This is a genomic window from Mucilaginibacter sp. GW821-FHT07H05, from assembly GCF_059418485.1.
The window spans coordinates 115,343-230,685 of sequence record NZ_JBWKPY010000009.1; the positions used below are offsets into that span (position 1 = coordinate 115,343).

Annotated in this window: 103 protein-coding genes (2 of these 103 running past the window's edge); 54 read left to right on the forward strand and 49 right to left on the reverse strand. The window is 45.6% G+C overall.

Going from position 1 to position 115,343, the window contains the following annotated elements:
* Positions 1–311, forward strand: partial view of a deoxycytidylate deaminase gene (locus AC07M6_RS22460; protein ID WP_494893377.1) — the 3' portion only. 145 nt of this gene lie to the left of the window's left edge; 311 of the gene's 456 nt are visible here — the last part of the coding sequence; the start codon falls outside the window, past its left edge; the stop codon is at positions 309–311.
* Positions 312–451: 140 nt separating this feature from the next.
* On the opposite strand, the gene cmk is transcribed toward AC07M6_RS22460, so the two are convergent.
* Complete coding sequence (gene cmk / locus AC07M6_RS22465) at positions 452–1,126, reverse strand: (d)CMP kinase (RefSeq protein WP_494893379.1); 675 nt, start codon at positions 1,124–1,126, stop codon at positions 452–454.
* 33 nt (positions 1,127–1,159) lie between these two features.
* Positions 1,160–1,966 (reverse strand): patatin-like phospholipase family protein, encoded by an 807-nt coding sequence (locus AC07M6_RS22470; RefSeq protein ID WP_494893381.1) that lies wholly within the window; start codon positions 1,964–1,966, stop codon positions 1,160–1,162.
* A 1,063-nt stretch (positions 1,967–3,029) separates the two neighbouring features.
* On the opposite strand from AC07M6_RS22470, the gene AC07M6_RS22475 reads away from it, so the two are divergent.
* From AC07M6_RS22475 to AC07M6_RS22525, 11 genes are all read left to right on the forward strand, one after another.
* A complete protein-coding gene (locus tag AC07M6_RS22475) occupies positions 3,030–4,706 on the forward strand; it encodes a GMC oxidoreductase (protein WP_494893383.1) in 1,677 nt (558 codons plus the stop codon).
* A 36-nt stretch (positions 4,707–4,742) separates the two neighbouring features.
* Positions 4,743–6,215: a Gfo/Idh/MocA family protein gene (locus tag AC07M6_RS22480; protein WP_494893385.1), complete on the forward strand. Its 1,473-nt coding sequence runs from the start codon at positions 4,743–4,745 to the stop codon at positions 6,213–6,215.
* Positions 6,216–6,247: 32 nt separating this feature from the next.
* Positions 6,248–6,814 (forward strand): gluconate 2-dehydrogenase subunit 3 family protein, encoded by a 567-nt coding sequence (locus AC07M6_RS22485; RefSeq protein ID WP_494893387.1) that lies wholly within the window; start codon positions 6,248–6,250, stop codon positions 6,812–6,814.
* 27 nt (positions 6,815–6,841) lie between these two features.
* Positions 6,842–7,732 carry a hydroxypyruvate isomerase family protein gene (locus AC07M6_RS22490; RefSeq protein WP_494893389.1) on the forward strand — a complete coding sequence of 297 codons (891 nt, stop codon included), beginning with the start codon at positions 6,842–6,844 and terminating at the stop codon, positions 7,730–7,732.
* A gap of 38 nt (positions 7,733–7,770) precedes the next feature.
* On the forward strand, positions 7,771–8,652 hold the full coding sequence (locus AC07M6_RS22495; protein ID WP_494893391.1) for a sugar phosphate isomerase/epimerase family protein: 882 nt from the start codon (positions 7,771–7,773) through the stop codon (positions 8,650–8,652).
* Positions 8,653–8,679: 27 nt separating this feature from the next.
* Complete coding sequence (locus AC07M6_RS22500; protein ID WP_494893393.1) at positions 8,680–9,462, forward strand: 3-keto-disaccharide hydrolase; 783 nt, start codon at positions 8,680–8,682, stop codon at positions 9,460–9,462.
* Positions 9,463–9,670: 208 nt separating this feature from the next.
* On the forward strand, positions 9,671–10,822 hold the full coding sequence (locus tag AC07M6_RS22505; RefSeq protein ID WP_494893394.1) for a Gfo/Idh/MocA family protein: 1,152 nt from the start codon (positions 9,671–9,673) through the stop codon (positions 10,820–10,822).
* Positions 10,823–10,824: 2 nt separating this feature from the next.
* Positions 10,825–11,877 carry a sugar phosphate isomerase/epimerase family protein gene (locus tag AC07M6_RS22510; protein WP_494893396.1) on the forward strand — a complete coding sequence of 351 codons (1,053 nt, stop codon included), beginning with the start codon at positions 10,825–10,827 and terminating at the stop codon, positions 11,875–11,877.
* A gap of 26 nt (positions 11,878–11,903) precedes the next feature.
* Positions 11,904–12,323, forward strand: a complete 420-nt coding sequence (locus AC07M6_RS22515; RefSeq protein WP_494893397.1) for a c-type cytochrome — start codon at positions 11,904–11,906, stop codon at positions 12,321–12,323.
* A gap of 40 nt (positions 12,324–12,363) precedes the next feature.
* Entirely contained in the window at positions 12,364–13,584 is a 1,221-nt protein-coding gene (locus AC07M6_RS22520; RefSeq protein ID WP_494893398.1) for a nucleoside permease, read from the forward strand.
* Between the two features lie 306 nt (positions 13,585–13,890).
* Complete coding sequence (locus AC07M6_RS22525) at positions 13,891–14,883, forward strand: alpha/beta hydrolase fold domain-containing protein (protein ID WP_494893400.1); 993 nt, start codon at positions 13,891–13,893, stop codon at positions 14,881–14,883.
* Positions 14,884–14,886: 3 nt separating this feature from the next.
* Here AC07M6_RS22525 and AC07M6_RS22530 read toward each other — a convergent pair whose 3' ends face one another.
* From AC07M6_RS22530 to AC07M6_RS22545, 4 genes are all read right to left on the reverse strand, one after another.
* Positions 14,887–16,092, reverse strand: a complete 1,206-nt coding sequence (locus AC07M6_RS22530) for a serine hydrolase (protein ID WP_494893401.1) — start codon at positions 16,090–16,092, stop codon at positions 14,887–14,889.
* Between the two features lie 133 nt (positions 16,093–16,225).
* Complete coding sequence (locus tag AC07M6_RS22535) at positions 16,226–17,041, reverse strand: DUF4397 domain-containing protein (RefSeq protein ID WP_494893403.1); 816 nt, start codon at positions 17,039–17,041, stop codon at positions 16,226–16,228.
* A gap of 26 nt (positions 17,042–17,067) precedes the next feature.
* Complete coding sequence (locus AC07M6_RS22540; RefSeq protein WP_494893405.1) at positions 17,068–18,672, reverse strand: SusD/RagB family nutrient-binding outer membrane lipoprotein; 1,605 nt, start codon at positions 18,670–18,672, stop codon at positions 17,068–17,070.
* A 10-nt stretch (positions 18,673–18,682) separates the two neighbouring features.
* Positions 18,683–21,802 (reverse strand): SusC/RagA family TonB-linked outer membrane protein, encoded by a 3,120-nt coding sequence (locus AC07M6_RS22545; RefSeq protein WP_494893407.1) that lies wholly within the window; start codon positions 21,800–21,802, stop codon positions 18,683–18,685.
* A 224-nt stretch (positions 21,803–22,026) separates the two neighbouring features.
* On the opposite strand from AC07M6_RS22545, the gene AC07M6_RS22550 reads away from it, so the two are divergent.
* The 3 genes from AC07M6_RS22550 to AC07M6_RS22560 all read left to right on the forward strand — a co-directional run bounded on the left by AC07M6_RS22550 (position 22,027) and on the right by AC07M6_RS22560 (position 27,971).
* Positions 22,027–22,773, forward strand: coding sequence for a DeoR/GlpR family DNA-binding transcription regulator (locus tag AC07M6_RS22550; protein WP_494893409.1), 747 nt, complete (start codon positions 22,027–22,029; stop codon positions 22,771–22,773).
* Positions 22,774–22,898: 125 nt separating this feature from the next.
* Positions 22,899–26,579: a CheR family methyltransferase gene (locus tag AC07M6_RS22555; RefSeq protein WP_494893411.1), complete on the forward strand. Its 3,681-nt coding sequence runs from the start codon at positions 22,899–22,901 to the stop codon at positions 26,577–26,579.
* A 66-nt stretch (positions 26,580–26,645) separates the two neighbouring features.
* Entirely contained in the window at positions 26,646–27,971 is a 1,326-nt protein-coding gene (locus tag AC07M6_RS22560; RefSeq protein WP_494893413.1) for an MFS transporter, read from the forward strand.
* A 12-nt stretch (positions 27,972–27,983) separates the two neighbouring features.
* Here the strand turns inward: AC07M6_RS22560 and AC07M6_RS22565 are convergent, their stop codons facing one another.
* From AC07M6_RS22565 to AC07M6_RS22675, 23 genes are all read right to left on the reverse strand, one after another.
* Complete coding sequence (locus tag AC07M6_RS22565; RefSeq protein WP_494893415.1) at positions 27,984–28,298, reverse strand: hypothetical protein; 315 nt, start codon at positions 28,296–28,298, stop codon at positions 27,984–27,986.
* Between the two features lie 53 nt (positions 28,299–28,351).
* A complete protein-coding gene (locus tag AC07M6_RS22570) occupies positions 28,352–28,852 on the reverse strand; it encodes a DUF421 domain-containing protein (protein WP_494893417.1) in 501 nt (166 codons plus the stop codon).
* Positions 28,853–28,933: 81 nt separating this feature from the next.
* The gene (locus tag AC07M6_RS22575; RefSeq protein WP_494893418.1) at positions 28,934–29,209 is read right to left on the reverse strand and encodes a hypothetical protein; all 276 of its coding nucleotides are present in this window, start codon (positions 29,207–29,209) and stop codon (positions 28,934–28,936) included.
* Positions 29,210–29,358: 149 nt separating this feature from the next.
* Positions 29,359–30,678 carry a glucuronyl esterase domain-containing protein gene (locus AC07M6_RS22580; protein ID WP_494893419.1) on the reverse strand — a complete coding sequence of 440 codons (1,320 nt, stop codon included), beginning with the start codon at positions 30,676–30,678 and terminating at the stop codon, positions 29,359–29,361.
* Between the two features lie 160 nt (positions 30,679–30,838).
* Positions 30,839–32,320 (reverse strand): FGGY family carbohydrate kinase, encoded by a 1,482-nt coding sequence (locus tag AC07M6_RS22585; RefSeq protein WP_494893421.1) that lies wholly within the window; start codon positions 32,318–32,320, stop codon positions 30,839–30,841.
* Positions 32,321–32,327: 7 nt separating this feature from the next.
* Positions 32,328–33,308, reverse strand: a complete 981-nt coding sequence (locus tag AC07M6_RS22590) for an ABC transporter permease (protein WP_494893422.1) — start codon at positions 33,306–33,308, stop codon at positions 32,328–32,330.
* A gap of 11 nt (positions 33,309–33,319) precedes the next feature.
* Positions 33,320–34,816, reverse strand: a complete 1,497-nt coding sequence (locus AC07M6_RS22595) for a sugar ABC transporter ATP-binding protein (protein ID WP_494893423.1) — start codon at positions 34,814–34,816, stop codon at positions 33,320–33,322.
* A complete protein-coding gene (locus AC07M6_RS22600) occupies positions 34,817–35,437 on the reverse strand; it encodes a DUF2291 domain-containing protein (RefSeq protein WP_494893424.1) in 621 nt (206 codons plus the stop codon).
* A gap of 27 nt (positions 35,438–35,464) precedes the next feature.
* The gene (locus AC07M6_RS22605) at positions 35,465–36,403 is read right to left on the reverse strand and encodes a D-ribose ABC transporter substrate-binding protein (protein WP_494893426.1); all 939 of its coding nucleotides are present in this window, start codon (positions 36,401–36,403) and stop codon (positions 35,465–35,467) included.
* A 323-nt stretch (positions 36,404–36,726) separates the two neighbouring features.
* Positions 36,727–37,698: a transketolase family protein gene (locus AC07M6_RS22610; RefSeq protein WP_494893427.1), complete on the reverse strand. Its 972-nt coding sequence runs from the start codon at positions 37,696–37,698 to the stop codon at positions 36,727–36,729.
* 179 nt (positions 37,699–37,877) lie between these two features.
* On the reverse strand, positions 37,878–38,690 hold the full coding sequence (locus AC07M6_RS22615) for a transketolase (protein WP_494893429.1): 813 nt from the start codon (positions 38,688–38,690) through the stop codon (positions 37,878–37,880).
* 5 nt (positions 38,691–38,695) lie between these two features.
* Positions 38,696–40,105 (reverse strand): L-fucose/L-arabinose isomerase family protein, encoded by a 1,410-nt coding sequence (locus AC07M6_RS22620; protein WP_494893431.1) that lies wholly within the window; start codon positions 40,103–40,105, stop codon positions 38,696–38,698.
* A gap of 69 nt (positions 40,106–40,174) precedes the next feature.
* Entirely contained in the window at positions 40,175–41,500 is a 1,326-nt protein-coding gene (locus AC07M6_RS22625) for a bile acid:sodium symporter family protein (RefSeq protein WP_494893433.1), read from the reverse strand.
* Between the two features lie 4 nt (positions 41,501–41,504).
* Entirely contained in the window at positions 41,505–42,170 is a 666-nt protein-coding gene (locus AC07M6_RS22630) for an aspartate/glutamate racemase family protein (protein ID WP_494893435.1), read from the reverse strand.
* Positions 42,171–42,350: 180 nt separating this feature from the next.
* Positions 42,351–43,739, reverse strand: a complete 1,389-nt coding sequence (locus tag AC07M6_RS22635; RefSeq protein ID WP_494893437.1) for a four-carbon acid sugar kinase family protein — start codon at positions 43,737–43,739, stop codon at positions 42,351–42,353.
* A gap of 1 nt (position 43,740) precedes the next feature.
* Positions 43,741–44,988, reverse strand: coding sequence for a ribulose-bisphosphate carboxylase large subunit family protein (locus AC07M6_RS22640; protein WP_494893439.1), 1,248 nt, complete (start codon positions 44,986–44,988; stop codon positions 43,741–43,743).
* Between the two features lies 1 nt (position 44,989).
* Positions 44,990–46,285 carry an L-fucose:H+ symporter permease gene (fucP, locus tag AC07M6_RS22645; protein ID WP_494893441.1) on the reverse strand — a complete coding sequence of 432 codons (1,296 nt, stop codon included), beginning with the start codon at positions 46,283–46,285 and terminating at the stop codon, positions 44,990–44,992.
* Positions 46,286–46,298: 13 nt separating this feature from the next.
* Positions 46,299–46,745 (reverse strand): MaoC/PaaZ C-terminal domain-containing protein, encoded by a 447-nt coding sequence (locus AC07M6_RS22650; protein ID WP_494893443.1) that lies wholly within the window; start codon positions 46,743–46,745, stop codon positions 46,299–46,301.
* Positions 46,746–46,901: 156 nt separating this feature from the next.
* Positions 46,902–47,972, reverse strand: coding sequence for a Gfo/Idh/MocA family protein (locus AC07M6_RS22655; protein WP_494893445.1), 1,071 nt, complete (start codon positions 47,970–47,972; stop codon positions 46,902–46,904).
* Positions 47,956–49,209: an extracellular solute-binding protein gene (locus AC07M6_RS22660; RefSeq protein WP_494893447.1), complete on the reverse strand. Its 1,254-nt coding sequence runs from the start codon at positions 49,207–49,209 to the stop codon at positions 47,956–47,958. The genes AC07M6_RS22655 and AC07M6_RS22660 overlap by 17 nt, the downstream gene beginning before the upstream one ends.
* Complete coding sequence (locus tag AC07M6_RS22665) at positions 49,206–50,342, reverse strand: CaiB/BaiF CoA transferase family protein (RefSeq protein WP_494893448.1); 1,137 nt, start codon at positions 50,340–50,342, stop codon at positions 49,206–49,208. The genes AC07M6_RS22660 and AC07M6_RS22665 overlap by 4 nt, the downstream gene beginning before the upstream one ends.
* Positions 50,339–51,484, reverse strand: a complete 1,146-nt coding sequence (locus tag AC07M6_RS22670) for a CaiB/BaiF CoA transferase family protein (RefSeq protein ID WP_494893777.1) — start codon at positions 51,482–51,484, stop codon at positions 50,339–50,341. The genes AC07M6_RS22665 and AC07M6_RS22670 overlap by 4 nt, the downstream gene beginning before the upstream one ends.
* Entirely contained in the window at positions 51,484–52,644 is a 1,161-nt protein-coding gene (locus AC07M6_RS22675) for an ABC transporter substrate-binding protein (RefSeq protein WP_494893450.1), read from the reverse strand. Before AC07M6_RS22675 ends, AC07M6_RS22670 begins: the two co-directional genes overlap by 1 nt.
* A gap of 493 nt (positions 52,645–53,137) precedes the next feature.
* On the opposite strand from AC07M6_RS22675, the gene AC07M6_RS22680 reads away from it, so the two are divergent.
* The 3 genes from AC07M6_RS22680 to AC07M6_RS22690 all read left to right on the forward strand — a co-directional run bounded on the left by AC07M6_RS22680 (position 53,138) and on the right by AC07M6_RS22690 (position 58,145).
* Positions 53,138–53,524, forward strand: coding sequence for a BlaI/MecI/CopY family transcriptional regulator (locus tag AC07M6_RS22680; protein WP_494893452.1), 387 nt, complete (start codon positions 53,138–53,140; stop codon positions 53,522–53,524).
* Between the two features lie 25 nt (positions 53,525–53,549).
* Positions 53,550–55,598: a M56 family metallopeptidase gene (locus tag AC07M6_RS22685; RefSeq protein ID WP_494893454.1), complete on the forward strand. Its 2,049-nt coding sequence runs from the start codon at positions 53,550–53,552 to the stop codon at positions 55,596–55,598.
* A gap of 111 nt (positions 55,599–55,709) precedes the next feature.
* Positions 55,710–58,145: a TonB-dependent receptor domain-containing protein gene (locus AC07M6_RS22690; protein ID WP_494893456.1), complete on the forward strand. Its 2,436-nt coding sequence runs from the start codon at positions 55,710–55,712 to the stop codon at positions 58,143–58,145.
* Positions 58,146–58,315: 170 nt separating this feature from the next.
* Here the strand turns inward: AC07M6_RS22690 and AC07M6_RS22695 are convergent, their stop codons facing one another.
* Positions 58,316–59,185: a pirin family protein gene (locus tag AC07M6_RS22695; protein ID WP_494893458.1), complete on the reverse strand. Its 870-nt coding sequence runs from the start codon at positions 59,183–59,185 to the stop codon at positions 58,316–58,318.
* 297 nt (positions 59,186–59,482) lie between these two features.
* Between AC07M6_RS22695 and AC07M6_RS22700 the strand changes: the two genes are divergently transcribed.
* From AC07M6_RS22700 to AC07M6_RS22715, 4 genes are all read left to right on the forward strand, one after another.
* The gene (locus tag AC07M6_RS22700) at positions 59,483–60,223 is read left to right on the forward strand and encodes a (Fe-S)-binding protein (protein ID WP_494893460.1); all 741 of its coding nucleotides are present in this window, start codon (positions 59,483–59,485) and stop codon (positions 60,221–60,223) included.
* 70 nt (positions 60,224–60,293) lie between these two features.
* A complete protein-coding gene (locus AC07M6_RS22705) occupies positions 60,294–61,664 on the forward strand; it encodes a lactate utilization protein B (RefSeq protein ID WP_494893462.1) in 1,371 nt (456 codons plus the stop codon).
* A 38-nt stretch (positions 61,665–61,702) separates the two neighbouring features.
* Positions 61,703–62,341, forward strand: coding sequence for a LutC/YkgG family protein (locus AC07M6_RS22710; RefSeq protein ID WP_494893464.1), 639 nt, complete (start codon positions 61,703–61,705; stop codon positions 62,339–62,341).
* 287 nt (positions 62,342–62,628) lie between these two features.
* On the forward strand, positions 62,629–63,021 hold the full coding sequence (locus AC07M6_RS22715) for a VOC family protein (protein WP_494893466.1): 393 nt from the start codon (positions 62,629–62,631) through the stop codon (positions 63,019–63,021).
* Positions 63,022–63,107: 86 nt separating this feature from the next.
* On the opposite strand, the gene AC07M6_RS22720 is transcribed toward AC07M6_RS22715, so the two are convergent.
* From AC07M6_RS22720 to AC07M6_RS22755, 8 genes are all read right to left on the reverse strand, one after another.
* Complete coding sequence (locus tag AC07M6_RS22720; RefSeq protein ID WP_494893468.1) at positions 63,108–63,857, reverse strand: tetratricopeptide repeat protein; 750 nt, start codon at positions 63,855–63,857, stop codon at positions 63,108–63,110.
* Positions 63,847–65,667 (reverse strand): BatD family protein, encoded by a 1,821-nt coding sequence (locus AC07M6_RS22725; protein WP_494893470.1) that lies wholly within the window; start codon positions 65,665–65,667, stop codon positions 63,847–63,849. The genes AC07M6_RS22720 and AC07M6_RS22725 overlap by 11 nt, the downstream gene beginning before the upstream one ends.
* A 59-nt stretch (positions 65,668–65,726) precedes the next feature.
* A complete protein-coding gene (locus tag AC07M6_RS22730) occupies positions 65,727–66,467 on the reverse strand; it encodes a tetratricopeptide repeat protein (RefSeq protein WP_494893472.1) in 741 nt (246 codons plus the stop codon).
* A complete protein-coding gene (locus tag AC07M6_RS22735; protein WP_494893474.1) occupies positions 66,464–67,507 on the reverse strand; it encodes a vWA domain-containing protein in 1,044 nt (347 codons plus the stop codon). Before AC07M6_RS22735 ends, AC07M6_RS22730 begins: the two co-directional genes overlap by 4 nt.
* A 3-nt stretch (positions 67,508–67,510) precedes the next feature.
* The gene (locus AC07M6_RS22740) at positions 67,511–68,518 is read right to left on the reverse strand and encodes a vWA domain-containing protein (protein ID WP_494893476.1); all 1,008 of its coding nucleotides are present in this window, start codon (positions 68,516–68,518) and stop codon (positions 67,511–67,513) included.
* Positions 68,502–69,479: a hypothetical protein gene (locus AC07M6_RS22745; RefSeq protein ID WP_494893478.1), complete on the reverse strand. Its 978-nt coding sequence runs from the start codon at positions 69,477–69,479 to the stop codon at positions 68,502–68,504. Before AC07M6_RS22745 ends, AC07M6_RS22740 begins: the two co-directional genes overlap by 17 nt.
* 2 nt (positions 69,480–69,481) lie before the next feature.
* Entirely contained in the window at positions 69,482–70,363 is an 882-nt protein-coding gene (locus AC07M6_RS22750; RefSeq protein WP_494893479.1) for a DUF58 domain-containing protein, read from the reverse strand.
* Positions 70,364–70,467: 104 nt separating this feature from the next.
* The gene (locus tag AC07M6_RS22755) at positions 70,468–71,523 is read right to left on the reverse strand and encodes an AAA family ATPase (protein WP_494893480.1); all 1,056 of its coding nucleotides are present in this window, start codon (positions 71,521–71,523) and stop codon (positions 70,468–70,470) included.
* A 255-nt stretch (positions 71,524–71,778) separates the two neighbouring features.
* Here AC07M6_RS22755 and AC07M6_RS22760 point away from each other — a divergent pair, with 255 nt between their 5' ends.
* Both AC07M6_RS22760 and AC07M6_RS22765 read left to right on the forward strand, forming a co-directional pair.
* Entirely contained in the window at positions 71,779–72,228 is a 450-nt protein-coding gene (locus tag AC07M6_RS22760; RefSeq protein WP_494893481.1) for a type I restriction enzyme HsdR N-terminal domain-containing protein, read from the forward strand.
* Positions 72,229–72,325: 97 nt separating this feature from the next.
* Positions 72,326–73,198: a GLPGLI family protein gene (locus tag AC07M6_RS22765; RefSeq protein WP_494893483.1), complete on the forward strand. Its 873-nt coding sequence runs from the start codon at positions 72,326–72,328 to the stop codon at positions 73,196–73,198.
* 125 nt (positions 73,199–73,323) lie between these two features.
* Here the strand turns inward: AC07M6_RS22765 and AC07M6_RS22770 are convergent, their stop codons facing one another.
* Positions 73,324–73,977, reverse strand: coding sequence for a PH domain-containing protein (locus AC07M6_RS22770; protein WP_494893485.1), 654 nt, complete (start codon positions 73,975–73,977; stop codon positions 73,324–73,326).
* 284 nt (positions 73,978–74,261) lie between these two features.
* Entirely contained in the window at positions 74,262–75,242 is a 981-nt protein-coding gene (locus tag AC07M6_RS22775; protein ID WP_494893487.1) for a LuxE/PaaK family acyltransferase, read from the reverse strand.
* 170 nt (positions 75,243–75,412) lie between these two features.
* Here AC07M6_RS22775 and AC07M6_RS22780 point away from each other — a divergent pair, with 170 nt between their 5' ends.
* From AC07M6_RS22780 to AC07M6_RS22830, 11 genes are all read left to right on the forward strand, one after another.
* The gene (locus tag AC07M6_RS22780; RefSeq protein ID WP_494893489.1) at positions 75,413–76,084 is read left to right on the forward strand and encodes a lipid-binding SYLF domain-containing protein; all 672 of its coding nucleotides are present in this window, start codon (positions 75,413–75,415) and stop codon (positions 76,082–76,084) included.
* Positions 76,085–76,197: 113 nt separating this feature from the next.
* Complete coding sequence (locus AC07M6_RS22785; protein ID WP_494893491.1) at positions 76,198–76,662, forward strand: DUF2147 domain-containing protein; 465 nt, start codon at positions 76,198–76,200, stop codon at positions 76,660–76,662.
* A 371-nt stretch (positions 76,663–77,033) separates the two neighbouring features.
* The gene (locus AC07M6_RS22790) at positions 77,034–77,693 is read left to right on the forward strand and encodes a GNAT family N-acetyltransferase (protein WP_494893493.1); all 660 of its coding nucleotides are present in this window, start codon (positions 77,034–77,036) and stop codon (positions 77,691–77,693) included.
* Between the two features lie 48 nt (positions 77,694–77,741).
* Positions 77,742–78,098 (forward strand): four helix bundle protein, encoded by a 357-nt coding sequence (locus tag AC07M6_RS22795; protein ID WP_494893495.1) that lies wholly within the window; start codon positions 77,742–77,744, stop codon positions 78,096–78,098.
* A gap of 51 nt (positions 78,099–78,149) precedes the next feature.
* A complete protein-coding gene (argG, locus tag AC07M6_RS22800; RefSeq protein WP_494893496.1) occupies positions 78,150–79,337 on the forward strand; it encodes an argininosuccinate synthase in 1,188 nt (395 codons plus the stop codon).
* Positions 79,338–79,377: 40 nt separating this feature from the next.
* On the forward strand, positions 79,378–79,788 hold the full coding sequence (locus AC07M6_RS22805) for a cupin domain-containing protein (protein WP_494893497.1): 411 nt from the start codon (positions 79,378–79,380) through the stop codon (positions 79,786–79,788).
* Between the two features lie 31 nt (positions 79,789–79,819).
* Entirely contained in the window at positions 79,820–80,911 is a 1,092-nt protein-coding gene (argC, locus tag AC07M6_RS22810; RefSeq protein ID WP_494893499.1) for an N-acetyl-gamma-glutamyl-phosphate reductase, read from the forward strand.
* Positions 80,912–81,066: 155 nt separating this feature from the next.
* Positions 81,067–82,191, forward strand: coding sequence for an aspartate aminotransferase family protein (locus AC07M6_RS22815; RefSeq protein WP_494893500.1), 1,125 nt, complete (start codon positions 81,067–81,069; stop codon positions 82,189–82,191).
* Between the two features lie 165 nt (positions 82,192–82,356).
* Positions 82,357–83,304, forward strand: a complete 948-nt coding sequence (locus tag AC07M6_RS22820) for a Rossmann-fold NAD(P)-binding domain-containing protein (protein ID WP_494893501.1) — start codon at positions 82,357–82,359, stop codon at positions 83,302–83,304.
* Positions 83,305–83,559: 255 nt separating this feature from the next.
* On the forward strand, positions 83,560–84,471 hold the full coding sequence (locus tag AC07M6_RS22825) for a DnaJ C-terminal domain-containing protein (protein WP_494893502.1): 912 nt from the start codon (positions 83,560–83,562) through the stop codon (positions 84,469–84,471).
* A 7-nt stretch (positions 84,472–84,478) separates the two neighbouring features.
* Complete coding sequence (locus AC07M6_RS22830; protein WP_494893504.1) at positions 84,479–84,775, forward strand: chaperone modulator CbpM; 297 nt, start codon at positions 84,479–84,481, stop codon at positions 84,773–84,775.
* A gap of 32 nt (positions 84,776–84,807) precedes the next feature.
* On the opposite strand, the gene AC07M6_RS22835 is transcribed toward AC07M6_RS22830, so the two are convergent.
* Together AC07M6_RS22835 and AC07M6_RS22840 are read right to left on the reverse strand one after the other, a co-directional pair.
* Positions 84,808–86,475: a MutS-related protein gene (locus AC07M6_RS22835; RefSeq protein WP_494893506.1), complete on the reverse strand. Its 1,668-nt coding sequence runs from the start codon at positions 86,473–86,475 to the stop codon at positions 84,808–84,810.
* Between the two features lie 7 nt (positions 86,476–86,482).
* Positions 86,483–87,274 carry an enoyl-CoA hydratase/isomerase family protein gene (locus AC07M6_RS22840; RefSeq protein ID WP_494893508.1) on the reverse strand — a complete coding sequence of 264 codons (792 nt, stop codon included), beginning with the start codon at positions 87,272–87,274 and terminating at the stop codon, positions 86,483–86,485.
* Positions 87,275–87,451: 177 nt separating this feature from the next.
* On the opposite strand from AC07M6_RS22840, the gene AC07M6_RS22845 reads away from it, so the two are divergent.
* Positions 87,452–87,805 (forward strand): response regulator, encoded by a 354-nt coding sequence (locus tag AC07M6_RS22845; RefSeq protein ID WP_494893510.1) that lies wholly within the window; start codon positions 87,452–87,454, stop codon positions 87,803–87,805.
* On the opposite strand, the gene AC07M6_RS22850 is transcribed toward AC07M6_RS22845, so the two are convergent.
* A complete protein-coding gene (locus AC07M6_RS22850; protein ID WP_494893512.1) occupies positions 87,802–88,047 on the reverse strand; it encodes a helix-turn-helix domain-containing protein in 246 nt (81 codons plus the stop codon). The two genes, AC07M6_RS22845 and AC07M6_RS22850, sit on opposite strands and share 4 nt — an antisense overlap.
* A gap of 364 nt (positions 88,048–88,411) precedes the next feature.
* Between AC07M6_RS22850 and AC07M6_RS22855 the strand changes: the two genes are divergently transcribed.
* Entirely contained in the window at positions 88,412–88,783 is a 372-nt protein-coding gene (locus AC07M6_RS22855; protein WP_494893514.1) for a response regulator transcription factor, read from the forward strand.
* Between the two features lie 344 nt (positions 88,784–89,127).
* Complete coding sequence (locus AC07M6_RS22860; RefSeq protein ID WP_494893516.1) at positions 89,128–89,493, forward strand: response regulator; 366 nt, start codon at positions 89,128–89,130, stop codon at positions 89,491–89,493.
* Between the two features lie 536 nt (positions 89,494–90,029).
* Here the strand turns inward: AC07M6_RS22860 and AC07M6_RS22865 are convergent.
* From AC07M6_RS22865 to AC07M6_RS22875, 3 genes are all read right to left on the reverse strand, one after another.
* The gene (locus tag AC07M6_RS22865; protein ID WP_494893517.1) at positions 90,030–90,989 is read right to left on the reverse strand and encodes a YpdA family putative bacillithiol disulfide reductase; all 960 of its coding nucleotides are present in this window, start codon (positions 90,987–90,989) and stop codon (positions 90,030–90,032) included.
* A 61-nt stretch (positions 90,990–91,050) separates the two neighbouring features.
* Positions 91,051–91,827 (reverse strand): amidohydrolase, encoded by a 777-nt coding sequence (locus AC07M6_RS22870; RefSeq protein ID WP_494893519.1) that lies wholly within the window; start codon positions 91,825–91,827, stop codon positions 91,051–91,053.
* Positions 91,828–91,880: 53 nt separating this feature from the next.
* Positions 91,881–93,026 carry a methionine aminotransferase gene (locus tag AC07M6_RS22875; RefSeq protein WP_494893521.1) on the reverse strand — a complete coding sequence of 382 codons (1,146 nt, stop codon included), beginning with the start codon at positions 93,024–93,026 and terminating at the stop codon, positions 91,881–91,883.
* 308 nt (positions 93,027–93,334) lie between these two features.
* Here AC07M6_RS22875 and prfB point away from each other — a divergent pair.
* From prfB to AC07M6_RS22890, 3 genes are all read left to right on the forward strand, one after another.
* Positions 93,335–94,424 (forward strand): peptide chain release factor 2 gene (gene prfB / locus AC07M6_RS22880; RefSeq protein ID WP_494893523.1). Its coding sequence is split into 2 segments (ribosomal slippage): positions 93,335–93,394 and positions 93,396–94,424, totalling 1,089 coding nucleotides; the frame shifts between segments, so codons are not numbered across the junction.
* 225 nt (positions 94,425–94,649) lie between these two features.
* Positions 94,650–95,546, forward strand: coding sequence for an alpha/beta hydrolase (locus AC07M6_RS22885; protein ID WP_494893525.1), 897 nt, complete (start codon positions 94,650–94,652; stop codon positions 95,544–95,546).
* Positions 95,547–95,562: 16 nt separating this feature from the next.
* A complete protein-coding gene (locus AC07M6_RS22890) occupies positions 95,563–96,462 on the forward strand; it encodes an alpha/beta hydrolase (RefSeq protein ID WP_494893527.1) in 900 nt (299 codons plus the stop codon).
* A 318-nt stretch (positions 96,463–96,780) separates the two neighbouring features.
* Here AC07M6_RS22890 and AC07M6_RS22895 read toward each other — a convergent pair whose 3' ends face one another.
* Positions 96,781–97,404, reverse strand: coding sequence for a LysE family transporter (locus AC07M6_RS22895; RefSeq protein WP_494893529.1), 624 nt, complete (start codon positions 97,402–97,404; stop codon positions 96,781–96,783).
* Positions 97,405–97,501: 97 nt separating this feature from the next.
* On the opposite strand from AC07M6_RS22895, the gene AC07M6_RS22900 reads away from it, so the two are divergent.
* From AC07M6_RS22900 to pgl, 13 genes are all read left to right on the forward strand, one after another.
* Entirely contained in the window at positions 97,502–98,428 is a 927-nt protein-coding gene (locus AC07M6_RS22900; protein ID WP_494893531.1) for a BtuF-related (seleno)protein, read from the forward strand.
* Positions 98,429–98,737: 309 nt separating this feature from the next.
* Positions 98,738–99,958 carry a sensor histidine kinase gene (locus AC07M6_RS22905; RefSeq protein ID WP_494893533.1) on the forward strand — a complete coding sequence of 407 codons (1,221 nt, stop codon included), beginning with the start codon at positions 98,738–98,740 and terminating at the stop codon, positions 99,956–99,958.
* Complete coding sequence (locus tag AC07M6_RS22910) at positions 99,958–100,707, forward strand: LytR/AlgR family response regulator transcription factor (protein ID WP_494893535.1); 750 nt, start codon at positions 99,958–99,960, stop codon at positions 100,705–100,707. The genes AC07M6_RS22905 and AC07M6_RS22910 overlap by 1 nt, the downstream gene beginning before the upstream one ends.
* Before the next feature lie 30 nt (positions 100,708–100,737).
* A complete protein-coding gene (locus tag AC07M6_RS22915; protein ID WP_494893537.1) occupies positions 100,738–101,664 on the forward strand; it encodes a hypothetical protein in 927 nt (308 codons plus the stop codon).
* A gap of 87 nt (positions 101,665–101,751) precedes the next feature.
* Positions 101,752–104,577 carry an outer membrane beta-barrel protein gene (locus tag AC07M6_RS22920; RefSeq protein ID WP_494893539.1) on the forward strand — a complete coding sequence of 942 codons (2,826 nt, stop codon included), beginning with the start codon at positions 101,752–101,754 and terminating at the stop codon, positions 104,575–104,577.
* 253 nt (positions 104,578–104,830) lie between these two features.
* Positions 104,831–105,616 carry an ROK family protein gene (locus AC07M6_RS22925; RefSeq protein ID WP_494893541.1) on the forward strand — a complete coding sequence of 262 codons (786 nt, stop codon included), beginning with the start codon at positions 104,831–104,833 and terminating at the stop codon, positions 105,614–105,616.
* Positions 105,617–105,618: 2 nt separating this feature from the next.
* Positions 105,619–107,622, forward strand: coding sequence for a transketolase (gene tkt / locus AC07M6_RS22930; protein ID WP_494893543.1), 2,004 nt, complete (start codon positions 105,619–105,621; stop codon positions 107,620–107,622).
* A gap of 104 nt (positions 107,623–107,726) precedes the next feature.
* On the forward strand, positions 107,727–108,422 hold the full coding sequence (gene rpiA, locus AC07M6_RS22935) for a ribose 5-phosphate isomerase A (protein WP_494893545.1): 696 nt from the start codon (positions 107,727–107,729) through the stop codon (positions 108,420–108,422).
* A 59-nt stretch (positions 108,423–108,481) separates the two neighbouring features.
* Positions 108,482–109,573 (forward strand): transaldolase, encoded by a 1,092-nt coding sequence (gene tal, locus AC07M6_RS22940; protein WP_494893546.1) that lies wholly within the window; start codon positions 108,482–108,484, stop codon positions 109,571–109,573.
* A 6-nt stretch (positions 109,574–109,579) separates the two neighbouring features.
* Positions 109,580–110,203, forward strand: coding sequence for an HAD family hydrolase (locus AC07M6_RS22945; RefSeq protein ID WP_494893547.1), 624 nt, complete (start codon positions 109,580–109,582; stop codon positions 110,201–110,203).
* A 1-nt stretch (position 110,204) separates the two neighbouring features.
* Positions 110,205–111,641, forward strand: a complete 1,437-nt coding sequence (gene gnd, locus AC07M6_RS22950; RefSeq protein ID WP_494893548.1) for an NADP-dependent phosphogluconate dehydrogenase — start codon at positions 110,205–110,207, stop codon at positions 111,639–111,641.
* Positions 111,642–111,658: 17 nt separating this feature from the next.
* A complete protein-coding gene (gene zwf, locus AC07M6_RS22955) occupies positions 111,659–113,173 on the forward strand; it encodes a glucose-6-phosphate dehydrogenase (protein WP_494893550.1) in 1,515 nt (504 codons plus the stop codon).
* A gap of 206 nt (positions 113,174–113,379) precedes the next feature.
* Positions 113,380–114,111 (forward strand): 6-phosphogluconolactonase, encoded by a 732-nt coding sequence (gene pgl / locus AC07M6_RS22960; RefSeq protein ID WP_494893552.1) that lies wholly within the window; start codon positions 113,380–113,382, stop codon positions 114,109–114,111.
* 52 nt (positions 114,112–114,163) lie between these two features.
* On the opposite strand, the gene AC07M6_RS22965 is transcribed toward pgl, so the two are convergent.
* Positions 114,164–114,745 (reverse strand): CAP domain-containing protein, encoded by a 582-nt coding sequence (locus tag AC07M6_RS22965; protein ID WP_494893554.1) that lies wholly within the window; start codon positions 114,743–114,745, stop codon positions 114,164–114,166.
* A gap of 130 nt (positions 114,746–114,875) precedes the next feature.
* A protein-coding gene (locus AC07M6_RS22970) for a hypothetical protein (protein ID WP_494893556.1) crosses the window boundary here: on the reverse strand, positions 114,876–115,343 show its end. 786 nt of this gene lie beyond the right edge of the window; the window shows 468 of its 1,254 coding nt (coding positions 787–1,254); the start codon falls outside the window, past its right edge — the gene reads right to left on this strand; it ends in the stop codon at positions 114,876–114,878.

Here is a 115,343-nt window from a genome sequence, read left to right on the forward strand (position 1 = left end):
GCACGCATAACTGCGACGAGGAATGGCCCGGCGTTGGTTGCGCGCGCGATTCAAAAGGTAGTTGCTCGCTGGCCTTACATGCCGAGGAAAATGCCATATTATACGCTGTGAAAAATGGCGCCCGTTTAGAGGGGGCTACGCTTTACACTACGCTATCACCTTGTTTGGCTTGTGCCAGGTTAATCTACTCGGCAGGGGTTAAACAGGTTTATTACAGGTATTCATACGCCGAATATAAAGGGCTGTTAAGCGATGAGGGCGTTGATTTTTTAAACAGGTTTGGTGTGAATACGGAGAAGTTTGCGGAGTAATGTGGCGATTTAACCACAGAGATCACAAAGAGAGAACCACAAAGTACACAGAGATTTTATTTGAAAATGATTGAACAAAAAAGGCTCTGTGACCTCCGTGCAAACCTCTGGGGCTTCTGTGGTTAAAAACTCTAAACTTACTACTTCAAAAACGGTTCAATCTTATCCAGCGCAAATTGCAATTGCTCATCGGGTGTTAAATCGGTATTATCTAAAATAATAGCATCATCTGCACGGGTGAGCGGGCTTTCAACGCGGGTAGTATCCTGGTAATCGCGATGGGCCAGGTTTTCAAACACGTCTTCTAAGGTAATATCAGGGTTTTTAGGGGCCAGTTCCTTAAAACGTCTTTCAGCGCGGATCTTTGGGTCGGCGGTCATAAACAATTTTACCTGGGCATGCGGAAATACTACCGTGCCAATGTCGCGGCCATCCATTACAATGTTTTTAGATTGGCCCATGCGTTGCTGCTGCTTTACCATCTCTACCCGAACCTCGTGTATGGCCGAAACGGCGCTCACATTTTCGGATACCGGCATCAGGCGGATCTCGTCGGATACCTCCTCATCGTTAAGGGTGATATGAGTTTCATAATCGCGCGAGTGGAAGTTGAGGTGGATATCCGTTAAGGCTTTCGCAATCTGATCGTGGTTATTATAATCAATGTTATTGCGTAAAAAAAACAGGGTAACCGCCCGGTACATAGCGCCGCTGTCGACATAAATGAAATGGAGTTTTTTGGCCAGGGCTTTGGCTAAAGTACTTTTCCCGCATGACGAGTAGCCATCAATGGCTACCACAATGTTATTGCTCATCGGGGTACAAAGTTAGCAAAATTATATGAGCGGTTAATCGGATATCTTAACCAGTTCTTTCAGCATATCGTTCCCTTTAATGGCTTTTAAACCTTCTTCGTAACCTATCATATAAATCTCTTCGGCGGCATCCGTATCAAATATACCATAGCCACCCAGGCCGTGCGGTTCTATCACCACATCGCAAAGGCTTTTGTGGTTATTAAGACTGGCATTAATAGCTATCATGGCCGACCGGTCTATCAACTGCCCAAACGATTTAATCTCGGTAACTACCGGCAAATGGTTGCAGTACGAGCCAATAATAAAATCGCAATTACCCACCAGTGGTTCCACAGGGAAATTATTGAGTATACCGCCATCTATATACATGTGGTTGTCAATGATAATAGGCTTAAACAAGCCCGGTAAACAGCAAGATGCTAAGATCACCAGGTCTAGCTGGCCCTCGGTAAAGTAAATCAGCCGGCCTTCACCCAAATCTACCGTGGCAATGGTAATGGGTATTTTAAGTTTTTCAAAGGAGTTATGGGGGATATACTTCTCGATGATAAAACGGGCGTTCAATATAGATAGCAGGCCGGTACTGCCAATTGAGGGGCGTAATGATTTAAGCAGCCGCGAATCTTTAATAATCTGCAGGATTTCTTTCGGGCTATAGCCTTCAGCAAAAAAAGCCGCGGCAATTGCTCCGGCGCTGGTACCCGCTATATGCGAAAACCGGATCCCATGATCCGTAAGCGCCTGCATCACACCCAAATGTGATACGGCCCTGATGCCGCCGCCTGATAATGCTAAACCTATATGATGATGTGGATGCTGATCGATATGGGGATTCATGTAGTAGTTTGTAATTAATGGTCGATAAGTTAACGTTTTAATCGCGAATGAAAGTATTGACGGTGGTGACTAATCCATACTATTAAGAGGAAGGGGTAATTGGTATAAATAATTCGGTAAATCTGTCAGTAAATTGAAAAAATCTGATTGACTCTTAAACGAAAATTCGCTCCGTGTCATGTTTGTGTCAAATTGTCATGTAAAATATTTCCTGGTTATTAACGTCCAGTTGCTGGTGCTTTAAAACATGCTTTTATACACGAAATAAGTTTTTTAACCGGGATTTATGGGTGAAAAACCAGTATAATCAGATTTTATGCCGCATTATTTTAATTTATTGATCAAAATAACGCTGATTTTAATTTTTTCAATTGCGATTTCTATTTTTTACAGAAATAAGCAATCATCCTATTTCTCATCATTAATTTTTTAGCAGGCATTTAAATAAACGCAATTTTATTTAGCCAATCCATAACTTTTTATTGGTGTTTAATTTAAATTTTTAAAATCAAAAAACCGGTATTTTAAGCTGAATGAGCGCATTTGGAAGCTAAAATTAATATGGCATATTTTTAGCCGCATGACAGTCATAAGGATTAAATTATTCTGATTTACAGCCTGTTGTCAGGCCTCTAAAATAAAGAATGGTCCAATTCCTGAACCTGTAAGTATTTATTAAAAATTAAAAAATTAAGACCATGGTAGTTGTATTAGAATTTGCAGCATTATTAGTTATTATGTTATCTCCGCTATTTACTCCTAAAAAGAAAATAGCTTAATTTACCCGGTATACCGGTAAATAAAAAATGGATAGCCCTTTCCGGCTATCCATTTTTTATTTAAGCTGTTTTTTAATTTTTTTCGGAACCGTTCCCACACATAGTTTGATTAAAATCTGCGCGAATTATTCACCCGTATTGCTTTAAAAACGCGTCATTTTAATAAGTGTATTTTGTACAATTACCATTAGCATTGTATCCATTTTGTTACAAATATACGTAGATAAGAAAAAGCAATATATTTACATCTTCTCATTAACAAAACCTTCTTTATAACTTCAATTATGGCTAATAACGTATACGATGCGATTGTGATCGGATCGGGTATATCAGGCGGGTGGGCCGCTAAAGAACTAACAGAGCATGGCTTAAAAACCATTATGCTGGAGCGTGGCAAAAACATTGAACACGTTAAAGACTATGTAAATGCTACTAAGGACCCCTGGGAAATTAAACACCACGGCGGCCGTACCCAGCAAATGATAGAAGATCATCCTGTATTAAAGCGGGATTATGTTTTAAGCGAAGCCAACCTTGATTACTGGACCAACGAAAAGGAGAGCCCCTATAAAGAGGTTAAGCCGTTCGACTGGTTCCGTGGGTATCATGTGGGCGGCCGCTCGTTAATGTGGGGCAGGCAATCCTACCGCTGGAGCGATTACGATTTTGAAGCCAATGCTAAGGACGGTACAGCTGTAGACTGGCCTATCCGTTATAAAGAACTGGCCGAATGGTATAGCCATGTAGAGAAATTTGCCGGTATCAGCGGCTCGAGAGATGGGCTTGCACAACTGCCCGACGGCGATTATATGCCGGCCATGGAAATGAATTGTGTGGAGAAAGATGTTGCCGCACGTATCAAAAAAGATTATAAAAACAGGCACATGATCATCGGCCGCACGGCTAATATTACGGTACCGCATCATAACCGCACCAACTGCCAGTTCCGTAATAAATGCGCGCTGGGTTGCCCCTTCGGCGGATACTTCAGCACACAATCGTCAACCTTACCGGCGGCTGTGGCTACAGGCAATTTAACCCTGCGCCCTTTTTCTATCGTAACTAAAATATTGTACGATAAGGATACCAAAAGGGCCAAAGGCGTTGAAGTGCTGGATGCCGAAACCAATAAAACTTACGAGTATTTTGCCAAAGTAATATTCCTTAACGCCTCCACTTTAAACTCAACCTGGGTGCTCATGAATTCGGCTACCGATGTATGGGAAGGCGGCTTAGGCAGCAGCAGCGGCGAGTTAGGCCATAACCTGATGGACCACCACTTTAAATGCGGTGCCAGCGGCGAGGTAGAAGGCTATGAGGATAAATACTATTTCGGCCGCCGTGCTAACGGTATTTATGTGCCGCGCTACCGCAACCTGTTTGGCGATAAGCGCGATTACCTGCGCGGTTTCGGTTATCAGGGTGGTGCCAGTCGTAAAGGCTGGAGCCGCGAAATTGCCGAAATGGGTATAGGTGCCGATTTTAAAGAGGCGCTGACCGAACCGGGCCAATGGACAATGGGTATTACCGGCTTTGGCGAAACTTTGCCATATCACGATAATAAGATCACGCTTGATAAAGGCAGCAAGGACAAATGGGGCCTGCCGATATTAGCTATTGATGCCGAGATAAAAGAAAACGAACGCAAAATGCGTATAGACATGATGGCTGATGCTAAGGAAATGCTGGAAAGCGCCGGCATTAAAAATGTGAAGACCTACGATAACGGCTACACCTTAGGCGCGGGTATTCACGAAATGGGCACCGCCCGCATGGGTAACGATCCAAAAACATCGGTACTGAATAAAAATAACCAGGTTTGGGATGCGCCAAACGTATATGTAACCGATGGCGCCTGTATGACATCGGCTGCCTGCCAAAATCCATCCTTAACTTATATGGCGCTTACTGCAAGGGCTGTTAATCACGCCATCGGCGAACTGAAAAAACAAAATATTTAACGTAGTTTTCATCATATATACCAAATGGATCAATCTATGAAAGATAAAGAAACGCCGCAGCCAGAGGATGCTTCAAGGCGCACATTTATAAAGAACAGCGCCCTGGCAGCAGCCGGTTTTATGATCGTTCCCCGCTTTGTGCTGGGTGGCAAAGGCTACACCGCGCCAAGCGACATGCTAAACATAGCCAGTGTAGGTGTTGGTGGTAAGGGACAAAGCGATATTGCCAATTTCGCTAAAAGCGGCAAGGCGAATATTGCTTTCCTGTGCGATGTGGACGATGCGCGTGCGGCAAATTCGGTTAAGGCATTCCCTAAAGCAAAATACTATAAAGACTGGCGCGAGATGTATGATAAGGAATCAAAGAATTTTGATGCCGTATCTGTTTCAACCCCCGATCATACCCACGCGGTAGCAACAATGGGGGCTATGCAATTGGGCAAGCACGTATACGTGCAAAAACCCATGACGCATGACCTGTTTGAAGCCCGTGAGCTAACCAAAGCCGCGCAAAAATATAAGGTAGTTACCCAAATGGGCAACCAGGGCGCATCAAATGATGGGCCGCGCCAAATGAAAGAGTGGTACGATGCCGGCCTGATAGGCGATGTGCATACGGTATATTGCTGGACCGACCGCCCCGTATGGCCGCAGGGTATCCCATGGTCTAAAAACAAGGCCGAAATCCCTAAAACTTTAGATTGGAACCTATGGTTAGGTACTGCGCCTTATAAGGATTTTGTAGAGAAAGTAGTGCCTTTTAACTGGCGCGGCTGGTGGGATTATGGGACCGGCGCCCTGGGCGATATGGGCTGCCATCTGATGGAAGCCCCTTTCAGCGTACTGAATTTGAAATATGCTAAAGAAGTACAGGCCAGTGTAGGCTCGGTTTATGTAGATGAGTTTAAACGCGGATATTTCCCGGATAGCTGTCCGCCATCAAGCCATGTTACCTTGAAATTCCCTAAAACAAATAAAACCAAAGGTGATGTTGTTGTGCATTGGATGGACGGCGGTATCCAACCCGAACGCCCCGAAGAATTGGCCGCTAACGAAACATTTGGCGATGGCGGCAACGGTACACTGTTTATCGGTACCAAAGGCAAAATGATGTCTGAAACCTATAGCGCTAACCCTAAATTATTACCGCTTAGCAAAAATGCCGATATTAAAGTAAAGCCAAAATTTGCCCGTGTACCGGGTGGTGCTAACGGTCACTACGCCCAATGGGTTGAAGCCGCTATTGCCGGTTACGGTAAGCAGGAGGTAAGTTCGCCATTCGAGATAGCTGGTCCGTTAACTGAAGCGTTATTGATGGCTAACCTGGCTATTCGCAGCTTTGATGTACAAAAAATGGTGAAGGATGCTAAAGGCGTAGATAAAGCCACTTATCCCGGCAGGTATATGAAAATGCTATGGGATAATGATGCCATGCGGATCACCAATTTTGATGATGCTAACCAATTTGTTAAACGTACTTACAGGCAGGGTTGGTCGCTTGGCGTCTAAACCTTAACTAAAATATCTAATCATAGATTAATATGAACAGAAGAGATGCGATATCAAGAGTAGCCCTGATTATGGGCGGTACCGTAATTGGTGCCGAATACTTTTTAAGCGGTTGCGTAACCGCCCCTAAAAACTATAACGAAATCTTTACCCTCGACCAGGTAAGTTTGCTGGATGAGATTGGCGAAACCATTATCCCGGCTACCAAAACACCGGGTGCTAAAGCCGTACACATTGGCCAGTTTATGGCCTTTATGGTAAAGGATTGCTACGATGCCAAAAACCAGGAAATATTTGTAGATGGCATTAGCAAAGTTAACGATGCTGCCAAAAAGAAATACAATAGCGATTTTATGGCCATAACCCCTGCCCAGCGTACCGAATTATTAAATACCCTGGATGCCGAGCAAAAGGCCTATACAAAAGATAAAAAGAAAGAAGACCCCAATCATTATTTCAGGATGATGAAGGAATTGACGCTGCTGGGGTATTTTACGTCTAAAGAAGGTTGTACCCAGGCGCTGCGTTATGTGCCGGTACCGGGAAGGTACGATGGCTGCATCCCCTACAAAAAAGGTGATAAAGCCTGGGCTGTTTAAATCATAAACCAAAAAAACTGATCAGCAATGGCAAATAAAGAAACCCGCAGGGCAGCTATAAAAAATATGATAACCGGAACTGTTGCCGTAGGCGCGGCCGGCGTATTAACCTCTTTTACAGCAGATGCTGAACCGCAAAATACAAGTATGGAGCTTAAAGGAAATATTAACCACTCGGCCTGCTTTTGGTGCTATAAGGGCATCCCTTTAGAGGATCTGTGCGTGGCGGCTAAAGGTATGGGCATAAAAGGTATCGACCTGGTTGGCCCGGCTGATTGGCCTACCTTAAAAAAACATGGCATCCACTCGCCCATGTGCAATGGCGCCGAAATTAACCTGACCGATGGTTTTGCCGAACCAAAATTTCATGCAACGCTGCTGAAAAACTATTCGGAGATGATACCCAAAGTAGCCGAGGCAGGTTATACTAACCTCATTTGCTTCAGCGGCAGCCGCCGTGGTATGGATAACGAAACCGGCTGGAAGAACTGTGTAGAAGGCTTAAAGCCTTTAGTGGCCCTGGCCGAAAAGCATAAAGTAGTACTGGTAATGGAATTGCTGAACAGCAAGATCAACCACAAAGATTATTTCTGTGATCACACTGCCTGGGGAGTAGAGCTTTGCAAAAGACTGGGATCCGAGAATTTTAAATTGCTGTATGATATTTACCACATGCAGATAGACGAAGGCGACGTGATCCGCAACATTAACGAAAACCACCAATACATTGCCCATTATCATACCGGCGGTGTCCCCGGCCGTAACGAAATCGATGATACCCAGGAACTATATTACCCGGCTATTATGAAGGCTATTGTGGCTACAGGCTTTAAAGGCTATGTGGCGCAGGAGTTTGTGCCAAAAAATCCAGATAAGCTGGCATCACTAAAAAAAGCTATCCAGATCTGCGATGTGTAGATATTAAAAACATTCTAAAAAACATCTAACCCATAATTATGAATAACAGAAGAACATTCCTTAAACAAAGTGCCATGTTATCGGCAGGTATGTTTTTGGCTAATCCCGATATGCTTTTTGCAAAACCAGCTAAGTTGAAAGTTGGTATACAATTATATTCGTTAAGAGATTACTTGCCTAAAGATGTAAAAGGCACCATTGCCAAAGTAGCCAAAGCCGGTTATACCGAAGTGGAAACCTATGGTTATGATACCAAAACAAAAACTTTCTGGGGCTTAAGTGCTAAGGACTTTAAATTGCTATTGAACGATCACGGTATCACATCGCCAAGTGGTCATTACGGTGTCGATCAGTATTTTACCACAGGCAAGTCTGATGATCAGCAGGCATATATAGATGCGGCGCACGATTTAGGACAAAGCACCATTGTTGTACCTTATTTAAACGATACTTTCCGCAAAACGGTAGACGATTTTAAAACCGCTGCCGCAAAGGTTAATCAGATAGCCGCAATGAATAAGAAAGCGGGTTTAAAAACGGCCTATCATAATCACGATTTTGAGTTTAAGCCGGTTAACAACGTAATGCTTTATGATGTACTGCTGAAAGAGACTGACCCGGCGCTGGTGAGTTTTGAAATGGATTTGTACTGGATAGCGCATGCCAAGCAGGATCCTATTCAACTGTTTAAAGCGCATCCCGGCCGTTTTACTATGTGGCATATTAAAGATATGGACAAGGCTAACCGCGATATCAATACCGAAGTAGGTACAGGTAATGTCGATTTTAAAAAGATCTTCCAATACCAAAAATTATCCGGTGTAAAGCACATTTATATGGAGCAGGAAAACTTCTCTATGGATGCTTATGCCAGTATCACGCAAAGCGCATCGTATATTAAAAAAAACTTGCTTAAGTAACAGATCATCTACATTAAACATTTTCAAATGAAACGTTATTTGTTATTGGCCTTATTAGGAGGTATTAGCATTTGTACAGCTATGGCTCAGGAAAAACCCAAGCACGAGGATACCGAATTTTATACCCCTGTGCCGCCTGTAGTTACGCCCGGCGCTACCAGTGCCATGCCGCCATCAGACGCTATTGTATTATTTGATGGCAAAAACCTCGACCAATGGGTTACCACCGATGATAAAAGTCCGGCCAAATGGACGGTAGATAAAGGCGTGCTGACCGTGAAAAAAGGTACAGGTAATATCGAAACTAAACAGGCTTTTAATAATTATCAGCTACATATCGAATGGCGGATCCCCGAAAATATTACGGGCGAAGGCCAGGGCAGGGGTAACAGCGGCGTATTTTTAGCCTCGATAGGTAAGGGCGATGCCGGTTACGAATTGCAGGTACTGGATAACTATAACAACAAAACTTATACTAACGGACAGGCCGGCAGTATCTACAAACAAGCGGTACCATTGGTTAACGCCAATAAAAAACCGGGCGAGTGGCAAACTTACGATGTAATATGGACAGCCCCGGTGTTTAACGCCGATGGCAGTTTAAAAAGCCCCGCCCGTGTAACAGTATTATTTAACGGCATACTGGTGCAAAATAATTTTGAACTGGCCGGGCCAACACAGTATATCGGCAAGCCAAGCTATAGTATAGCACATGGCCCAAGCCCGATAAAGCTGCAGGCGCACGGCGATAAAAGCGAACCGATCAGCTTCCGGAATATTTGGGTAAGAGAAATTAAGGCGTTGCAGTAATTCGGATTTCGGAATTTCAATTTCGAATTTATGCAATTTATCCGCTTGTCATTTCGAACGAGCGGGGCAGGGAATAAGCGGCGGGGCGAAGAGAGAAATCTTCTACACAAGGACGGCAAACTGTTTAAGCCTGCCTTTTATATCGTATAAGATTTCTCACTATCGTTCGAAATGACATAGTTTATAAAGAAATAACCAAACAACATTGATGAAACTACGATTAGGTATGATAGGTGGGGGAAGCGGCGCGTTTATTGGCGCTGTACACCGTATTGCCGCCCGTATTGATGATAAATACGAGTTGGTATGCGGAGCCTTTAGCAGTGATGCCGAAAAATCAAAAGCCAGCGGTTTATTATTGGGCATCCCCGAAAGCCGTGCCTATGGCTCGTATACCGAACTGATTGAGAAAGAAAAGCAATTGCCCGAAAGCGAGCGCGTGCAGGTGATCAGCATTGTTACGCCAAACCACGTACACTTTGCGCCCACTAAAATGGCTTTGGAAAATGGTTTCCATGTGGTGTTGGATAAGCCGATGACCTTCTCTTTAGCCGAAGCTTTGGAATTGCAAAAAGTAGTGAAGGCCAGCGGGAAGCTGTTCTGCCTTACACATACCTATACCGGCTATCCCATGGTAAAGGAAGCACGGCAGTTTGTGGCATCGGGCAAATTAGGGAAGATCAGGAAAGCATATGTAGAGTATCCGCAGGGCTGGCTAAGCGAGTTTACCGAAGCTACCGGCAACAAGCAGGCCAGCTGGCGCACCGACCCTAAGCAAAGCGGCATTGCCGGCGCCATGGGCGATATCGGTACACACGCTTTTAATTTATTAGAATATGTAAGCGGCTTGCAGGTAACAAAACTATGCGCCGATATTAATATTGTGGTTGATGGCCGCCAGTTGGATGACGATGGCGCGGTATTATTAAAATTATCCGGCGGCGCCAGTGGTGTGCTGATGGCCACCCAAATTGCAGCCGGCGAAGAGAATAATGTAAAAGTGCGCGTATACGGCGAAAAAGGCGGACTGGAATGGCAGCAAAGCGATGCCAATACCCTGCAGGTAAAATGGCTGGATAAGCCGATGGAAATATGGCGTACCGGCGCGGGGTATTTGAGCACGTACGCGCAGCATAACAGCCGCACGCCGCCGGGGCACCCCGAAGGTTACCTGGAAGCATTTGCCAACCTGTACCGCAACTTTGCCGAGTGTGTGGAAGCCGGTTTGGAGGGTAAGCAACCCAGTGCCGAATCGCAGGATTATCCGGGTATTGAAGCGGGGGTACGGGGCATGGCCTTTATTGAGAATGTGATAGCCTCGGGTAAATCTGAGCAGAAATGGATTGATTTTAAGATATAAAAATGACGACACTGAAAGGACCTGCAATTTTTATAGCGCAATTTATAGGCGATCAGGCGCCGTTTAATAGTTTGGAGTCTATTTGCAAATGGGCAGCCGGCCTGGGATTTAAGGGGGTGCAATTGCCAACCGGCGATCCGCGCTTTATCGATCTGCAAAAAGCCGCCGAAAGCAAGACCTATGCCGATGAGATAAAAGGCGTAGTTAACGCCACCGGTTTGGAGATCACCGAGCTATCTACCCATTTACAGGGGCAGTTGGTAGCCGTAAACCCGGTTTACGATCATCTGTTTGATGGCTTTGCGCCTGAGCAATATCGCAATAACCCTAAAGCCCGGCAGGAGTGGGCCGTGCAGCAGGTAAAGTACGCGGCAAAAGCATCCCAAAACCTGGGGTTGAACGCCAGTGTTACCTTTAGCGGCGCGCTGCTTTGGCCGATGGTTTATCCCTGGCCGCAAAGGCCATCTGGCATTGTTGAAACCTGCTTTACCGAACTGGCCAACCGCTGGAAACCGATACTGGATGTGTATGAAGATCACGGCATCGACCTTTGTTACGAGATCCACGCCGGCGAGGACCTGCACGATGGGATTACGTACGAGATGTTCCTGGATAAGGTGAACCACCATGCACGCGCTTGTTTGCTTTATGATCCATCACATTTTATATTGCAGTGTTTGGATTATCTGGAATATATCGATCTTTATCACGAGCGGATCAGGATGTTCCATGTAAAAGACGCGGAATTTAACCCAACCGGCAGGCAGGGCGTATACGGCGGCTATCAAAACTGGATAGACAGGGCAGGCCGCTTCCGTTCGTTAGGCGATGGGCAGGTTGATTTTAAATCCATCTTCAGCAAAATGGCGCAGTACGATTATAAAGGCTGGGCGGTACTGGAGTGGGAGTGTGCGTTAAAGCACCCCGAAGACGGTGCCCGCGAAGGCGCGCAATTTATTAAGGACCATATTATCCGGGTAACCGATAAAGCATTTGACGATTTTGCATCATCGGGCGCGGATGAAACATTGAACAAAAAAACATTAGGTATCTAACAAAATAAAAACACACGAATAATATAATGAAAAAGTCTTTCCTGATCATCACCTTATGCATGGGCATTGCAGCCTGTGGCTCAAATTCATCAAGCAATAATGGCGGCGATAGCAGCACTACCAAACAGGATGCTGTTGCCCAAAATTCAAGCACCGATACCAACGGCGCGAAAAACGGCACCGAAGCTACAGGCAGCACTTCAAAGGGCGCTACTTTAATAGCATCGGCCGATTGTAATACCTGCCACAAACCCGATATGAAACTGGTTGGCCCATCGTACAAAGACCTGGCCGGCAAATACACCGAGGCCGACTTAGATAAACTGGCCGATAAAGTAATAAAAGGCGGCAGCGGCAGTTGGGGCGAAGTATCTATGACAGCTCATCCCGCTATATCTAAAGAGGATGCCAAAGAGATGGTAAAGTATATGCTTACGCAGAAATAAAACCAACCAACCAATTATAAACCTTTAAACCAATTTTGCTATGGGAAGCACAATTAAGATCAAATTATCCGTCATGATGTTCCTGGAGTTTTTTATCTGGGGCGCGTGGTTTGTTACCATGGGTACCTATTTAGCCAACTCGCTGAAAGCATCGGGTACACAAATAGGCACCGCTTATGCCACGCAATCATTAGGAGCCATAATAGCGCCGTTTATTATCGGTCTTATCGCCGATAAATATTTTTCGGCCCAGCGGATATTAGGCGTTCTGCACCTTCTTGGTGCCGGGTTAATGTGGTATGCAACTACCCTTAGTAGTTTCGATAGCTTTTATCCGATCATTTTGCTTTATATGATTATTTACATGCCGACATTGGCCTTAGTAAATTCAGTATCATTTAAGCAAATGACCAACCCAAGCAAGGAATTTCCGCCCATCCGGTTTTTTGGTACCCTCGGCTGGATTATCGCCGGAACTATTATAGGGAAATTGGCCTGGGAGCATAATAATACGCTGATACTTACTTTTAAAATGGCTGCCGTTGCCTCATTGGTATTGGGTTTGCTGAGCTTTACGTTGCCTGATACCCCTCCGGTTAAGAAAGGTCAAAAAACTACTTTGGGGGAACTGATCGGTTTAGAATCTATTGGACTATTAAAAAACAGATCCTATCTTATTTTTTTCCTGGCTTCGATAGCTATATGTATACCATTGGCGTTTTATTATAATTTCACTAACCCTTTTCTGAATGAAACCGGTATGAAAGAGGCCGCCTTTAAGCAATCATGGGGGCAATGGTCTGAGTTGATCTTCATGGCGGCTATGCCTTTCTTTTTCGTACGTCTCGGTGTCAAAAAAATGCTCGCTATAGGTATGCTTACCTGGGTAGTGCGCTATATACTTTTTGCTTATGGAGACGGTGGCGCAAATTATTGGATGCTGATTGCCGGCATTGTTGTACACGGCGTATGTTACGATTTCTTCTTTGTAACGGGGCAGCTTTATACCGATAAGTTAGCAGGAGAGCGTTTTAAAAGCGCCGCGCAAGGGTTTATTACCTTAGCTACTTACGGCGTAGGTATGCTAATCGGTTCCTATATTTCTGGTCCGTTAGTTGATGCGCATAAAACCGCTGCAGGGCACGATTGGCATTCTATTTGGCTGATCCCGGCCGAGATTGCTGCAGTTGTGCTGGTGGCATTCTTGTTGTTCTTTAAAGATAAACCGGCGGCGGTATCCACTGAGCCTGTGATTGTTTAGTAATACTTTTAAAGACTTACGAAGTTTTTAAAACTTCGTAAGTTCCCAAGCCGTTTCAAGCGTCCACGCTTGAAACCTATCTTCGGGCAAGCGTCCACGCTTGCGAAATAATTAAGCGTGGACGCTTAATCAGGATTGCAGTCAAGCGTGGACGCTTGACCGGGCGGGGTATTGCGAGGTACGAAACAATCATCAGTTAGCAGAGCCGCTCCTGGTGCCGGGGATTGCCACGCTATCGCTCGCAATGACGTATGTTAGGATTGGAATGGCATTTTTATTTTATATAGATTTGTTTAAGATCAAACCATGATGAACCAAGCTATATATCGTATAATCTTTACCTGTGGCCTTTTCTTAGCCTGTGTATACACGGTTTTTGCACAGCAGGGCATTACCAACATCCCGGATACTTCGTTTAATTATAACAGCGCTTTTGCAGGCGTAAAAAAGTCCAATCCTAATGCGGCCATTCCTCAGTTAAACCTGGGCGATAGCGTGAAAGCGGTAAAGGATGTGGTTTATTGCGAGGTAAACGGCCGCCTGTTAAAACTGGATGTGTTTTCGCCAACAAAAATTAAAGGGAAGCTCCCGGCCGTGCTGATGATATTTGGCGGCGGCTGGCGGTCAGGTAACCGCACTATGCACTGGCAAATGGCACAATCTATCGCCGCAAGGGGGTATATCGTGGCTACAGCCGACTATCGCTTGTCGACCGAGGCTTTGTACCCTGCGGCGGTAAATGATCTTAAAACGGCTGTAATGTGGATGCGTGACAAGGGCGGCCGGTACCGTATTGATAAAGATAAAATAGCGGTTTGGGGATTCTCGGCCGGCGGCCAACTGGCGGCACTGATAGGTACCACGCCCAATAGTCCTTTATTTCCGGGGCACCCCATGTATAGGGTTACATCTAACGCGGTACAGGCCATTGTGGATGTGGACGGTACCCTGGCTTTTATTCATCCCGAATCGAGCGAGGGGGATGATAGTAAGAAAACTTCGGCAGGCACCTATTGGTTTGGCTCGGGTAAAACCGTACACCCCGAATTATGGCAGCAGGCAGCACCTTTAAACCATGTAGATAAAAATACGCCGCCCATACTGTTTCTTAATAGTGGTGTCGACCGGATGCATGCCGGCCGTGATGATTTTAATAAAAAGCTGGACTCGCTGGGCATCTATCACCAGGTACATACTTTTGCCGGCGCGCCGCATTCTTTTAACATGTTCGATCCCTGGTTTACACCCACACTGAATTACACGGTTGCGTTTTTGGATAAGGTGCTTAAGAATAAGTAAGTACTATTTATACCTGCTTAGGTTAGGCACTTGTTTTTTAGGGCGTGTCAATTCATACTGATAAAGCACCTGCGCCAGGTTTTTCATGAAGGGAAGGCATACAGTTGCGTATTCATACTTGTTATCGTTATAGATCCCATCCTCGTTTGATTGTACCACGGCCGATAACAAAAACTCCGTTTTGGTTTTAAAATTAACGATGTAGGCATTATCGATATCGTATCCGTATGAATCGCCGATTTTGTTAAAGATCCGGATATCAGGATTGATCACCGCGCTGCTATCGCCGCCATAAAACAAAAACTTACAATAAGCCGGGAAGTACTCCGGGTGTTTATAAGTAGGGTATTTACTCTCGGTGGGGTACATGCTCATATACTTGTATATAAAGCGGTAATCTTCATCAGTCAGGTTAAAGCGCTCGGATTTTGGGAAGGTTTCGGGGAAAAGCAGACGTTTCAACAGCATTTGCTGGTCGGTTAACGGGTATACGTTCTTATCGGTAAAATCAAAGGGCTGCATCACCAGTTTATCGTTCCGGTCAAGGTAGCCTTTGCCCTGCAGCAGGTTCTCTACGTGGATGGGGTAATTATTATTGTCCACCTGCTCGGGCTTGGTGTAGATGAGCTTATCGCCATTATAAAAACGGATAGGGTTGGTATGCCGGGCACGGTCGCCGCCATCGCCTATGGCCAGGCGCCCTACAATGCGGGTATCGTTTAATCCGTATTTTTTCAATTTTTGATTCATTTCCTCGCGGCCAACAAACTCGTACAGGCGGTTGTAAGCATCGTTATCACTCACCAGTAATATCTTCTTCATATAATTGGCCAGGCTTGGCAAGCCGTTCTTAGCCGATGTATCGCGCGTAACTTTGGTTTGGCCGGTGAAACTGCTATCGGTCAGCATGGTCGATTCTTTGGTCAGGCCTTTAATGTTCAGTTCGTGCAGTTTCTCCAGCGCGAAGATCAGCGCGGGTAATTTTACGGTACTTGCAGGATAGAAGTAGCGGTTGGGGTTTAGGCGGTAACTGTGCGATGTAAAATGAGGTATATTCTTTTCATCGCGATCTATTTGAGTATATAGTATCTGCACCTCGTTATGTGTAGGATGTTTCAGTATCCCGCTGAATAATTCCGGGTGGCTTTCCAGTATGTTTTTCAGGAAAACTGTATCAACCTGCTGTGCCGATGCGTTTAGTGAAAGCATAGATATTAATAGTATACAGACGTTTTTCATAGCGTATTGAGTTTAAAGTATAAAAAAAGCCCCCGTGTATTAAACGGGAGCTAATTTACTGCAAATCAATTGTTCACATATCGTTTTGCATTATTTATCATCTTTACCTGATCAGGAAAAACGATATATAAGGGCGTTGTGTAGAAGGGCTTACCTTACCGCTATAACCACTGGCAAATGCGGTAAAACTTCTTCGGCTGTTGGGTACGCTGGTGGTAGTATAAGTAGCCAATAAAGTAGCTGCTGTTTTTGCAGCGCCCGCCGGGCGAATTTTAAAGATCTTATTTGCACCGCTCATTTTAATTGTAAAATCGGCGCTGTTTTGCAAATACGCGATATTACTAACCAGTAATGAATCTGTACTTTGATCGGTAGCGTTAGCCGCAGTTGCACCATAGTACAAATCAATAGCAGGCACGTTTGGCATCAGGTTAATGAAATGGAAACGTGAAACAAGACTATCCGGCTTGGTGAAAACTTCTTCGGTTAGTACAGTTTTGGTAGTAGCAGCCGTATCGGTTATATGTACCACATAGTTTTTAGCTGCCGCTATGTCTATCGTAGTGCTATACAGTATAATAGAATCGGTACCGTTATCAACTTTACGCGGCAAGCCTACAGAAATTTTTATAGTGCCCGGGGTTACCTGTAAAAAATCGGTTGTGCTGCTGCCGCCTGTATTATAGCCACCACCCGGAAAGGGGGTTCTGCCGGTAATCAGGTTGCTTACCCGTTGGTCATTTATTTTTAAGTAAACAGACCGGTTATTAGCATACTGCGATGCGTAGTTAAATTTTAGCAGCGCCTTGGTATCGTCCTGTAATTCAACCGACCCATAATTAATTATGTTCTTTTTGCAGCCTATTACACAAGCAACTGCAAGCAGAATACAAGCGGATATTATTGAGATTTTTTTCATCGTTAATCAAAATTAAATAGTAATCATTAAGGTAGGCTAAACCATAGTTCTTTGGTCATATAGTTGTTATCCAGCCCGCCCCATTTTGCTAATTCGTCTGCATTCCATACATATTCAGAGTTGTAACGCGGCCTTAAGCGATAGGCCAACTTGCCACCGTTTTGATCAGAAAGGGTTAGTGCAGGAGGTAAAACATAGGTTCTGTACACACTTGGGCTGTAATGGTATTTTCTTATATCAGTCCAGGTTTCAAGCGCTCCCCAGCCCCATTGTGCAATATACTTTTGCTGCATAATATCGGCAATGGTTAAATCGGCTCCGCTTTTAGCAGTTTCGGTACTGGCCAGGTAGGCCAGTATTTCGGTTTCGGTTATAGCGTTAATATTAAATAAACCGTACTGGTTAATAAAATCCATGTTGGCACGTATGCCGGCAATATATGAGGTAAAAGCGCCTGATGTATTACCCTTTATAAATAATGCTTCGGCTTTGGCAAACTGTAACTGTCCGTAAGTCATTAGCGCATAGCGGGCCTTATCACTAAATATATAACGGCTGTTATATACCGTTGCTCCGGTAGGTATGTTGCCATAAACTATAGGCACGTTTGTGGTACTGCTGCCCTTTGATGGGGCTATAGCCACATACGTGGTGCCCGGAGCTGTTGCTGATGTTGTACCGACCGGCAAATAGCGGCTTAAACGCGGATCAAGCGAAGTAGTTGGGGCAACAACAGGGGTACCTCTTACCCCGCCGGTAAGCAAACCTAAAATTGTGGTTGTTGGGCGGCCGTAATAAGTAGAGCTTGAAGCAATATAACCAAATTGAGGCCCGAATGGATTGGTATCACTGATACTTGTTGCGGTATAACCCACTGTCGCGTCTTCCGTTTCATTAGCAAACGATAAGTCTACATACTTGGTTACGCTATCGGCATACTTGGTTTTAAAATCGGCTTTGTTAGTTAAGTGGCTGTATTGTAAGGCCAGTAAAGCATAAACAAACTTTTTCCATTTGTCCTTATCTCCCTTATAAATATAGTCGCCGGTTACACCTTTAAGCGTGTTGGAATAGTCTATAGGGCTGGTCATACTTAAGTATTTAATAGACAAGCCTGCCCATTCACGTACTTTAGCATACACATCCGGCTGATCCTGATAGTGAAAAGTTAACTGACTGGTAGTAAAGGCTTCATCCAGGATAATTGGTCCGTGCAGATCGGTACATTGCTGAAAAGCCCAGGCTTTAATAGCATAACCAATACCGGCATACTCATACTTTTGATTGGTTACAGCGTCTTTAATCAGGTTTTCCAGATTAAGGCCAAGGTCGGCATAGGTCATACGCCAAATTACACCGCCTACATCGCTGGCGGCCGGCCAGCCATGTGTTTCCCAAATTAATGCTGCTGCTGCGGATGAAGTGCCGCCCATGTTTTGGTTGATTTTCCATAACACACGGTAATCCTGAGATGTGCCGTTGGTCATTTGGTATTCAATAGGCGGTAATAAAAGTTCGGCTCTTACTACTTGTGGTACAGCCGGATTGGAGTTGATATCCAGGTATTTTTTACAGCCGCTGGTCATGATCAGTGCAATCATCACCATTGATATTTTATATAGTTTTTGCATGATTTTAATTTTATAGTCTAACTCTTAAGCCTAAATTGTAACCGATAGGTTTACCTACGTTTCCATAATCAATGCCATATCCGCCTACACCGCCAATACCGGCGTTGTTACTGTTGCTTTCAGGATCCATGCCCGAATAGTTTGTTAACAACACCGCGTCGGTTATGGTAACAAATATACCGGCACTTTGCAGGAAGCCTAAGCGGCTTACAAAGCTTTTAGGCAAATTATAGGTCAGTGTAATATCGCGTAACCTTAAGGTTTTAATGTTATGCTCAACAAACTGTTCTGGCGATACGTTGGTAGTATAATAAGTTGATGCATAATAAGGGGTAACCGCAATGGTGTTACGTGTTGGATTGGCTGTGTTCTCTAAACCGTCTTTTAATACACCGGTTATTACCCGTGGTGTTTCACGGTCAAGGGTTTGCATGCTTGCACCCCTGGTGTACGCTTCGTATTCGGTACCGTTAAACACATCGCCACCATAACGTAAGTCCCAAAGGAAGTTAAGGTTAAAGGATTTATAGGTGAAATTATTCACCAGGCCTAAAGTAAACTTAGGTGTCCTGTCGCCAATTGGATAGTACCGGGTATCTGTAGAAGTTGGCAGGCCGCTTGAAGGGCTGATCAGGATATCGCCGGCATTATTCCGGTCGAAACGGGTACCGCTGATGGCGGTAGTACTGTAACCGGGATGTACCGCGCTCCGGATACCACCAAGTATCCAGGTATCAGAGTCATAAAGCTCTGGTAAACCATCGCCGACTGTAAGCACTGTACCTTTGTTTTGGGTATAGTTAACAGTAACATTCCAGGTAAGTTTTGTTGTTTTAACCGGTGTGCCGGTAAGTTGTATCTCAACACCCTTGTTTACCACGGTGCCACCGTTAATCAGTTCCAGTACAAAGCCGCCGCCGTAGCTTAAGCGGGGGTTAATGATCTGGTGTTCGCTGCGCAGGTTATAGTAGTTAAAATCAATACCTAAACGGTTGTTTAAAAACTGCATTTCAATACCTGTTTCAAAATTCTTTGATTTTTCAGGCCTTAAAGTAGGGTTACCTGCAAAGTACGATAAGGCATAACCACCGCCTGATGAATTAGCACCGGCATAGTTTGTCCCTAATGAATACTCGCGCCATGGCTCTTTACCGGTTAATGCGTATGATGCGCGCAGCTTACCATAACCTAAAAATGGTATCGCTTTTTTTACAGCATCCAGTTCGGTAAAGTTAAACGCGGTACTTACCGATGGATAAGCAAAATAAGGATTAGCTTCGCCTACCGTGCCTGTTGCGGCGTTAAGGCTCGGCATTAGTTTTGAAGAACCGTCTACACGGCCGGTTAAGGTAACAAACAGTAATGATTTATAGCCTAACACAGCCTGGGCAAACGCGCCTACGTTACGATAGCGGTTTACATAATGTAAAGCACGCTGGGTAGTTGGCAGGGTATTGTTTATACTGTAAAAGTTAGGATCGTACATGTGATCGCCTTGTTGCGAGTCTGTAGTCGAATTAAAATCGTTAAATGTACCGCCTATAATAAAAGTATTATCAAACATACCGATCCTTGATTTGGCCACGGCGGTTAATGATCCGTTATAGATTACATCCGACCGGTTATAGGTGATGATACGGCCACCTGTAGGCGCCGACGCCGAACCCGAACCTTTGTACGATTGGCCGTTATAAACCTGCATACCGGTTTGGCTGGTAACGTCTGTACCTACAATAGCATTAACTTTAAGCCATTTAGTAGGGCTTAGCTCAAAGTTGGTGTTGCCCAATACGCGGTTAACTTTATCATTCTGGGTGTTTTTATATACGTCCCAGAACGGGTTATCCCATTCACCGTAAATAGTGCCGGTATGCAAAAGGCGGTTACCGTTTACATCCTGGTACTTGGTAACATCCCACGATGGGTTAAATCTGAACAGTTCCATTACCGGGCCATTGGTGCCTTTGTTAACTTTATCGTTTGATGATTTGATATAGTTAAAGCTTGTAGTAACCTTTAATAATGGAGAAATAACCGCCGAACCGGTTAAACGGCTTGAAATACGTGTGTATCTTGAAGTTGGGATAGCTCCCTGGTTATCAGCGTACTCGTTAGACCAGCGGTAGGTGAACTTCTCTGTTCCGCCGTCAAATGATAGATTATGGTTTTGTGCGAATGCGGTACGGAAGAAACTATGGATGTTATCATAAATTTTTGTACCGGGTACAAAGGCAGGCCCTTCAAATATGGTCGACCCCGGATCATATACCCCGCCCGAGCCCTGGTTGTAAACCTGTTGCATTTTCGGGAATTTGTTAACACGTTGTACTTTAAAAGAGTTGTTGTAGCTAACGTTGCCCTTGCCCGCTTTACCCTTTTTGGTAGTGATCAGGATGGCGCCGCCGGCTCCGGCGCTACCATATAAGGCAGTAGCTTCGGGGCCTTTCATAATGGTATAGGTTTCAATATCGGCTGGGTTAATATCCAGTGCCCGGTTTGAGTAATCCTGGTCCCTGTTAGCCGCACCGCTCACCAGCTCGCGGGTTTGGTTAAGAACGGTATTATTAATAGGCACACCGTCTACTACTATCAAGGCATTGTTATCACCACTGATAGAGGTAAAACCCCTTAATACAATTTGCGCAGATGCGCCCGGGTTACCACTGGTACTGTTAACCGAAAGACCGGGTACACGTCCCTGTAATCCGCCAAAAAAATCATCACGTTGGGTTTGCGATACGTCATCGCCTTTAACTGTAGGGGTTGAGTAACCCAAACTGGCCTTATCCCTTGGTATGTTAAAGGCTGTTACCACAACTTCGCCCAGTTTACTGGCGTCGGCTGCCATTTTTACAGAAATATCTGCCCTGGTACCCACGGTTATCTCCTGTGGGATGGTTCCAATGTAGCTAAAAATCAATACCTGGCCTGTGCGTGCATTAATCCGGTAAGCACCATCGGTGCCCGTAGCAACGCCTGCCGAGCCACCTTTGACCCTAACGGACACGCCCGGTAATGGTAAGCCATCCTCGGCCGAGGTTACTTTTCCTGTAACAACTTGTACCTGTGCAAAGGTTTGAACAGTCAAGCAGCATAGTCCCAGGAAAAAAAAGAGTAAACTTTTTTTCATACGTGAATTGTTTGGTTAATTTATTTTTGTTGTTTGTTTTGCGATGCAAGCCTGTTTGTAAACTTGCAGGTTTTTGCATGTTTATAAGCAAAAAACCGTATGTTTACTAAGCAGTTAATAAAGATATGTAAAATTAATTTTAACTTTTGCATGATTTAGCTAATTTTATTTATAAACCATGCAAAAAAACGCAAATAACCTTTTTGTAAAAAATACACCTTGTCATGCTTAAAAAAGAACGGCACACTTACATCATTAAGCAGGTAAATCTGCATAACAAGGTACTGTCATCCGATCTGGCCATCGAGCTGAATGTATCGGAAGATACCATCCGCCGCGATTTGAATGAACTGGACGAATCGGGCCAGATAGTTAAGGTGCATGGAGGGGCCTTATCACGCTCCTATCATTACCCGTTCCAGAATAACGATATTTATGCTGCCGACGCTAAAAAGGCTATCGCCCGTAAAGGGATCCGCTTAATAAAGGACGGGATGGTGGTTTTAACCGGTGGAGGTACTACCCTTATTGAGATGGTAATGATGCTGCCTAAAGATATGTCGGCAACGATATTTACCATCAGTCCGCCCGTGGCTTTGCAACTGGCAGATCATCCTTTAATAAAGGTGGTGCTGATAGGGGGCGAGCTATCAAAAGACTCGCAGGTTTGCACGGGTACGCAGGTGGTAAGCTATTTAAATGAAATTAAGTTTGATATCTGCTTTTTGGGTACCAACGGTATTTCGCTGCAGGACGGGGTAACAGATTCGGATATGGATATTGTGCAGGTGAAAAAAGCGATGATAAAAGCATCCAAGCGATTGGTAGTGATGTGCATCGCCGAGAAACTAAATTCGGTACAGCGTATGCGGGTTTGCGACCTGCAGCAGATCAACTGCCTGATTACCGATCTGGACCCTGCCGACCATATTTTGCAAGCCTATCGTAAGCATAATTTGCAGTTGTTTTAAACAATTGTAAACTACGCCTGTAATTATAAATACACTAATCAATAAAAGCCATTGTAATTACTGTACATTTATACCGGTAGGCTTTTCCTGATATAATAGCCGCAGCTTTCTAAAAATAGTACCTGATGGGAAAAACGGGCGATAAAGACGCTTCTAAATCGCAGTTTCCTGTTGTTGGCATTGGTGCCTCGGCAGGGGGGCTGGATGCTGTTAAAACATTTTTAAAAGCATTACCCGCCAAATCGGGTATGGCTTATGTTTTTGTGCAGCACTTAAGCCCCTCGCACGAAAGTATTTTGCCCGAAATACTTCAAAAAGTAACGCCATTTCCGGTTCAGCAAATTACCGACAATATTCACCTGGAACCGGATAATCTTTATATCATCCCGCAAAATAAAATGGTGACTACCACCGATGGTATATTGAAGCTTGCCCCCTTAAATAAAAATCATAAAAAAAATAACACTATCGATCTTTTCTTTTCATCGTTAGGGGTTGTTCATCAAAGTTATGCCATAGGGGTTGTGCTGTCGGGCGCGTTAACCGATGGTACCCTGGGCCTGCAGGTCATAAAATCGTACGGGGGCCTAACCTTTGCACAGGATGAAAGTTCGGCCGCCTTTGATAGTATGCCCAAAAGCGCTGTACAGTCGGGCGCAGTTGATTTTGTTCTATCACCCGAAAACATAGCCCGGCACCTGATTGCCATTAATACTCCTTTTCATACGGATTATTCGGCATCCGAAATATCTGAAGCTGTACCACAGCAGGATGGAGAAATATTTAAGCAGATATTAACCGTGCTGCGGGTGCGCCGCGGTGTTGATTTTACTTATTATAAAAAAAGCACCTTAAAACGCCGCATTATCCGCCGTATGGCTTTAAGTAAAACAGAGCGGCCTACTGATTATTTGCATTTTTTGCGTGAAAATAAGAGCGAACAGGATGCCCTGTATAATGATATGCTGATATCGGTCACCAACTTTTTCAGGGATACGCAAAGTTTCGGGGTTTTATGTAACAGCATATTCCCGGCACTGATCAGTAAAAAAACGGAAAACGAACCATTTAGGATATGGGTTGCAGGATGCGCAACCGGCGAAGAAGCCTACTCCATGGCTATATGCCTGCAGGAACAACTGGGCGATAAAGCGGCGGCCATGAAGATCCAGATTTTTGCTACCGATATATCTGAAATAGCCATAGCCAAGGCCCGCACAGGCATTTACCGGTTAAGCGAACTGGAAGGGATCTCTCTATCCCGTTTACAACAGTTTTTTATTAAGATGGATGGCAATTACCAGGTAGCCAAAACGATTAGGGATATGTGCGTATTTGCTAATCATAATTTACTCAAAGATCCGCCTTTTTCAAAGATAGACCTGGTGAGTTGCCGCAACGTAATGATATACCTGGAGCCCGTACTGCAAAAAAGGGCCTTAACTACTTTCCATTATTCGTTAAACGAAGAAGGTTTCCTGATGCTGGGTAAATCAGAAACGATTGGTACCAATACCGATATTTTTACACCTTATAACAATACCGAAAAAATATATCGCCGTAAGGGCCCTTTAGGGCGTTTTATGGCCGTTAGTTCGCAAGGGCGCGAGCAAACTTTCAGGGAAATAGATAAAGGCGTACAAAAAGAAAGTGTTAATAAAGATGTTTATAAAATAGCCGATGAGGTGATGCTGGCCAGTTTTATGCCGGCATCGGTATTGGTTAACGATAAGTTTGACGTGCTACAATTCCGCGGACTAACCGAAACCTGGTTAACCCCACCCAGCGGAAAGCCAAGTTTTAATGTACTGAAGCTGGCCCGCGAAGGCCTTACCTTCGAGCTGCGCAACATCCTGCACCAGGCAAAAAAAACCGGGTTGACCGCGCGTAAGTTCGCTGTGTTTTTTAAACTGAATGGCTTACAGCATTTTGTAAACATGCAGGCAGTACCGCTTAAGGATTTACCCGAACCGCATTATCTTATCGTTTTTCAAAATTCGTCTTCAACAGGTTTACAGGAAGCTTATGGTAGTATTATTCCACCTGCCGAGCAGGTATCGTACGATGTAAATGAACTGCGTATTGAACAACTGGAAAAAGAACTGACCCAGGCACGCGCCGATATGCGCGCCATAACCGAGGAGCAGGAAACCGCTAACGAGGAATTGCAAAGCGCCAACGAAGAGCTGTTATCAGGCAGCGAGGAATTGCAAAGCCTGAACGAAGAACTGGAAACATCCAAAGAAGAGCTGCAAAGCACTAACGAGGAGATCATGATCGTTAACAAGGAGCTGCTGGACAGGAATGAGCAGTTGAACAATACCCGCCTGTATGCCGAAGGCATAGTAAGTACCATCCGCGATCCTTTAATTATCCTGGATCAGGACTTGCGTGTTAAGCGGGCTACAGGTGGCTTTTATACCAAGTTTAAACTAACCGAAAAGGAGGTTGAAGGCTACTATATTTATGAATTGGGTAACCATCAATGGGATATTCCCGATTTAAGAGAGTTATTAGAAAAGGTACTGCCCGCCAAAAAACAACTGGCAGATGTTGAGGTAGTGCAAATATTTCCGTCAATTGGCAAAAGGATCTTATGTACTAATGCCCGCGAAATTGATAACATCAATGGCGAAAAATTGATATTATTAGCTATTGAAGATATTACCGATAAAAGGCAGGTATCAGAAGGATTAGCCGAAGTAGAACGTTTATTAGCTGAAAGTAAGGAAAGACTGAAATTTGCCGTAGAATCGGCAGGCTTGGGTACCTGGGATTATGATCCGCGGGAAAAGAAGCTGATTTGGGATAAACGTTGTAAAGAGATATTTGGCCTGCCTGCTATAGGACATGTTTCTATTACCCAGTTTTTAGAAATGATAAATCCGGATGACCGGGATAGGGTTCAGGAAAGTATTACCGAAACCCTGAAGGATAAAGATTCGGGAGAGTTCGATATAGAGTTTAGGACGATACCAATTAACGAGCGGATTAAGTGGCTTAAAGCTAAAGGCCGGGCTTACTTTAATGATGAGGGTGTCTCTAACCGCTTTATCGGCACCTTGCTGGATATCACCATGCAAAAACTCATTGATGAGGCTACCCGGGAGTTATTAAATAAAAAGGATGAATTTATCAGCATAGCCAGTCACGAATTAAAGACGCCTATTACCAGCTTAAAAGCGGCTTTGCAAATGATAGAACGTATTACCCTGCAAAACGAAGAAATGAAGCCTGCCAGGGTATTTGTTCAAAAGGGTATTAAACAGGTAGACAAGCTGATAGAGCTGATCAAAGATCTGCTGGATGTTACAAAAATACAGGCTGGTAAACTGGCACTACAGAAAACTACCTTTAAGTTAAACGAATTAATATCCGAATGTTGCGAAGACCTGCACATCCAATCTTCAAAGCATAAGCTGGTAATTGAGGGTGGCGCCGGCATCAGCATTTATGCCGACAGGAACCGTTTAGAACAGGTAATAGTCAACTTAATTTCAAATGCTATTAAATACTCTCCCGGTGGCGAAAAAGTGATCATTACAGTTACCCAATTAGATCACGGAATTAAAATAGCGGTTACCGATTTTGGCATAGGCATAGCAAAAGAGAAGCAGGAATTTTTGTTCGACAGGTTTTACCGGGTTGATGAAACATCGCAAAAATATGCGGGTTTGGGCCTGGGTTTATATATCTCATCCGAAATTGTAAGACGGCACCACGGCCATATCAATATTGAAAGTGAAACGGGTAAAGGGGCAACCTTTTGGTTCACTATCCCGGCAGAAGATAAGAGCGCTAAATAATCCTATTTATTTTGCTTTAAGCGAGATACTTTATAAGCACCAAAATTTATATATTTTAGTGCAGCAATGGAAGAAAAGAATAACAAGAAAACCATTTGGGCATGGTGCATGTTCGATTGGGCCAACCAATCCTATAACATGGTGATCACGTCCACCATTTTCCCCGCCTATTATGTCGGCATTACCGCTAATACCAGGTATGGGAAAAATACGGTCAGCTTTTTTGGGCATAAGTTTGTAAATACTGTATTGCAAAACTATATCCTGGCTGCATCATACCTGCTTATTGTAGTTTTATTGCCCATACTAACTTCCATTGCCGATTATCGCGGGGCAAAAAAACGGTATCTGCAATTATTTACCTGGTTGGGCGGTTTAGCCTGCGCCGGCCTTTTTTTTATGAAGGAAGGGGGGCCGATAGAATTTGGGATGATCTGCTTTGGGCTGGCCACCATTGGCTATTGCGGCGGCTTCGTTTTTTATAACTCCTATCTGCCGCAAATAGCCACGCTTGATAAGCAGAATGATGTGAGCGCCAAAGGTTTTATTTATGGGTTTGCCGGCAGTATTGTAGTGCAACTGGTTTGCCTGGTAGGGGTGCTATTTCACAACTCGTTCGGTATTACCGAAGATATGGGCGCGCGCATATCGTTCATCATCGTTTTTGTATGGTGGGTAGGCTTTGCCATAATTCCCTTTAAGATATTGCCCAAAGGCCAGCCAAACGCCGGGTCGCATAAATTCAATGTATTTACAGGTGGTTTTAAAGAGTTGGCAAAAGTGTTCGGGAAAATCAAGAGCATGCCTTTAGTGAAGCGGTTTTTGCCGGCGTTCTTCTTTTACTCGGTAGGTGTACAAACCATTATGCTGGTGGCCGCAGAGTTTGCAGCTAAAGAACTGCACATGAAAGACGATGACCTGATCACTATTATATTGGTGATACAAGTGGTTGCCATAATAGGTGCGTGGCTTACCTCGGTAGCATCCAATAAATACGGCAATACCAAAGCGCTGATTGTATTGGTGGTTTTTTGGACGGTAATCTGTCTATGTGTTTATTACATAACTAACCAAAGCCAGTTTTACGTAGCTGCATTTGCGGTTGGGATAGTAATGGGCGGGGTGCAATCACTTTCGCGTTCAACCTATGCCAAGCTGCTTCCCGAAAATATCCCGGATACCGCATCGTATTTTAGCTTTTACGATGCTACCGAGAAACTCTCCATTGTGGTTGGGCTGGCTGTTTTCGCCTTTGTGGAAGACAATACCAGCACCATGCGTAATTCGGCCCTGGCGCTGGACGGCTTTTTTGTCGTAGGCCTGCTGCTGTTGCTGATATTACTGGTTGCGGAAAATAAAATTGTCAGGCGACCGGTACCTGGCAATGCTTAATAAATTTATGACCTAAGCCGATTTAAGTTCTGATTTAAGTTGAGGGTTTGTTACTGTGTGCGTGTAAATGGTGAGCACCTGTTCCTGTTTTTGGATAGAAGTGATCATTTGCTGCACTAAGGAATCATCAACGTTACCCAAAATAAACTTCCACGCTCCATCATTATTTAAAGATAGCCAGCACTGTTGAACCGGCGACACGGCGGATGGTAAAGCAATTTTGTATAATACTTCATGATGGTAGGCATATTTTAATGCCTTGGTTTCAAAGCCCACGCCGTTATAGGTAAACTTAATGGGAAATATGGTGTGTTTCTGCTCTGTCATATACTAATAACACCATGTACAACCCTTTTGTTTGAAATAAACTTTCTTTTTGATTAATTTCTGGGTGTTGGTTTTTTGACTAAAGTGACCTCCCCGTTACGCTCCATATAAATTTTATCAATATCTTCCAGGGTTTCGGTCATGGCCGATTTACGGACGCCCTGCATCGTATCTTCCTGGCACAGCAAAGCTTTCTCCAGTTCTTCTTTATTAAATTTGCCATTGCTAAACAGTAAGCGCTTATCGCCCTCAACCAGTTTGGCAAAGCCGGGGTATTTTACAATCAGCCAGCCAAATACCCGGTGTAAGCTAACAATAACCAGGCTGGCGATAATTACAGGCGCAAAAGCCGATGCGCCCACAACCGCACGGCTTAATATGGCGCCTAATAAAATGGTAATGATATTATCCAGCGGGGTGTGTAAACCAAACGAGCGCCTGCCGGATATGCGGATCAGCAGCAGGGCGATAAAAAACACCACGATACCCCGGCAACTCATTTGCTGGATGGTAAGGTCCTTCCCTTCGCCAAATATTTCTATCAGTAACTCCATAAGTAACTGATAGAACCACCGGCTGCAGTGGTTTGTTTTGCTTATAAGTTAAATTTATGAAGGGCGCGGTACAATGCCCGTTTACTTAGCTTCAGGCGCAGCTGCAACGGCTGCGGTATCCGGCTTGGCAGGCGTTGCATTGGGTTTAACTATCCCAGTACCGCCCGAACCGCTATTATCTACCGTGGTGGCATTGCCGGTAGTGCTGGTAGTTTTAAAGGTATCGCGGTAAGGGTTTGTAGCCGTGTAATTGCCTGCGCTGTCAACATCCGGTTTTGCGGCATGCTCGCTGTTGCAAGCGGTAAAAGCAAAAGCAGATATTAATGATATGGAAAAGATGATGAGCTTGTTTTTCATTTTGATGTGCTTATATCGTTATGATTTTTCTATTCTGCAATTTTATTGATTTTAAATGATTTTATTAAAAAATATATAACAGGATGCACAAATTGTTTTTGCAGAAAGGAACCTGACTATCCAGTGATTGCACGGGAAGAATTAAGATCCTATAAAAACTTTTTCACATACTCCAGGTATATATCCCAGTCGGATGGTACCGTACCATGCCCGCCCTGGTGCATATAATAGCCCAGCGGATGATAAGCAATGGAGGTATCCTTAGCCGCCGGCCAGGCTACATTATCCGGTCCCTGCTGCCCAAACAACTGGTAAACAGGTTGCGCCGCTATAGCCGACAGAAACTCACCTTTAGGATCAGACCACAGGTCGGTATCGCCGGTTTGCAGCAGCAGGAAGCGGGGCGCCATCAATGCCACCAGCATATGCGCATCTACCGGCGACAGGTTAAAATCGCCGGCATATTTATGCCATTGCGGGGCAAATTGATAGTAGTAGCGGGAGGTATCGCTCATGTGCGCCAGGTTTTCGCCGTAGTTGCGCCTGCTCAAAGCCGCGCCGCCCTCGCCCGAGCAACTGGCCAATACCATTTTAAAACGCTGATCGTGCCCGCCGGTCCACAGCACGGTTTTACCCAGGCGCGATACGCCATGCAGCGCAACGCGCTTAGCATCAATCTGCTTATCGGTTTCCAAATAATCCATTGCCCGGCTCAACCCCCACGACCATGCCGAAATAGCGCCCCAATCGTTATCACCAGGCATAGTCTCGCCCGGTTTTAAATATTTGCCAATGATGCCGTATTTATAACCTGTTTTAAAATCAGGCTCAATATCGCCATAGTAAATGGTAGCAATACCATAACCCTGCGATGTAAATCTTTCGATCAGTGTTTTATTTAGCGCACCTAATCCCGCTTTTGGGGCGGCTACTTTTTTCCCTGTCCTGTCCCACATGGTGCCCTGTTTCACACCCGGGTCGTCAACCGCGGTAGTGGAGTTAGGCGAGAAGGATATCATCAGCAATAGCGGGACCGGCCCGGTAGTTTTAGCCGGCAGGTACATTAGCAGATCCATTTTATAATCGGCGGTATCTTTGGTAAAATAAACCGTCACCTGTTTGCGCAGGGTGCTGCCGCCAAATACGGGTGTGCCTTTATCGTACACATTAAAGTGCATATCTGCAGGTTTGCCGGGCATTTTGCCATACTGGTTTTCCTCAAATAGTTTAACTATTTCGGGGCGGCGTTTGCTTATCCAGGTTTGTTTATCGCTTACCTTTTTGCCGTTTTTCAGGGTCAAAACATCGGGCAGGGTATAGTTGCCTGCTTTGTCTTCATCATAATTTACAGGTATGCCGGCCACTATTGCAGGCGGTGGTTTTACCGGCGCGGTTTGGCAAATTGCCTGGGTGCTGATAGCGGCACAGGCGCATAGCCCCAAAATGCCTTTTACAAAATTGCGTTGCATAGTTTGTATTTTAGGTTGGATGAACGTTGCACACGCTCATCGGGCTTGGTTACGGTATAATGCTTTGGTTAGCAGGTTTATTTATACGATATTAAGAAAAGTCTTTTGTTTTTTAAGACAACCGCAGCCAGAATTATTTACGGGAACGATTGCGTATCAGCTATTTTACGGCCTGCTGCCAGCCCAGGTAGTAGCCGTTGATGTGATCGGCAAATTTGCCGTTTTCGATTGTGGATTTTTGGGCATACAATTTTTTGATAGCCGTAAGATCTTTAAAAATCCCTGCTTTTAGCCCGGCTAATAAAGCCGCGCCCAGGGCCGAAATATCGGGCATTTCGCTGCGCACTACGGCACAATCCAGCAGGCTGGCTAAAAACTGGAGCACAAACTGGTTGGCGGTAAGGCCGCCATGTACCATCAACTCGCTAAGTTGGATTCCCGCATCAGTTTGCATGGCGGTAATTACATCTTTAATTTGGTAGGGGATAGATTCAAGCGCGGCGCGTACGATGTGGTTTTTATTGCAATCAAAAGTTAATCCGCTGATGCTGGCCTTGCGGTTCATATCCCAATGCGGGGCGCCTAAGCCGCTAAAGGCGGGGACAAGATATACGCCATTATTGTCGGCTACGGCATTGGCCATGGCATCGGTTTGGGCGGCATCGGCAATGATACCCAACTCGTTCTTCAGCCATTCGATGGTCGATCCGCAGGATACAATGACACCTTCCAGCGCGTAATCTACCTGTTGCTCGGTGCTCCAGCAAATAGTAGTGATCATTCCGTTACCGGATGTTTTAGGTTTATCGCCGATATTCATCAGAATAGAGCAGCCTGTGCCTAAAGTAGCCTTAGCCGTTCCCGGAGCGAAGCAGCCCTCGCCAAAAGCCGCCGCGTGCGAGTCGCCGATCATACTCATGACGGGAATAGGTGCAGGCAATAACCCGCCGAAATCCGTATCGCCAAAATGAGAGGAAGACGGCCTTAGTTCTGCCAGTTTAAGCCGGCTTAAGCCAAACTTAGCTAACAGTTCCTTATCCCATTGCAGCGTGTGCAGGTTGAAAAATAAGGTACGCGACGCATTAGTATAATCAGTCAGGTATTTTTTGCCTTTGGTTAACTTGTATAATAACCAGGTATCTATTGTGCCGAAACGGGCCTGCCGTTCGCCTACAGTTGCCCTTACAAGCGGGATGTGTTCGTTCAGCCACATCAGTTTGGTGCCCGAAAAATACGGGTCGATGATCAGCCCTGTTTTTTGATTGATCTCGGCTTCCATACCCCCGTCTATCAGTCGCTGACAGATGGGTACCGATCGTTTGCATTGCCATACTACGGCATTGTATAAAGGCTGGCCAAACTCGTTCCAAACTACAAAGGTTTCGCGCTGGTTGCTAATGCCGCAGGTTTTGATACCGGCAGGGTCGCCTCCGTTTTTTTGAAACTCAAGCAAGCAATTTTTAACAGATGTAAGTACGTTGCTATAAATTTCTTCGGGATCCTGTTCTACAAAGCCGCCTTCATCATAATTTGTTTTCAGCGGTTCGGTGGCTTTAGCCAATACATTTCCTTTGTTATCAAAAACAATGGTTTTGGTACTGCTGGTGCCCTGGTCTATCGCTAATATGTAGTTGTTCTCCATTAGCTGATCAATCATTTTTGGTATTGGCCTTATCAATAATTACGGCTAATAATATCACCCCGCCTTTTACTACCTGTTGCCAAAATGGCGATACATTCAGCAAAACCAGGCCGTTGTTGAGCACCCCGATAATAATAGCGCCAAGCACGGTGCCCATAATAGTGCCCCGCCCGCCCGACAATGATGTACCGCCAATAACTACGGCCGCGATAGAATCCAACTCGTAACTCATACCCGCGTTGGGTTGTGCCGAATCCAATCGCGAGGTAACCATAATGCCACCCACTGCAGCCAGCACTCCGGCAATGGCATATACGGTCAGTTTTACTTTATTAATGTTAATGCCCGACAATTTCGAAGCATGTTCGTTACCGCCAATGGCATAAATATACCGGCCTAAAGCTGTTTTTTGTGTGATGATAACCGCGGCTATGACAACCAGGCCCGAGATCCAGACTGGCAGGGGGATACCCAGGAACCACCCTGTACCGATATAGGCGAAACGATCGCCCAGATCTGAAATGGGGAACCCTTTGGTCCAAAGCATGGTCAATCCCCGGGCAATGGTTAGCATGGCCAGTGTGGCCACAAACGGGGGGACTTTAAATTTAGTAATGGCCCAGCCGTTAAACAACCCTAACAATGAGCCTACGATCAATCCAACCAAAACAGCCCCTAAAATAGTGAAGCCAATGAACAGGTTATTGGATGGTACTTCTACACCAAATTTTAACAGGCCCGCCGTTATGGCCCCGCAAAGCGCCAGTACCGAACCCACAGAAAGATCGATCCCCGCGGTCAGCACTACCAGTGTCATCCCTACCGAAATACAAATGTTGACAGAGATCTGCCGCATCACATTCCAGGAATTATCTACCGTCAGGAATTTATCCGACATCAGGCTAATGCCTATGCACAGCAAGACCAGCGCTATCAGCGATTGGAATTTGACCAGTTTAGGGCGATGGGTTGTCAGGCTTAAATCCATAATTTATTGCTTTATATATCAGCTATCGCTGCTTTTAAAATATTGTTTTCGGTTGCATTTGCGGCTTCAAATTCGGCGGTGATACGGCCGCCGGCCATCACCAGGATCCGGTCGGATATGGCCAGTATCTCGGGTAGTTCGGACGATACCATGATAATGCCCAGTCCCGCCGCGGCCAGCTCGGCTATCAGTTTATAGATCTCGTTTTTAGCGTTAATATCTATTCCGCGGGTCGGTTCATCCAGCATTAATACTTTGGGCCGGGTAGCCAGGCATTTGGCTATTACAATTTTTTGCTGATTACCACCGCTCAGGTTTTTTACCGTTTGCCTGTGCGACGGGGTTTTGATAGCTAAAGAGGTCATGTACTTTTGTGCCAGTTCAACTTCAGCCTGGTTATTGAGCAAACCGGTGGCATGGCTCATCTGCTCTAATGAACTTAAACTGATATTGGTTTTTACATCCAAACCTAAAACCAGCCCGTCCTTTTTCCTGTCTTCGGGTACTAAGGCCATGCCGGCCTTAATCGCATTTGCAGCAGATTTGAACTTAACGAGATCATTATCCAGCGTAATGGTACCCGTCACCAAGCCCGGGCAGGTACCTAACAGGGCTTCCGTCAATTCTGTGCGCCCGGCGCCCATTAAGCCGAAAATGCCCAATACTTCGCCACAGTTCAGTTCAAACGAGATATCAGATAATACTTTTTTGGTTTTTGTATGAAGGCAAAGACCCTCAACTTTTAATAAAGTCTTTTTGTCTTTTGCGATATTGCCGTTTCGTACGATATCGATATTTCGCCCCACCATTTTATGGATAAGTTGATCGTGGGTGATGTCCTGCATTTCGCCGCTTTCAATAGTTTTACCATCACGCAGAACGGTGTAACGGTCGGCTATCTTAAACAGTTCGTTCAGTTTATGAGAGATATAGGCAATGGCCTTGCCCTGTTTTTTTAAATTATCGATAATGCCAAACAATACCTCCACTTCATTTTCGCTGATGGCAGATGTGGGCTCGTCCATCATAATCACGTTGGCATCGTACAGTAAAGCTTTGGCAATTTCCACCACCTGTTGCTGCCCCACTTTTAAATCGGCGATCAGCACATCCGGGTTAACGGCTAATTTTAGCTGCTGCAATAATTCCTCTGCCTTTTGCCGCATGGCTTTTTTATCCAGCATACCCCAGCTGTTTTTGATCTCGCGCCCTAAAAACAAATTTTCGGTAATGCTGAGATAGGGGATCAGGTTTAATTCCTGATGGATGATGGCAATACCGGCTTGCTGTGCTTCGCGCGGATTTTTAAATTTTACAGAATGTCCCTCTAAAACAATATCGCCTTCATAATCGGCATACACACCCGACAGGATCTTCATCAGGGTAGATTTTCCCGCGCCGTTCTCGCCAATAATGGCGGTCACTTTCCCGGCAGGCAACTCCAGATTAACCTGGTCCAGCGCGATAACGCCCGGGAACCTTTTGGATATGTTGGCCGCTACTAACATCTATTTGATGATCAGTTTAACAGGTATGATCTCGATATTATTCAAGTTGATATGTTCCTGGTTCAATTCAAATGCGCCGTAAAAGCTGATGCTATCGCCCTTTTTGGCTTTGCTTTTAAACGGCGGCAATACTTCATTGCGTACCAGCTTATTCACCTCGGCCGATACATTGTTCAGGTCCATACTATTGGTAAAATCATTCACGCCGATGATACCCGGTGCATCGCGCAAGGCATTGCCAAAAATGTATTCGGTAGCTATTTTAAGGTTTTGCTGGCCGTGAGTAATAATGTAAACATCGCTTTCGTCGACATTGGTAATGGTGCCCTGGCCGTTGGCCATAAAAAAGCGCGTATTGCCAATGTTTAAGGTATGCGCATAGGCTTTAAACGCCTCTTTAGGATTGGTTTTCAGCTTTGCAATCAGGGCATCAATATCCGGTGCTTTTGCCGTCGCCGGTACCAGTTGCTTATCCAAATACTTACGCGCATATCCAGCCGGATCGAAGGTTTTCGCGGCGCTTGCCTTCATATCGCTCAGCTTTCTAAAGTAAACCGAATTGTAGGCGATGAACACCACAACCACTAAGGCTACTCCATATTTTAAGATCTTTTTTACCATAATCCAGTTTATCCTAATGACTAATGATCAATCCTTTTTACCGTAAGCAATGTAATCGTTAATGTTGTCGGCAGTTACCATTTCTACACCCACCTGTATCTTTTTTGGGAAATCGCGTTTACCTTTAAAGTATGCATCGGCATAATTAGCGGCAGTTTGCGCCATCACTTTGGGGAACTGCATAGCGGTAGCCATAATTTTGCCATCCTTAATGCCCTGTATCGCATCGCCTGCGCCATCAAAACCTAAAACCTTTACGTTTTTGGCCTTACCTGCAGCGGCTAAGGCCTGGTAAGCGCCCATGGCCATGGCATCGTTCCCGCAAAAAACAGCGGTAATATCCGGGTGGGCCTGCAGTATGGATTCCATTACTTCCATGCCCTTATTGCGGTCAAAGTCGGCGCTTTGTTGGGCAACCATTTTCAGGCCCGGGTAATAATCCACCACGCTGTGGAAACCCTTAGACCGTGCCCAGGTATTATTATCGGCTACGATGCCCAAAATCTCTACATAATTGCCTTTGGCGTGGGTGCTTTTTACAAAATACTTACCCAGGTCCACACAGCCCGAGTAACTATCAGAAAGGATCTGCGACGTAGCCGCATCGGGCGAGTTTACTTCTCTGTCCATACAGAAAACAGGTACGCCCGCTTTTTTAGCTTTCAGCACATTGGCTACCGATCCGTTGGCATCGGTAGGGTTAAACAAAATGGCGCTATAACCGGATGCAATGGCATTTTCAAAATGATCTGCCTCTACAGCCGTATTATTTTGCGAGTCGAAGATCTTCGATTCGTACCCCAGCGATTTGGCCTGCGCTGCCGCCGTTTGCGCCAAAAACACAAACCAGGGGTTATTAAGGGTAGACACTATAATAGCCATCTTTTTTTGATGGTTATCCGTACGGCTTTTGCAACCCGCGAAGCCCAGTAGCGCCAGTAAGAGGAATACTTTTATATGGTTCATTATCATTGGTTATTAAAATTGGAGCCTCACCCCAACCCCTCTCCAAAGGAGAGGGGCTTTATCTTCTCGGGTTCATTAACATGTCATGCTGAACTTGTTTCAGCACCCCACATGCAGGGTTTATTTTGCACTCCTGCGCTCCCGCAAGTTTAGCGCAGCGTAACTTGTGGCGTAATACGTGACAAGTTTCAAACTTGTCACAGTCCGGGGCACAAGTTAACCCAGGCAATTCCCGCCCTTAAACTTGCGCCAGCAAAACCGGCTTTGGAGTTGTTTGTGAAGACACAAACAACGGGTTGTTTAACTAATCTCTAATTAACTGATCACTGATCAACTAAAAGTTCATTCACAGCCGCCGCAATCCCATCTGCGCTAATACCGTAATGTTCAAATATCTCTACCTGCGATCCTGTGACGGTATACTCGTCCGGGATCCCCATAATCTTAAATGGCTTATGATAGCCGCTTTGCAACAGCAGCGATGCGCAGGCTTCGCCTAAACCGCCATTTACCATGTGTTCTTCTACGGTAATGATGGCTTGTACTTTATCGGCCAAAGCCAAAATCAATTCCGTATCCAGCGGTTTTATGGTATGCATGCTCACCACAGTAGCCCTGATGCCGCTTTCCTGCTCCAGTTTTTGGGCGGCCAGCAAAGCCGGATAAACCGTTTCGCCGGTGGCGATGATGGCGATGTCCTTGCCTTCTTTTATTATCCGCCCTTTGCCAAATTCAAAACCAATGCTGCTATCCTCTGTCAGCAATGGCATTGGCTTTTTACCGAAGCGCAGGTATATGGGCTTGTTATGTTTCACAGCCAGCTTTACAGCTTCGCGCGTCTCAAAATTATCCGCGGGTGCCACAATAGTGATATTGTTAATCGCCCGCAGCACCGCAAAATCATGCAGACTATGATGCGTTGTACCTAAAGCGCCATAGCTTACCCCGGCGCTGATGCCTATTAGCCGCACCGGGTTATCCGAATAGGCTACATCATTTTTGATCTGCTCCAAGGCCCTGGCGGTCAGGAAACAGGCGGGTGATACAGCGAAAGCCTTTTTACCTGCCGATGCCAGTCCGGCGGCAACGCCAACCAAATTTTGCTCGGCTATGCCTATCTCTACTATTTGTTTCGGTAAAGCCTGCCCAAAGCCAACCAGTTTCCCCGATCCGCGCGAATCGCTGGTTACGGCGACGATATTCCTGTCGGCCTGCGCCAGTTCCAATAGCGTAGCCGCAAACACATCCTGGTTTGGCTTGTAGCTGATGTTTGTATTTTCTGTTATTGCTGCCATTATTATCATTAAACTGGCTTCGGTCTGTGACTGAAGCTTATGGATCTTGGCAAGTCTGTGACTTGCATCTTATCTAAATAAAGTCACAGACTTTATTTATCTGTAGGCTTCAGTTACAAACAGAAGCCAGTTGCAGGGTTAGCGCGCTTTTCTCATCTGCATATACACACATCTGCACATTAACTATGCCCCAACTCGGCTAAGGCTGCTTCGTATTGCGTCGTATCCGGCACGCCGTGGTGCCATTTTACACTGTGCTCCATAAAGCTTATGCCTTTACCTTTAATGGTATGCGCTATTATCAAATTAGGTTTCCCAACTTCAAAGGGCATAGCCGCGAAAACTTCCTTCAAGGCTTTTACATCATGCCCGTCCACTTCGCGCACCGCCCAACCGAAGCTTTCAAATTTGCCGTCAATCGGGTCGGTATTGCATACTTCGGCGTTGGTGCCGGTAATTTGTAATTTGTTGTTATCTATAATGGCGCATAAGTTATCCAGGCCGTAGTGTGCCGCTGTTAAAGCCGCCTCCCAGTTCGATCCTTCGGGCAATTCGCCATCACCCAGCAGGGTATAAACTTTATAAGCCTTATCATCCATTTTGGCGGCCAGGGCTGTGCCGACGGCTATCGATAAACCATGACCAAGGGCCCCGGTATTTTGCTCAACTCCGTACACTTTTTTAGTAGGGTGACCGATATAATGCGATTGATATTTACACAAAGTTTCCAGATCTGATTCGGGGAAGAAGCCCTGGTCTGCAAGGGTAACAAACAATGCTTCCACGCAATGGCCTTTACTTTGGATATACCGGTCTCTATCTGGCGACGTAAAATTCTCAGGCGATACATTCAGCACTTCATTATACAGTACATTTAAAATATCAATGCACGATAAGCTGCCGCCCGTATGCCCGGCTTTGGCACCCACAATATACTTAAGGATATTTTTACGGTACTTTACCGATTTATCTGTTAATTCCTTGTCAGTCATGGTGATTAATTATGCTGATAAAACTCCCAGCCCATGTAATTCTCTAAGGCTTCTTTTAAAATACCGGCGGTTTTGCTGGCGTTCATCACCACGTGGTGTTCAAAGCCATTGCGGCAAACGTATTGCATCAGGCCCTGCAGATTGGGGATCTCGGCTACGGCGCGGTTACCAAACGTGTTCAGCGCGTCGTCCGTCAGCACCCCTTCGCCCATGTATACTTTGATCACGCCACGCGGGTCATCGGTGCTGATCCGACCATAAGTTAAGGGCATGGCAGGCGTGCGGCCGTCTAATGCGCCGTAAGTATTCTCTACACCTACAGTGGTACCCAAAATAGGCGCGTTGCTGATAGTAATATCCGGCAGGAACGATTTGGCCCAGTTACCGCAATGGAAAAGCACGCATTTATTTGGATCGTCGGCATAGTTATTATTCCAATCTACCAGGGCGCTTGGCGAGCCGGAGGCCAATTGCATTGCGTACATGGTTAAGGTGCCGGTTACATCTACCTCGCAGGCGCTGGGCAGCATGTTCTCGCTCATGATGCTCATGCTGGTACACACATTGCAGCCATAGTTTTTTTGCAGGCTGGTCCAGCATTGTATGGCGGTAGCATCCAGCGAGTGCTCTGCTACATAATTGTTCAATACTACGTCCAGCTTGGCAATTTGTATCATGGCCTCATCGGGCGTATCGCCGATGGGGGTGTAGTTCAAAATCTTTGCTAAATGTTCCTGTACATCAGGATGGTCTGCAGTCAGGCGGTTAGCACGCCCTAAAATTTCCGAAAGGTCGACAGTAGTTACCGAGATCCCGTTCCGCTGTAAGATCTTTTCGCTATAGCGAACGGTGTTAAATGCACCCGGACGGGCGCCAACGGCGCCGATGCGCACTTTTTTCATCCCTTTTACCACGCGGCAAACGGCCACAAAGTCCAGCAGTTCGGCGCTAAATTGGGGTTGGTTGGGGTGGATGACGTGCTGGCTGGTGAGCGTATATTTTATGCCAAATTGATACAGGTTATTGCAAACCGAGATCTTACCGCACCAGGCATCACGGCGACGGGCTACATCCAGCTTGGTCAAATCGTCGGGATAAGCCTGTATCAGCACGGGTACATCCAGGCCCGATAATTTGATGGTTTCGGCAACGCCAATTTCATCGCCGAAGTTGGGCAGGATGACCAAAATCCCACTGATCTCGTCCTGGTGTTTGCGAAACAATTCGGCACAGCGTTTGGCATCTTTAAAACCTTCAACCCCGCCAAGTTTGGATTCATCCTCGCCCAACAAAATAGGATTAAGGTTAAGTTTGGCAAATAGCGCCAAAATATCTGCCCGCGCTTCTGATACTAAACGATCCGGAAAGAAATCGCGGTTACCGATAATTACGCCTAAGCTCGCTTGAGTACTCATATGGTGGTATAAATGTTATAATTGGTTATTGGATAAATTCCGCAACAGAATGCGGCCTCCATTTCAAAACTAAGGTATCACGGGTTCGGTTTGTGATGAAAGGTTATCAGGATATTGTACAATTTTATCATCCACCGGCCGGCGCCTCCAATAGTTGGCCAATATGCTGCCCGATATGTTCATCCATGGGCTAAATACCGCCGCTGCCAGGCCAACTGTTGCCAGTTTGCCCATTGTCCCGGCCAATCCCGACGCCATGCCGCCGTTTTGCAAACCTACCTCGAAGGCAATGGTGCGCGCCGAATTTTTGTCCAGTTTAAACAGACGGCTAAGCCAGTAGCCGAAAAAGTAGCCGGCCCCATTATGGATAACCGAAGCCAGGAAGAGTAATAAACCTACGTTCAATAAATTATCGCGCCCGGCAGCCGTGGTTACCGTTGTGAAATACACAATACCGAACATAGACAGGTAGGGGATGTATTCGTCTATCTTACTGAAACGTAAATACAATTGGTGATAAGACCAGCCTACAATAAAGGCCCCGGTTAAAAAGTTAAATACCGCTGCCGATTGTAAAGCAGGTTCGGTAAAATGAACGCTGAACCAATCCCACAAAAATACGGGTTGGGCAATGAGCCAAACTATGCAAAAGGCAAGTATAAGTTGCGTAATAAATTTGCCTTTCGGCGATGCACGCTTCAGATAATCATGCACAAAGGCGGCACCGATGGGAACGATAACGATCTTGATGATCTCCATCATCATATTCACAAACTTCACTTCGATGAGGGTGCCGGCCAGTAAGCGCATCAGCAAAGGCGTTAAAAACGGCGCCACAAGCGTAGCCATAGCGGTAACCGTTACAGATAAAACCAGGTTGGCCCGGGCCAGGTAAACCATTACATTTGAAGCCAGGCCGCTACTGCACGAGCCGATCAAAATAATCCCCGCCGCTATCTCCGGCTCAAAATGAAAAATGCGGGTGAGCAGGAACCCCATTAACGGCATTACCGAAAAGTGGCAGGCTAAGCCAATCAAAACGCCTTTACCTGTACTCCCCAATCCCGAAAAATCGCGGATGCTCATCTGGATGCCCATCCCAAACATCACCATTTGTACAATCACCAAAATAAGCCATTTATTACGCAGATCAACCGGTCCCCATTTAATAAATGCCTGCGGATAGATCATAGCGGATACCACCGCTACAATGATCCAGGCCGTATACTGGTAATTTTTTAGGGCGTTTATAGCACCGATGCCAATTGCAAAAGAAACGGCCAGCGTAACGGCCGCGGGCTGCCACAAAGCGGCGTTACTTGTCAGTAAGCCAACTAATAACACAGCTAACGATACGCCGCTGATTCCTAAACAGATCTTTTGCAATTTTTCCATCAGCTTAATTGTTAATAACCCCGGCTATATATTTTATGGCATTAGGTGGACTGGCTAAAATCGGCACCCGTTTATCCTCGTCACTTAAAGTATCTACCACACGGGCCATACTGGCCTGCGCCAGCAAAATAACATCTACCTGCTTTGATAACTCGCGCAAAGCATTGCCCACAATGCTATCATGCGTGGCCGAATCGCCGCTCATCAGGGCTTCAAAAGCACCATCGCATAGTTTGGCGGTCAGTTCAATATCCTTTCCGGCTGCTGCGGCGCTGCGTTTTACCAAATCGCTGGTGGGTTCAAGCGTGGTGGATAGTGTGGCGATCACGCCGATGCGCTTACCGGTTTGTACTGCTATATCAGCCATAGGCTGGTCTACCCGCAAAACAGGAACAGCCGCCTTTTCGGCAGCTGCCTCAATGGCCGCGCCGATGGATGAGCAGGTGACTAATACATAATCCGCCCCCGAATCAATAGCTGAATCGACGTAATCCGACACGCGTTTATAAATAGCCGGTGTTACTTCGCCGCGTTCGCGGATGTTTTTAACCAGGCTATCGTCCACAATATTAAACGTGGCTACGCCCGGCAAATACTCCTTACACAAAGCCTGGAAAACAGGTATCAGTGTTGCCGATGTATGGATCAATCCTAATGTTTTTGGTTTCATATCTTCTTTTTTTCTCGTCGTAATATAATTAGTTTCCTCCCTTGGGCCGCGTGCGCCATAGCTTTAGCGGCGGAGCAAGGGGTGTGTTTGGTTGTGTTGTGGCAGGGAGAGGTTTGGGCGATGTGAAGAAACCCCTCCCTACACCCTCCCTGTGGGAGGGAATCGCACGTGCCTTCGCTCTTAGCTTCCCAATACCCTTAAAAAATAATCCTCGGCGCCTACCTGCCCGCCTTTAAAATTCACTTCCATGCCATCAATAGCTGTACCCGGCGCGTATGCCCGGCAAAGCGGCGCCCCCGGCGCTACAGGCGCTATCATTTCTACCGCCTCGATACCCATGGTCCGTGCAACAAAGCTGGACGTATCGCCACCGGCAATTACCAACCTTTTCAGGGTTATCGACGTAGCCACACCCCTGACGATTCGTCCCAGCACCTCGCCATAAAGCTGCGCGGTTTTGGTACGGATCTCTTGTTCGGTAAACCCTTGTTTAATAAAAGCCCGGTAGGTTTGATCTATCCGCGCATCGTCCGCGCCAACACTGGTGTGGACGATAACAGGTTTGCCCTGCTGTATCAGGCCAACTACTTGGTTAATATAATTTTGGATGGATACGGATATATCCTGTACCCCTGCTATCTCTGCCGTATCAATTGCTGTCTCTGCAAAGCCATTAGCTAAAGCAAACCCGATTTGCTTAGCCGTAACCGGCGAGCAACTGCCTGATACTACCAGCATGGTTTTGGCTTTACCCGCGGGAGGCCAGTTTTGTATGGGCTCCGTCAAAGCCTGCTGCTCCCACAATTGCCCCAAAGCCATTTCAATACCCGATGAGCCGATGGAGAACAGCGGCTGGCTTTTATCGGCATACTGATCGATTAGTTGGCCTATAGATAATAGCTGCCCGGTATACAAAGCGTCAAACAAAACAATTTCCTTACCAGAGTTGATAATTTGTTCCAGTTTATCTTCAGTTTCCTTTTCGGGAAGGCCGATGCTGAGGATATCCATTAATCCGATATGTTGTGTGGTCTGTTTGCCCATGTGCAAGCGCAGATCGCTTTCATCCATCGGTGTTGAGGGGTGACGACTCATGGATGGGTGACGGTCGAGCCGGTAAATTTCGCCCTGACTGCCAATGCCCATGCGGGCATATAGATTGCCGTAAACGCAGTACCTGCCCAATGCCGGAGCAGCAACCAGCAAGGGGATAAACGGCCCGTCAAAAACTATCGCACCTACATCAGCCGCCTTGCCGATACTGCCCATAGCGGGCGATGAATCGAACGTAGAGCATACTTTATAATGCACATGCGGCGCGCCTAATGCTTTCAACGCTTTAAATGCCGGCAGCAATTCCTGCTCCATTTGGGCGGGAGGCATGGACCGGCTCATGCCGGCTACGCCAATAGCTTGCAGGCCTTTGTAGCGGGCTAATTGCGCAGGCGTAGGCGGCTCAATAAACAGCACGGTTTTTACCCCGGCGCGGCTCAAAAACTCCAGCGCATCGGTGCTGCCGGTAAAATCATCGCCATAATAAGCCAGTAATAAGTTGTGCTGCTTTGCCATTTTATTTACCGCCAAATTTTTCAACTGATTTTGCAAATTCGGGATATTGCTGTACGGCTTGGTCTAAACTAAGTCCGTTCACTGCGCCTTCCCAGGCTTGCTGCAAAGCGATTACGCCCCCGGTTGGCCCGTTGGGGTGGGCCATAATACCTCCGCCAGCCATGTAAAGCAAGTCGGTGGTTTGGGTGCGCCGCCAGGTTTCGAATGCCTGACCTCCCCATTGGCCGGATGATACTACCGGTAGTGGTGTTTCACCTTTAAACAGGGGTTTTAAACAAGCTTCGATAGACCGTACTACCGAATCATCCGATTCCCAGAATTTATTGGCGATCCCGTTCACATGCAACTGATCGACACCTGCCAGTCGCCACAATTTTTGATAAGCCGGAAATTCGATACCCAGTAACGGGTGGCGATTGATCATCCCCCAACCATTGCGGTGACCGTGGATCACCAATTGGCCCTGATCGCACACCTTTTTAGCGCCTGATAAACCCACACTGTTCAGACTGATCATAGCGCAGGTAGCCCCGGCCTTAACCAAATATTCGTATCGCGATAGCATACTATCTACCTCGTCGCTCAGGTTAAAGGCATACATGACCTTTTTACCCGTTTTATCCGCGTAAGCGTTAATCACCTGCATTACGGCATCAACCCGGTCTTCAAATTTTGAGTTGGCCGATGATGACAGCAGCTCGTCGTCTTTTATAAAATCAATCCCGGCCTCGGCTAAAGTTTTCACCAGCGCGGCGGTTTGCCCGGTTGAAAGGCCTATACTGGGTTTAATGATCGTCCCGATCATTGGTCTGCCCATAACACCCGCGCTTTTTTTAGAGCCTGAAATACCGAAGCGTGGCCCTACAAAATGATCACCGTAGGATGGCGGCAGTTCGATATCCATCAGCTTTAAGCCGGTGAACTGGGTTAGCTCGTATAAATTGCCTTGCAAGGTCGAGATCATCACCGGCAGGTTATAACCAAAGTTTTCTATCGACCAGGATACTTCAATACTACCACGCTGATATTTGTCACCGGGTTTAGCAATTGCACCCGGGATGGCCGGCTGGTCTGCCTCATCCAGCGGCACAATGTTTTCCACCAGTGCCGCAAAGCGTTGCTTCAACTCTTCCGTTTCGCCGGGAACGGCTACGAATGTGCCCGACGATTGCTCGCCGGCTAAAACCGCTGCTGCTTTTTCTAAAGCGTATGGCGTTTCGATGTAATATTTCGCGGTAATGCGTTCCATATCAGGTGAGTTGTTTTTTGATCTTGTAACCGCTTATGCCGTAGTATAATATCACCAAAAAACATAGCAGCGGTATAATATAACCAGGCTGTATGCTGTCGTGACTAAAGTCGATCACCATACCCATTATATACGGCAGGATAGCGCCGCCAACAATAGACATGATCATAAACGACGATGCCGGTGCTGTATCTTCACCCAAGCCATCAATACCTAAACCAAATATGGTGGGAAACATAATTGACATAAAGAACCCGATACCCCATAAACAGTAAACTACAAATGCGCCTTTGGTTAAGATAGCTACCGCGCAAAGTATAGCGGCAAGTACAGCGTAAATAGCCAGTAATTTTGGCGCTTTTATAAACTGTAAAAGCGCGGTACCAATAAAACGCCCGGCTACAAAAAAGCCGCCATAAACGGCCAGATAATAGCCTGCTGTTTTTTCATCAAAACCACCACCTTGTATTGCCATTTTGATAAAAAAACTAATAACACATGTTTGAGCACCTACATAAAAAAACTGAGCGATAACGCCCCAGGCCAAATGTTTATGGCGCAGTGTGCCCAAAAAGCTGCCGCCTGTAGTTTGTTCTTTAGTTACGTTCTTTATTTCGGGCAACCTGGTCAGCCAAAATAAAAGTGCGACCAATAGTAACACCGCCGCCAAAACACCATATGGCACTTTTACCGATGCTGCTTCATGCAACAGATAGGCCGAACGCTCGGTAGCGGGCATGCTATTCAGTTGGCCCTGCGTCAGGTTTTTTCCAGATAGAATAAACATGGTTCCCACCAATGGGCCAACCATAGCTGCAACACCATTAAAGGCTGCAGCTAAATTTAAACGGGTGGTGGCTTTTGCCGGGTCGCCAAGTACAGCTGCGTAAGGGTTAGCCGCAGTTTCTAATATGGCAATGCCACAACCAATAATAAATAACGCGCCTAAAAAGCCTAAATAGGTAACAGAGTTAGCGGCCGGGATGAATAACCCTGCACCAATAGCAGCAAGGCAAAGCCCCGCAAGGATGCTTCTTTTATATCCCCATTTTTTTAGCAGTATGCCTGCAGGGATGGCCATTAAGAAGTAAGCCAGGTAAACAGCCGTATCTACCAGTGTTGACTGCGCGTTAGTTAACTGGCAAGCCTTTTTTAAATGGGGGATAAGAATACCATCTGTATTGTGCACCATCCCCCATAAAAAGAATAGCGAACAAATAAGTGCGAAGGGCACCAGTAAACTTTTACCTTTCAGTGCTGATTCATCGATAACGGCATCGTTTGCCGTGTTATTCATATTGGCCATATTGTTAGGTTGTTTTCTTTTTTGCCAGTAATAAATGATCGCATACTACCACTACCTCGCCGTGCTGGTTAATGATCTCTACGTGTTCGGTAACGGTGCCATACTCCGGCTTTTTCGCTTCGGCTTTTTCGGATATGGTGATCTCGGAGTGAATGGTATCGCCGATAAAAACCGGCTTTACAAAGCGCAGTTTATCGTAACCCTTGCTAAAGGCCTCGGGGTTAATTTCAGATGCTGTTAAGCCGATACCAATGCTGAAGATCATGGTGCCGTGTGCTATCCGCTGTTTAAAGGGCTGCGTTTTGCACCACTCGGCATCCATGTGATGCGGGAAAAAATCGCCGGTATGGCCGGCGTGTACCACAAAGTCGGTTTCGGTAATGGTGCGTCCAAAGGTTACCCGCTTATCACCGAGGGTATAATCTTCAAAATAGGTTGATTTAAAGTACATATTGTGTTGTTATAAAAATATCGCACTCGCTCGGCTCCAGCCGAGTGAGCATTATTTCCCAGCCTCCGGCCGTTGTTATTTGTTTATTACGGCCGGAGGCCGGGTTATAGTCGTCACTCGGCTGGAGCCGAGCGACTGTATTGTGTATGTGGGTTTTCAAAACCGTTCCGCCACTACAATCCCGCCGCTATCACTGCTGATATAAGCGCTTTCTACTACGGCCATTGTTTTAATTACATCCTCTACATTGGTCGGTAATACATCAATTTCGCCTTGTTTGTAGCGCATCACACTACTCATGGTCCCCACAAATGCATCGGGGAACCAACTGCCTTCCAGCGCAACTTCTACCCATTCGGGGGCTTTGCCTTCTTTTAATATACAGTATTCAAACTTATCGGGCACGCCATGCGGATAATCCATTAGCAAGCCCATGCGGGCTTTAATGGCTCCTTTAGTGCCTTCCCATTTAATAAAACTCTCCTGGTTATGCGAGCCAAAAGCATGGTCGTGATTGGTATTGATTACCGCGTGCATGGTATCGCCATAATCAAATAAAATAGTACTGCGCGATGAAGACAAGGTTTTGGCCGGATGCTTCAGCGTTTTGGCCATCACTGTTTTCGGGTCGCCTAAAAACGAGCGCATCAAATCGATGTAATGGATGCTATGGTACTGGATCTCTAAACGTGGATGGATTATGACATGCGGAAACAATTCCCACGGCGTTTGCAGGGTAACACGTACTTCCATATCGTACAATTCACCTATCAGCCCCTGTTGAATCAAATACCGCGCGGCGCTTACAAAAGGGGCGAAGCGCAACTGGCAGTTAATAGCTGCAACCAGGTTCTTTTTCCGGCAAACTTCCAGTATTTCCTTGCTTTGCCAAAAATAATCGCCCATGGGTTTTTGGATCAGTACGGCTGCACCATCGGGGAGTTTGTTTAGGGTTTCTACAAACTGCTCGGGCATAATAGTGATATCGTAAACGGTATCGGCGGGGGAGTTGGCTACGGCTTCATCAACCGAGTCGAATACGTTGGGGATCCCCCATTCGGCGGCGAGTTTTTCAGCACGCGCGCGGGTGCGGTTGGTAATGCCGATGACATTAAAGCCGGCTTTACGGTAAGCTGGTAAATGCGCGTCGCCCACAATACCGCCCGCGCCAATGATAGCAATGGGCGGCGGATTTTTAGGCAATATGGGTTTATAAGGTATTTGCATACGTTGGTTTATCTATCAAATTTATTTTTTGCTGACCGGTAGCCAGTAGTATTTCTACAGGCGTATCGGTGTTAATGGCTTGTAATACCACCTCATCAATTATTTTAGCGATTTGCGCCCAGTTACCTTTTTGCGGGAGCGATCGGGCTGTTTGGTGTAGTTGTTCCAGTTTATGATAGTAGGGGATAATGGCGTTAATACCGCCATCTGTCCAGGTAGAAATGCGGCAGCCTATGCCCCCTTCCAGGGTCAATAATTTATCATTGCAACTGGTAGTTGCAAAACGGATAAAATCGTAAGCGGCTTGTTTGTGCTTGCTGCCAGCACCAATGCCATATACCCAATATACATTAAGCGATGCCGGCCGGTTGCCGAAAGTGCAGGGAATTGGCGCGATATCAACCCTGGTTTTTACGCGCGATTCATCGATTACCTCGCACATAGATGCAAAACCGAACCAGTTGACCATCATAGCCGCCTCGCCGCGGGCAAAGGCCATACCCGCTTGTACCGATTCATAGTTCATCGTTTCGGGATGTACAGCAAGTTTATCACGCAGCATGTTTTTATAAAACGTTAAACCTTCTGTTGCAGCTGTGGTGTTAATATCTACTAAACCCATATCGTTAACAAGTTCGCCGCCACGGGTCCATAATTGCAGGCAAAAATCAAATACCGTATTATGTCCATCGGGAAAGCCGGCGAAGATAGTGCCATACAAATTTTGCCCCGGGCGATGGAAGAAGCGGGCTACGGTTTTAAATTCCTTCCAGGTTTGCGGTACCTGCAGGGGCCGGTCATGCAACTCGTGAAATTTTTGAATTTCAGCGCTATCCTCAAACAGGTCCCGGCGATAGATCAAGCATTCCGGCCCGTCATGAAAGGGTAAACCAGCTACCGATCTGCCAAACTGTTGCATCCCCAGCAGCGAACTGCTCCAGCCCTGCGGAAAATCATCAGGCGGGTTTTGTGCAATGTAAGGCTGCAAATCAAGCAACGCGCCGTTAGTCCAGGCCTCGTATAGCCAGTCGGTCACTACATGGGCTATGTCCCAATCGCCATTTTTCAGGCCGTTTTTTTCAAGCGTGGCGCTGTGGAGTTCGTCCAGGTCCATCGGCACCATTTCGGCTTTGAGCGCACAGCCGGTGTGTGCGCAATAGTCATCCCACAGCTTTTGCAGGGCGGTTTCAAACGGCCCGAATTTACGTACGGCTATGCGGACGGTTTGTTTATTCATTTGACGAGTTCTGTTTTAATATGATCGTTATCCTGCCCTAATTTAGGTGATCCTTTGGCAGATGTGAACAGTTCGCCATCCATACGGATAGGGCTGCGGGTGGTGCGGTATTTAAAACCGTCGTTCATCTGCACTTCCTGTATCATATCCAAAACCTTAAAACCATCATGCTGCATCAGGGTATCCCAGTTCATTACCTCGGCGCACCAGATATCGGCGACCTGTAATATTTGCAGCCAATGTTCGGTAGTATTAGTTTGCAGATGCGCGGCCAGTATGGCTTTAATCTCGTCGCGCTGATGGAAGGCTTGTGCTACATCGGTATAAGCCAGCATCGGATCGCAACCTAATAGTGTGCCTAACTGCGGGATAGAACCCATAGCCAATGCCATAAAACCATTGGCCGTTTGATAGATACCATAAGGCGCCCCAAGGTAGGCATGGGCATTATTTTTTTCGGAACGTTGAGGCAACTGGCCATCGTAAAAATAGGTGGTGATAGCCTCGAATTGGAAATCCAATGCCGATTCCAGCATGCTTACCTGCACCAAAGCCCCTTCGCCGCTGATGGTTTTGCGGAGCAGGCAGGCTAAAATGCCCTGTGCCAGATGATTGCCAGCCAGCATATCTATAATGGATAGCCCCATCGGTGTTGGCCCGCCCGCATTGCCGCTTAACCAGGTTAAACCTGATAGAGACTGCAGTAACAGATCCTGTCCGGGTTTATCTTTCCACGGGCCTTCATCGCCATAACCAGAGATCTCGCCGTAAACTACCGATGGGTTGATCGTTTTTACGCTGGTATAATCAAAGCCTAAACGTTCCATTACACCGGGGCGGAAGTTGTGCATCACCACATCTGCTTTTTTAACAAGGTCCCATATTAACTTTTTATCAGCCTCATTCTTGATATCCGCAGCAAAGCTTTCCTTATTGCGGTTAATGGCATGGAATACGGATGATTCCCCGTTCATGATCACGTTGGAGGTATACAAGTGGCGGCAAATATCGCCGGTACCGGGCTTTTCTATTTTGATGACTCGGGCTCCCAGATCCGCCAGCTTTAAACTGGCCGACGGCCCCGACAGGAACTGGCTGAAATCAACAATCAAATAATCTTCTAAGGGTTTCATAGCAGGTTAAATTGATGATTAATAACTTCGGTTTGCGCACCGGGGCGGGGGGCGGCTTTATCTGAATATAGTTTATGGCCGTTAATACGGATAGGGCAGCGGGTAGTGCTCAGGCTGCTGCCATTTGGCAGGGTAACCTGCTGTTGCATGCCTAATACTTTAACGCCTTCATGCTGTAAGGCTTGCTCGTAGGTCAATACTTCCGAACACCAAATGCCGGCGGTTTCTAATACCTGCAGCCATTGGGCGGTGGTTTTTAGTTTGATCTGATTGGCCAGTTGCGCCATAATCTCGTCGCGATTATCGAACCAAGTTGCTTTTTCGACATATCCCGATAAATCGACACCAATGGCATTGCCAATTTTATGCAAATCGCCCATCGCGAGCGAGAGGTAGTTATCCTTTGTTTGATAAATGCCATAAGGTGCGCTGAGGTAGGCATGCCCGTTACCTTTTACGGCGCTGCGCTGCGGCAATTTACCGCCATCATTCAGGTAAGTGGTGATCACCTCAAATTGCAGGTCGAGGGTTGATTCCAGCAGACTTACCTCCACCAAAACGCCTTGATTGGTTTTGGCCCTTTTAATTAAAGCGGCTAAGATCCCCTGTACAAAATGCGCTCCGCAGATCATATCTGCCGTAGCTAAACCAAAAGGTACGGGGCCGGCATCCTTCGTATCTGATAGATAGGCTAAGCCGGATAAGGATTGGATCAACAAATCCTGCCCCGGCCGCGATGCCCAGGGGCCTTTATTACCGTAACCGGTAACCACACCGTAAACAATGCGCGGATTGATGGCTTTAACGGCTTCATAATCAAGCCCGATCTTTTCCATTACACCCGGCCTGAAGTTGTGGGTGATAACATCGGCTTGTTGGATGAGTTTTTTGATACGGGCTAAATCTTCAGGGTCTTTCAGATCGGCGGCGTACGATTCCTTGTTGCGGTTAATGGTATGGAATACCAGGCTGCTGCCATCAACAAAAATATTGCGGATAGCGATTTGCCTGCCTGCTTCTCCCTTTATGGGGCGCTCAATTTTAATCACCCGCGCACCCAGATCGGCTAAGCGCAAGCCAGCGGTCGGCGCGGCCATAAACTGGCTGAACTCCAATACCAGCAATCCTTCCAGTGGTTTCATCATGCCTGTACTTTTTGTTTGGATTGCTGATAAAGGTCATCCATTGCCCGTAAAACATGTTGTTCATTGCCGCCGTCCATCAAATAATCACGTACGATATCTCCGGCATGGTCCTGAAAAAACATATGGCCAAAATAGCGCGGCCGCAGGTAGGCCCTTTGCAAAGCAGGCAGCGTATTGGCAAAATAGTTATGGGTGATGGCATTGGTATGGGCATGCGTCCAGGCTGTTAAATGCCCCGGCTGGCCGCCATTATCGGTATATAAGCCTGCCTGGCAAGCCGGCGAGGCTACAAATTCGGCATATTGCATAGCCACATCCACATGCTTGCAATTGGCAGAAACTGCCAACCCCGTACCACCCAGCGAACTGCGTAGATTAGTTTTGCCATCCAGCGTAACCATATCATGAAAATGCAGTAGTTTACGGGCATAACCATCGCGCGAGTAATTGGAATAGCCGTATGCAAACGGACAGTAGGCAATATCATCGCCTAAAGTCATGGCCTCGTAGGTTTGGATGGGGTTACGGTTAAAGCAGGCCGGGTTGATATGCAGGGCCAGGTCGCGGTATAATTTCAACGCCTTAATGCCGGTTGCTTCGCTGATCACGGTATCATCCTGCTGACAAGGGTCTTCGCCTAAGGAACAGCAAAAGGTATAAAAAGTCATCAACGCATCTATCGGTATGGCCGGGAAGGCAACTAATCCCAATTTTGCCATGGTTAACAGTGCATCATAAGTTTTGGGTAAAGCTAATCCATGCCGCTCCAGCAAATCGGGGCGACTGGCAGCTACCGGGGTGGCGGCATCAATAGCCAGCGCCCATTGGTGGCCATCATAATGGTAGCTTTGGTAAGAGTGGCCTACCGTATTTTGTTCCTGATCTTTTAAAAAACCGGTAGAAAGGTATTCGTCGAACGGCAATATAGACCCCGTTTTAGCCGCGAAACCTGCCCATGGGTGATCGATCACCAGCAGATCGTATCGTTCGGCTAATTGTTGAATGGACAGGTCGGCAAATTGCTGCAGCGAGCGTTTTTCCCAGGTAATATTTACTGTGGGGTTCAGTTCGGCAAAGCGCTGGGCAGTGGCCACCATGGGGGTAAAGCCACGGCTATGGTTCCAGGTAATTCCTTTTAAAGTTATATTTTCAGACATGTTATATCGCCCGGTAAAACTCAAATAATTAACCTGCGGCAGATTGTTTTCACAGTCTGCCCGGCATTACCGGGTCTTGCATTAAATTTTTAACAGAATTAGATTTATCGTTAACAAATTTATCATCCGGGGCAATAAGGGTATTGTATTATCTGTGCAAGGAATTGTAGGATATTGCCATGTATGGCGATACAGAGGAGAAATTAGTTGGAAGATAGTAGAAAAATGGCGGGAGAGGAGTTAGTGGTGATTTAACCACAAAGCGCACAAAGTTTTTTTCACAAAGAACACTAAGGCTGGGTTGTTAAATGAAAAGGAGTTCTTATTTACAGCTACTTGAATTTCTTGATTTCACTATCCCGGAGCTAAGCTTTGTGCCCTTTGTGGCTCCTCTCTTTGTGCGCTTTGTGGTTAAATAAAATTTTTTTTTCAAAAAAAACAACCTAATACTTGTTTCGTACGAAAATATTCCTACCTTTGATATGTGAACAATATGGAAGATCAAAATAAAAGGCCCGAGCCCACAAAATCCGAACTGGAAATACTGCAGGTACTTTGGGAAAAAGGCCCCTCAACCGTTCGCGCTGTAAACGATGAGCTGCTGAAAGTTAAGGACGTAAACTACACCACCACGTTAAAGCTGATGCAAATTATGGCCGACAAAGGTATCCTGAAAAGGGACGAGAGCCAGATGAAGCATATCTATCACGTAGCCGAAGCCGAAGAAAAAACCAAAGATCATTTACTGGATAAGTTTATTGATTCGGTATATCAGGGATCGGCCGGTAAGCTGGTGATGCAGTTGCTGGGCAACAAAAAAGCATCTAAAGAAGAATTAGACAGCATCCGCGAAATGCTGGACAAACTGGATAAAAAATAATCGTTAACCTAAAAAACTAAAGATCATGTCGTTAAACATCATCGCCTCCATTTTTACCGATCAGCTGATAGCCGCCTTGTGCAATACGCTGGTTTATTCCCTGTTGCAGGGAGTTGTATTAGCCGCTGTAGCGGGATTAGTTATTGTGTTTACCCGTAAGGCCAGCGCGGCAATGCGTTATAATTTGCTGGTAGGGGTACTGGTGTTGTTTGCCATCAGCACGGCTATAACTTTTGTAATGGAGTTTGGCCAGGTGCAAAAAGCCGCGCCGCTACAAACCGTGCATAACGTAATTGGTAAGGTTGATGTGGTAACCATAGTAGATCAAAGTCCACTTCAAACCAATGGTCCGGGTTTTATGGGGTTTGTATCAGGATACCTCCATACCTATCATAATACTATTGTGTTGGTTTGGTTTTTAATTATCTGCGCTAAAGCCATACAATTAGCTACGGGCTTGCAGGGCATTTACCGCCTTAAACGTACCAAAGTTTATAGTGTTAATGCCGAATGGGAGCAATGGGTGCAGCAAATGGTTGATAGGCTGGGTATCAAACAAAAGATAGCTCTGCTGGAATCGGGCATAGCCAAAGTGCCTATGGTGATCGGGCATTTAAAGCCGGTGATCCTAATCCCGATGGGCTTACTGACCGCTTTAACCACCGCCGAGGTAGAAGCCATACTGATGCATGAACTGGCGCATATCCGCCGTCGCGATTATCTGGTTAACCTGCTGCAAAGTTTAGTAGAGATCGTGTTCTTTTTTAACCCGGCCGTGCTGTGGGTGTCACAACTGATAAAAACCGAGCGCGAGCATTGCTGCGATGATATGGCGCTGGCGCAAAATACCAGTAAATCGGGCTATATCCGGGCGCTGGTAAGCTGCCAGGAATACCAGGCTACACCGGCTTACGCTATGGCTTTCCCCGGGCAAAAACATCATTTGGTGGATAGGGTTAAGCGACTGGTAACCAACCGTAACCATAGCTTGGATGTATTTGAAAAAACATTGCTAACGGTTTGTCTGGTGACTGCCGGCTTGCTGACCACGGCATTTTCTAACGCGCCGCAGCTTCATAAGCTGGTAAACGCTACCAAAAAAGCGATTAATCATGCCACAGAAAATATTGCTAAGCCCTTAAGCCCGGTAGCAGATAAAGCGACTTCGGAAGTAAAGCCCAAAACCGAAGTGGCCGAGCCCGACGAAACGGCACCGATAGATACCCCGGCAGATACAATCCCCCGTGCCAAATTAAGGATATATGAACCGGACTTAATAAAAGAAGGAACTAAACTGACATTACCCAATGCCGGCTTTACTACCTATATTTATAAGCAGGATGGCACACTATATCAGTTTAATTTGATAAATAGTGAAGTAAAGTCGGTACAGATCAATGCTGAAACTTTAACTAAAAACGAACTGGCATTACGCAAACCGGAGATTGACCGCATCCTGTCAAAGCTTGATGCGGAGCAAGCAACAACAACGCAAAAACTACAAGCTGATCAGAAGGCGATAACCGCAAAGCAAGTGGCTGCATCTGAGAAGCAAGCGGCGTTGTCTGCGAATATAAACCACGTGGCCGCGAACCTGAGCAATGTGAACACCAATTTGGGGCACCTGAATACGAACCTAAGCGGCTTAAATGTTAATACTAATACCAACGACACGACGACTAATAAAAGGTCGAAGAAAATTGCTCTCTCGCCTTTACAACCTTACTCATCGCCATATCGCAGTACTTACCCTAACAATATCTACAAGCCTGATACCGGCAACTACAATAAAAATAAATACAAGACCAAAGCCGACAAGTATACAGCGGACAGGGAGCAAGCCATTGATGAGATGATAAAAGACGGTTTGATAAAAAGCCGCGATAACCTTTCGTTTAAGCTTAGCACCAAAGAGTTTATTATCAACGATAAGAAACAGCCCGATGATGTTTATCAAAAATACCGGGCCAAATACGTTAAGGTAAGCGGCCACGGCGATTGGACATGGATGTATAATTTCGATACAGAAAAGCATCGCGAAACTAATACGGTAATAGACAACGCTAAAAACTAAATTTTCAGATCAGGCAACCAAAACCATTCACATCAACAAGGTGGACTGGGATTACTATGCTCTGGAAAAACCATATCACAAATTACTAAAATCACAATCTGACCAAACCATATGAAAACAAAACTAACGGTTTTTTTTGCCGCCTGGCTATGTTTTGCCCTGACTTTAGGCTATGCCCAAACGGGTTTAAAAATTAACGGTAAAGTAACAGGTGCCGATGGCAAGCCGCTGGATGGCGCTACCATCTACTTATCGCGCGCTGCCGACTCGGTGCTGGTAAAAACCGCTTTGGCTAACCCCGATGGCATCTATGAACTGGCGGGTTTGAAGGCCGGCAGTTACAAACTATCGGTAAATATGATAGGCTTCGCGACTTATAAAAGCGGTGTGATCCAACTGGATAAGGATCTGGTATTGCCGGTTATCAGCCTGCAGCAAAAGGGTACAGCTTTGAAAGAAGTGGCGGTAACAGCGTCGAGGCCCATGATTGAGCATAAGATAGACCGTACGGTAGTGAATGTGGATGCAGACATCAGTAATGCCGGATCGACAGCTATGGATGTGCTGGAGAAGGCACCGGGCGTAATTGTAGATCAGAACGGCGGCGTGAGCCTGAACGGCAAAAGTGTAAAGATATTTATTGATGACAAGCCCACCTATCTGTCGGGCACTGATTTGGAAAATTACCTGCGGTCGCTTTCGTCATCTACCCTCGATCAACTGGAACTGATGCCCAATCCACCTGCCAAATATGACGCGGCCGGGAATGGCGGGGTAATTAATATCCGTAGTAAACGCAGTAAGCTTGTAGGGTTTAACGGCAGCCTGAATTTAAGCTACTCGCAGGGAAGATACGGGCGCACTAATAACTCGGCTAATTTTAACTATCGTAAAAATAAACTGAACGTAACCGGCAACTTAAGCTATAACACCAACGATAATTTTACCGATTTGAACATTAACCGCATGTTTACCAATTCGGCGGGCAACATTACCTCTATTTTTTTGCAGAATGATTTTATCCGCCGCTGGGCCAAAAGCTATAACTTACGTGTTGGGGCCGACTATTACCTGACTGACAAAACAACCATTGGCATAGGCATTACCGGCCTGCTAAATCCACAGCACAGGCCAACGCTAAATACCAGTAACTTCCTAAACCCGCAATATAAACTGGATAGCACTATCGTGGCCAATAACAGCGACGACGGCGATTTTGATAACGGTGGCATCAATATGAACTACCGCCACGAGTATGCTACCAAAGGGCAGGAACTTACTGTGGATGTGGATTATCTAACCTACTATACCAACAATGTGCAGTCGTTTTTAAATACCAGTCGCCTGCCAAATGGTACGGTTAAAGGCACCGACCTGCTGACTGGTAACCTGCCCGCGCATTTGGATATTTATTCGGCTAAGACTGATTATACCCAACCTTTAAAAAATGGTATTAAACTATCGGCGGGGTTAAAAACCAGTTATACCAATACCGATAATATGGCCGGTTATTTTTATACCCTTGGCAACATTACCAAGCCTGATTATGGTAAAACTAACCACTTTCTGTATCGCGAAAATATTAACGCCGCCTATATTAATGCCAGTAAGGATTATAAAAGGTTTTCGTTTCAGGTTGGTTTAAGGTTAGAGAATACGGTTTCAACCGGGCACCAGTTGGGTAATGCGCAAAAAGCCGATTCATCGTTCAAACGTAATTATACCAGCCTGTTCCCAACGGTTTACCTGCAATATAAGTTGGATAGCGCCGGCCACCATACGCTTACTTTAGACTATGGTCGTCGCATAGACCGTCCCTATTATCAGGACCTTAACCCGTTCCAATCGCCGCTGGATAAGTTTACCTATTACGTAGGTAACCCTTTTCTGAAGCCATCGTACACTAATAATTTTGAACTGAGTTATGCCTATAAAAACATCACCACAACGGCATCCTACAGCAAAACGCTCGACGATGTGAACGAGACAATAGAGATTGTGAATGGTATTTATTATAGCCGCCCCGGCAATTTGGGCAGTACCGAAATTAAAACTATGATGGTTGATGCACCTTTCGATGTGACCAAATGGTTTAACCTGAGCATAAACAGCCGGGTGCAAAACATCCATACCATCAGCGATTTTTACACCGGCCGTTTAAATACTCAAGGTACCTACTTTTTTGGTCGTGCTATGCTGCAATTTAAACCGGGCAAGGACTGGACTTTCCAAACATCGGGCGGTTACCAGAGCAAATTGCAAAGCGCGCAATTTACCGTAGGCCGTAAATACAGGTTTGATGCAGCGGTAGCCAAAAAACTATCACCCGCCGTAAGCGTAAAACTGGCCCTGAACGATTTGTTTTATACCTGGGATAATACCGGCATAATTAATAACCTGGCTAATACACTGGCCAGCTACGGCAGCAAAGGCGACTCGCGCTATGCCCAGCTAACCTTTAGCTATCGCTTTGGTAAAGCCATACAAGGTCAGCGTAAACATGATGCCAACGGGGCCGACAGCGAGCAAAGCCGGGTGAAGAATTGAGCCCCCCGGCCCCCTAAAGGGGGAGTGAGGATGTGACAGATACTTACAGACTTACGAAGTTTTTAAAACTTCGTAAGTCTTATTGAAAATAAAAACACAAAGGTCACAGAAATTAAAAATCTCTGTGACCTCTGTGAAAACCTCCGTGACCTTTGTGGTTAAATTTTAACTTAATCCAACGTACCAAACTTGCCCGATTGAAACTCTTCAAACGCCTCCTGCAACTCGCGGTTGGTGTTCATTACAAAGGGGCCGTACTGGGCAATCGGCTCGTTAATAGGTTCCCCGCTTAGCAACAGCAACACGCTGTTTTCGGTTGCCCGGATGCTGATCTCGTCGCCATCGTTTTTAAATAATACCAGGCTGTGCAAGCCGGCTGTTTCGCCGTTCACTTCAATACTGCCTTCAACCACCAAAATAACCGTGTTATGGCTGGCTGCTACCTTAGTGGATAATTCGCCGCCTGCGTTCAGGTGGATATCAAACATATTTACCGGGGTAAAGGTGGTGGCAGGGCCTTTATTATCGTTAAACGCTCCGGCTATTACGTTCACTAATCCTGCATTATCGGGCAAGGTTACCTTACCCATTTGGTCGGCGGTAATGGCCTGGTAATTGGGCGGGGTTAATTTATCTTTAGCAGGCAGGTTTACCCAAAGCTGCACCATTTCGAACGGTCCGCCGCGCTTGCTGAAATTCTCTTCGTGATATTCTTTGTGTAATACACCCGCGCCGGCGGTCATCCACTGCACATCGCCGGGGTTGATCACGCCGCTGTTGCCGGTACTATCGTGATGGGCCACACTGCCTTTATAGGCAATGGTCACCGTTTCAAAACCTTTATGCGGGTGCACATCTACACCACGGATATGGTCCGACGCGCCGAAATCATACTCGGCGTTAAAATCCATCATCAAAAACGGGCTTACCCTTTGCTGACTGATACCGCCGCCGGGGAAATAGTTAAACACCCTAAATCCATCGCCAACCATACCGGGGCGGGCAGGGCGGCTGTATATATGTTCAATTGATTTTTTCATTTGATTGCTCCTTTATTTAATTGATATACAAATGTACATGGTGCATGAATGAAAATGCTTGATCTACATCAATAACTATTTCCAAGACTTACGAAGTTTTTAAAACTTCGTAAGTCTAATCAAGTTTCAACTAATGACTAATGACTAATGACTAATGACTAATGACTAATGACTAATGACTTTGCCGCAGGCAACAGTACAGGATAGTTAAGCCAACATCATGATATAAATTTGCAAGGATAGATTATCATTTAACCATTAGATACACCTAATTTAGGCGTTTATTAAACTATAACTATGCGTGTTGGGCTATTTATCCCTTGTTATGTCGACCAGTTTTACCCCGGTGCGGCTATTGCTACTTTGCAACTGCTGGAAAAGCTGGGTGTGGATGTAGTATATCCGGCCAACCAAACCTGCTGCGGGCAGCCGATGGCCAATTCGGGCTTTGAACATCTGACCCACGGCTGTAACGAGCTGTTCATTAAAAACTTTGCCGATTTTGATTATATCGTGGCACCATCGGGCAGCTGCGTACTGCACGTGCGCGATCATTTGCACGATGAGCACCAGGAAGATAAGGCTAAAGAGATCCGCGGCAAAGTGTACGAACTGACCAGCTTTTTAACCGATGTATTGAAAGTGACAAGCCTGCCGGCAAAATTTCCGCATAAGGTGGGGATGCACCAGAGCTGTCACGGTCAGCGCGGATTGCATATCAGCAGCATGAGCGAACTGGTTGCACCAAGTTATTCTAAGCCCGGCAGCCTATTGAATATGGTGGAAGGTATTGAAGTGATCCCGTTAAATAGGATTGACGAATGCTGCGGCTTTGGCGGTACCTTTTGCGTAGCCGAAGAAGCCGTATCGGTAAAGATGGGTAAGGATAGGGTAGATGACCACCTGGAGCACGGCGCCGAATACATTACCGGCGTAGATATGAGTTGCCTGATGCATATGGAAGGTATCCTGAAAAGGCAGGGCAGTAAAGTGAAGGTGATGCATATTGCCGAGATATTGAATGGAGTTAGTGATTAGAGGTTGGAGATTAGAGATTAGTAAGATTGATCGGCGGTTGCAAATACCAATGACTAATGACAAATGACCAATGACAGACCAAGGAAAAGACCACGCCGAACTGGCGGACATATTTAATAAAGACGAAGACCGGGTAGACTGGCACGATGAAACCCTTTGGTGGATCCGCGCTAAGCGGGATAAATCGGTGCATCAGCTGCCGGAGTGGGAGGACCTGCGCGAGGCAGCTTCTCAGATCAAACATAATGTTTTATCCGACCTGAGTAATTATCTCGTTCAGTTTGAAGCTAACGCCAAAGCTAACGGCATTACCGTTCACTGGGCGGCCGATGCAGCCGAGCACAACCGCATTGTGCACGGCCTGATCAAAGAGCAGGGCGTTACGCAGATGGTAAAAAGTAAATCGATGCTGACCGAGGAGTGCGGGCTAAACGAATACCTGGCCGAGCATGGGGTAGAGGTGATCGACTCTGACCTGGGCGAGCGGATTGTACAATTAGCCAAGGAACCGCCTAGTCACATTGTACTACCCTGTATCCACAAAAAGAAAGAAGAAATAGGCGACCTGTTCCATACGTATTTAGGTACACCGGCCGGCTTAGCTGATCCGCAAATGCTGACGGAAGCCGCACGGATCCATTTACGCGATACCTTTTTAACCCGCAAGGTTGCACTTACCGGTGTAAATTTTGCCATTGCTGAAACCGGCGAATTTGTAGTGTGCACCAACGAAGGTAATGCCGATATGGGGGCGCACCTGGCCAATGTGCATATTGCCTGTATGGGGATTGAGAAACTGATTCCCGAGCGTAAACATTTGGGGATCTTCCTCCGCCTACTGACCCGCAGCGCTACGGGGCAGCCCATCACTACCTATTCCAGCCATTTTAGCAAACCCCGCGAGGGCCAGCAAATGCATTTGGTTTTGGTAGATAACGGCCGAACCGTACAATTAGGTCGCGAGGATTTCCGTAACTCGCTGAAATGCATCCGTTGCGGGGCCTGTATGAACACCTGCCCGGTTTATCGACGCAGCGGAGGGCACAGCTATCATACCGCTGTTGCCGGGCCGATAGGGTCGATACTGGCGCCAAACCTGGACATGAAGAAGTATGCCGACCTGCCGTTTGCCTCAACACTATGCGGATCATGCAGTAACGTATGCCCGGTGAAGATAGATATCCACGACCAACTATATAAATGGCGGCAGGTGCTGGTGAAAGAAGGCTACGCCCCAACTGTTAAAAAGGTAGGTATGCAGGTAATGACCTGGACGCTCAATTCGCCAACGGTTTACCATGCCGCCGGTAAAATGGGCCGCTGGGTATTAAAGTATGCACCGTTTGCGGTAAATAACGGACTAAACCCCTGGTATAAACAACGTGATATGCCCGAACCACCAAAAGAATCGTTTGGGGAATGGTATAAGAAGAACCGATAACCCCCTAACCCCCTGAAGGGGGAACAGAAGATATAAATATGGAAAAAGATATAAAAGCTCAACCAAACCAGCTCCCCCTTCAGGGGGCGGGGGGGGCTCGTGAGCGTGTTTTAGCCGCAGTTAAGCAGAACCAGCCAGATTTGGTGGCTTTGCCCGATATATCCATGTTAACAGGTGAGCCGGTTAACGCGGTAGAAAAATTTGTTAGTGTACTAACCACCATTGGCGGCAAAGTTTACCAGGTTGCCGGGTACGATGAAATAGCCGCCATCCTGAAAAAAGATTACCTGCCCGAACACCGCGTAATTACTTTAGTGCCGGAGTTAGCCGGTATTACTGCCGAAATATTTAAACCAAGTCCGGCTGCCCACCATTTAGAGAATGTGGAACTGGCGGTGCTTAATGCCCACTTCGGCGTAGCCGAAAATGGCGCCGTATGGATTACCGAAGAACAAATGGGCCACCGCGCGTTGCCTTTTATAGCCCAGCACCTGGCGGTGGTGATTAAATCAGATATCGTCCCAACCATGCATCAGGCTTATACCCGTATCGGTGATACCCGTCAGGGTTTTGGCACTTTCATATCCGGCCCCTCAAAAACAGCGGATATCGAGCAATCGCTGGTCATCGGCGCGCATGGGTCAAGGAGTATGACGGTGTTTATATTGGGACAATAGGCCGATCAAACAAGTTCCCTCCCCTGGGTCGCATGCGCCATAGCTTTAGCGGCGGAGCAAGGGGTGCGATAGCTTGTGTTGTGGCAGGGAGGGGTTTCTTCCGTTGTTTGTGTCCATGCAACAACCGACTTGTTCTGTAATATTGCTCTTCATGTGTGCGATTGCTTCGTACCTCGCAATGACAAATCCAGAAGTATGTCGCAAATCACCCAAAAAATGCTGTATCCGCACCCGTAAAACCAAATCCTTTTCCGGTAGTTTTGTATGTACATTAAAACCAATAAATTATGTTTAAGGACACCAAAGCTTTCAGCGGTTTTTCCGTGGACGATATTGAAAAAGCCGAGAAATTTTACCGCGATACATTAGGGTTGGAAGTAAGCAGCCAGGATATGGGCGTTAAGCTGCTGGCATTACATATTAAGGGCAGCGAGAACAACATCATGATCTATCCTAAGCCTAACCATACGCCGGCTACCTATACTATCCTCAATTTCCCGGTAGATGATGTGGAAAAAGCAGTGGATGAACTGACCGCGAAAGGCGTAAAGTTTGAACACTATGATTACGACCAGCTAAAAACCGATGCCAAAGGCATTGCCCGTGGCAATGGCGGCCCAACCATAGCCTGGTTTACCGATCCGGCAGGGAATATCTTGTCGGTTTTGGGGGATAAGTAGCGAACCCCTCTAAATCTCCCCGAAGGGGAGACTTCAAAAATATAGTTCTAAAGCCCTCTCCTTTGGGGAGGGTTGGGAGGGGTAAATTATATCTCCTTCACATCACCAACGCCAATCCAGCCTTCGCTGCCATTGGCCAGTTTAATTTTAATGCGGTTGCTGTTAGTTTCCAGTACATCAACCTTAGTGCCTTCGTGGATAACAAACAATGTTTTGGCATTATTGGCCGGGGCGCTTTTAACCGTTACGGTACTGGTGAAAATAATAGCCTGACGGTGGCTGTCGAAATAGGCAGTTTGCCGGTTACCCATAAATATGAAAACCAGTCCAAAAACGAACAGCACAATAGCGCTATAAAACGAGACCTTTTTAAAAATTACCGACTGCGTAAACAGGTACGCGATCAATACCGCACTGCTCAATAATATAAATACGATGCTGAGTACCGAAAGTGTACTTAACGAAAACATCAGGATAAAGCCATGCCACCATTTGGTAATGAAAAACTCGGGCGCTTCTTCTATTTTGTCGGTGGTTTTCAGGTTGGCAAAGCGGATATTGAAGTTAATATCCTCATCGCCGGGTTCCAGTCGGCGGGCTTTTTCGTAATACAGTATGGCCGATGGGATATCGTCGGTTTTAAAGCAGGCGTTGCCCATGTTGAAATATAAGGCGGCCGATTGATAACCCTTGTCCAGCAACTTTTGATAGCTTGCACGGGCCTCTTTATACTGCCCTTTGGCATACTGCGCGTCGGCTGCTAAATCTTTGCTTGCGAAAGACAGCAGGGGCGATATCAAAAATATCAACAGGTATGTAATATGCTTATATTTCATCTTCAATATCATTGATCATGTTTTTGGCCTTATCAAACACTTCCTGTTCGGATATACCCGATACCGGCGCAAAACGGGCCATATCGCAAAAATCCAGGGTATCCTGCAACTGTGTGATCAGTGTTTCGCTGACCGATTTTTTCCTTAACGCTTCCGTTATAGTTTCCTTATCCAGGTTAGCGTAAGGAATGTTCAGCTTATAGCTTAAATAACCGTAAATTCCTTTAAACAGCGCTTCGTAATAACCTTTGGCATTTTTGGTAGATAATTCTTTTTTGGCATGGGCTAAGTGTTTAGCGGCAATTTTACTGGCCTTGCGGCTGCGTACCTTAACAATATCGCTGTTATGCCGTTCATGCCATTTGCGGTAGAACAAGGCGGCAATAAACAATACAGGGCCTAACAGCAGCAGCAGGTTATACAACACCGAGCCAAAAAACTCGTTGCCAATTTTGTTTAAAGCTTTTTGCGTGTTTTTAATATAGCGGATGTCCTTATCCAATATCTTAATATCCTGCTTATCGGCTGATGAAAGTGTGCTGACGCTGGCTTCTTTATCGCCTTTAGCTACTGCCACCTTGAATGGTTTAGCAGCCAGGGTTATATAACGCCCGGTAGCCGGGTTAAAATAAGTGAATTTGACAGGATCGATAGTGTAATCACCCTCATGACGGGGAATAATGAGGTAATCGTACAGGCGGCTGCCGGTAACACGGCCTGTTGCTTTATTAATGGTATCCGTTACTTTGGGATCGTATTTTTCAAAATCAAGCGGGAAGTTAGTAGTAAGCGGTTTAAACAGCATAATGTTGCCCGCCCCGGTGATCTTAACTTTATAGTTGAATGATTGGTTAGCCTTCAGCGCTTTTTTATCTATGCTGGCATCCATAGCGAACGAACCCACGGCGCCGCTAAAATCTATTGGTTTACCCGCCTCTGGCAGGGGTTTAACGTGGATGATAACCGGTTGGCTTTTCAGCTTCACCTTTACATCCTTAAACGCGCCGAAAAACTGCTCCATTACATCGCGGGCGGGCATTTGCTGACGTACGATAAAAGTCATAGACAATGGGTCGATGGTCAAATCGCCCGATCGCTCCGGGAATAATATGGTTTGTTTAATATCGGCTACGTTGTACTTTGTGCCATCAAACACTTCGGTGCGCCATTGTGCATTGGCTTGTTTTTGATCGTTTACGTCCTGATTCCAAAAGCCATTTAGTTCGGGAAGCTTGTCCAACTGGTTCTCCAGTATCCCCACGCGGGTATATAAGCGATAGCTTACATTCAGTTGCTCGCCCTGATAAACGCGGCTTTTATCTACAACGGCCCTTATAAATAATGATTTGCCAATATCGGCGGCAGATACCTGCTCAACCTGGTTGCCCTGCACCTGCCTTTGCTGTATGCCGCCCTGCCTGCTTTGTTGCCGGGGCTGCCCTTTAACCACGTGTATGCGGATTGGCCGGGTAGCGGAGATGCGTCCGTTTACATAAATACTGGCCGGACCGATAATAAAATCGCCCTCGCGCTCGGCAGCCAAAACATAGCTATAAGCATTGCTGGTAACGGTGTTGCCATTGAAGGATGTCATACTGGTAGATACGTTTGGCCCCGATAATACCTGGAAACCCCCAAAAGCAGGAGGCAGGAAACGGTCGCCGGTGGTATTCAATGAAAACTCAACCTGGAACTGCTCCCCAACGGCTACCTCTGTTTTACTTACTGCCGCAGTAAAGCTGACACCCTGCGCAAACAACAGGCTTGTCCACAATAGTAAAACCAATAATATGTAGAAACTCTTATTCACTCTTTATTTGCCGATATATATGACTAATCTCTAATCACCAATTAACTAATCACTACCAACTACCAATCCTTAGCTATTTTTACTTTAGCTCCTTTTAGTTTTTTATTCTTCAGCTTATCCTGGGTTGCCTTTTCATTATTGTTCAGGGCGTCCAGCATGCGCTGGGCATCTTCTTTTGATACCTGTGGTTTTTGCTGTTGCTGTTGGTCTTTCTGCTGATCCTGCTTGTCCTTATCCTGTTTGTCTTTGTCCTGCTTGTCTTTATCCTTTTTATCCTGATCCTTCTTGTCCTGGTCTTTTTTGTCTTTATCTTTCTTGTCTTTATCCTTCTTATCCTTGTCTTTATTCTTGTCCTTGTTTTTATCCTGTTGCTGCTTTTTCAGTTTCTCCTGCGCATAGGCCAGGTTATAGCGGGTTTCCTCGTCCTTGGGGTTATTGATCAGCGCTTTTTTATAAGCTTCGATACTTTCCTCCAGTTTTTTGCCTTCCATCAGGGTATTGCCCAGGTTATGATAGGCCGCGGCCGCTACCTTTTTATTTTTGGTTGATGTAGCCAACTGGTTAAACTGCTCGCCCGCCTCAGGGAACTTTTTTTGCTTATACATGGCATCGCCCACGTTAAAGCTGCCCTCTAAATTCTGGGCTTTTTTCTCTAAGGATTTACGGTAGCTTTGCTCGGCTTCGGTATATTTCTTCTGCTGATACAGTTCGTTACCCTTTTTAATATAGCTTTTCTCCTGCTGCGCGTAAAGCCAGCTGCCTTGCAGTAAAAACAGTATGATGATAATTAGCCTTTTCATTTGTTTTTAACTTCAAATAGTTTCAAATTGCTTAAACGCTGACTTTTGCGGTTTGATATAAAAAACTCTGCTACCAACAGTAATAAGGCAAAGCCCAGGAAAAACTGAAAACGGTCTTCATATTCTTTAAAGCTTTTACTGTCTACCGTTTTACGTTGAATTTTGGCTATCTGGTCCATTACCAAACTAAAACCGCTGTTAGCATTAGTAGCCCTAACGTAAGCGCCATTACCGGCGGCGGCAATCTCTTTACACATATCCTCGTTCAGCTTGCTTAATACATCCGTTTTGCCGTCTTCATCTTTGTGGAAGCCCATTTGTTTGCCATCCTGATAATAAGGTATAGGCGCGCCCTGTACCGAACCTACCCCAATCACATGTACCGATACATCTTTATCAGTGGCGTTTTTGGCAGCGGCTACGGCATCATCCTCGTGGTTCTCGCCATCGGTAATAATGATCATGGCCTTGCCTGTGCCGTTTTTAAAATCGAAGGATTTCATCCCCAGGTCAATTGCAGCACCGATGGCCGTTCCCTGTGTAGGCACCATATTGGTGTTGATGGTACTTAAAAACAGTTTAGCGGCCGAGTAATCGGTAGTGACGGGCAGCTGCACATAGGCCTGCCCGGCAAATACGATGAGGCCGATGCGGTCATCGTGCAGGTTATCTATCAGTTGGGCTATGGCGCGCTTGGCATTTTCCAGGCGGCTTGGGGCAAGGTCCTGTGCCAGCATACTGTTAGATACATCCAGCAGGATCATCAGGTCGGCACCTTTGCGTTTCACCTCTTCTACCTTCGATCCAATCTGCGGATCGGCGGCGCCAATGATACACAGCGAATAGGCCACCGCGAACAGGATAAATTTTATCCATGGGCGCGAAAAGGATACGTCGGGCATCATCTGCTTCACCACTTCGCGGTCGCCCAGTTTTTTGATGGCCTTCCGTTTCCACCTGGTAATTTCCAGGAACATGAAGATGAACACCGGTATAGCAACCAATCCCCACAAAATATCTATATGTGCAAAACGTAGCATCTGTTATGTTAAAGCCCCTCTAAACAGGGTGTTTTTTAGTATAAATTCCAGCAGTAAAAAGCCCAGAGCAATCAGCGCGAACGGGAGATACAGCTCGGTTTTTTTATGGTATTGGGTAACGTCTATCTTGGCTTTCTCCAGCTTGTCAATTTTCTCGTAAATGCTTTTCAGCGTGGCGTTATTAGTAGCGCGGAAGTATTTACCGCCGGTGGTAGTAGCAATTTTGTTCAGTGTGCCCTCATCAATATCAACCGGCACATTTTGGTACTGTATGCCCATCGGGGTTTGGAAAGGGTAAGGGGCAAAGCCATGTGTACCGATACCCACCGTATAAACGCGTACACCAAAAGTTTTGGCAATTTCGGCAGCGGTTAGTGGTGGTATAGAACCCATATTGTTTGATCCGTCAGTCAACAGGATAACCACCTTGCTTTTGGCGGTGCTTTCCTTTAAACGGTTTACCGCGGTTGCTAAACCCATACCAATGGCGGTACCATCGTCAATCATCCCGTTATGGATATCGGCATATAGGTTGATCAGCACATCATGATCGATAGTTAAAGGGCACTGCGTAAAGCTTTCCCCGCTGAAGATCACCAGGCCAATACGGTCGTCCGGTCGGTTTTTAATAAAATCGATAGCGATGTTTTTACCGGCCTCTAAACGGTTAGGTTTAAAATCCTCGGCCAGCATACTGCCCGATATATCCGACGCGATAATGATATCGATGCCCTCGGTAGTGCTGTTTTGCCAGCTTAAAGATGATTGCGGGCGGGCTAAGGCGAAGATCAGGGCAATTAATCCCAGCGACCGCAACACCAAACTGCTATGCCTGAACATCGGCAGCAAGGTTTTAGCCGGCAGGGCAAAACCCTTAATGGCAGATACGCTCATATTGCCTTGCAGCTTGCGCTCGCGCCAGATGTAGTAAGCTACCGTAATGGGGATCAGCAACAACAGCCAAAAGAAACCGGGATGTGCAAATTCAATTCCCTTAAATATGCGCATCATTGCCGCCTCCTTCTGTTGGTGTGGGTTGAGTATAAACCAAGCGTGTTTTGCTTACAAAGGCAATGGCGTTATCCATGCTCAGTTCGTTCTCGCTTGGCATAGGTTTCTCTTTAGCAAATTTGACCAAATCAGCCAGTAGTAGTATCTGCCTCAGCAGGTTGCGGCTTTCCTGGTCCATATCTATAAATTTCAGACTGGCAAAGATCTCGTCGCTGGTTTTTTCGTGGGTTTTAATCACGTAGCGTTTCTCCAGGTAATCGCGGATAATGTCGGTCAGCTCGCTATGGTAAGCTTTAACATCCTGCTGGTATAGTTTTTTGCCGCGCAGTTCCTGCAGCCGGTTAAGGATTTGGGTATGGAATGGCACATCAGGCTTAACTTCCGCAATCACCACTTCTTTTTTAGGGCGGGTTTTCAGATACCAGATGATACCAAATACAATCAGAATAACGGCCAGCGGTATCACCACCCATACCCAATGATCGCGCAGCCAATCCCAAAACGTGTACGATACCGCTAAGGGTTGTTTAATATCAAAAATGGCCTTGGTAGTATCTACTTTTACGGTTTGGACAACCAGGTGGGCCTCATTGCTTTTTAAAACACCCGCGGTTGATCCAAAATCAAATGCCGGGATGGTATAAGTGCCCGCGTCAAAACTGGTAATGGTATAAGCCCGGTGAACGGTAATGTTTTGACGGTCGGTTTTATCAAAAACAGTATCAATTTTGCCTGCCGATACTACCTGTACTTTTGATACGATGGTATCGGTGATCTGCGGGAAATTTACCTTAGCGCCGGCCGGCTGGTGAATATTAAAATTCAATTTGGTTTGCTCGCCAATTTTAATGGTGCCCTGCTCTACACTGGCAACTACTTGTATATTTTGCGCGCTTGCCTTATAAGCCAGGCAACTGATGATCAAACCTAAAATCAGGAATTTAAAATACTGTTGCTTCATCTTTATCTTCTGCCTTCCCGTTTTTTAAATAAGGTCATTAATGGTTTTACGTACGACTCGTGTGTACCGATAGAGGTAGTATCCACGCCCGAGCGACTAAACACATCCTTCAAATTGGCGTTGCGCCTCAAAGCATCGGCTTTATAAGCATTGCGCACCTGTTTATCGCCGGTGTTTACCCATGTCAGCTGACCGGTTTCTTCGTCCTTCAAGGGGATCAGGCCCAGGTCGGGAAACTCTTCGTCGTGGATATCAAACAGTCTCAGGGCAATAATATCGTGCTTTTTGTTGGCTATCTTCAGTTCATTTTCAAACGCCGGACTCATAAAATCGGAGATGACAAAGGCCGTGCATTTCTTTTTAATAGCGCCTGTGAAAAATTTAAGCGCCTGGCCCACATCTGTACCCTTATTCTCGGGGGTAAAGGCAATCAGTTCGCGGATGATCATCAGGATATGGCTGCGGCCCTTTTTTGGCGGGATAAACTTTTCAATCTTATCGCTAAAGAAGATCACACCCACCTTATCATTATTCTGTATGGCCGAAAATGCCAGTACAGCGCAAAGCTCGGTAGCCAGGTCAAGCTTATGCTGGTTAATGGTACCAAAGTTTCCCGATCCGCTTACATCCATCAACAGCATAAACGTGAGCTCGCGTTCCTCTTCAAACACCTTTACGTAAGGATGGTTAAAGCGGGCGGTCACGTTCCAGTCGATGGTGCGGATCTCGTCGCCAATCTGGTATTCGCGCACCTCGCTAAAGGCCATACCACGCCCCTTAAAGGCCGAGTGGTACTCGCCGCTGAACAAATGATTGCTCAACCCGCGTGTCTTTATCTCGATCTTCCTTACTTTTTTCAGCAGGTCCTTGGTATCCTTAGCCATTTAAGCCCCTCTAAATCTCCCCTAAAGGGGAGACTTCCTATTTAAATATACTCCTTTGTTACTATAGTTCTGCTCCTCCCCTTCAGGGGAGGTTGGGTGGGGCTTTACGGTACTTCTACCGCGTTTAATATCCCGGTGATCACGTCCTCGCTGGTCATGTTCTCAGCTTCGGCTTCGTAGCTTAGGCCAATACGGTGGCGTAATACATCGTGACAAATGGCCCTCACATCTTCCGGAATTACATAACCACGGCGTTTAATAAAGGCGTAAGCCTTGGCAGCCAGCGCCAAATTGATACTGGCACGCGGCGATGCACCGTAAGTGATCAGGTTTTTGTAATCGGCCAGTTTATATTGCTCGGGGTAACGGGTAGCAAAAACGATATCAACAATGTATTGCTCTATTTTTTCGTCCATGTAAACCTCGCGCACCACTTTGCGGGCCTTCAGGATATCCTCGGGCTTAATAATAGCGGCGGGTTTTGGCATGCCTGTAGGCGATATATTAGAGCGGATAATGCGTTTCTCGTCTTCTTTGTTAGGATAACCTATTACCACTTTCAGCATAAACCTGTCCACCTGTGCTTCGGGCAGGGTGTAGGTGCCTTCCTGTTCAATAGGGTTTTGGGTAGCCAGCACCAAAAATGGCGTAGGCAGTGGGAAGGTATTATCGCCAATGGTAATCTGGCGTTCCTGCATGGCTTCCAGCAGCGCGGCTTGCACTTTGGCAGGTGCACGGTTAATCTCATCGGCCAATATGAAGTTGCTGAACAGCGGGCCTTTACGCACCACAAATTCTTCTTTCTTTTGATTATAGATCATGGTGCCCAGCAAATCGGCAGGCAACAAGTCGGGGGTGAACTGGATACGGCTAAAATCGGCCTGGATACATTTTGATAGCGTGTTGATAGCCAGTGTTTTTGCCAGTCCGGGTACACCTTCCAGCAAAATGTGGCCATCGGCTAATAAACCGATCAGCAAGCGGTCAACCATATATTTCTGACCGACGATCACTTTATCCATCTCCATACGCAGCAGTTCAATAAAGGCACTCTCGCGCTCTATCATCTCGTTCAGCGCCCTGATATCAGTTGAATACGACGTGCTGCCGGTTACCGCTGCGGGCTGTTGTTGCCCTGTATTGCTGTTAAAATCTTCCATTAAATCTTTTTAAATTTTTCGGTAGGCAAACTTAATCACCCCATCAATTTTTTGCCAATAGCATTAAGGCGCTAAAGTGTTAAAATTTGTTAAATTTTAAGGTGTGAATGGGAAATAAATGTGTGTGTATCACTTATAACAGCGTCGCGATGATTTATAAGCACACAGAGATCATAAAGGAAGAAGGTATTCTGGTACAGAGGTTAGGATGTCATTAAAATGGTGGGTAAGGTTTTTTTCCTAATTTTATCCCCAATGGACTTGCTGCAACCGCTGAACTTACCGCCATATCCCTTTAAAATAACCGAGCACAACGGCGAGTATACCCTGTTTGATGAGCTGCGGAAAAAAAACATCATTATAACCCCCGAAGAATGGGTGCGGCAGCATTTTGTACAGTACCTGATCAGGGATAAGGCTTATCCTAAATCTCTGATTGGTTTAGAAGGCGGACTAAAACTGCATGGTATGGCCCGCCGCACTGATATTTTGGTACGTAACAATAAAGGCGAAAAGGTGCTGCTGGTAGAATGCAAAGCGCCATCGGTGAAAATTACCCAGGGCGTGTTTGACCAGGTGGCACGCTATAATATGGTACACCAAGTGCCCCTCCTGGCCGTAACCAATGGCTTACAGCATTACTACTGCCGTATTGATTTTGTAAACGAGCGGTATGATTTTTTAGAGGAATTGCCTTCTTATTAACCCTACATGCGATGAATAAAAGGGAGTAAAATTATTCTACGAAAAATTCGTAGAATAAAAAGCAATTCTTATTTTTGTTTGATCAAACACCTGCTTTATGAAATTCTTATTAACTATTATTATCTCTATCGCCTGTTTCAGTGCATTTGCCCAAAAACCGGATGTAGCCATTGGCAAAGCCGTTTATGATTTTACCCACATCAGGGATACTGCTCATCGTGATAAACCTTATACCGAAAGATTGATATTGCTGGTGGGCCGCAACGCCAGTGTTTATAAAAGCCTGGACAAGCAACTGGCCCAGGATCAATTAGTTGCTGATGTAATGAACCAGGTAAAAAACGCGTCGAACCCTAACTCGCTGACGCTAACGCTACAAGGCGGTCCGCCCACACAGGGCGAAGAGTATTATCAATACGCTAAAGATAAAAAACTGTATACCGAAGAAACTTTAGTTAATTATTACCTGGTAGAAGAGCCCTTGCCGGTGATTAACTGGTCGATTAAAAAAGATACCATGAGTTTTGGCGCCCTGCACTGCCAAATGGCTACCGCGCGCTTTAAGGGGCGCGATTATACCGCCTGGTTTTGCCCCGATCTGCCTTTTCAAAACGGCCCCTGGAAACTGAATGGCTTACCCGGATTGATCCTGGAAGCCAGCGACAGTAAGAAGGAAGTGGTGTTTAAATTCAGCGGTTTCGAGAATATCACGAGTAACAACCCAACCATAGCCCCACCGGCCGATGATATTAAAACTAACCCAAAGAATATTGCTAATTTAAAGGAAGCCCGCAAAAAAGACCCATCTGGGTTTATGAAAGCGTCGCACGGATCAGGCCAGGCCAAACGGGGCAGCAATGGTATGGATATGATTGATCCCAGCCGGATAACGTCTATTAACGTAAAAGGGTACACGGGGCCTATCGGTAAGGTAATTAATAACCCGATAGAGTTGCCGGAGGGGAAGTAAACACTCAAAATTGTCATGCCGAACTTGTTTCGGCATCCCATCATTAGGTCAGACTTGTATATAGTTGACTTTGCAAGTGGGGTGCCGAAACAAGTTCGGCATGACTTTATGTATTTTCTTATCTCTTAAAAATCGCTCAGCAACTCCAGCTTCTTCTGGTTGTATTCCTCTTGCGATATCAGCCCGTTATCAAACAGCGTTTTTAGTTTCTTCAATTTTTCGGTCAGCACATCTGGCTTTGCTTCAACAACAGGCGGCGGCGGGGTAACAACCGGCTCGGGTTGGGGAGCGGGTGTTGCGGTAACCGGCTGAAAAGCAACCTGCTGGGCACGATCGATATTAACCGACCCTGATTCGGCGCGTTTTTCTTCCAGATCGCGCAGGCGGCGTGCTTCGCGTTCGGCTTCTTTGCGTTCCTGGGCGTATTGATATAGTTTACGGGCCTGTACTTTGGGCAGGTAATCTACCCCCATTTCGGCGCCGTTGGTTGTTTTAGCGCTGAAGATGGCGCCTATAATTTCCTCTTTGGTGTATACATCAACAATATCCTTCCATACAAAATCAACAAATTTGATGGACAGGCCCAAATTGGCCGGGGTAAAAAACAAGATGCGCTTGTTGGTTAGCGCAATGCAATCGGGCAGGATATTTACCAATGGTTTTTTTTGCGTGGCGATGTATAAGATCTCTTCGCCGGTGGTTAACAGGTCAACCAAACGGGTGTATACTTTTTCAACGGCTTTAACGTCCTGGTCGTCGTTTAAAAACTTGTCTATCATGTTTTCTATCTGATGATGATTTGCGCAAAAATAATAATATTATGTGTAGGATTAAGGTTTTTTAACCACAGTGTAGATTTAACCACAAAGGGCACAAAGAGTTTGCACAAAGGGCACAAAGCCTTTATGTCTTATCATTAAGTTAAAAAAAGATTTCTGATTAATTGGGTGAGATTTAAGCACAAAGGCTTTGTGCTTAAATAATCGAGCAAAAAAAATCTTAGTGACCTTTGTGCTAATAAACTTGCAATTTCTTTGTGAACTTTGTGGTTAAATTCTCCAAATCACCCCACGAGCAAATTACACCCTCGCACGTCCGAGTGATCAAACCGCCCCAATACTTCAAATGATCCATCCGCAGCCACCCGCCCCAAATCCTGCGTAGCTATAAAACAACAGGAGTTGATATTGGCCAAATCTATCACGTTAATGCCACCGGTGCGGTTGATGCCGGTTAAGCTCAATGGGTCGTTGGTATCCCGGGTAATCACTCGCATCCATGGCGGGCAAGCAAAAACACCTTCGCCTTTGGAATAGGCTTGCGATAACAGTTCGGTCATACCGTACTCCGAGTGGATCATCTCCACACCAAAGCCTTTACATAAGTCCTGATGCAGTTCCTCGCGGATCATCTCTTTGCGGCGGCCCTTCATACCGCCGGTTTCCATCACAATCAGTTCAGGAAAGTTGATAAGATACTGTTCTATAAAATCGAGCAGGGCAAAGGTGACGCCGATGAGCAGCGTAGGCTTGTTGATTTGTTGCTGGCGTTTCAGTTGCTCAAATAGTTCGGCATGGTTATACAGGTAAAAGCCGCTATCCGGGTTATTGGATTGCGCGATCAGATCCTGCGCCATATAGATCAGTGATGAGCCCTCGCGCTCCAGGTAGGAGGGTAGCAGGGCCAGCACACAGTAATCGGTAATATCACCATAAAACAATTGAAACGCCCTGCGGAAACTTTCCCGGTACCAGGTAACATCGGTAACGTAATGGCTGCTGGTGATCATCCCTGTAGTGCCCGAACTGGTAAATGTTACCTCAACCGGGGCGGCGCTGCTCAATACCCGGTGCGATTTAAAAAAGGAGATAGGCAGGAACGGGATTTTCGCGATGCTATCCACACCCGACAGGTCAACCCGCAAACCTTCAATAAAGCGCCGGTACACATCGCAATGCTGCGCCTGGTGGCGGAAAGCCTGCAAGGCAGCATCGGCAAACTGCTGTTCGGTGCTAATGGAGAATACTTGTTGCGGGGTAAGCATGAGGCAAAGATAATAAACCCCCCAACCCCCTAAAGGGGGAGCGGGAAAAATTGCATATCTGTGAAATCAATCCTTGAATCGGTGAAATCCCAAATCAATAATCGGTAGAATCACAAACAAAAAATAAACTAAATAGGTGCAATCAGCGTTTACCAATAAATCTATATACCATGAAAACGATAAAATTATTGATCATGCCGATGCTGTTAACCTGTTTTATCGTGTTGACTTCGGCAACTGACGCGGGCAAGGAGACCGAGCGGATTCAAAAATCGGCCGATGTACTGCGCGATTTCAGTAAGATGAAAGAAAACATCCCTAACCAATTGATCCAACAGGCACAGGGATTGATCATTATTCCGCATATGATCAACGCCGGACTGGCCATTGGCGGCAAGCGCGGTAAAGGCGTGGCCATAGTAAAAATGGCCGACGGCAAATGGAGTAACCCGGTATTTGTAACCTTTACCGGTGGCAGCCTGGGTTTGCAGATAGGGGTACAATCGGTAGACCTGGTGCTGGTTTTTAAACATAAAGATGTATTGACTAAAATGCAAACCGGCAATTTCACCATTGGTGGCGATGTATCGGTAGCTGCCGGCCCGGTTGGGCGTAACAGCACCGCCAGTACTGATTATAAGCTGGAGGCCGAAGTATATTCCTACTCGCGCAGCAAAGGTTTGTTTGCCGGCTTAAGTGTAAACGGATCCAATATCTCGGTTGATAAAAGCGCTAATGCCAATTTTTATGGGGCAAAAAGCAGTTCACAAGCTATATTTGCCGATGTTAGCAGCAGTTCGGCCGAGGTTGGCGAATTAAAGGCTGCTATAGCGGCATTATAATAAACTTCAACAGCCCTCTCCTTTGGGGAGGGCTTATAATTTATAACAAAGTCTCTCGCTTTTGGGTGAGATTTAGAAAGGGCTTCTGTATCTTAGTATTACCATTATTAAAAATGATTATAAAATTTCTTCCCCGGTTACTCCTACTGATCTTATTAACAGCTTTTATAACTGGCGTAAAAGCACAAACCATGTCGGCTACTGATATGATCTGCGGAAAATGGATGTCGTCAGAAAATAACCTGAAAGTTGAGGTTTATAAAGAAAACAGGGAGTATAAAGCCAAAATTATCTGGTTTAAAAACGAAGATGAAAGCAAGCGAATGGACGAATGGACCGATAAGCATAACCCCGATAAAACCCTGCGCGACCGCAAAATATTAGGCATGAATGTAGTGAAGGACCTGGTATATGTACCCAAAAGCAACACGTGGGAACATGGAAGCATTTATGACGCCAAAAGTGGCAAATACTGGGATGCATCGGCCCGCCTGGCCAAGGATGGCACACTGAAGGTAACCGGCTATTGGAATTTCAAGTTTATTGGCCGCACCATGACCTTTAAAAAGGTAAGTTGATTGCCCTGTTAGTCAACGTATTGACATAATAGTTAAGCCCCGTATTTATAATCTGATTTTTTACTTGCATAAGTTAAAATTAATGTGGTTTTTTGCAGCAAAATTCAATAACACTAATACGTTATAAAAAATGAAAAAACAAAGCATTAACAAGCCTGCTCCCAAAGCAATATTTGCATGGGTTAACGCTGCTGTGCTTTCTGATTTTTTTCTGTTCCTCCCGTCCCGACGAAGGCCGTTCATCCCCCGGGTTTGAGAACTGTAATCACAGTGCCATCAAACATTAAAAGGTTTAAACCTTTTTCAACAAAACCATTCAACTAATAAGTGCCGGAAGGCCGGATTATTTAACGGTAGTTTTCTATTTAATAATGACCATACAAGATTTTGATATACAGGTAGCCTCGGCGCAGCACGTTGATTACGCGGCGCAAATATGTGACGAGATGGCCGAATCGGCAAAGGCGCGCGGTACAGGTATCGCGCAGCGTTCGCCCGAATATGTTGCTAATAAAATGCTGGAAGGCAAAGCGGTTATCGCTTTGCACCGGAACGGCACCTGGGCAGGTTTTTGCTATATCGAAACCTGGAGCCACGGCGATTTTGTGGCTAATTCAGGTTTAATTGTTAACCCCGAGTTTCGGAAGGTAGGCTTAGCTAAGGCCATCAAGGAAAAGATCTTTGAACTTTCTCGTCAAAAATACCCCGACGCTAAAATATTTGGTTTAACAACCGGTCTGGCCGTGATGAAGATCAATTCGGACTTGGGTTACGAACCCGTAACTTACAGCGAACTGACCCAGGACGAAGCCTTTTGGCAAGGCTGCAAAAGCTGTGTAAACTACGATATCCTGACTGCCAAAGGCCGCAAAAACTGCATGTGCACCGCTATGCTGTTCGACCCGGAAGAAAAGAAAAAGCAAAGCGAGGATAAGATGAAGAAGATCACTCATAAAGCTACTTTGCTGGAAAGAATTGAGAATGCGCTGAAGCGTTCTACAAAACTAATGTTAGCCCACAATAAGTTTTAGCTAAAAGCAGAAAGACTAAAGCAAAAAGCAGGAAAAGAAACTTAAAAAATGAGAGACTACAGGAAATTAGAAGTATGGAACAAAGCGCACGAATTAAATATGTTTGTGTACACGAACCTGCTTCCCAAATTTCCTAAAAGTGAGCAATATGATATGCTGAGCCAAACCAAGCGGTCGTCCTATTCTATACCTTTAAATATAGTTGAGGGAAGCGGACGATTTACAGAAAAGGATTTTGCCCGTTTTTTAGATATGGCATTAGGTTCGGCGCATGAATTAGAGTATTGTTGCTTGATGTGTAAAGACTTAGCATATATTGACCTGGAACTATTTGAGAAGGTTAATAGATTAATTAACGAAGTTAAGGCCATGTTAATTGGCTTGATTAAAGTTTTACGTAAATAACAAACAGGAAGGTCAAAAAGCTTTTTGCTTTCGGCTTTCCGCTTTTAGCTTATGAAAAAGAAAGTAGTTTTAGCCTATAGTGGCGGCTTAGATACCTCGTTTTGCTGTATTTATTTAACCCGCGATTTGGGTATGGAAGTACACTCGGTAATTGTAAATACCGGTGGCTTTAGCGATGAGGAATTAAAGAAGGTGGAAGAGCGCGCTTACGAAATGGGCGTAACCAGTCACCATGTGGTTGATGAGACTAAAAACTTTTATAATACCTGCGTGCGTTTCCTTATCTACGGTAACGTATTGAAAAATAATACCTATCCGCTATCGGTAAGTGCCGAGCGTGTAAGCCAGGCTACCGCCATTGCTAATTACGCTAAAGAAATTGGTGCCGAATCGGTTGCTCACGGCAGCACCGGCGCCGGTAACGATCAGGTGCGTTTTGATATGATCTTTAATATCCTGGTGCCCGAGGTAAGAATCATTACCCCCATCCGCGATTTGAAACTGAGCCGCGAGGAAGAGATCGAGTATTTGAAAAAGCATGGAGTTGAAATGAACTTCGAAAAAGCCAAATACTCTATCAACAAAGGCATCTGGGGCACATCGGTAGGTGGCAAGGAAACCCTGACATCAAACTTAGGTTTACCCGAGGATGCCTGGCCTACACAGGTTACCGAAACCGGTACCCGCGATATAGAACTGACCTTTGAAAAAGGCGAATTGGTAGCTATTGATGGTACATCGTATGATCACCCTACCAAAGCTATCCAGGCTTTGCAGGCTATCGCCCAGCCTTACGGTATCGGTCGTGATATCCACGTGGGTGATACCATCATCGGTATTAAAGGCCGCGTTGGTTTTGAAGCTGCCGCGCCAATGGTGATCATCAAGGCTCACCATACTTTAGAGAAACACGTGCTGACCAAATGGCAATTAAGCTGGAAAGATCAGTTAGCGTCATTCTACGGTAACTGGCTGCACGAAGGACAGTTTCACGACCCGATTATGCGTAATATCGAAGCGTTCCTGACCGATACGCAGGACAAGGTAAGCGGTAAGGTATTTGTTCAGCTGAACCCGTATAGGTTCCAGGTGGTGGGCATCGAATCGGCACACGACCTGATGAGCAACAAATTTGGCAGCTACGGCGAAATGAATAACGCCTGGAGCGGCGAAGATGTAAAAGGTTTCTCTAAGATCTTCGGTAACCAGGTCATGATCTACCATAAAGTAAACGGCTAACCCCCCTAACCCCCTGAAGGGGGAATACATTGATAAGATAATGAGTGACGAGCATCAAAATAAAATTCACCAGGCATTCTTCTTCAAACAAGGGAATGAGGTTGCTCCCCCTTCAGGGGGCGGGGGGGCTCATTACGAATGGGGTAACGGTTGCCACGGCTGGACTTTTGTAGATACCGATGCCCTATCTATTAAACAGGAACTGATGCCGCCTAATGCTTCGGAAGCATTGCATTATCACGAGAAGGCTACCCAGTTTTTTTACATACTAAAAGGCAGCGCCATTTTTTATATCGATGGCGCTGTGAAAATATTAACCGAACATCAGGGGATAGAAGTATTACCGGGACAGCGGCACCGCATCAGCAACCATAGCGAAGCCGACCTGGAATTTACCCTATACTCGCATCCATCTACCAAACATGATAGGGTTAACGTAGAAGCCCCCTAACCCCCTGAAGGGGGAATTAGTATTCTGTACAATGACTGACACAAATCAAAATATTGCAAATTCTACTCCCCCTCTAGGGGGCCGGGGGGCTGTTAAGGTTGGAATTATTGGCGGCGCGGGTTATACCGGCGGCGAGATGCTGCGCATTTTGGTGAACCATCCTCATGTGGATATCGCTTTTGTAAACAGCAGCAGCAATGCCGGCAATTACATTTACGATGTGCATACCGACCTGCTTGGCGATACCGACCTGAAATTTACCGGCGAATTATCAACTGATGTTGATGTGCTGTTCCTGTGCGTTGGGCATGGCGATGCCAGAAAGTTCTTAGAGGCTAATACTATCCCGGATACGGTTAAGATTATTGATTTAAGCCAGGATTTCCGTTTGAAGTCTAAAGCCCAAAGTCAAAAGTCCGAAGCTGTTCAAACTTTCGACTTAGGACTCGGAACTAAAGACTTCACCTACGGATTGCCGGAATTAAACCGGGACGCCATTAAATCGGCACAAAATGTAGCTAACCCGGGTTGTTTTGCTACTTGTTTGCAATTGGGTTTACTTCCATTAGCCAGTAAGCAACTACTGAACAGTGAAGTGCATATCACCGCCACAACAGGCTCCACAGGGGCGGGGCAAAAACCAACCGGCACCACCCACTTTACCTGGCGGAACGATAACCTTTCGGTTTATAAAGTGTTCGATCACCAGCACTTGAATGAGATCGGCGAATCGATCAACCAGCTACAACCTGGTTTTATTCCCCCTTCAGGGGGCCAGGGGGGGCTTAACTTTGTTCCCTACCGCGGCGATTACACACGAGGCATCATCGCCTCGATATACACAGAAAGCGAGCTGACGGAGCAGGAAGCGCTGCAGCTTTACCAGGACTATTATGCCGGGCACCCGTTCACCCATGTCACCAACCGTGATATTGATCTGAAACAGGTAGTGAATACCAACAAATGCTTTATCCAGGTGAAAAAGCATGGTAATAAGATCTTCATCGTCAGCATAATAGATAACCTGCTGAAAGGCGCATCAGGCCAGGCGGTGCAGAATATGAATTTGATGTTTGACTTTGATGAAACAGCGGGCCTTAAACTCAAAGCTAACGCGTTTTAAATAAAGCCTTGTCATTGCGAGGAACGAAGTAATCGCACACCCAAAGAGCAATCTTGCATAGTTCGCGATTGCTTCGTTCCTCGCAATGACAAGTAGGTTAAACAAGACTTACGAAGTTTTTAAAACTTCGTAAGTCTGCAATTATCACAACAAAAATGAAACTATTCGACGTATATCCAATCAATCATATCAACATCACCAAAGGTGTTGGCAGCTTGGTTTATGATAATAAAGGCCAGGAATATCTTGACCTGTACGGTGGCCATGCCGTAATATCCATTGGCCATACTAACCCGCATTATGTAAAACGGCTGGAAGACCAGCTGCACCAGATCGGGTTTTACTCTAACTCTATCGAGATCCCCCTGCAAACCCAATTAGCCGAAAAACTGGGCCAGGTAAGTGGTAAGGAAGATTACCAGCTATTCCTGTGTAACTCGGGTGCCGAGGCTAACGAGAACGCGCTGAAACTGGCGTCGTTTTACAACGGCCGTAAAAAGGTGATTGCTTTTACAGGTGCTTTCCACGGGCGTACATCACTGGCGGTTTCGGCTACTGATAATCCCAAGATTATTGCCCCGGTAAACGAGACTGATAACGTGATGTTTTTGCCTTTTAACGATGACGTGGCTTTGGAGCAGGCTTTCGCCCAAAATGAAATATCGTCGGTAATTATCGAGGGTATCCAGGGTGTAGGTGGTATCAGGGTGGCATCAGAGAGTTTCCTGAAAAAGATCCGTTCGCTTTGCGATGATCATAACGCCGTGTTTATTGCCGATTCGGTTCAATGCGGTTACGGTCGTTCGGGCAAATTCTTCTCGCACGATTTTGCCGGTGTAGATGCCGATATTTACAGCATGGCCAAAGGTATAGGCAATGGCTTCCCGATGGGGGCTATTATTATATCGCCAAAAATTAAACCTGTATATTACATGCTGGGCACTACCTTTGGCGGTAACCACCTGGCTTGCGCCGCCGGACTTGCTGTGCTGGAAGTAATGGAGCAGGATAACCTGATGCAAAACGCTGCCGAAGTTGGCGGTTATTTGATAAATGAACTGAAAAAGTTTAAACAAGTAAAGGAAGTGCGTGGCCGTGGATTGATGATTGGTATTGAACTGCCTGCCGAGCTAAGTGAGGTGAAGAAGAACCTGTTGTTTAAGCACCATATCTTTACCGGCGAGGCCAAGCCAAACGTGATCCGTTTGCTGCCCGCGCTTAATTTAACAAAAGCTTACGCCGATCGGTTTTTAGAGGCGTTTGCGAAAGAGGTAAACTAAAGCCCCCCGGCCCCCTGAAGGGGGAGTAGGAATGGGGCATTGTATAATAAAAAGGTTGTCATTTCGAACGTAGTGAGAAATCTTATACGTGCGATAAGTAAGGACGTAGAAGATTTCTCATCGTACCTCGTTCGAAATGACATGCTGTTTAATAAAGGGGCTACTATGAAACTATTTTTTTCTGTTAACGACGTTACCAATATCGATGCATTAGTTGCTGAAGCTTTGCAGCTAAAGGCCGATCCTTATGCTTTTCAGCATTTGGGTAAAAACAAGACTTTGGTGTTGGTTTTCCTTAACCCCAGCTTGCGTACACGTTTAAGTACTCAAAAAGCTGCTATGAATTTGGGTATGGATGTAATGGTGCTGAACATCGACAAAGAAGGCTGGGCGCTGGAACTGCGTGATAACGTCATCATGAACGGTACCACTGTGGAGCATATCCGCGAAGCGGCAGGCGTAATGGGCGAGTATGCCGATATTATCGGCCTGCGTTCGTTCCCGAGTTTGAAGGATCGTGAAGAGGACTATAGCGAGATGATCTTTAACAAATTTGTGAAGTTTTGCGGCAAACCGGTAGTAAGTTTAGAGTCAGCTACCCGCCACCCGCTGCAAAGTCTGGCCGATTTGGTGACCATAACGGAATTAAAAACCCGTCCGCGCCCTAAAGTGGTGCTAACCTGGGCGCCGCACGTAAAGCCGCTGCCGCAAGCCGTACCCAACTCCTTTGCCGAGTGGATGTGCAAGGCTGATGTTGATTTTACCATCGCGCATCCGGCCGGATACGAGCTATCTGAAGCATTTACCCAGGGCGCTACCATCACCCACAACCAGCAGGAAGCCCTGGCCGATGCTGATTTTGTGTATGTAAAAAACTGGTCGGCCTATGAGCCATACGGACAGATGCCCCCTGTTAACGAAGACTGGCTGCTCACCAACGACAGTCTTAAAAACACCAACAGCGCCAAGGTAATGCATTGCTTACCCGTACGCCGCAACCTGGAACTGAGCGACGAGATTTTAGACGGGCCGCATTCCATAGTAGTGCACGAAGCAGGTAACCGTGTTTGGGCAGCGCAGGCGGTATTGAAGCAAATGCTGGAGGCGATATAAGTAATTATGCCAGTTCAAGCGTCCACGCTTGAACTTATTCCGAATTAAGCGTCCACGCTTAATTTAAAGAACTTTAAAACGTGAGCGTGGACGCTCACATGGGCTTACGATCAAGCGTGGACGCTTGATTGGGCTTAACATCACATTTTAATATGACCAGGCTCTTGAAAAAGGGCTTTTTTTATGCTTTATATTTGAGTGAATAAAACTTAGCTGCTTTTAAGCGGTTGATATCATATTACAACCTATACAAACATGGCATTTATTGATTATTATAAAATTTTAGGTGTAGATAAAAAGGCGGATGATAAGGCCATTAAAGCAGCTTACCGTAAGCTGGCACGCAAACTGCACCCCGACCTGAACCCTAACGACCCCAATGCCGGCAAAAAATTCCAGGAACTGAATGAAGCGAACGAGGTTTTAAGCGACCCCGAGAAACGCAAGAAATACGACCAGTATGGCGAGAACTGGCAGCATGCCGATCAGTATGAGCAGGCCCGGCAGCAGCAACGATCATCGTACGGCAGCCCTGGTGGTGGTTACCAGTCGGGCGGGTTTGAGGGTTTTGGCGGCGATACCGATTTCTCCGAATTTTTTAATTCCATGTTTGGCGGCGCGGCTGCCGGTGGAGGCGGCGGTCGCCAGGGCGTTTATCGCGGTCAGGATTTTAACGCCGAACTGCAATTAAGTCTGCGTGATATTGCCGAGACCCACAAACGTACGCTCACCGTTAATGGTAAGCAGATCCGTATGACCATACCCGCCGGTGTAGAGAACGGGCAGACAATAAAGATTGCCGGTCACGGCGGCCCGGGGCGCAATAATGGCCCCGCCGGCGATCTGTACATTACCTTTGTTATCCCTAACGATCCGGATTTTAAGCGCAGCGGGTTCGATCTGCACCGCACCATAAAAGTAGACCTGTATACCGCGGTGCTGGGCGGCGAGATCACGGCTGATACGCTCACCGGCAAAGTGAAACTTAAACTAAAGCCCGAGACCCAGCAAGGTACCAAAGTAAAGCTGAAAGGTAAAGGCCTGCCGGTATATAAGAAAGCCGATCAGTTTGGCGATTTGTACCTGACCTATGATATCCAGGTACCGCAAAACCTGACCGATAAACAACGCGAATTATTTGAAGAACTGGCTAAAACCAATAAATAACAAAGCCATGGCAACAAAAAAATTAATCCCTGCCGATGATGTGTGTATTCATCATCAATTAGAAGCAACCTTTATACGCGATCTGGAACACGAGGGACTGATCAAAGTAAGCGTGGTTGATAAAAAGACCTTTATCCCGGCAGCTGAATTACCGAGGCTGGAAAAAATGATCCACCTGTATCGTGATCTGGAGATCAACGTGGCGGGTATAGCCTCTATTGACCATCTGCTGAATAAAGTGGATGGCTTGCACAATGAGTTATGGCTGTTAAGAAATAGACTGAGGATGTATGAAGAACTGTAAAATGTAGTTTTTTACCTCTTCCGATATAAAAATCATATTTGGTATTTCTTCCGCAGTTGTTCGCTTACCTGGCCGGCATCATCAACCACACTTTGGGGATAGCCCATGGCTTGCAGTATGGCAATGCCGTTTTTGTTTTTTAGCAAACCCGGTTTCATGCGATAATCAAATACCAATCGGGCGCCATCTGTTACCAATTCTTCAAACGAGTAGGTGGTGTATCCGCCGCCCAGTAGTTCGGCTAATTCCAAATCGTGGGTAGAAACAAATACAAAATGGCCATTGGCGCTTAAGTAAGCCAATACTGCCTTTGCGGCGGCTATCCGCTCGATAGTATTTGTGCCACGGAAAATCTCATCAATTAGCACTAAACTCTTAGCAGGCTTATCAGCATCGCATTGTTTCAGGATATTCAGTACAGATAACGCTTCGGCCTGAAAATAGCTTTTGTGTTCTTCCATATCATCGCTAATGCGGATGCTGGTATGGAGGTTAAGCCAGGGCGCGGTATAGTTTTCGCTGCAACTTGTAAATAGGGTTTGTGCCAGTAAGGCGTTAATGGCTATACTACGGATAAAAGTAGTTTTGCCCGACATGTTAGAACCAGTTATCAGAACGCCACAATCCGCATAAGTAGTAATGGAATTAGGCACGCAGCCCTCTACTAATGGGTGGTAGAGGTTGCTTACAGATAGCTGGTTTTCGGCTGTAAATACAGGTTTGCTGTAAAAGGGCAGCCCCTCCCTTAACGATCGGATACTGATTATAAAATCGATATGGGCCACATAGTCAAACACCAGGCGAATGCTTTGGTTATATTTGTTCACCAGGTTAATGGAACTGATAAACATCAGCGATTCTATTAATAACAGGGTTTTGACCAATTCAAACACGGCATAAAGTAAATCGGTAGGGTCTCTGACAGCGGCGTTAATGCTCACATAGTTTAATGATCGTTTTAGCTTTGCAGCATCGGCAATGGCGCTATTGGTTTGCTCATCGGGCGCAGTACCTGCCTGTTTCTTAAACCATCTGGCTATGTTAATAAGTTTAACCAGTTGGGGCAGAGTATGGGTGTATTGTAATACCTTTTTCTTTGTAGCGTAATGGATTGCAAAATTAGCGATCACCATAGCCAGCAGGGCAAAAAAGTAAAGCTGACTGTGGGTGGCAATCATCAGCACAAAAAGTGCGATAATGGTGATACCCGAAACCCGGATATAAAAGGTGACAGGCGAACTAAACAGTGATGCTTGCTGCTTAAACAATTGGGGCAGGTAATAGGCATTGCTGTTGTTAAGGCCAGCCAATTTTAGTTCGTATGTTTCCAGCAAGTTACGGTTGGCAGGGAGGGCGTTAATCTGTTCGTCAATAGCATTTAATTGTTTCGGTGCCGATGCTTTGGTAATGAGTTGATGATATAGATACTGTTGGCCCGGTTTAGAGTTTGTGCGGTCTATATAACTAAAAACATTTTCCAGGTCAAGGTCGGCTACGGTTGTTGCTGATAGTTTTGGTATATCCGCATCGGCATTTGTGTAAAGTGATATCTGTTGAAAATAGCGCTGACCAGGCATAGGCTTAGCCCACTTTTCGCGAATTTCGGCTATGCTATCCCGCTCTTTTTTGCGGTTATTTATGTAGCCAAGTAGTATCAGTAAGGCAATGGTAAAGGGTATAATGATCAATACATATATCATAACCAGCCTATCTTTTCCCGCCTAAAAAACCATTTAAAGCCTGCTGGGTAAAATCGGATAATACCAACTCGCCGCTAATGGCAGCGCGTTTGGCTAATAGTTCGTCCCAGTTTTCGGTACCCTCCCACATAATTTGTTTAAGGCCCTCCAACGCACCGGGATGGTACAATGCCAGCTTTTGTGCAAGGGCCTCAACAGCGCCATCCAATGCCGGGATATCGGGGTAAACTTCGTTAAACAAACCTTTGTCCATTGCCCATTGTGCCGGCTGGAAATCGGTAGCGCGAATGGTTAATTGCGAAAATGCCGGCAGGCCTATTTTGCGGGTTACCACAGGCGATATCACAAAGGGGCCAATCCCAATAGCCAATTCGCTTAGTTTAACGGACGCCGCAGCGGTAGCCAGACAATAATCCGCGGCAGCGGCCAGTCCCACACCGCCGCCAACAGCTTTGCCCTGTATACGGGCAATAATGATTTTGCCGCATTTGCGGCAGGCATTAATAACGTTGGCAAAGCCCATAAAAAAACTGGTGCCGCTTTGCTTGTCTTTTAATTGCAACAGCTCATCAAAACTGGCCCCGGCGCAAAAGGTGCGGTCGCCGGCGCTTTTTAAAACAATAACACGGGTTGCAGCGCTTTGCCCGGCTTGTACAACCGCATGAGTTAGCTCGGCAAGCAAAGCCGAGGGCAGTGAGTTTTGCGCCGGATGGAAAAAGGTGATCACGGTAATGCCCTGATCATCTGTTACCGAATTAACATAACCGTTTGCCGTATCGCTCATATACCTGTATATCATTGTTCCCGGCTAATATCAGCACATTATAGGGTAAGTGCAACATTACCGGACAGAATTACTTGTAACTTAAATTAAACCTTGTGGTTTTAAATAATAAGAAAATTTTGAAATATAATTTGAATGATTATATTTGATTAGCACATCGCCTATTAACTAATAATATAATTCCATCCAAAAATGAAAATCGTGGTAATTGAAGATAATCCGGATATAGTGGATGTGGTGGATTATATTTTAAGTGGTAACGGGCACGAAATGATATCCTGTAAGGATGGGAGTATTGCCGCTAAACTGGATAATATAAACCCCGATCTGGTATTTATCGACGAATATCTGCCTGTAAAACGGGGCAGTGACATTTGCAAACATATTAAGGCAAACCCAAGGCTAAAACATTTGCCCGTCATACTCATCTCAACCATACCTCACCTCGAAAAGATAGCTACCCAAAGCGGTGCCGATGCCTATCTGGAAAAACCTTTTGAATTAAACGACCTGATTGCACTTACCAACCGTTTTGCAAAGGCTTAATCGTTTGGCAGGTTAGGTATTTTAAGCAGCTCGTTAGGGTCAATATCCAAAGCCTTGCCCAGTGCGGCAATGGTGGTTAACTTGGCATTAACCCGGCCATTTTCAATACGGTATATTTGCGAAAGTTCCATATCGGCCAGTTTTGCCAGCTTATCCATGGATAGCTTTCTTTGCAAGCGCAGTTTTTTAAGATTTTTGCCAAAAACTTTGACAACTTCCTTTTCCGGTAATAGGAAAAACATAAAAGGTATAATTTTTAGGTGATGTACTTTTTTGGCAAGCAAATATACATTTACCACCAAAAAATTACTTAACAAACGGCTTTTTTAGTTATAAATTTTACAAAAGCTGAAATAAATTTAAAAAAGTATTTTTTTGTCTGATATGGGGCCGTGTTATACCATCAACGGGTATTTGTTTTTGAGTTATAAAGCCTGTAAAGTGTGTTGTCTATAGATCAAACCGTGTTTAAAAAAGCCAAAACTTAATTAATAAGGAGGCTTATTGAGCAATTATCTATGAAATATAATTATTTTATAGTGTATATTAATACAACACAATAGTTTATGACAAATTTGGCATACCTATTGCAATAGATCTACCATAATGGAAAACGACAAAAAGATATTAGTGGTGGATGATGACCGGGCTATCCTGGAGATGCTTGAAGAGGTGCTTTCCTATTACGGCTACCGGGTAAGTACGCTATCAAGGGGCGACAAGATTTTTGACCGCATTAATGAGTATCATCCCGACCTGATATTGATGGATATTATGCTGGCCGGTATGGATGGCCGGATGATTTGCCGGGCCATTAAATCAATCGAGAGTGTATCGGATATTCCTGTTATTTTGATATCAGCTACAGAGATGGGCACATCATGCCTTAACAAAGAAGGCGCCCCTGATGATTTTGTACAGAAACCTTTTGATCTGTCTTTCCTTATGGAAAAAATTGAGCACCAACTGGCAGCTTAATTCAAATCCCTCCATCTTCAATAATCGCTTGCAGGCAAGCAATAAGTGCGTTTTATAAGCTGTACTCCGTATCATCTGTTGGTAATATTCTTGTTATGACAACTCGTTAAAGCGGTTGCATTATCGAGCCTTTTTTAAATATTTCATCTAAATAGGGAAATTTATTTATTATAAATTAAATAATTAAATTAATTAATTAAAACCAACTTGTTGGTTAATTAAATTTTAGTTATCATTGTATCACAATACGTAATTGTTGACGTTATGATAACGAAGACAATATTTCCAGATGCTGCACAGATTTTACTTTGACCATTCACAATTTGCCCGATAGCTTGCAACCGATGTTAAAACGTATTTTAGTACTGGATGATAACCAGGATATATTGGAAATGGTGAACGAAGTTTTAGCCTATGAAAACTTTGATGTGCATGCTATATCCGACAGTAAGGGCGTTATTACTGTAGCCGAAGAATACAACCCCGATTTGGTTATTTTAGATTACCGGCTTAACAACGCCAATGGCGGTGAAATATGCCTTGAGCTAAAATCGCATCCACAATTAAAAGATACCCCGGTCATTATTTTTTCGGCCTATATTAACCTGAGCGTTGATTTTAGTAGCTATAAGTGCGACGCGGTGATCTCTAAACCTTTCGATCTGTCGCAACTGATAGAAACGGTGAACGGATTGATCAGTAAATCATAAAGGTCTAAGTCATGCCGAACTTGTTTCGGCAACCCACTTGTAAATTTCTGTATGATGGGGTGCTGAAACAAGTTCAGCATGACGTGTTTGTTTTTGCTTCCCGACAGCAAATAAGCTTCCGGGCGAAAGCGGGCAGAACAGTGGTGGCCTGTGCGGTGGGAGGGCATCAGCGTTTTGCAGAAGCAGGGACAGGTGCGGGCGACAGCGGGGCAAATAAGCGTAGCCGTGGTTCTGCCCGGTTTGCAGGGCAAAGGCCACGTGCGGCAGAGGGAGCATTTTTGCTGTCTTGATTTTTTGTTACTTTTTCATCAAGGAAAAAGTAATAGGCCCCTGCGGCTATGAGCAGACTGATGGTAATTATGCACAACCCGTATAGCTACGAGATTGCCGCGTCGCCCCATTTCACATTCTCCTCCGCTCCTCGCAATGACAATTCTTTGAAAGTCCAGGCGGGATTTCATGTTGTGCTTACTATCTCATAAAAGATCTTTGCGCCCTTTGTGGTTCCCCTCTGTGCCCTTTGTGGTTAAAAAAACTTACCTCTTCTTCAAAATATCATCCACAATCATGTCCGCATGCACGCGTGAGTTTTCAATAAACCATAAATGCGTATCCATGCCGCCGCAAACTACACCGGCCAGGTAAACACCTTTTAGGTTGGTTTGCATGGTATCGGGGTTATAGTGGGGGATAAACTTTTGATCCTGGGATAAAGTGATCCCCAAACTGTGCAGGAATTTAAAGTTAGGTTTATAGCCGGTCATAGCCATTACAAAATCATTAGGGATAGTTACAGTGCCGTCGGGCGTTTTAATATCTACCTCATGCTCGCGTACGGCGGTCAGGCCCGAATTAAAATAAACTTTAATGCTGCCTTCTTTAATCCGGTTAAGGATATCGGGCCGCACCCAATACTTTACCCGCTTGCTAATTTCATCGCCGCGCACTACCAAGGTAACTTCGGCGCTCTTGCGCCAGGTTTCCAATGCCACATCAATAGCCGAATTGCTTGATCCTACTACCGCTACCTTTTGCAGCGCGTAATAATGCGGGTCCTGGTAATAATGCTTCACTTTAGGTAAATCCTCGCCGGGGATATCCAGCGTAACCGGGATATCATAAAAACCGGTTGAAACAATAACGTTTTTAGCCTGGTAAGTGGTTTTGGAAGTGGTAATGGTATAATGGCGGCCTTCGTGCTGCATCTTAATTACTTCCTCAAATAAATTTACCGGTAAATGATAGGAGAAAGCCACCCTGCGATAATACTCTAAAGCTTCGGTGCGCGTAGGGCGTTTGTTAACGGTTACAAAAGGCACATTGCCAATTTCCAGCTTTTCGGAAGTTGAAAAGAAGGTCATGGTAGAGGGGTAATGATACAGCGAGTTTGCCAGGCAGCCTTTCTCAACAATTACAAAGCTTAATCCTGCTTTTTGAGCGGCCAGCCCGCAAGCCAGGCCAATGGGGCCACCGCCAATAATCAATATATCCAGCATATTAAGCAAAGGTAATAAAAAGCCAGCGCCGCCCGGATAGCCAGACTGATATTTCGGGGCCTTACAAAATCTTAAACTTATCCGCATCCTTTAAAAAAGGCATGGCGCGGCGCACACGTTCCAGTTCGTCGTGGTGAATGGTAAAGGTGTATACATCTTCCTCGTCGCGTTTGTAGTAAACCACATCGGCGTTGGGGCTGATACAGGTGCTATCGCCCGAGTGGTAGATCTCGTTACCATCGTGGCCAACCCGGTTAACGCCTATTACATAGCTTTGGTTCTCTACGGCGCGGGCCGGGATAAGGGTACGCCAGTGCAGGGCGCGCTTTTCGGGCCAGTTGGCTACTATGATCAGCAGATCATAAGCTTCGTCTACATTGCGCAGCCAAACGGGGAAACGCAAATCGTAGCAGATCACCGGACAAATCTTCCAGCCATTCAGTTCAACTATCAGCTTTTTGGTACCTGCCGTATAAGTTAAATGCTCCTTACCCATGGCAAACAAGTGGCGCTTATCATAGTATTGATGGCTGCCGTTGGGGCTCATCCATATCAACCGGTTGTAAAATTTGCCGTCTTCTTTAATAATCAGGCTGCCGGTAACCGTACAATTATACTTTACGGCAATATCCCGCATCCATTGCATGGTTTTGCCTTCCATGGTTTCGGCCAGGCGTTCAACATTCATGGTGAAACCTGTATTAAACATTTCGGGCAGAATGATCAGGTCGGTTTTTTCGCGTATACTTCCCAGCCGCAGCGTAATGTTCTGCAGGTTTTTATCAATATTTTCCCAGAAAAGGTATCCCTGAAAAGTGGTAATCTTTAAGTTATCCATCGGCTAATATTTAGGCTCGGCCCGCATTTCTACGATAAAACCTTCGTATTTGTTCAAATTCTTATTAAACCTTCAACGGCTTTATCCAGCGTTTCTTGCCTTTTGGCAAAACAAAAACGCAAAATATGGTGGTCTGTCCCCTTGCTGTAAAAGGCCGAAACCGGTATAGATGCCACCCCAAATTCCCTGGTTATACGTATGGCCAAATCTGTATCCTTCTCATCTGTAAGGCCCTGGTAGCTTACGCATTGAAAGTATGATCCCTGGCAGGGCAGCAGTTTAAATTTAGTTTGTGCCAGGCCGTTTCTGAAATGGTCGCGCTTTTGCTGAAAAAAAGAAGCCAGGCCCAAATAAACATTTTCATCCTTTAAATATTCGGCAATCCCGGTTTGCATGGGCGTGTTTACACTGAAAACTAAAAACTGGTGCACCTTCCTGAATTCCTGCATCAGGTTGGCCGGGGCCAGGCAATAACCTATCTTCCAGCCTGTGCTATGGAACAGCTTACCGAACGATACGGCAATAAAACTGCGTTCGCGTAATTCGGGATAGCGGGCCATACTGTGATGCTGTTGCCCGTCGTATACCAAATGCTCATACACCTCATCGCTGAGTATAAAAATGTCCTGGCCTTTTACTATGGCTATCAGTTCGTCAATATCGGTTTTGCTTAAGATGGTACCGCTTGGGTTTTGCGGCGAATTAAGGATGATCATTTTTGTTTTACTGGTGATCAGCCGCTTCACCATATCCCAGGGGATGCGGTAATCGGGCGGTTCCAGCTCCAGCGATTTAACAATGCCGCCCATCAGCTTAATAGCCGGGGCGTAACTGTCATAAGCAGGCTCGAAAATAATTACCTCATCATTAGGATGGATCACCGCGCTGATGGCTGTAAAAATAGCCTGGGTGCCGCCGGCGGTTACAGTTACTTCGGTATCGGGATGATAGTTGGCGGCGTAAAGCTTTTCGGTTTTTATGCTGATCTGTTCGCGCAGGCTCATTAGCCCGGCCATGGGCGCGTACTGGTTTTTGCCATCCTTCATGGCTTTACTTACCAGTTTAACCAGTTGGGGCGGGCAATCAAAATCGGGGAACCCCTGCGAAAGGTTAATAGCCCCCGTCTCGGCCGCCAATGCCGACATTACCGTAAAAATGGTAGTGCCCGTTTGTGGTAGTTTAGAATTTATAGGTATCATGGGAGGTCTAAATTAAGGATTTTTCTTTTATGATGGGTTGGTGAAGTGGAATTGGATGCATATGGCGTTTGCAGGTGGCATTGTTTATTCGGCACAGCAAATCAGTTGCGGGCCTCCCGGAAAGCGGATGTGTTCATCAGGTTATTTTAGGGTTAACACGAAAAAAAGCTAAATAATTGACTCTCAGTAAATTAAATCGAAAAACCCCTGAATTGTGTTAAGTTGTGTTAACCCAATATTTGGTTCAAAGCTGTGCTGTACCATCAGCACATTTGCATATCTGCACATCCGCGACCTATATTTGCCGTATGACTAAAGAACAAGTTCAGGATTTAAGGGATAGAGCAGTTTCCCTGAGGAGGCATCTTTGACATCGATAAAAAGCTCGAATTGCTTGCCGCAGAACAAGAAGTAACCATTGGTCCCCATTTTTGGGACCACCCCAAGGAGGCCGAAAAGGTGCTGGCTTCCATCAAAACCAAAAAAGTTTGGACTGATCAATATCAAAAGCTCCTATCCGTATTGGATGATACGGCCGTTATGTTCGAATTTTTCCAGAGTGGCGATGCCACCGAGGCCGAAATGAAAGAACAGTACGAGCTGGCTATTAAAGCTACCGAAGACCTGGAGTTTAAAAATATGCTATCCGGCGAAACCGACCAGCTAAACGCCGTATTACAAATTACTGCCGGCGCCGGTGGTACTGAAAGCTGCGACTGGGCCAGTATGCTGATGCGCATGTATATGATGTGGGGCGAACGCAATGGCTGTAAAATAACCGAACAGGATTACCAGGAGGGCGATGTAGCCGGTATTAAGACCGTCACCCTGCAATTTGAGGGCGAGTTTGCCTACGGGTACCTGAAAGGCGAAAATGGCGTACACCGCCTGGTAAGGGTATCACCGTTTGATAGTAATGCCAAGCGCCACACCTCTTTCGCATCGGTTTATGTTTATCCGCTGGTAGATGATACCATCGAGATAGAGATTAACCCGGCCGATGTGGAGTTTGAAACATTCCGGTCGGGCGGTGCAGGCGGGCAAAACGTAAACAAGGTGGAAACCGCTGTGCGTTTATATCACAAGCCATCGGGTATCATTATCAAAAACCAGGAATCGCGCTCGCAATTACAAAATAAGGATAACGCCATGCGTTTACTGAAATCGCAATTGTACGAAATTGAAATGCGCAAGCGCCAGGAAACATCCAACGCTATTGAAGGCAATAAAAAGAAGATAGAGTGGGGCAGTCAGATCCGCAATTATGTACTGCACCCTTACAAACTGGTGAAGGACCTGCGTACCGATTATGAAACATCAAACGCCCAGGGCGTGCTGGATGGGGAGATAGACGATTTCCTGAAAGCCTACCTGATGGAATTTGGCGGAGGGAAGTAAAGAATTCGGTTTGATTATTTAACCACAAAGGGCACAAAGAGGGCCTCACCTAAATCCTCTCCAAAGGAGAGGACTTAAGAAGCACATTTTAGAACCCTCTCCACTGGAGAGGGCAGGGTGAGGCTCTCCGTGTACTTTGTGGTTTTTCTCTTTGTGGCCTTTGTGGTTAAAATCTACGGCAAATGCATTTTTTTATTACTTTAGTCGGTATAAACCCATTATACCATGAAGAAGTTATTATTGCCCCTGATGCTGTTTTTGTCAATCAGTGTATTTGCCCAGGAAAAGGAAATCAAACTATACCCAAACGGTGTACCCAACAGCAAACCTGCACCAGCCGATTATGTAGAGGATGATGCCAATAACCATGCTAAACTGGTTACCGACCCTGCCATTACCCCTTACCTGCCCGAAAAAGGTAAAGCTACCGGTACCGCCGTGGTGATCTGTCCGGGTGGCGGCTATTCGGGTTTATCTATGCTGAACGAGGGGTGGTCGATAGCTAAAAAGTTTAACGAGATTGGTGTTATCGCCTTTGTTTTGAAATACCGTTTGCCAAGCGATAAAATAATGCTGGATAAAACCATCGGCCCATTGCAGGATGCACAGCGGGCTATCCAGATCATTCGTGAGCGCTCGGCAGAATGGGGTATTAATCCCGCTAAAGTGGGTATCATCGGCTTTTCGGCTGGCGGCCACCTGGCTTCAACCACCGAAACACATTTTGATAAAGTAGCTATCGAAAACCCTAAGAATACCAGCGTACGCCCTGATTTTGCATTGCTGTTATATCCTGTAATTACATTTGGGCAATTGGCGCACCGTGGTTCGCAGGTTAACCTGACCGGCAAGGATGCCAGCCCGGCGCTGATAGACCTGTACAGTAACGAGAAACAGGTAACGCCAAATACCCCGCCAACCTTTATTGTACATGCCGAAGATGATAAAACCGTACCGGTTGAAAATAGCCTGATGTTTTACGAAGCGCTGTTAAAAAACAAAGTAAAAGCCGAAATGCACCTGTACCAGGCCGGCGGCCATGGTTTTGGATTGAACAACAAAACCACAACCGACCAATGGTTTGAGCGTTGCGCTAACTTTTTAAAGCAAAACGGTTTTTAATTGAATTATCATCATCATGAAAAAACGATTAGCGGCCATAATGATATTAACGCCTGCATTGATGTTTGCCCAGGAAAAAGCCATACCACTATACCCTAAAGGTGTTCCCAACAGCAAAAAGGTGCCGGCCGGTTATGCGGAGAAAACCGAGAATGACCGCACCGAAAAAGTAACCGACCCAACCATAACACCTTATTTCCCTGAAAAGGGTAAGGCTAATGGCACGGCGGTAATTATTTGTCCGGGTGGGGGCTATGCACGCCTGGCCATGGCGCACGAGGGCTGGGATGTAGCCAAAAAATTTAATGAGATAGGCGTAACGGCCTTCGTGCTAAAATACCGCCTGCCCAGCGACTTGATTATGCTTGATAAAACCATTGGCCCCCTGCAGGACGGGCAACGCGCGTTGCAAATAGTGCGCGAGCGTGCTGCCAAATGGGGCATTAACCCGGCTAAGGTGGGTATGATCGGTTTTTCGGCCGGTGGGCATTTGGCTGCTACTGCAGGTACGCATTTTACGAAAGCCGTGATAGAGAATCATAACAATATCAGCCTGCGGCCCGATTTTATGCTGCTGCTATACCCGGTTATCACCTTAGGCGATTTGGCCCACAGTGGATCAAGAAGCAATTTGCTGGGCAGTGCGCCATCGCCGGAAATGGTTGATTTGTACAGCAACGAGAAACAGGTAACCGCTGATACCCCGCCAACCTTTATTGTACAAGCCGAAGACGACAGGGGCGTACCTGTTGAAAACAATGCCCTGCCATTTTACAAAGCATTAGTGAATAATAAGGTAAAAGCCGAAATGCATCTGTACCAGGCCGGCGGCCACGGCTTCGGGTTAAATAATAAAACTACTCCCGACCAATGGTTTGACCGCTGCGCTAACTTTTTAAAGCAAAACGGTTTTTAATCCACAAAAGCTTGTCATTGCGAGGAGCATGCGGTGAATTGCGGGGAGGGGCGACGTGGCAATCTCGTAGCCTGAAGAGCAAACTACGAGATTGCCACGCTACGCTCGCAATGACAAACATCTCTACTTAGTGCTTAAAAAACACCCATACTGGCTTCAGTCTGCGACTGAAGCTTGCGGATGGAAGCAAGTCTGTGACTTGTTTAATTTAATGCCTGCCTGAAGTCGCAGACTTCATTTATCCATAGGCTTCAGTCTGTGACTGAAGCCAGAATAGGGTGCGATTGCTTCGTGCCTCGCAATGACAAGCTTCTCTACTTAGTGCTTAAAAAATACCAGGTATAGCTCCTTAACAATATGATAAGCCGCGAAACTGAAAAACAGGATAGCGATACTGGTATTGATAATCGAAGTACTTAACTCAAACCGGTTTTGTATATACCGGGCAAACTTCCCGTAAATAAACAGGCACAAAAAGGCACCCATGGCCGAACCCAGGCTAAAAATAGTTAATGCTAAATATCCGCTGATGATCCATTCGTGTGTGATCAGGTAGGTGCCTGCAATCATCCAAAATGGCACCTGCATGGGATTGATAAAACCAAGCAATATCCCGTATTTAATACTATCGTGTTGCGAGTAATCGGGCTTTGGCGGCTTATTGCGATGTAGCCAGGTAATAGTACCCAATGTGCCGAACAGGGCTATCATCACCCAATCTATCACTATATCCAAATGCACCTGTGCTGATAACCATTTGGCCGCGTTCATTATAAAAAAGGTGAAAAAGAACTCTACACTGGCAAAGGCGATGATAAACTGCATCGCCTGTTTCATGCCCCGGTTAATGGCAATTTGTACCAGCGTTAAATTAATATTGCCGGGAGGGACGTAACCAATAAAATTAACAATGAGGCCGAGGAAAAAGGTAAGGAATATCATTGCTCAAAAATAACCGGCTTTTTTAGTTCCGCATATTATATTTCGGTTAAAAAGTGAATTTAACGTTATTTGCACCGGATTTTATAAAACAGAATTAATGCCCGGGCAAAAAATCATATCGTTACTACCAGCCGCTACCGAAATGGTGTGCGCCCTGGGTTTGCAGGATAACCTGGTGGGCCGGTCGCACGAGTGCGATTATCCTGAAGAGGTAAAGCAATTGCCCGTATGCTCGGAGGCTAACTTTGAGGATGGACTAAGCAGCCAGGAAATAGATAATAAGGTAAAGGAAATATTAGCCGATGTCCTATCGGTTTATACCGTAAAGCGGGAGGTGATCAAAGCGCTTGCCCCCGATGTGGTGATCACCCAGGCCCAGTGCGAGGTTTGTGCCGTATCGCTGCAGGAGGTAGAGCAGGCGCTGGATAATTACCTGGATAAGGAAACCCGCATCATCTCGCTGCAACCTAATAATCTGACAGATATTTTCAATGATATTACCGCTGTTGCGGATGCTTTGGGCGTGCCGGAAGCGGGCGCAGATTTACTGGAACGCCTGCACGAGCGTGTAGATATCATTAAACATAAATTGAAGTTTATAGAGAATAAACCTACGGTTGCCTGTGTAGAATGGCTGCAACCGCTGATGATATCGGGCAATTGGGTGCCTGAGTTGGTTGAGATAGCCGGAGGGATCCCCATCCTGGCATCAAACGGAAAACATTCGCCATACGTAAAGTGGGAAGATATCCAAACCTCCGACCCTGATATCATCGTCCTGATGCCATGTGGCTTTGGTATGGACCGAACGCTGAAAGAGGTGAATATCCTGTTAGAGCAACCCGGTTTTGCCGACCTGAAAGCCGTAAAAAGCAACCGCCTGTACATTACCGATGGTAACCAATACTTCAACCGCCCCGGTCCAAGGATAGTGGATTCTATAGAGATCCTGGCCGAGATCATTAACCCCAAACAATTTATTTTTGGCTATGAGGGGGATGGGTGGATGAAATTCGGCGTGTAACGGTAATTTAACCACAAAGATCACAAAGGGAGAATGCACAAAGAGCACAAAGCTTTAATGGTGGCTAATAGAAAAAAGTCCTTTATATATTTTTGTTGCATATAGTTACTTTGAAAAACTTAGTGCTCTTTGTGCTAACCGGTTTGCAATTTCTTTGCGTCCTTTGTGGTTAAATCGCAGCAATGGTTCTACAATCACACCTAATCCTCAATTTATTTCATCGCAAAATTCGCCCCTTTCGTCTTTTTATATGGTGGTTTTGTCTCATATATTCAATGAGTATCCCCTTAACTTATACTTTTATACTTAATGGCATTCAAAAAAATATTCTCGAGCAAGTATTTGCAGCCCGCAATACACATATTGCTTTGGGGGCTTATCATCGCATCGCCCTATCTTTTCCGTAACCCAAATACATGGAAAGGCTTTAGCACCTGGCACTATCGCACCATGATTAACAACGCGTTTTACGCGGGGATCTTTTACCTTAATGCTTATTATCTGTACCCGGTATTATACAAACGCCGCAAACAGCTGTGGTTGTATATCCTGTCGCTGGTAGTGCTTGTTGTATCCATCTTATTTTTATTAAGGCAAATTGATAATGTGCTGTTCCCGCCTCAGGATAGGGCGAAAGTTATGATAGTTATAGGCCAGAAAGTGGGAGAAGGAATGCACATAGATAGTCAACGTGTAAATGGTAAATCACCCAATGGCAGGCATTTTGAAGGTGGGCGTATGGAAAGGCGCAGGTTTGGCCCGGATGGCCCAGGCGGCCCGCGCGGAGGTGGTTTCGGTTTCGAACGCCGTGGATGGGACCGTTTTGTATTCTGGTATATTTCCAATATGATCACGTATATCTTTGTTATAGGTATCAGTATCAGCTACCGCATCATTCGTGATAACGCCAGGCAGGAAAAGATCAGGAAGGAAAAAGAAAACGAGAACCTGAAAACCGAGTTGAGTTTCCTGCGTTCGCAGGTTAGTCCGCATTTTATTTTCAACATACTGAACAATATGGTATCGCTTGCCCGTAAAAAATCGGACATGCTGGAACCGTCGCTCATAGAGCTTTCAAAACTAATGCGTTACATGCTTTATGAAAATGATGATGAGCGTGTTTCGCTGGCCCGCGAGGTTGAATATCTAAAAAGTTACATCGCTTTACAGCTATTACGCTTTGGCGACGATGTAACAATTATGTTCAACCCTCCTGAAAATATAAATGCTTACTATATTGAGCCTATGTTACTGGCGCCCTTTGTAGAGAATGCATTTAAGCATGGCGTAGGGATGGTAGAAGACCCGCAGATTAACATCACTTTAAGCGTTGACGATGCCACCGGCTGGTTAGATTTTAAGGTGATGAACACCGTGGCGCCGCAACAGCATACCAAAGATAAAAGCTCGGGCATTGGCTTGGTCAATGTACGCCGGCGACTTGAATTATTATACAAAGAAGATTACACGCTCGACATTATGCAAAACGATAATGTGTTTATTGCGAGCCTTAAAATTAAACTTAAGTAATGATACGCTGTCTATTGGTTGACGACGAAAAACTGGCGCTTGAGCTGATGGAAGATAACGTAATGAAAGTTCCGTATCTGAAATTGCAGGGTAAGTGCAAAAACGCTATGGAAGCCATGGAGTTTTTGCGCCGCGAGCCGGTTGATCTCATCTTCCTGGATATACAGATGCCGGGTATATCGGGCATACAGTTTTTAAACAGCTTAACAAAGCCACCCATGGTAATTATGGTTACCGCTTATGATAATTACGCGCTGGAGGGGTTTAATTTGGATGTGGTAGATTATATACTGAAACCGTTCTCGTTCGAACGGTTTTTGAAAGCGGTAAATAAAGCGTCGGAACTGATTAACCTGCGGCAGAATAAAGATAATATGCAGCAGCCCACAGCGCCTGTAAAGGCAGCAACAGGCGAACCTGATTTTATTTTTGTAAATGCCGACTATTCGGTAGTGCGGATAAACATACCTGAGGTATTATATGTTGAAGGTTTAAAGGATTATGTAAAAATATACCTGGCCGGTGCAACAAAGCCGGTAATTACCCGTCTAAGTATGCGGTTTATGGAAGATAAACTGCCGGGCGATGGCTTTGCCAGGGTGCATAAATCTTTTATTGTAGCGCTGGATAAGATCACCGCTTTTAAAAAGAACCGCTTAATGCTGGGCGAAACGGAGATACCGGTAAGCGATAATTATAAAGACAAAATATTGGCTTATATAGGCCATCATGAAAATGATAACAATTGAAAATACCCTTTTTAACCAAATTATATAGTAATGAGTATCAACGCTAAAACATTAATTAAAACCAGCCTTAGTATATGCTTAGGCATGGGTTTATTAGCTGCAAAGGCGCAAAGTGTGCAGGAAAGCGGCGTATGGGCACCTGTAAATGTTAAAACCGATGGCAAACTGACGGAGTGGAACAATACATTGGAAGCCACTAACAAAACGGTTGATTTTAGCTACACCATGGCTAATGATGATAAAAAGTTTTACATCTCTATCAAATCGCCAAACCAGCAAACCACCAGCAAAATACTGGCCGGTGGTATCGATTTTACTTTTAATACCGAAGGCAAAAAGAAAGAGAAGGATGCCTTTGTAATTACCTTCCCGTTGGTGAACCGTGCCGCTATGCGCGGGCAGAGAGGGCAGCGTGGCCAGGGTGGCGGCTTTGGGCAGCCCGGGGGGCCGCCTGATACCGCAGCTATAGCTGCAATGCGTAAATCGGCTATTGAAGCGATAAAGGAAATTAAACTGAAAGGTTTTAAAGAAATACCGGATAGTGTGATATCTATTTATAACGAATATGGTATAAAAGCAGCTGCTGCTTACGATAGCAACGGTAGTTTTATATGCGAGCTGGCCATACCATTTGAGCAACTGGGCATATCGCTTGATAAAACTAAAGAAATAGCCTACAACTTTAAAGTGAACGGGATACAATTTAACCGTCGTGAGGAGAACGGTGCCGATCGTGGAGGCGAAGGCATTAACCGCGGTGGCGGAGCAGGCGGCTTTGGTGGTGGAGCTGGCGGTTTCGGCGGTGCTGGTGGCGGTGGTAACCGTGGCGGCGGCGGTGGTGGCAATCGTGGTGGCGGCGGTAACGGTGGCGGCAACCGTGGCGGTGGTAACTTTGATATGCAAAGCATGCTGAGCCCGACCGATTTTTGGGGCAAATACGTACTGGCCAAAAAATAATAATTAACTGATCGACAATTTTTAACCTAAAAGCCCTGTCTGTACAGACAGGTAGGGCACTTATTGCATATACTTTTAAACTTATTCATGATGAAACAATCCTTACTTATATTAATCACCTTTTTGTTTGCCGGTACCTTATACGCGCAGATACCTGCTTCAAACAACCGAAACCAGCTGCCGCCGCCCTTAACTTCAAGGCAGGTTAGCGGTATCGTAAAAGACTCTACCGATAATACCATACCTGGTGCAGTTATCCGGCTGGTATCGGCCCATGATACGTTAAGCACATCATCTAATGCCGATGGCATCTTCATTTTTAAAAATGTGAAAATGAATGTGTTTGTGCTTACGGTAACCAGCATAGGCTATCGCCCGTACGTAAAAAAATTCAGTATGAACGATGCTGTGCCCAGGCTTACGCTTGATCCGGTTGTGATGAAGGGTGAATCAACAAACCTTAAAGAGGTAGTTATTAACGGTACACCAAGTATTGTTTACAAGGTAGATACCGTTGAGTATCGCGCCAGCGATTACAAAGTACGCCCTAACGCCACTTTAGATGAACTGCTGAAAAAGATGGAAGGCATGGAAGTTGGTAACGATGGTAGTTTAACGCACCAGGGCCAGGCTGTTACCAAGGTAAAATTAAATGGTAAGGATTATGCCGGTGGCGATGTTGCCCAGGCCATCCAAAATTTACCGGCAGATATTATTGAAAAAGCTCAGGTAATAGACGACTATGGCGACCAGGCCGCGCGCAGCGGAATTAAAACCGGCGACCCTACAAAAACCCTGAACGTTACTACCAAGGCCGATAGATCGGTTGGTACAACCGGCCGTTTGGTTGGCCAGGCCGGTAATAACGATCAGTATAATGCCAACCTTTTTGTACAGCGTATTAACGCCAACCAGCAATTAGGACTTATAGGCAATTATAGAAGCGCAGTTACCGGTATTGGTAATTCGGGCATACGTGGCCAGGGTGGCGGCGGCGGCGCCAGTAGTCCGGGTAATGTAAAATCATTGCAGCCATTATCATTCAACTATCGCGACCAGTGGAGCCCGAAGATACAAGTGATTGGTAGCGCAACTTATAACTTTAATAATTTGAATACCAGTAGTCAAAATTATGGTACCCGTAATACTGTAGGCCCCAATTATTTTACTAATAACGGTACTACTCAAACCGATAGGAATGGCCGTAGCGGCAATTTTGAAATGGATTACCAGATTGATAGTTTAAACTATTTACAAATAACCCCAAGTTATCAATATTCAACTACCGAAACATCACGGACACAAAGCTCTGACAATATTTTAGATTACCCTACAGGTTTCTCGCATCAAACAGTTACAGGCACTACAACATCTAATACACCAAGTGCCTCTTACGGTCTGATCGCGCTATATAATCACCGGTTTAGGAAACCCCGCCGTAATTTTTCTGCACAATTAAGTTATAACCGTACGGAGAGCGAATCGAACGGCGAAACCATCAGCCAGACAAATAACTATGCAGATGCTACAACAAATAATTTGATAAAATCCAACCCGGCGCATCTAATAACCGATAAAAACAATAATAGTGATGCCTTTCGCGCGAGTATGACCTATTCAGAACCTTTGGGTAAACTATCGCAATTGGAGTTTAACGGACAGATACAGCGCAACGCTCACGATACGAAAAATAAAACCGATTCTATACTTGTTGATAATACTGTAAAGTCGACTAACCTGAATTTTAACTATGTAACAACCGAAACCAACCTGAACTTTAACTATCGTTACAATGGTTCAAAAGTTACCCTTTCATTAGGTACAACTTTAAAACCTTACAGTATCGATGGTACTAAATTTGATAATAATGCCGGTGCAGATGCCCCGGTTTCAATAAGTAATTTCAGAGTGATCCCTTTATTCCGTTTTGCTTATGCCTGGTCGCGTACACAGCGATTTACCTTAACTTATCAGGGAAGTAACCTTGAACCGTCGTTTGATCAGTTGCAGCCATTTACCGATAAAACCGACCCTAATAACTACGTTGTAGGTAACCCTAATTTAAGGGCCGGCCTAAGCAACTCCATTAATGCCGGTTATAATAATTATTTCCCTAACTCAAGGTTCAATTTGTCATTCAACGCTAACGCGGCTTACAATCAGGACCAGGTAGTTAGTAACAGTACTGTGATTCCGGTGACAATTGCTGGCGGACAAAGTTATATCAACCAAATCAGTTATGTTAACTTAAGTGGTTCAAAATCGGTTGGTGGAAATTACAATATCTCAAAGCAACTGGCCGACAGAAGGTATAACCTTGCTTTAAATGGTAGCATCAGCTACGGTTACAACCTTGGTATGATCAGGGATCAGGTGTACCACCAAACAAGCTGGGAGTTTAATGAGCGTTTTGGCCCGCGTATCAACCCAACCGACAATGTGGAGGTTAACCCATTTATAGGTACCGATTTGCGCCGGACCTTTACCACATCTAACAACAATACATCAACCAAATCATTAACCAACTCATTGGGTTTAGATGGCCGTTTTTATTTCCTGAAAACTTTCCAGGTACATTACGATGCGCAAAAACAGTTTACAACACAAAAAACAAGTTCTAATGCTATCCCAACATTAAGCAACAGCCCGCTGTTAATTAATGCCGGCTTTCAAAAAGAGTTTGGTGCAAAACGCCAATTTACATTAACGTTTGATGTTTATGATATACTTCACCAGGCTAACCCGCTTACGCAAACAGTTACCGCTACAGGTGTCACCAATACCGTTACCAGTACCAAAAGCCGTTACTTCCTGGTAGGTTTCCGTTTAAACCTGCAAAAATGGAGCGGCAGGCCACAACGTAACGGCCGTGATATGCAACGCCGTGGCGATGGTAGCTTTATCTATAATTAGTAAGTTAGAGATTAGTTAATTAGAGATTAGGCTAATCAAACCATCAAATAAAAAGGGGCAGGATGTTTACATCCTGCCCCTTTTTATTTACCGTTCACCCGCTAATCTCTAATCACTGGTTAACTAATCACCATATCCCAAACAAGCATTACAATTCCATGTTAATATTATGATACTGAATTAATAATATTTACAACCGCAATGCTCATATTTGTTTAATCACATTTACATTTCAACCCCTTCATCTTAAAATATGAAAAAACACACCGGGCCATTAAAAGTACTCTCTATTGATATTGGCGGCTCGCATGTAAAAGCCACTATCCTGAATGCACAAGGCGAACTAACCATGGAATACGATAAGGAGGATACGCCCATGCCATCCACGCCCCAAAACATGCTGGATGCTATAAAAACCCTGGTGAAAAATTTCCCTGCTTACGATGTGATCTCAGTCGGTTTTCCCGGATATGTTAAAAATGGGGTAGTTATCACCGCCCCCAATCTGGGTAATAAGGCCTGGGGCGGGTTCGATTTGCAAAACAAATTGACCGAAGAATTTGGCAAACCCGCTAAAGTAGTTAACGATGCAGATATGGCTGGCTTAGGTGTAGCAAGCGGCAAGGGTTTTGAAATGGTGGTTACCCTGGGCACCGGCTTTGGTACCGCGTTTTTAATGGATGGCATTTTGCTGCCGCACATGGAGATATCGCACCACCCCATTGCAAAGGGACAGGACTATGACGAATATATTGGCGACAAAGCCATGGCCGAGATTGGCGATAAAAGCTGGAACAAGCGGATGCGTAAAGTTTTTAAAGTTTTAAAAACAGTATTTAATTACGACCATTTATATATAGGCGGTGGCAATGCCCGCCGGTTAAAATTTGAACTGGACACCAATATGAAATTGGTGACCAATACCGACGGCATAAAAGGGGGGGCAAGACTGTGGCAAAGCGGTAAGCTGGATGGTATTAACGCCATCATTGCGCCCGAAAATAAAAATGTTAAAACAAAACCTATAGTAGTAAAATAATTATGTCATCAGATAAAAACATCGAAACCTTAGGTATTGATACCGCGCGGATCTTAGCTGCCGATGCGGTACAAAAAGCAAATTCGGGGCACCCCGGCACACCAATGGCCTTAGCACCAATGGGCCATGTGTTATGGAAGGAGTTTTTAAACTACAACCCTAAAAACCCCGATTGGGCCAACCGCGATAGGTTTATCCTGTCGGCAGGGCATGCCTGTATGCTGCAATACAGCTTTTTATACCTTACAGGATATGATATTACGCTGGATGATATTAAAAATTTCCGGCAGATGAACAGCAAAACGGCCGGCCACCCCGAATATGGTTTGTGTCCAGGTATTGATGTTACTACCGGTCCGCTGGGGCAAGGATTTGCCAACGGCGTAGGCTTCGCAATTGCCCAAAAGCATTTGGCGGCAAGATATAACAAACCCGGTTTCCCGATATTTGATTATCATATTTATGCTATTTGCAGCGATGGTGATATGATGGAAGGCGTAACATCCGAAGCTGCCTCGCTGGCAGGGCATTTAGAGTTGGGTAACCTGATCTATTTGTACGATGATAACCATATCTCGATAGAGGGCAGCACCGATATTGCCTTTAACGAGGATGTAAGCAAGCGTTTTGAAGCCTACGGATGGCATGTGCAATTTGTGGATGATGTGAACGATATTCACGCTTTATCCTTAGCCATCACCAATGCCAAAGCCGAAAAGCAGAAACCGTCTATGATCCGCGTACGCTCGTTGATTGCTTATGGCAGTCCTAATAAATCGGGCACGGCTGGTTCGCACGGCGCGCCGCTGGGCGAAGAGGAAATGAAACTGGTGAAGAAATTCTTCGGTTTCGATCCGGATAAAAACTTCAACGTGCCTGCCGAAGTATTAAAATACTACCGCGAAATAGGCGAGGCCAAAGGCAAAAAAGAAGACGACTGGAACGAGCTGTTTGCCGAATACAAAGATAAATTTCCCGAACTGGCTGCCGAATACGAGCAGGCCGCCGCGGGTAAACTACCTAAAGGCTGGCTGGATAAATTGCCTGCCTTTGAACCATCCGACAAAAAGATGGCCACCCGCCAGGCATCGGGCAAGGTGCTGAATGCTATTGCCGAAAGCCTGCCGCACCTGATTGGCGGCGCTGCCGATCTGGCCCCGTCTACCGAAACTAACCTGAAAGAATTTGATTCTTTTACATCAGAGAACCGCGACGGCCGTAACTTTCATTTTGGCATCCGCGAGCATGCCATGGGTTCGGCTATGAATGGGATGGCCTTAACCAAAGGGGTTATCCCGTTTGGTGCTACGTTCCTGATGTTTTCTGAATATATGCGCCCGCCTATCCGTTTGGCAGCGATAATGAAGATCAACCCGATATTTGTGTACACGCATGATAGTATTGGCCTGGGCGAGGATGGTACCACCCATCAGCCTATCGAGCAACTGGCTTCGTTACGATCGATACCAAATATTACATTGATCCGCCCGGCTGACGCTAACGAGACCGCGCAAGCCTGGCGCGTTGCGCTTGAGCATAAAGGCGGCCCGGTAGTACTGGTATTTACCCGCCAGGGATTGCCTATTATTGATCAAAGCAAATATGGCAAAGCCACCGGACTGGAAAAAGGGGCTTATATTTTATCCGAAGCCAGCAAAAATTCTGACCTGATATTGATAGCTACCGGATCGGAAGTATCCCTGATCATGGACGCACAAGCCAGGCTGGAAGCCGATGGTATCTCTACCCGTGTGGTCAGCATGCCATCGTGGGAATTGTTTGAAAAACAGGATGCCGCTTATAAAGAGAAAGTATTCCCTAAAGCCAGCCGCAAACGTTTGGCGGTAGAAATGGCATCGCCTATGGGCTGGCATAAATACATAACCGACGAAGGCGATATACTGGGCATGACCACCTTTGGCGAATCGGCCCCGGCTGAGGACTTGTATAAGCACTTTGGCTTTACGGTTGATAATGTAGTTAAAAAAGCGAAAGCGTTATTATAGGATAGATTTGAGATGTTAGATATGAGATTTGAGAAAACCTGGCGTGTTACGCTTTTCATTTTCTAATCTCATATCTCAAATCTCACGTCTCATATCTAAAAAGAATGAGTTTAATCAGTAACCTGGAATGGCCGTCCGAGATCATTAATCGCAGCGGCAAAGAAAAGGTAGCGCGGGAAATTGCCGCTAAGGTGAAGGACGGCGATGTGCTGGGCGTAGGCTCAGGGTCGACGGTTTATGTGGCCTTGCTGGCCATTGCAGAAAAGATCAAAGCCGAAAAATTGAATGTGAAGGCTATCCCAACTTCGTTAGAGATCTCGATGTTTTGCAGTAAACTGGGGATTCCTTTAACTACTTTATTTGAGCATAAACCCGACTGGCTGTTTGACGGTGCCGACGAGGTTGACCCCGATAAAAGCCTGATAAAAGGCAGGGGCGGGGCCATGTTTAAAGAGAAATTATTGATGAGTTGCAGCCCAATAAATTATATTATAGTTGATGAATCAAAAATTGTGGATAAATTAGGCACGAATTTTCCGGTACCTATTGAAGTTTTCCCTCAGGCTTTGCCGCATGTGGAGGAACAATTAACGGTTATTGGTGCAAATAGTATTGTTTTAAGGCCTGCAAAGGGTAAAGACGGTCCTTGTATTACAGAGAATGGTAACTTAATATTAGACTGCCGTTTTACTCATATGCACCAAAATCTTGAAAAGGATATCAAAACGATAACGGGAGTAATTGAAAGCGGACTATTTATTGGGTATAACCTGGAAATATTAGTCGCGGCTAATCATTAATGTCGACTAAATACATCTGCAAAATAGAAATATACACAATAAAATAAAATAAGCATAACATGGCAACTAACAAAGTAAAGCAAATACACGATTTTGGTCAGAGCATCTGGCTGGATTTTATAGACCGTCAGATCATCTCAAGCGGAAAGTTGAAAAGCCTGATTGATGATGACGGGGTAAGGGGCGTTACTTCAAACCCGGCCATTTTTGAAAAAGCGATCAGCAGCAGCTCTGATTACGACCAGGATATTGCCGAATTGGCTAAAACTACTTCAACTAATGAGGAGCTGTTTTTTGAAGTTGCTATTAAAGATATCAGAAATGCCGCTAAACTTTTTGAGGGCGTTTATAATGAAGATGGTACAGACGGCTATGTAAGCCTGGAAGTATCGCCATTTTTGGCTTTAGATGCCGAAGGCACCGCCAAACAAGCCGAAGAACTTTGGAAAAAAGTAGACCGCAAAAACGTGATGATTAAAATCCCTGGTACTAAGCCAGGTTTACAAGCCATCCGTCAATCTATTGCTAAAGGCATCAACATCAACGTTACCCTGCTTTTCGGCCTGCCACGTTACGAGGAAGTGACCGAAGCTTATATCTCGGGCCTGGAAGATCATTTGGCCGCTGGTCACGATATTTCGCATATCTCGTCGGTAGCCAGCTTTTTCCTGAGCCGTATAGATGTATTGGTTGACCCATTACTGGACGAAAAAGGCCTGGGCGATTTGAAAGGCGAAGTAGCTATCGCATCTGCTAAAAAAGCTTACGAGATCTACAAACGCGTATTCAGTACCGACAGGTGGAAAGCATTGGCAGCCAAAGGCGCTCAACCACAGCGTTTGCTTTGGGCCAGTACCAGCAGCAAAAACCCTGCCTTTAAAGATACTAAATACGTAGAGGCATTAATAGGCCCGGATACTGTTGATACCGTTCCGTTGGAAACTATCGAGGCTTTCCGCGATCATGGTATTGTTGCCGATACCCTGGGCCTGGGCTTAGACCAGGCTACCGAAATTTTAGGCAAATTGAAAACTGCCGGTATCGATATCGATAAAATTACACAACAGCTGGAAGATGAAGGTATTGACAAATTTAATAAGCCTTTCGAGAAACTGCTGCAGGCTATAGAAGATCAAAAAACCAAAGTTTAACCAGCAATGCACAGCGACCGGATAAAGATCCTTTTTTTTGATGTGGGCGGTATTTTGCTCAGCAACGGCTGGGGGCACGAGTCGCGAAAACTGGCATCCGAAAAATTTAAACTGGATTATGCAGAGGTGAACGCCCTGCATAATTTCATATTTAACGTATACGAGATTGGCAGCATTACGCTGGATGAATACCTGGACACCGTAATATTTAACCAGGAGCGCGATTTTACCCGCGAAGATTTTAAAGTTTTTATATTTGAGCAGTCGGTTGAATTGCCCGATATGTTGCAATGGCTAAAAAAATGGAAAAAAGATTGCGGTTTCCGGGTTATCTCTATTAATAATGAAGGCAAGGAACTGAATGATTACCGGGTGAAAAAATTTGGTTTGCACGATTGTTTCGACGCGTTCATCTCATCGTGCGAAGTAAAAATACGCAAACCCGATCCGGGCATCTGGCAACTGGCTATGGGCATAGCCCAGGTATCACCCAAGCAATGTGTTTATTTTGACGACCGCCAGATGTTTGTCAGCACTGCCGAAAAACTGGGCATCCGCGCTTTTTTGCATACCGATTTTGAAACAACCAAACAGATATTAGAACAATTAAAAAAAGAAAACCTCAATTAAAATGAGTGACCAAGAGAACAAATACGCTTTCGGGATGATAGGCCTGGGTACTATGGGCCGTAACCTGCTATTGAACATGGGCGACCATGGCTTTGCCGGTGCCGGTTTTGATAAGGATGCCAGCAAAGGCGATTTACTGGAAAAAGAAGATAAGAACGGTAACCTGAAAGGCTTCAGCACGGTTGAACCCTTTATTGCCAGCCTAAGCACCCCTCGGGCTATTATGATGCTGGTGCCTGCCGGCAAACCTGTTGACGATGTAATTGCCGAATTGCTGCCGTATTTAGATAAGGGCGATATTTTAATTGATGGTGGTAACTCGCATTTTACCGATACCAATCGCCGTGTTGAGCAGTTAGAGGGACAGGGTTTCCATTTCTTTGGGATGGGCGTATCTGGTGGTGCCGATGGCGCGCGCCGCGGCCCAAGCATTATGCCCGGTGGCGATAAGGCTGCCTATAACGTAATGAAACCCATACTGGAAGCCATTGCTGCCAAGGCAGAAGATGGTGCGCCCTGCGTAACCTATATTGGCCCGGGCGCTGCCGGCCATTTTGTAAAGATGGTGCATAACGGTATCGAGTACGGCCTGATGCAACTGATAGCTGAAGCGTATGAGATCATGAAAAAAGGCCTGCAGATGGATAATGACGCCATTCAAAAGGTATTTGCTAAATGGAACGATGGCCGCCTGCAATGCTTTTTGCTGGATATTACCAAGGATATTTTCCTGTTCAAAGCCCCGGGTACCGATCATTTACTGATAGATGATATTAAAGATGAGGCCCGCGCAAAAGGTACCGGCAAATGGACGTCGCAAGTGGCGATGGACCTGCAGGCGCCAATCCCTACGGTAGATACTTCAGTAGCTATGCGCGATCTTTCTAAATACAAAAAACTGCGCGAACAGGCTGCCGCATTATACGCCACGGATGCACCGGTTATCAGCGTAGAAGACAAAGAACAATTTTTGGTTGAGTTAGAGCAAGCCTTCTACTTCACCATGGTGATATCTTACGCGCAGGGTATGCATTTGTTAACCAACGCATCTGCCGAGTATAAATACGATTTGAACCTGGCCGAGATAGCCAAGATCTGGCGCGCAGGTTGTATCATCCGCTCTAAATTTTTATACGATATTTATAACGCCTACACTAAGGATAGCGGTTTAGCCCATCTATTATTGGATAGCGGCGTGCAAAAACTGGTGAGCGAGGTGGTGCCGGGTACGCGTTCGGTATTGTCAAAAACTATTGCGGCAGGTATTGCCGCACCGGCATTTACGGCCAGTTTAAGTTATTTTGATGCTTTCCGCAGTGCGAGGATGCCGTCGAACCTGACACAGGCTCAGCGCGATTTCTTCGGCGCGCATACTTACGAACTGATTGGTAAAGAGGGTGTATTCCATACCGAGTGGACAGCCAAAACCAACGATTAATTTTTGAAAGAGAAACCATGAATCCTACCATACATACAGACCCAACCGTTTTTGTAATTTTTGGCGGTACGGGCGATTTAAACATGCGCAAACTGGCCCCAGCGCTGTATAATCTTTTTTTAGATGGCTGGCTGCCGGCTAACTTTGCCATTATTGGCACCGGGCGCACCAAGTATACCGATGAATCGTACCGCGAAACCTTGCTGGAAGGCATCAATAGCTTTTCACGCAGCGGTAAGGCCGAAAAGAAAAAATGGGACGAGTTTTCGGAACACGTATTTTATCAGGTATCTGATGTTAAGGATGCCGAAACTTATAAAGAGTTTGGTATTAAGATAGAGAAATTTAACGCGGCGTGGAAAACCAAGGCTAACGTAATTTATTACCTGGCGGTATCACCTAACTTTTTCCCTATTATCGCATCTAACCTGTCTAAAGCTAAATTAACAGCTGATACAAAACGTACCCGCATCGTTATTGAAAAACCATTTGGGCACGATTTGGAATCGGCTAAAGAACTAAACGCTTTGCTGGCTACTATATTTGATGAGTGCCAGATTTACCGGATAGATCACTACCTGGGTAAGGAAACGGTGCAAAATATCATGGCCTTCCGCTTTGCCAACTCGCTTTTCGAGCCGCTGTGGAACCGTAATTTTATTGAACACGTACAGATTTCAGTTACCGAGCAATTGGGCGTGGAAGACCGTGGCGATTACTACGACGGATCGGGCGCGCTGCGAGATATGATGCAAAACCACCTGCTGCAATTACTTTGCCTGGTGGCCATGGAAACGCCTATTAGTTTTGATGCCGCCGAAGTGCGCGACCGTAAAGTAGAAGTACTGCGTGCTATGCGCAAGTTTGGTCCGGAGGATGTGCGTAATTCGGCCGTACGCGGGCAATATAGCCGTGGCTGGATGCAGGGAAAAGAAGTACCGGGCTACCGCGATGAAGCAAAAGTAAACCCCGAATCGAACACGGAAACTTTTGCCGCTATTAAGTTTTTTGTAGACAACTGGCGTTGGAAAGATGTACCGTTTTACCTGCGTACAGGTAAACGTATGCACCAATCGGCATCGGTTATCTCTATACAGTTTAAGGATGTGCCGCACAGGGTATTCCCGGCCGAGTCATCAGAAAGCTGGCAGCAAAACAGGCTGATCATCAGCATACAACCCGAAATGAGCATACGCCTGCAGGTACAGGCTAAACGTCCGGGATTGGATATGATACTGAACGCCGTGGATATGGTATTTGACTACAAAGGCACCTACACCAACCAGGCCCCCGAGGCTTATGAAACCTTGCTATTGGATACCATGCTGGGCGACCAAACCCTGTTTATGCGTGGCGACCAGGTAGAAAGCGCCTGGGAACTGGTAATGCCGATATTAAACGCGTGGCAAAACAAAAAGAGCCTGAGCTTCCCTAATTATTCAGCAGATTCATGGGGGCCGGAAAACGCCGAGGCATTAATTGCCCGTGATGGTTTCCATTGGTTTACCCTGCCATTGAACGGGAAGAAATAAATTGAATAAATCAAAAGGGGTGTCACCCTGAGCTTGTCGAAGGGTGCGTGCAGAGGCCTGCCCACCATGGTTCGACAGGCTCACCATGACACCCAATATTAAATTATCATAGGGGGAACGAAGCAATCGAATACCCAAAGAGCAGAAATGCTTAGTTCGCGATTGCTTCGTACCTCGCAATGACATATCTGTAAAGATCAAAAACAATGTCTGTAAAATTAAATATCGCCAATACCGAAGCTGAGGTGCTTAAAAACCTGGCCGACTTTTTTGTGGCAAAAGGTAACGAAGCCATTGCCGATCATGGCCGGTTTTCGGTGTCGTTATCGGGTGGATCATCACCGAAAAAATTGTACGAATTACTGGCATCAGCCGAATATAAAGATCAGCTTGACTGGACTAAGGTAGACCTGTTCTTCGGCGACGAGCGCAATGTACCACAGGATCATAAGGATAGTAATTACCTGATGGTTAAAACGGCACTGTTTGATCCGTTGGAGATCCCTGCGGCAAATATCTATGCGGTAAATACCTCATCCGGCCCTGAAGGCGCATCGAAGGAGTACAGCGTTACCATCTCCAATTATTTTAAAGGCGAAGAAATGGTGTTTGATCTGGTGTTGCTGGGCCTGGGCGACAATTCGCATACCGCATCGCTGTTTCCGCATACACCGATATTGCAGGACCGTACCGCATCGGTAAGGGAAGTTTACCTGCACGATCAGCAAGTGTTTCGTATCAGTATGACGGCGCGCCTGATCAACCAGGCTAAGCATATCGCCTTTTTAGTTTATGGCGAAGGTAAGGCTATAGCTGTGCATCATGTGCTGGAAGATGAGCTGAACATTGAAGAATACCCGGCGCAGCTGATCCGTAAGGATGGCGATGTGCAATGGTTTTTGGATACTGCCGCAGCCGCGGAATTGAAGAATAAATAGTATGATAATAGCAGGTTCAGGCATGCGTGTTTGAACCTGTTAAAGATTGCCGTTAGTGATCTTTACTATATACAGGCGGCCTTAGTTTTACCTCTCCGCTTTCTATCTGTTTTTGCAATTCGGGCGAAAAAGCCTCCCTGCCGCCAAAATCCTGCACCCAGTAATCATTGTATTGCGAAATACCGATCTCTTTAAACTTAGGGTTCATCAGATTTTCGCAGTGGCCTTCGCTTTTAAACCATTCGTCCATTACCTGCCTGATACTTTGCTGGCCCATGGCAATATTTTCGCCTACGGTAAAAGTACGGTAGCCTTTAAAAATATAACCGGCAAACACAATCCTGTCCTGCATGCTGCGGCCATCCTTACTGGTATGGCTAAAATAATGGCGGTTATTCATATCCTTAGCATGGCCATAGGCAGCTTTTTGTAAATAATTGTTCCAGGTTAGAGGGGCAGCAGCCGGATACCATTTGGTACCGCAATTGCATCCTTTAGTCCGGGTGTTATTAATATAACTTAAAAATTCCTGTTTAAACCTGTCGGCAGTGGCCGGTGGCTGTTGGGTGTAGGCTGTAGATATTGTTAAAGCAGTAATGAGAAGTAATACCCCTCCAAAAATCATTTTTCTCATATCGTTAGTATTGACTGCCTTTTACCGTTCGGGTTTAATCACGCTATAGTCATCTTAATTTAATTAAGTTTCTTTTTACGATAGTAAATTAACAAGGCAACGACTATTAACGCAATAATGCTGATTAATATTATAACGATACTACTTTCCTGGGAGAGCTTGTTTTTAAGCTTTTTTTGCCAACTAAGGTATAGAGTTTTTTTTTGGCTTGTTGAGTGCTATCCTGATTTTTAATGGCGGCAATACGTTGGGCTTCATCGGCTTTAACAATCGAATCTTCTATAAAATCGTGACGTTTTAAAGCGATTGCTGCTTTTTTAGGATCTTTAAGGTGTGTATAAAGGGTAGACAGGCTTACCTGCACAATTGATTCCTGCTTAGGGAATTTGTTTTGGGTACTCAAATCTAATGCCTCGTCTAAATCGCGTTTAGCCAGGCTATAATCCTTAATAGACATTTTGATGCCGGCTAACGTAATTAAGCTGGTAATGATATTAGGCGCATCATTTAACTGGCGCGATATGGTATTAGATTGCAGGATAAACCATTTAGCCTGGCTAAATTTCCGTTGATCTTTATAAACCCTCACCAGGTTATC

Excerpts from the sequence above, each read along its gene's own strand:
- cmk (WP_494893379.1), bottom strand. The coding sequence starts at position 1,126 with ATGAGCAATAACATTGTGGTAGCCATTGATGGCTACTCGTCATGCGGG.
- AC07M6_RS22470 (WP_494893381.1), bottom strand. The coding sequence starts at position 1,966 with ATGAATCCCCATATCGATCAGCATCCACATCATCATATAGGTTTAGCA.
- AC07M6_RS22475 (WP_494893383.1), top strand. The coding sequence starts at position 3,030 with ATGGCTAATAACGTATACGATGCGATTGTGATCGGATCGGGTATATCA.
- AC07M6_RS22480 (WP_494893385.1), top strand. The coding sequence starts at position 4,743 with ATGAAAGATAAAGAAACGCCGCAGCCAGAGGATGCTTCAAGGCGCACA.
- AC07M6_RS22485 (WP_494893387.1), top strand. The coding sequence starts at position 6,248 with ATGAACAGAAGAGATGCGATATCAAGAGTAGCCCTGATTATGGGCGGT.
- AC07M6_RS22490 (WP_494893389.1), top strand. The coding sequence starts at position 6,842 with ATGGCAAATAAAGAAACCCGCAGGGCAGCTATAAAAAATATGATAACC.
- AC07M6_RS22495 (WP_494893391.1), top strand. The coding sequence starts at position 7,771 with ATGAATAACAGAAGAACATTCCTTAAACAAAGTGCCATGTTATCGGCA.
- AC07M6_RS22500 (WP_494893393.1), top strand. The coding sequence starts at position 8,680 with ATGAAACGTTATTTGTTATTGGCCTTATTAGGAGGTATTAGCATTTGT.
- AC07M6_RS22505 (WP_494893394.1), top strand. The coding sequence starts at position 9,671 with ATGAAACTACGATTAGGTATGATAGGTGGGGGAAGCGGCGCGTTTATT.
- AC07M6_RS22510 (WP_494893396.1), top strand. The coding sequence starts at position 10,825 with ATGACGACACTGAAAGGACCTGCAATTTTTATAGCGCAATTTATAGGC.
- AC07M6_RS22515 (WP_494893397.1), top strand. The coding sequence starts at position 11,904 with ATGAAAAAGTCTTTCCTGATCATCACCTTATGCATGGGCATTGCAGCC.
- AC07M6_RS22520 (WP_494893398.1), top strand. The coding sequence starts at position 12,364 with ATGGGAAGCACAATTAAGATCAAATTATCCGTCATGATGTTCCTGGAG.
- AC07M6_RS22525 (WP_494893400.1), top strand. The coding sequence starts at position 13,891 with ATGATGAACCAAGCTATATATCGTATAATCTTTACCTGTGGCCTTTTC.
- AC07M6_RS22530 (WP_494893401.1), bottom strand. The coding sequence starts at position 16,092 with ATGCTTTCACTAAACGCATCGGCACAGCAGGTTGATACAGTTTTCCTG.
- AC07M6_RS22535 (WP_494893403.1), bottom strand. The coding sequence starts at position 17,041 with ATGAAAAAAATCTCAATAATATCCGCTTGTATTCTGCTTGCAGTTGCT.
- AC07M6_RS22540 (WP_494893405.1), bottom strand. The coding sequence starts at position 18,672 with ATGCAAAAACTATATAAAATATCAATGGTGATGATTGCACTGATCATG.
- AC07M6_RS22545 (WP_494893407.1), bottom strand. The coding sequence starts at position 21,802 with ATGAAAAAAAGTTTACTCTTTTTTTTCCTGGGACTATGCTGCTTGACT.
- AC07M6_RS22550 (WP_494893409.1), top strand. The coding sequence starts at position 22,027 with ATGCTTAAAAAAGAACGGCACACTTACATCATTAAGCAGGTAAATCTG.
- AC07M6_RS22555 (WP_494893411.1), top strand. The coding sequence starts at position 22,899 with ATGGGAAAAACGGGCGATAAAGACGCTTCTAAATCGCAGTTTCCTGTT.
- AC07M6_RS22560 (WP_494893413.1), top strand. The coding sequence starts at position 26,646 with ATGGAAGAAAAGAATAACAAGAAAACCATTTGGGCATGGTGCATGTTC.
- AC07M6_RS22565 (WP_494893415.1), bottom strand. The coding sequence starts at position 28,298 with ATGACAGAGCAGAAACACACCATATTTCCCATTAAGTTTACCTATAAC.
- AC07M6_RS22570 (WP_494893417.1), bottom strand. The coding sequence starts at position 28,852 with ATGGAGTTACTGATAGAAATATTTGGCGAAGGGAAGGACCTTACCATC.
- AC07M6_RS22575 (WP_494893418.1), bottom strand. The coding sequence starts at position 29,209 with ATGAAAAACAAGCTCATCATCTTTTCCATATCATTAATATCTGCTTTT.
- AC07M6_RS22580 (WP_494893419.1), bottom strand. The coding sequence starts at position 30,678 with ATGCAACGCAATTTTGTAAAAGGCATTTTGGGGCTATGCGCCTGTGCC.
- AC07M6_RS22585 (WP_494893421.1), bottom strand. The coding sequence starts at position 32,320 with ATGGAGAACAACTACATATTAGCGATAGACCAGGGCACCAGCAGTACC.
- AC07M6_RS22590 (WP_494893422.1), bottom strand. The coding sequence starts at position 33,308 with ATGGATTTAAGCCTGACAACCCATCGCCCTAAACTGGTCAAATTCCAA.
- AC07M6_RS22595 (WP_494893423.1), bottom strand. The coding sequence starts at position 34,816 with ATGTTAGTAGCGGCCAACATATCCAAAAGGTTCCCGGGCGTTATCGCG.
- AC07M6_RS22600 (WP_494893424.1), bottom strand. The coding sequence starts at position 35,437 with ATGGTAAAAAAGATCTTAAAATATGGAGTAGCCTTAGTGGTTGTGGTG.
- AC07M6_RS22605 (WP_494893426.1), bottom strand. The coding sequence starts at position 36,403 with ATGAACCATATAAAAGTATTCCTCTTACTGGCGCTACTGGGCTTCGCG.
- AC07M6_RS22610 (WP_494893427.1), bottom strand. The coding sequence starts at position 37,698 with ATGGCAGCAATAACAGAAAATACAAACATCAGCTACAAGCCAAACCAG.
- AC07M6_RS22615 (WP_494893429.1), bottom strand. The coding sequence starts at position 38,690 with ATGACTGACAAGGAATTAACAGATAAATCGGTAAAGTACCGTAAAAAT.
- AC07M6_RS22620 (WP_494893431.1), bottom strand. The coding sequence starts at position 40,105 with ATGAGTACTCAAGCGAGCTTAGGCGTAATTATCGGTAACCGCGATTTC.
- AC07M6_RS22625 (WP_494893433.1), bottom strand. The coding sequence starts at position 41,500 with ATGGAAAAATTGCAAAAGATCTGTTTAGGAATCAGCGGCGTATCGTTA.
- AC07M6_RS22630 (WP_494893435.1), bottom strand. The coding sequence starts at position 42,170 with ATGAAACCAAAAACATTAGGATTGATCCATACATCGGCAACACTGATA.
- AC07M6_RS22635 (WP_494893437.1), bottom strand. The coding sequence starts at position 43,739 with ATGGCAAAGCAGCACAACTTATTACTGGCTTATTATGGCGATGATTTT.
- AC07M6_RS22640 (WP_494893439.1), bottom strand. The coding sequence starts at position 44,988 with ATGGAACGCATTACCGCGAAATATTACATCGAAACGCCATACGCTTTA.
- fucP (WP_494893441.1), bottom strand. The coding sequence starts at position 46,285 with ATGAATAACACGGCAAACGATGCCGTTATCGATGAATCAGCACTGAAA.
- AC07M6_RS22650 (WP_494893443.1), bottom strand. The coding sequence starts at position 46,745 with ATGTACTTTAAATCAACCTATTTTGAAGATTATACCCTCGGTGATAAG.
- AC07M6_RS22655 (WP_494893445.1), bottom strand. The coding sequence starts at position 47,972 with ATGCAAATACCTTATAAACCCATATTGCCTAAAAATCCGCCGCCCATT.
- AC07M6_RS22660 (WP_494893447.1), bottom strand. The coding sequence starts at position 49,209 with ATGAATAAACAAACCGTCCGCATAGCCGTACGTAAATTCGGGCCGTTT.
- AC07M6_RS22665 (WP_494893448.1), bottom strand. The coding sequence starts at position 50,342 with ATGAAACCCTTAGAAGATTATTTGATTGTTGATTTCAGCCAGTTCCTG.
- AC07M6_RS22670 (WP_494893777.1), bottom strand. The coding sequence starts at position 51,484 with ATGAAACCACTGGAAGGATTGCTGGTATTGGAGTTCAGCCAGTTTATG.
- AC07M6_RS22675 (WP_494893450.1), bottom strand. The coding sequence starts at position 52,644 with ATGTCTGAAAATATAACTTTAAAAGGAATTACCTGGAACCATAGCCGT.
- AC07M6_RS22680 (WP_494893452.1), top strand. The coding sequence starts at position 53,138 with ATGGAAGATCAAAATAAAAGGCCCGAGCCCACAAAATCCGAACTGGAA.
- AC07M6_RS22685 (WP_494893454.1), top strand. The coding sequence starts at position 53,550 with ATGTCGTTAAACATCATCGCCTCCATTTTTACCGATCAGCTGATAGCC.
- AC07M6_RS22690 (WP_494893456.1), top strand. The coding sequence starts at position 55,710 with ATGAAAACAAAACTAACGGTTTTTTTTGCCGCCTGGCTATGTTTTGCC.
- AC07M6_RS22695 (WP_494893458.1), bottom strand. The coding sequence starts at position 59,185 with ATGAAAAAATCAATTGAACATATATACAGCCGCCCTGCCCGCCCCGGT.
- AC07M6_RS22700 (WP_494893460.1), top strand. The coding sequence starts at position 59,483 with ATGCGTGTTGGGCTATTTATCCCTTGTTATGTCGACCAGTTTTACCCC.
- AC07M6_RS22705 (WP_494893462.1), top strand. The coding sequence starts at position 60,294 with ATGACAGACCAAGGAAAAGACCACGCCGAACTGGCGGACATATTTAAT.
- AC07M6_RS22710 (WP_494893464.1), top strand. The coding sequence starts at position 61,703 with ATGGAAAAAGATATAAAAGCTCAACCAAACCAGCTCCCCCTTCAGGGG.
- AC07M6_RS22715 (WP_494893466.1), top strand. The coding sequence starts at position 62,629 with ATGTTTAAGGACACCAAAGCTTTCAGCGGTTTTTCCGTGGACGATATT.
- AC07M6_RS22720 (WP_494893468.1), bottom strand. The coding sequence starts at position 63,857 with ATGAAATATAAGCATATTACATACCTGTTGATATTTTTGATATCGCCC.
- AC07M6_RS22730 (WP_494893472.1), bottom strand. The coding sequence starts at position 66,467 with ATGAAAAGGCTAATTATCATCATACTGTTTTTACTGCAAGGCAGCTGG.
- AC07M6_RS22735 (WP_494893474.1), bottom strand. The coding sequence starts at position 67,507 with ATGCTACGTTTTGCACATATAGATATTTTGTGGGGATTGGTTGCTATA.
- AC07M6_RS22740 (WP_494893476.1), bottom strand. The coding sequence starts at position 68,518 with ATGATGCGCATATTTAAGGGAATTGAATTTGCACATCCCGGTTTCTTT.
- AC07M6_RS22745 (WP_494893478.1), bottom strand. The coding sequence starts at position 69,479 with ATGAAGCAACAGTATTTTAAATTCCTGATTTTAGGTTTGATCATCAGT.
- AC07M6_RS22750 (WP_494893479.1), bottom strand. The coding sequence starts at position 70,363 with ATGGCTAAGGATACCAAGGACCTGCTGAAAAAAGTAAGGAAGATCGAG.
- AC07M6_RS22755 (WP_494893480.1), bottom strand. The coding sequence starts at position 71,523 with ATGGAAGATTTTAACAGCAATACAGGGCAACAACAGCCCGCAGCGGTA.
- AC07M6_RS22760 (WP_494893481.1), top strand. The coding sequence starts at position 71,779 with ATGGACTTGCTGCAACCGCTGAACTTACCGCCATATCCCTTTAAAATA.
- AC07M6_RS22765 (WP_494893483.1), top strand. The coding sequence starts at position 72,326 with ATGAAATTCTTATTAACTATTATTATCTCTATCGCCTGTTTCAGTGCA.
- AC07M6_RS22770 (WP_494893485.1), bottom strand. The coding sequence starts at position 73,977 with ATGATAGACAAGTTTTTAAACGACGACCAGGACGTTAAAGCCGTTGAA.
- AC07M6_RS22775 (WP_494893487.1), bottom strand. The coding sequence starts at position 75,242 with ATGCTTACCCCGCAACAAGTATTCTCCATTAGCACCGAACAGCAGTTT.
- AC07M6_RS22780 (WP_494893489.1), top strand. The coding sequence starts at position 75,413 with ATGAAAACGATAAAATTATTGATCATGCCGATGCTGTTAACCTGTTTT.
- AC07M6_RS22785 (WP_494893491.1), top strand. The coding sequence starts at position 76,198 with ATGATTATAAAATTTCTTCCCCGGTTACTCCTACTGATCTTATTAACA.
- AC07M6_RS22790 (WP_494893493.1), top strand. The coding sequence starts at position 77,034 with ATGACCATACAAGATTTTGATATACAGGTAGCCTCGGCGCAGCACGTT.
- AC07M6_RS22795 (WP_494893495.1), top strand. The coding sequence starts at position 77,742 with ATGAGAGACTACAGGAAATTAGAAGTATGGAACAAAGCGCACGAATTA.
- argG (WP_494893496.1), top strand. The coding sequence starts at position 78,150 with ATGAAAAAGAAAGTAGTTTTAGCCTATAGTGGCGGCTTAGATACCTCG.
- AC07M6_RS22805 (WP_494893497.1), top strand. The coding sequence starts at position 79,378 with ATGAGTGACGAGCATCAAAATAAAATTCACCAGGCATTCTTCTTCAAA.
- argC (WP_494893499.1), top strand. The coding sequence starts at position 79,820 with ATGACTGACACAAATCAAAATATTGCAAATTCTACTCCCCCTCTAGGG.
- AC07M6_RS22815 (WP_494893500.1), top strand. The coding sequence starts at position 81,067 with ATGAAACTATTCGACGTATATCCAATCAATCATATCAACATCACCAAA.
- AC07M6_RS22820 (WP_494893501.1), top strand. The coding sequence starts at position 82,357 with ATGAAACTATTTTTTTCTGTTAACGACGTTACCAATATCGATGCATTA.
- AC07M6_RS22825 (WP_494893502.1), top strand. The coding sequence starts at position 83,560 with ATGGCATTTATTGATTATTATAAAATTTTAGGTGTAGATAAAAAGGCG.
- AC07M6_RS22830 (WP_494893504.1), top strand. The coding sequence starts at position 84,479 with ATGGCAACAAAAAAATTAATCCCTGCCGATGATGTGTGTATTCATCAT.
- AC07M6_RS22835 (WP_494893506.1), bottom strand. The coding sequence starts at position 86,475 with ATGATATATGTATTGATCATTATACCCTTTACCATTGCCTTACTGATA.
- AC07M6_RS22840 (WP_494893508.1), bottom strand. The coding sequence starts at position 87,274 with ATGATATACAGGTATATGAGCGATACGGCAAACGGTTATGTTAATTCG.
- AC07M6_RS22845 (WP_494893510.1), top strand. The coding sequence starts at position 87,452 with ATGAAAATCGTGGTAATTGAAGATAATCCGGATATAGTGGATGTGGTG.
- AC07M6_RS22850 (WP_494893512.1), bottom strand. The coding sequence starts at position 88,047 with ATGTTTTTCCTATTACCGGAAAAGGAAGTTGTCAAAGTTTTTGGCAAA.
- AC07M6_RS22855 (WP_494893514.1), top strand. The coding sequence starts at position 88,412 with ATGGAAAACGACAAAAAGATATTAGTGGTGGATGATGACCGGGCTATC.
- AC07M6_RS22860 (WP_494893516.1), top strand. The coding sequence starts at position 89,128 with ATGTTAAAACGTATTTTAGTACTGGATGATAACCAGGATATATTGGAA.
- AC07M6_RS22865 (WP_494893517.1), bottom strand. The coding sequence starts at position 90,989 with ATGCTGGATATATTGATTATTGGCGGTGGCCCCATTGGCCTGGCTTGC.
- AC07M6_RS22870 (WP_494893519.1), bottom strand. The coding sequence starts at position 91,827 with ATGGATAACTTAAAGATTACCACTTTTCAGGGATACCTTTTCTGGGAA.
- AC07M6_RS22875 (WP_494893521.1), bottom strand. The coding sequence starts at position 93,026 with ATGATACCTATAAATTCTAAACTACCACAAACGGGCACTACCATTTTT.
- AC07M6_RS22885 (WP_494893525.1), top strand. The coding sequence starts at position 94,650 with ATGAAGAAGTTATTATTGCCCCTGATGCTGTTTTTGTCAATCAGTGTA.
- AC07M6_RS22890 (WP_494893527.1), top strand. The coding sequence starts at position 95,563 with ATGAAAAAACGATTAGCGGCCATAATGATATTAACGCCTGCATTGATG.
- AC07M6_RS22895 (WP_494893529.1), bottom strand. The coding sequence starts at position 97,404 with ATGATATTCCTTACCTTTTTCCTCGGCCTCATTGTTAATTTTATTGGT.
- AC07M6_RS22900 (WP_494893531.1), top strand. The coding sequence starts at position 97,502 with ATGCCCGGGCAAAAAATCATATCGTTACTACCAGCCGCTACCGAAATG.
- AC07M6_RS22905 (WP_494893533.1), top strand. The coding sequence starts at position 98,738 with ATGGCATTCAAAAAAATATTCTCGAGCAAGTATTTGCAGCCCGCAATA.
- AC07M6_RS22910 (WP_494893535.1), top strand. The coding sequence starts at position 99,958 with ATGATACGCTGTCTATTGGTTGACGACGAAAAACTGGCGCTTGAGCTG.
- AC07M6_RS22915 (WP_494893537.1), top strand. The coding sequence starts at position 100,738 with ATGAGTATCAACGCTAAAACATTAATTAAAACCAGCCTTAGTATATGC.
- AC07M6_RS22920 (WP_494893539.1), top strand. The coding sequence starts at position 101,752 with ATGATGAAACAATCCTTACTTATATTAATCACCTTTTTGTTTGCCGGT.
- AC07M6_RS22925 (WP_494893541.1), top strand. The coding sequence starts at position 104,831 with ATGAAAAAACACACCGGGCCATTAAAAGTACTCTCTATTGATATTGGC.
- tkt (WP_494893543.1), top strand. The coding sequence starts at position 105,619 with ATGTCATCAGATAAAAACATCGAAACCTTAGGTATTGATACCGCGCGG.
- rpiA (WP_494893545.1), top strand. The coding sequence starts at position 107,727 with ATGAGTTTAATCAGTAACCTGGAATGGCCGTCCGAGATCATTAATCGC.
- tal (WP_494893546.1), top strand. The coding sequence starts at position 108,482 with ATGGCAACTAACAAAGTAAAGCAAATACACGATTTTGGTCAGAGCATC.
- AC07M6_RS22945 (WP_494893547.1), top strand. The coding sequence starts at position 109,580 with ATGCACAGCGACCGGATAAAGATCCTTTTTTTTGATGTGGGCGGTATT.
- gnd (WP_494893548.1), top strand. The coding sequence starts at position 110,205 with ATGAGTGACCAAGAGAACAAATACGCTTTCGGGATGATAGGCCTGGGT.
- zwf (WP_494893550.1), top strand. The coding sequence starts at position 111,659 with ATGAATCCTACCATACATACAGACCCAACCGTTTTTGTAATTTTTGGC.
- pgl (WP_494893552.1), top strand. The coding sequence starts at position 113,380 with ATGTCTGTAAAATTAAATATCGCCAATACCGAAGCTGAGGTGCTTAAA.
- AC07M6_RS22965 (WP_494893554.1), bottom strand. The coding sequence starts at position 114,745 with ATGAGAAAAATGATTTTTGGAGGGGTATTACTTCTCATTACTGCTTTA.